The organism is Pseudaminobacter soli (ex Li et al. 2025) (genome assembly GCF_003012705.1).
GTDB classification, from domain to species: domain Bacteria; phylum Pseudomonadota; class Alphaproteobacteria; order Rhizobiales; family Rhizobiaceae; genus Pseudaminobacter; species Pseudaminobacter soli.
The window spans coordinates 166,813-250,963 of the sequence record NZ_PXYL01000008.1 but is presented as its reverse complement, the minus strand read 5'-3'; the positions used below and the strand labels follow the sequence as shown (position 1 = coordinate 250,963).

Sequence of the window (84,151 nt, the reverse complement as noted above, 5' to 3'; positions counted from 1 at the left end):
TTGCCGGCTTCCTCGCCGCCATCGCCGAGACCGCCCCGCCCGACTGGCAGCTCGACGCCCACCAAGCCCTCGCCGCCATCACGCTCGCCGACCTCGCCACCCGCCTCGCCGGACACACCCCGCACGAAGCCACCAACGACGGCGAGCTCGAGCTGTTCTAGGCCCGCCGCGCGATCCCCTGGCGCCGGCGCGCGCTATCGCACAACGATGCATACTGTCGTATGATCCCTCCAGCCGAGCTGCTGGAGGAGCCGTCATGCCGCAATCCTGTAGTCATTCGCGCCTGATCCGGACGGTCGAGCCTAAAACGCTCGGCTGTGAGGAGTGCCTTGCCATCGGCCAGATGTGGGTGCATCTGCGCCTGTGCAGGGAATGCGGTCATGTCGGCTGCTGCGACGACTCGCCCGGCAGGCATGCCACGGCGCATTTTCACGCAACCGGTCATCCGATCATCGAAGGCTACGACCCGCCTGAAGGCTGGGGCTGGTGCTATATCGACGAGATCATGATCGACCTGCCGAACCAGACCCCACAGAACGGCCCCATACCGCGCTATTATTGATTGTCTGCGGCGCTCCGGGTTTGGCGTGTCGTGCCGAACGGCGCGGGTGACCTATATGGTCATCGCGTTAGCCTCGGAGGCCGTCATGACCGACAAAACGCCCATCCAACCCATTTACGACAATCGCGGCGCCACCGACGTTGGCCCCCGCAACGTTCAAATGGATCTGCAGAATCCGGACGTACTGATCCCGCCGGAGACCGACAACGGCTCGCTGCCCAATATGAAGTTTCCCTTCGCCATGGCGCATAACCGCCTGGAAGATGGCGGATGGGCTAGGGAAGTGACGGTGAGGGAGTTTCCCATCGCCAAGTCGATGGCAGGCGTCAACATGCGGCTCGGGCCCGGCGTGGTGCGCGAGCTCCATTGGCACAAGGAAGCCGAGTGGGCCTATATCCTGCAGGGCAATGTGCGGCTTACTGTGGTCGATACCGCCGACAGCATCACGGTAGACGATCTTAAGCCGGGCGATATGTGGCTGGTGCCGGCCGGGATTCCTCATTCGATCCAGGGCCTGGACGAAGGCACCGAGTTTCTTCTGGTCTTCGACGACGGCAATTTCTCGGAGAACGAGACGCTGCTGATCACCGAATATCTGGCGCATACGCCGCCAAGCGTGCTCGCCAAGAATTTCGGCATAGCCGTCGAGCACTTCGCCAACATCCCCAAATCCGAGAAGTACATATTCCGGCAACCGGTGCCCCAGCCGCTCGACGTCGTGCGCAAGCAACTGCCCGACAGCCCTCCTGCGATCCCCTACACCTTCCATGCCTCAGATGTGGAGCCGGCGCGCTACCCGGGCGGTTCGGTCAAGACCGTCGATGCGCGGACCTTTCCGATGACGACATTGTCGGCGCTGATCATTGAGATCGAGCCCGGCGGTATGCGCGAGATGCATTGGCATCCGGACGCCGACGAGTGGCAGTACTATCTCCAGGGCGAGGCGCGCATGACTGTCTTCGATGCCACCTCCAAGGCGCGAACCTTCGACTATCGGGCGGGCGATGTGGGCTTCGTGCCGCGCACGCTCGGCCACTATATCGAGAATATCGGTACCGACCCGGTCCACGTCATCAACGTGTTCAACAGCCGCTTCTGCACCGATATCTCGCTCAATCAGTGGATGGCGCTGACCCCGCCGGATCTCATACGCGGGCACCTCAACCTTGACGACACGGCGATGAAGGCATTGCGCCGCACCCGACAACCGGTCGTCGGTTGATCGCAGGCGGCCAGCGACGTCGCCGTCGCCACATATCAATTTTTGGGAAAAGTGGTGCGGGTGGTCGGGGTCGAACCGACACTCCTTTCGGAACCGGATTTTGAGTCCGGCGCGTCTACCAATTCCACCACACCCGCACGGCGCAGATGGCTGCGGACTATACGGTCCGCCCCATCGTCGTCAACTGCCCCCCTGTCGATTTCGTGAAGCTTCCGCCATTGTGAAGCCACGGAAATCTTTCTAGACAGGGTCAGCCCACCAACGGAACCTCCGATGCTTCGCAGACTCTACGACTGGACCCTGTCGCTGGCCGCACGCAAGTCCGCCGAATGGTGGCTCGCCTTCATCGCTTTCGTGGAAAGCTCGGTCTTCCTGATTCCGGCCGACGTGCTCTTTGTGCCGATGGCACTGTCACGTCCCGAGCGCTCCTACCGCTACGCCGTGATCGCCACGGTCGCCTCGGTTTTGGGCGGCATCGCCGGCTGGTACATTGGTTATTACGCCTACGAAACCATCGCCAAGCCGGTGCTGGAATTCTATGGCAAGTTCGACGAGTTCGAGGCGCTCAGAACCTCGTCCGGCATCGGCTTCATCCTGTTGATGCTGGTCACGTCCGGCGCGGCGCATTTGCCGCCGATCAAGGTCGTCACGATCCTTGCCGGGGTCATGCACGTCAATCTCGGCCTGTTCATCGTCTCGGCCATCGTCGCGCGCGGCGCCCGCTTCTTCCTGCTGGCCTGGCTGCTGCGCACCTATGGCGAGCCGATCCGCGGCTTCATCGAAGAGCGGCTCGGCCTGATCGCGGGTGCCGGCGCCGGCGCCCTCATCGTGCTGTACCTCGCGGTCAAATACGCTCTCTGACCGGACACAGGATCAACCCAGGCCACAACGGATAGAGACCCATGTCCAGCCTCACCCAGCCGACCAGCAGCGTCCAGACCATCACCGCGCTCATGCTCCTCATCGCCATGGCGGCGGTGGTCGGCGGCGCGCTCGGCTTCGAGCATGTCGGCGGCTACATCCCCTGCAAGCTGTGCCTCGAGCAGCGCACGCCCTACTATGTCGGCATGCCGCTGATGGCGGTGGCCGCCATTTCGTCCGGTCTGAACTGGCCGGCAGCGATAACGCGCGGCCTGCTTCTGATCGGTGGCCTTCTGATGCTCTACGGCCTCGGCATGGGCGTCTATCACTCCGGCGTCGAATGGGGCTGGTGGCCCGGCCCGACCGACTGCACCGCAGTCGCACCAGTCACGGGCGGCACCGGCGGCGTGCTCGATTCGCTCAACACGGTCATGCCCCCTTCCTGCGAGAAGGCGGCCCTTCGCATCCTCGGCCTGTCGCTTGCCGGGTGGAATGCCATCGCCAGCCTGATCCTGACGATCATCGCCTTCCGCGGCGCGGTCGGCAAAGCCTGAGACAGGTTACGTCGGCGCGAAGACTTCGCGTCGACATCGCTCCGGATTGCTGGATTGGAGAACGAGAAAGCTTGCCGTTCGTGTGATCACGTAGGCAGGCGACAAAAGCCTTACGGCTCCAGTTCGACATCCCAGTAGAGATAGTCGAGCCAGCTTTCATGCAGGTAGTTCGGCGGGAACAGCCGGCCATTATTGTGCAGGTCGTGCACGGTCGGCTGGTACGGCGTCTGCTTGGGCCACATCTTCGCCTGCGCCGGCATCATGCCGCCCTTCTTCAGGTTGCATGGCGAGCAGGCGGCAACGACATTTTCCCAGGTAGTGGCCCCGCCGCGGTGACGCGGGATCACATGGTCGAAGGTCAGGTCTTCCGGCGTGCCGCAATACTGGCATTGAAAGCGATCGCGCAGGAAAACGTTGAAGCGAGTGAAGGCCGGGTAGCGCGACGGCTTGACGTAGCTCTTCAGGCTGACGACGCTGGGCAGGCGCATCGAGAAGGATGGCGAGGAGACCGCGTGGTCGTATTCGGCGACGATGTTGACCCGGTCCAGGAACACCGCCTTGATGGCATCCTGCCAAGACCAGAGCGACAAGGGGTAGTAGCTGAGCGGGCGGTAATCCGCGTTCAGCACCAGTGCTGGGAGGCCATCCGGATTTACGGCGACCGTCACTGACTTACCTCCTTGTCCATCCGAACCTATCGGTGCGAATACTGTAAGCCCGACATGACAGGGATGTGAAGCGGTTTCACTGCCATGAATACCGCCCCGGTAGTGCCAATTTCAGGCTTTTTTAGGCATTTGGGAAGGTGGAGCGGCGTCCCGGCCCCGCGTTTCACGATAATATGACCAGAAAAGGCGGGCCGCGACCCCTCTCCAGGGCGCCCATGATTCGGCAAGCCGGATCAGCGCCTTTTCGCCCGGGCGCGGGTCGACGCCGAGCGCCTGGCCCACCGCCGTCTGCAACGCGACGTCGCGTGCGGGAAAAATGTCGGGATGACCGGCGGCGAAGAGAAGATAGACCTCGGCTGTCCAGGGACCGATACCCGGCACCGCCGTCATGTGGCCGATGGCATGGGTCGCATCGAGCTGGCACAGGTGATGGAGATCGAGCCCGTCCTGCACGGCCTGCGATACGGCAAGCAGCGTGCGGATCTTTGGCCGCGACAGGCCTGCTTCGCGAAACACCGTCTCGCCCGCGTCGAGCAGCGCCTGCGGCGTCAGAGGATCGACCAGCTTGATCAGCCGGCCGAAGATGGCGTCGGCGCTGGCGCGCGACACCTGCTGCGAGACGATGATCGAGGCCAGGCTGACGAAGCCCGGCTCGGAAAGGCGCAGCGGCACCTCACCTGCCAGCGCACGCACGTCGCTCAGGCGCGGGTCGATCACGCAGAGTTCGTCGAGCCCCTCGGAAATGTCGTCGAGCGATTTGATGCGGCGCATGCGTCTTGTCCTGGTTCAGCCGGCAAAGTAGCAATCGGTTCGTGATCCGTTCAACCCGATATAGGCATTGCAGATGAACGCTCCTGCCAAGCCGGTCTTCCGCTTTGCGCCGAGCCCCAATGGCGAGCTGCATCTGGGCCATGCCTATTCGGCACTGCTCAACGACCGCCTGGCCGAAGCGGTCGGCGGTCGCCTGCTTTTGCGCATCGAGGACATAGACGTCACCCGTTGCACGCCGGAATTCGAGGCCGCCATACTGCGGGATCTCGGCTGGTTGGGCATTCGCTGGGAGGAGCCGGTGCGGCGGCAGTCGGAGCATTTCGGCGAATATGAAACGCTGCTGCGAAGGCTGATCGACGCTGAGCTGGTCTATCCGGCCTTCATGAGCCGTGGCGAGATTCGCGCCCATATCGCCGAGGCCGAGACCAAGGGCCTGCGCTGGCCCCGCGACCCGGACGGCGCGCCGCTCTACCCGGGCGCCGACAAGGAGCTGTCGAAGGCAAAGCGTCGCCGCCGCATCGCCGATGGCGAGCCCTTTGCCTGGCGGCTCGACACCGAAGCAGCGCTCGCCCGGCTGCCCGCCCCGCTGTCATGGCGCGAGTTCACCGGCGAGACGCTTGCCGAGACACAGGAGGTCGAGGCACGGCCGCAGGATTGGGGTGACGTGGTCATTGCCCGGCGCGAGATCCCGACCAGCTATCACCTGTCGGTGGTGGCCGACGATGCGCTGCAGGACATCACCCATGTCGTGCGCGGCCGCGATCTCTACTTCGCCACCTCCATCCAGCGGCTCTTGCAGAACCTGCTGGGCCTGCCGGAGCCGAACTATTTCCACCATCGGCTGGTCCTGGGTCCGGACGGGCGCAAGCTGTCGAAAAGCCTTGGCGACAGTGGGCTTGCCGCCTTGCGCGAACAAGGGGTTTCGCCGGCGGAAATCAGGCAAATGATCGGCCTTTGAGAAAAGCGTCAGAGCCGCGAGAGGCCAGCCTTCACCAAGGCAAGCGTCGCGATCAAGATGAAGGCGCCGCCGAGTCCCGTCGCGGTTGCGAGCGTCAGGCTGCCGAAAGCGATGCCATAGGAGTTGACGGCCAGGATCGCGACGAAGAAGCCGGCAGTGAAGATGACCATGTTGCCGAACGGACCGAAGCCGTCGTCGCGCATGATGGCGTTCAGCGCGGAGCCGAAGAAAAAGGCGATGACCGCGACCACCGCCACTGCCATCATCAACCAGGCCGGATCGAGCTTCCACAGCATGCCTGCTCCTTCCGAAGCTTCGACAACGTGCGTCCCGTCACCCTCAATTCAACGATCGTGAATATATGGATCAATCGTTTCGCTTTGCTTGCCAAAATGATCGGCATTAGAGGGACCGGATATGCGGACCGAGTTTCCGGTCCTGTTGCCAATTAGGATCAAGCAGCATGTCAGGCCTCAAGAGGTTCATTCCCGCCGCCTTCGTGCTGCTGTGGTCCACCGGCTTCATCGGCGCGCGCTACGCCATGCCGTGGGCCGAGCCGTTTACCTTCCTGGCCGCGCGCTTCGTTCTCGCCTTCCTGGTCCTCAGTCTTCTCGCCGTTCTGATCGGCGCACGGTGGGCCGGCGGCCGCGCGGCGCTGCATGCGACGATTGCCGGCGCGCTCATGCACGGCGTCTATCTCGGCGGCGTCTTCTGGGCGATCCATCAGGGTCTGCCGGCCGGCATCGCGGCGCTGATCGCGGGCTTGCAGCCGCTGGTCACCGCGCTCGTTGCCGGGCGGGTGCTGGGCGAAGAGGTGCAGCCCCGCCATTGGGCGGGCCTTGCAGCAGGGTTCGCTGGCGTGGTCATCGTGCTGTCGCCGCAGTTGGGCAATGTCGGCGGCGGCGTCACCTGGCAAACGCTGGCGGCGGCGGTCGTCGCCATGGGTGGCATGACCGCCGGCACGATCTGGCAAAAACGCTTCGGCTCCGGCGGCGACCTCGTCACCGGCACGCTCTGCCAGTATCTCGGTGGCGGAGCGCTGATGCTGGTCGCCTCCTTCGCATTCGAGACGCGGACCGTGACGATCAACGGCGAGCTAATCTTCGCCATGGCCTGGCTGGTGCTGATTCTTTCGATCGGCGCCATCTTCCTGTTGATGGTGATGATCCGCGACGGCGAGATGTCGAAGGTGTCTTCGCTGTTCTACCTGGTGCCGGGCGTCACCGCGATCATGGCCTGGGCGCTGTTCGGCGAACATCTGTCGCCCGTCCAGGTCGCCGGCCTGCTGGTGGCTACTTTCGGCGTCGGCCTTGCCACGGCTCAGGTCCCGACACGGGCCCGCGCGTCGCGATAGCGGGAGATTGCGGCGTTGAGCTCGCCGCCGAGGATGAAAATCGCCGAGATGATGTACAGGAACACCAGCGCGATCATGATCGAGGCGAGACCGGCATAGGTCGTCACATAGGACGAGAAATGGTCGATATAGGTGGCGAAAGCCGTCGAGCCGACCAGCCAGCCGATCAAGGTGAAGACGATGCCCGGCAGGATGGTGACGAATTTTCGCTTGCCGTCCGGCAGCCAGATATGCACCGCAATCAGGCCGAGCACGATCACCGCCGAGGCGATGATGAAGCGCCACAGCGTGATGGTGCCCATATAGGGGCCGATCCAGGCGACCTTCGCTTCGAGTAACCGCGCAAGCAGCGGCGCAAAGACCAGGAACACGCTGATCACCATGAAGCCGATCGTCGCGATCAGCACGAACAGCAGGCTCTGCAGGCGGCGATAGATGATGCCGCGCGTTTCGGTGACGCGATAGGCGCGGTTGAGCGAAGCGCGCACCGCCTCGATGCCATTGGAGGCGAAGTAGCCGGCCAGGAGACCGCCATAGGTCAAAAGGTCGCCGCGCTGCACGGTAAGCACTTCCACCACCTGCCTCGCGATCGGTTCGGCGATCTGCTCGGGCCATGTGTCGAACACCAGATGGACGGCGGTGTCGGCAAACGCCTTGGCACCGAGAAAGCCCGCCAGCGTGGTGGCAAAGATGAGGAAGGGAAACAGCGCCAAGAGGGCCGACAACGCCAGATGACTGGCCATCGCCCAGCCATCGTCATTGTTGAAGTGGCCGAGCATATCAAATAGCACCCGCTTTATCGCGACGATATTCCTCACCAGGCTGGCATCCGCTTGTTTTCCTTGGTCCGACTCCGGCCGGAATATGGGAAGGGTTCGCCGCAAATGGCAACCCGTGAAGACAATGCCCATGCGTAACCAGTGGTTGCGCAATCGCGCCAGCGGCGCCTTCCCTGCGGTTTTGCGCCACGCCCTCCTATCGCCAAAGCGCGGTTCGGGTTAGAGCATTTCACGATCAGATCGCAACGAAGCTGGATACCTCATGTCGACCGTCTTCAACATCTTCGCCATCATCGTCATGTTCGCCGTGGTTGTCGTACTGCTGCGCGGCCTCGTGAACATGATGCGCGGCGGTTCCGGCAACACCTCCAACAAGCTGATGCAGATGCGCGTATTGCTGCAGTTCATTGCGCTGGTGCTGATCCTGCTTGCCCTTTATTTCCACGGCCGCTGATCCAATCTGCGACACGCAAGGGAGGAGGCGCATGGTCAAGCTCAACAAGATCTATACCCGCACCGGCGACGACGGCACCACCGGTCTCGGCACCGGCGACCGGCGCCTGAAGTCGGACATGCGCATCGAGGCCTTCGGCACGGTCGACGAAGCCAATGCCTGCATCGGCCTGGCGCGGCTGCATACCGAAAGCGCCTATCCCGAGATCGACGCCATGCTGGCGCGCATCCAGAACGACCTGTTCGACCTGGGCGCCGACCTCGCCACGCCGGACACCGGCAAGCCGCTCGGCTATGAGCCGTTGCGCATCATTCCCGAGCAGACCGTGCGCATCGAGGCCGAGATCGACGAGCTGAACGCAAATCTCCAGCCGCTGCGCTCCTTCGTGCTGCCCGGCGGCTCGCCGGCGGCGGCGGCGCTGCACCTCGCCCGCACCGTGGCACGGCGCGCCGAGCGCATGATGGTGGCGCTGGCGCAGGACCCGGCCGAGCACGTCAACCGCGACGGGATCAAGTACATCAACCGCGTCTCGGATTTCCTCTTCGTCGCCGCCCGTGTCGTCAATGACAATGGAAAGGCCGATGTGCTATGGGTCCCCGGCAAGAATAGGTAGCACCCGCTGGGAGGGCGGAACACGAACCGATGTTCATTCCGCTCTATGACTCCAACCACCTGCGGCACATCAAGCATCAATATGTGACGATCGGGCTGATCGCCGCCAACGTCATCATCTTCTTCCTGACCTCGTCGTCGGACGAATACACGATGCAGGCGCGGGCACTGGGCCTCGGCTACGTCCCCTCGGTGGCTTTCGACAGGGCCACCCTGCCGGCCGAGCTGGTGCTCATTCCAAGCCTGCTCACCTATGTGACCTACGCCTTCCTGCACAACGACATCTGGCATCTGGGCGGCAACATGCTGTTCCTGTGGGTGTTCGGCGACAATGTCGAGGACGCGCTCGGCTACTGGCGCTACCTGCTCTTCTACCTGCTCTGCGCGATCGCCGGCGCGCTGGCGCATGGCCTTCTCATGCCGGATTCGCAGCAGCCGCTGATCGGCGCTTCGGGTGCCATCGCCGGCATCGTCACCGCCTATCTCATCCTCTACCCGCGCGTGAAAGTGTGGATCCTGGCTTTCGGCCGCATCCCTTTGCACATCCCGGCTTACATGGCGCTCGGCCTCTGGATCCTGTTCCAGCTGTTCATGCTGTTGTTCGGCGAAACCGACCAGATTTCCTGGGCCTGCCATGCCGGCGGCATCGTTGCAGGCGCTCTGCTGGTCCTGGTCCTGCGCAGCCGCGACGTGCCGCTGTTCGAACAGGAGGAGCCGGCTGCGCAACCGGCCGAATCCGCCCCGGCGGAGCCCGCACCTGCGGCCGATGACGGCCCCTCGCCCTGGGGTCCGCGCAGGTAGGCCCTTTCAACCGATTTGGGAGCAAGCCGGATATTGACGTGGATTTCCGCGCTAACTACGGTCCGCGGGCGTGCGAAAGCCTGTCGCAACCGGCAACGCATCTGGATTTCCGTTTTGTCGTCCAATATGTCGTCATTCGGCAAATGGACGGGGCCCTTCTCTGCTAGAGAGCGCTCCAAAGTTTCATCAGAGAGGTGAGAAGCACATGAAAGTTCTCGTCCCGGTCAAGCGGGTTGTCGACTACAACGTGAAGATCCGCGTGAAGTCGGATGGTTCGGGCGTCGAGCTGGCCAACGTGAAGATGTCGATGAACCCGTTCGACGAGATCGCGGTGGAAGAGGCGATCCGCCTCAAGGAAGCCGGCAAGGCCGATGAGATCGTGGTCGTGTCGATTGGCCCCGCCCAGGCGCAGGAAACGCTGCGCACGGCGCTCGCCATGGGTGCCGACCGCGCCATCCTGGTCAAGACCGACGAGACGGTCGAGCCGCTCGGCGTCGCCAAGGTGCTGAAGGGCGTGGTCGAGGCTGAACAGCCCGGCCTAGTCATCCTCGGCAAGCAGGCCATCGACGACGACGCCAACCAGACCGGCCAGATGCTGGCTGCGCTGCTCGGCTGGGCCCAGGGCACCTTCGCCTCCAAGATCGAGATCGAAGGCGACGGCGCCAAGATCACGCGCGAAGTCGACGGCGGTCTGCAGACGATTTCGGTCAAGCTGCCGGCGATCGTCACCACCGACCTGCGCCTCAACCAGCCGCGCTATGCTTCGCTGCCGAACATCATGAAGGCCAAGAAGAAGCCGCTCGACGAAAAGACCCCGGCCGACTTCGGCGCCGACGTCACCCCGCGCCTCAAGGTCTTGAAGACCGAGGAGCCGGGCGGCCGCAAGGCGGGCGTCAAGGTCGGCTCGGTGGCCGAGCTGGTCGACAAGCTGCGTAACGAAGCCGGCGTGCTCTAAGGATTTGAGGTGAGGCCGGGCTGCAAATGGCGCCGTCCTCCGCTTCCGGTGCTCACGTACTGAAGTACGCTCCGCTCCGGTTCTCGGACGCCACCATTTTCGCTGTGGCCTGACCTCAAATCGGGCACCCTGATGAAATAAGGGATAAAAGAATGGCAATTCTCCTCATCGCCGAACACGACAACGCAAGCGTTTCCGACCAGACCGCCAAGGCGCTGTCGGCCGCGCTGAAGATCGGTTCCGACGTCGACGTGCTGGTCGCCGGCAAGGGCGCCAAGGGCGCTGCCGACGCCGCCGCCAAGCTGAAGGGCGTGCGCAAGGTGCTCTTGGTCGAAGCCGACGAGCTCGCCGAGCGTCTGGCCGAGCCGCTCGCGGCGACCGTCGTCGCGCTGGCCGGCAGCTACGACACCATCGTCGCTCCGGCTACCGCCTCGGGCAAGAACGTCGCGCCGCGCATCGCCGCGCTGCTCGACGTCTCGCAGATCTCCGAGATCATCGAAGTGGTGTCGTCCGACACCTTCAAGCGTCCGATCTATGCCGGCAACGCCATCCAGACGGTGCAGTCGGGCGAGGCCAAGAAGGTCATCACCGTGCGCACGGCCGGCTTCCAGGCCGCCGAGGCAACCGGTTCGGCACCGGTCGAGACGGCTTCCGCCGCCGCCAATCCGGGCCTGTCCTCGTTCATCGAGAACAAGCTGTCGGAGAGCGATCGTCCGGAGCTGACCTCGGCCCGCATCATCATCTCGGGCGGCCGCGCGCTCGGCTCGGCCGAGAAGTTCCAGGAAGTGATCCTGCCGGTGGCCGACAAGCTCGGCGCCGCGGTCGGCGCGTCGCGCGCCGCGGTCGATGCCGGCTACGCGCCGAACGACTGGCAGGTCGGCCAGACCGGCAAGGTGGTTGCCCCCGAGCTCTACATCGCCGTCGGCATCTCCGGTGCAATCCAGCATCTCGCCGGCATGAAGGACTCGAAGGTCATCGTCGCCATCAACAAGGACGAGGAAGCGCCGATCTTCCAGGTGGCCGATTACGGCCTCGTGGGCGACCTCTTCACCATCCTGCCGGAACTCGAAAAGGCGCTTTGACGCCAGTCCGACAAGCATATTAAAATACGATGGCCGGGGTAGACGAAACTACCCCGGCCATTTAGTTTGCACTGCACAAAAATGGCCGAAAAGGCCTGTGACGGGATCTGTGTAATGAGCAAAACTATCGAAACGATCGGTATTATCGGCGCAGGCCAGATGGGCGGCGGCATCGCCCATGTCTCGGCGCTCGCCGGTTACAAGGTGTTGATGTACGACATTTCCAGCGATCGGATCGAGAAGGGCATCGCCACCATCAGCGGCAACATGGCCCGCCAGGTGAGCGGCGGCAAGCTCGCCGAGGATGAGCGCCAGAAGGCGCTTTCGCGTATCCAGCCCGCTCACCAGATCGCCGACCTCGCTGCCGCCGACCTCGTCATCGAGGCAGCCACCGAGGACGAGACGGTCAAGCGCAAGATCTATGCGCAGCTCTGCCCGGTGCTGAACCCGACGGCCATCCTCGCCACCAACACCTCCTCGATCTCGATCACGCGGCTGGCCGCGCAGACCGACCGCCCCGAGCGCTTCATCGGCATCCACTTCATGAACCCCGTGCCGGTTATGAAGCTGGTGGAACTGGTGCGCGGCATCGCCACCGAGGACGGCACCTTCGAGGCGGCCAAGGAGTTCGTCCACCGTCTCGACAAGACCACCACCGTCTCGGAAGATTTCCCCGCCTTCATCGTCAACCGCATCCTGCTGCCGATGATCAACGAGGCGATCTACACACTCTATGAGGGCGTCGGCTCGGTGGAAGCCATCGACACCGCCATGCGGCTCGGCGCCAATCATCCGATGGGCCCGCTGCAACTGGCCGACTTCATCGGCCTCGACACCTGCCTGTCGATCATGCAGGTGCTGCATGACGGCCTGTCGGACTCCAAGTATCGCCCCTGCCCGCTGCTGGTAAAATATGTCGAGGCCGGCTGGCTCGGCCGCAAGACCGGCCGCGGCTTCTACGACTATCGCGGCGAGCACCCGGTTCCGACGCGCTAACTTTTTTCGGCTGCGGCTCGCCGGATAAGCAAGCCGCAGCCTCGTTCCCCTTCCCTATTCGGCAGCTTGTTGCCCGGCTTTCGGCCGCACATTGTGATTGATCCGGAACAGGTTCTGCGGATCGTAGCGCTGCTTGATTTCCGCGAGACGCTTGTAATTGGCGCCATAGGCCGCTTCGACGCGATCCACCTCATCCGCCGGCATGAAGTTGATGTAGGCCGTGCCGATGGCGAGCGGCTTGGCGTCTTCGAAAAGGCGTCGCGCCCAGTCGATGCACGTCTTGTCCATCGCCGGATCGCGCCAGCGCGCATGCACATTCATGACGAAATGCGGCAGGCGCTGCGGGAATGCGGTCGCACCGGCGGGAACGCGGCTGGCAGCGCCGCCGACATAGCCGATGAAGATCTCGCATTCGGGTCCCGGCAGTTCGCGGACGGCGCCTAGCAGCAGGTCGATTGCGGCATCCGAAAGCTCGGCGAAGTCGTGACTCTTCCAGTAGTTCCGCGCACCCGGTGCCAGTAGCGGATCGAACGCCTGTTGCCAGCCGACGAAGGGATTCGGGCCGACGACATCGGCGATGGGCTTTCCGATCGCCCGCATCCGCGCCGCGGCCTTCTCGCCCTCCTCGATCGAGCCGCAATAGCACATGGCCAGCACCAGTATTTCCTTGCCATGCCACTCGGCGGGCAGGAAAGGCAGCGGCGGCGCCTGGCGCATCACGGCCCAGCAGGAATATTCCTCGGGCGAAGCGGCAAGCGCCTCGCGATATTCGCGCAAGACGTTCCTGGCATCGGCAAATGGATGCACGACGAGGCCCGAAAGCACCTCCGGGCCGACCTTGTGCAGCCGGAATTCGAATTCCGTAACGATGCCGAAATTGCCGCCGCCGCCGCGCAGCGCCCAGAACAGGTCGGGGTTTTCGGTTTCGCTTGCGCGGATCAAATCGCCCGTGGCGGTAACAACCTCCGCCGACAGCAGGCTGTCGCATGTCAGGCCGTATTTCCGGGTAAGCCAGCCGAAGCCGCCGCCCAGAGTCAGTCCGGCAATGCCGGTGGTGGAGTTGATGCCGGTCGGCACCGCAAGTCCGAAGGCCTGCGTTTCGCGATCTACATCGGCCAGCGTCGCGCCGGGTCCTACCAGGGCCGTCTGCGCTGAGGCATCGACCTTCACCGATCTCATCTGCGAGAGGTCGATCATCAGGCCGCCGTCGCATACGGCGCTTCCGGCAATGTTGTGGCCGCCGCCGCGTATGGCGACGAGCAGACTATTGCCGCGTGCAAATTGCACCGCATTGATGACATCAGTTGCGTTGGCACAGCGGACGATGAGGCCCGGCTTGCGGTCCACCATGGCGTTCCAGATGGTGCGAGCCTCGTCATAGGCGCCGTCGTGCTCGCGCAGCAGGCGGTCGCCGCATCCGGCAGAAAGCGCTTCGATGGCCGCCGCGCTGATGACTGTCTTGCCGGATTCGAGAGTGGTGAGGTTCAGGTCGGTCATGGGCAAGTCTCCCGCTAGGGTGATGACCGTCCCCCATGACCTGGATTTAGCGCGGGGAAAGCGCTTGAGGAGTCTGCTTGATTATTTGCCGATTGCCGCGTCGACCAGGCGCGTGGCGTCGGGGCTGGCCCACTCGGCGGGGCCGTTCATATGCGCAAGCAGGCAGCCCTCGCCGTCGACCAGAAGCGTCACCGGCAGGCCGAGCGCCAGGCCGCGCGTCTTCAGGTCGTTGAACAGGTCGAGCGTGTTGTCGCGGTAGAGCGACAGCTTGTCGACGTTGATCTCCGAAAGAAACTTCTTCGGCTTTTCATTGTCGCCGGTGTCGACATTGATCGCGACGACCTCGAACTTGTCGCTGCCCTTTTCCTTCTCCAGCGTATTCAGCGCCGGCATCTCGGCGCGGCAGGGCGCGCACCATGTGGCCCACAGATTGACCAGCAGCGTCTTGCCGGCATGGTCGCCCAGCGTCATCGGCTTGCCGTCCGGCGAGGTGAAGGCGAGGTTCTTGACCGACTGCGGCGGATCGGCAGGCATCATCGCCGCGACCTGGCCGGTGGCCGCCGCCCCGATGGCCTTGGCCTTGTCGGCCTTTGCCGCGCAGGCGGCGTTGTCGGCGCTATTTGCCGCCAGGACGGGCGCATCGGCCACCACTTGCTGGGCCACGCTCGGCGCATTGTTGCCAGACAGGGTGTTGCTGACATATACCGCGATCGCACCGGCAAGCGCGCCAGCAACGGCTGCGATGACCAGAAGACGCGCAGTCGGCATAAGTTTTTTTCCGTCAGCCATTCACTTCAATCTCCGGAGCCCGGTTACCACGATGAGCGACAAGAAGGCCAGCAACCAGATGTGGGGCGGACGTTTTGCCTCGGGCCCGGCTGCGATCATGGAGGCCATCAATGCCTCGATCGACTTCGACAAGAAGCTTTACGCGCAGGATATCCGCGGCTCCATCGCTCATTCGCAGATGCTGGCCGAAACGGGCATTATTACCGAACAAGATCAAGAAAAAATCGCTCACGGCCTGAACACGATTTTGAAAGAGATCGAGGACGGCAAGTTCGAATTCTCGACCCGGCTCGAAGACATCCACATGAATGTCGAGGCAAGGCTTGCCGAACTCATCGGCCCCGCCGCCGGCCGCCTGCACACCGCCCGCTCGCGCAACGACCAGGTGGCTGTCGATTTCCGCCTCTGGGTGAAGGACGAGTTTCACCGCGTCGCCGTTGCCCTGAAGGGCCTGATCGAGGTGTTCCTCACCCGCGCCGAGGAACATGCCGCCACCGTCATGCCCGGCTTCACCCACATGCAGACGGCGCAGCCGGTGACCTTCGGCCACCACTGCATGGCCTATGTGGAAATGTTCGGCCGCGACCTGTCGCGCGTGCGCAACGCCATCGAGCGCATGGACGAAAGCCCGCTGGGCGCGGCAGCGCTGGCCGGCACAGGCTTCCCGATCGACCGCTTCCGCACCGCCAAGGCGCTCGGCTTCCGCGAGCCGACCCGCAATTCGCTGGACAGCGTTTCCGACCGCGATTTTGCGCTGGAGTTTCTGTCGATTGCCGCCATCTGCGCCACGCATCTGTCGCGCTTGGCGGAAGAGATCGTCATCTGGTCGACGCCGCAGTTCGGTTTCGTGCGGCTGTCCGACAGCTTCTCGACCGGCTCCTCGATCATGCCGCAGAAGAAGAACCCCGACGCAGCCGAGCTGGTGCGCGCCAAGACCGGCCGCGTCAACGGCCATCTGATCGGCCTTTTGATGGTGATGAAGGGCCTGCCGCTCGCCTATTCCAAGGACATGCAGGAAGACAAGGAAGCCGTGTTCGACGCGGCCGAGACGCTCGACCTGATGCTTGCAGCCATGACCGGCATGGTCGGCGACATGACCATCAACGACGCGGCGATGAAGAAGGCCGCCGGCTCGGGCTATTCGACCGCTACCGACCTGGCCGACTGGCTGGTGCGGACGCTGGGCCTGCCCTTCCGCGAGGCGCACCACGTCACCGGCCGCGCCGTAGCACTTGCCGAGAGCAAGAAGGTCGGGCTGGAGAAGCTCGCGCTCGAGGACCTGCAGTCGATCCACTCCGGCATCACGGCCGACATCTTCTCGGTCCTGTCGGTGCAGAACTCGGTGAAGAGCCGCACATCCTTCGGTGGCACGGCACCGGCAGAAGTGCGCCGCCAGATCCGCTACTGGAAGAAGCGCATCGCCAAGGCGTAACGGACCAAGGCGCGCTGCTCCCACGCGGCGCGCCAATCACACGAACTTGGGTCTGCCGGGGGTGCAAAGGCGCGAAAATTTCGCTAGAAGCATGCAACGGATTTTCTCGCACGGATGACACGGATGACCGGCAGCAGACTCTTCACCACGCTCGTCCTTCTGGCGGTGGTTGCCGCGGCCTCGGCCTGCGGGCGCAAGACCGGCCTGGATACGCCCTACGAGGCGGCCGTGCAGGCGCGCAAGGAAGCCGAGAAAGCCAATCAGCCGGTGCCGCCGGAGCCCGCGCCACCGGTCGCCGACAAGCCCTTCATCCTCGATGGCCTGATCTGAGCGTCGCTTTCGCGAACACACATCTACCGGAACCCCGCCAGTGAACCATTTCGAATACCGTAACGGCGTGCTGCATGCCGAGGACGTGCCTCTGCCCGAGATCGCAGCAGCCGTCGGCACCCCCTTCTATTGCTATTCCACCGCCACGCTGACCCGCCACTTCAACGTGTTCCGTCAGGCCTTCGGCGACCTCGATACGCTGGTCTGCTATGCGCTCAAGGCAAATTCCAACCAGGCGGTGCTGAAGACGCTGGCCAAGCTCGGCGCCGGCGCCGACGTGGTGTCGGAAGGCGAGCTGCGCCGGGCGCTGGCCGCGGGCATTCCGGGCTCCAAGATCCTGTTCTCGGGTGTCGGCAAGACCGCGCGCGAGATGGACCTGGCGCTCGAGAACGATATCCTCTGCTTCAACGTCGAGTCCGAGCCCGAGCTGGAGCTTCTGTCGGCCCGCGCCGTGGCGGCCGGCAAGAAGGCGCCGGTGTCGCTGCGCATCAACCCGGACGTCGACGCCAAGACGCACAAGAAGATCTCCACCGGCAAGGCCGAGAACAAGTTCGGCATACCGTGGCAGCGCGCTCGCGCCGTCTATGCCCGCGCGGCCGCGCTGCCCGGCATCCGCATCACCGGCATCGACATGCATATCGGCAGCCAGATCACCGAGTTGCAGCCCTTCGACGACGCCTTTGCCCTGCTGGTCGAGTTGGTCGGCACGCTGCAGGCCGACGGCCACGCCATCGACCATGTCGATCTCGGCGGCGGCCTCGGCATTCCCTACCGCACCGACAATTCGCCGCCTCCCCTGCCGGACGCCTATGCGGCGATCGTGAAGAAGCATGTCGCCAAGCTCGGCCTCAAGGTGATGTTCGAGCCCGGCCGGCTGATCGTCGGCAATGCCGGCATCCTGGTGTCGGAAGTCATCTATGTGAAGGAAGGCGACGCCAAGAACTTCCTGATCGTCGATGCGGCGATGAACGACCTGATCCGCCCGACGCTCTACGACGCCTTCCACGACATCAGGCCGGTGGTGCAGCCCCCGGCAGATGCGCCGCGCATGATGGCCGACATCGTCGGCCCGGTCTGCGAGACCGGCGATTTCCTCGGCCAGGACCGCGACCTGCCGCGCATGAAGCCAGGCGATCTGATCGCCGTCGGCACCGCTGGCGCCTATGGCGCTGTGCAGTCGGGAACCTACAACACCCGGCTCCTTGTGCCGGAGGTTCTGGTCAATGGCGACAGCTTCCATGTCATCCGTCCGCGCCAGACCTATGAGGAGCTGATCGGCCTCGATTCGCTGCCCGACTGGCTGTGAGCCGGTCGGCCGCAGCAATCACGATTTCTTGCCTCGCCTCGTCTTTGCCGCGTTTGCTGCTATGCTTTCTATGACGAGGTCGCGCCATCGCGCGCCCGGAAAGGGCCGATGACGGAAACGCCGAACAGAGTCGCTGACAAAGGGGTTGCCCGGCGCCTTGGTCGTGCCAGGCTGGTGACGCTCGTCGCCATGATGGTGGAGCGCGGCTGGCCTCTCTTGCTGCCGCTTCTCGTCACGATCAGCCTGTTCGTCAGCCTCTCCTGGCTCGGCGTCTTCCGTATCTTGCCTGAAATGGCGCGGTTCGGCCTGCTCGGCCTCTTTGCCCTCGCCGCCCTCGCCTCGCTCTATCCTCTGCGCTTCTACTGCCAGCCGACGCGCCCGGAAGTCGACCGCCGCATCGAAGCGGCCAGCAAATTGCCGCACACGCCGGTACTGGTTCAGACCGACCGGCCGAGCGGCGAGCAAAGCGCGTTCTCGCAGGCGCTGTGGCGCGAGCACCAGCGCCGCATGGCCGAAAAGCTCACCCATATCGACAGCGACCTGCCGCGCACGCGCGTGCCCGAGCGCGACCCGTGGGCCCTGCGCGCCGCCGCAGCCCTGTTGCTGGTCGTCGCCTTCGCCTTTTCGCAGGGAACGTTCGGAGGCCGCATCGGCGACGCCTTCCGGCCAGGCCTGGGCTTCGAGACAGTTCCGCCGCGCATCGACGCCTGGGTCACGCCGCCCACCTATACCGGCAAGGCGCCGCTGTTCCTGACCGCCGACGCCAACAATCACGAGACCGCGCCCCTCACCGTGCCGCAGGGCAGCGAGGTGCAGCTGCGCGTCACCGGCGGTTCGGGCGACGAGACGCTTTCCTTCACCGATGCGGACGGCACCGCGCATGAGATCGCTATCAAGGATTCTGAAAAGGCCTCGCAAGCGTCCGCACAGTCGGATGCACAGGCCACGGTGCGCCAGTTTGCCGGCAAGCTTGAAACCAACGGCGTGCTGGCGCTCGGTTCGAGCGGGCGGGAACTGCGCAGCTGGACCTTCTCGGTTACGCCCAACACGCCGCCGACAATCCGTTTCCTCGACGATCCGAAGCAGGCCGCCAATGGTGCGCTGGAGCTGAACTACCAGATCCTCGACCAGTATGGCGCCGCTTCCGCCAAGGCCGAGTTCGAGCTGGCCGACCCGCAGAGCCCGAAGGCGTACCCGCTCTACAAGGCCCCCGAGCTTCCGCTCGCCCTGCCGCCCCGTGGCGGAGACGGCAAGGTCAGGATGTCGCGCGATCTGACCGATCACGTCTGGGCCGGCAGCAAGGTGCGGCTGACGCTGAAGGTCACCAACGACGCCGGGCTGGAAGCGACGAGCGAGACCAAGACCTTCGTCCTGCCCGAACGGCCATTCAGCAATCCGTTCGCCCGGGCGGTCGTCGAACACCGGCGCATCCTGTCGCTCGACACCCACCGCAAGCCCTATGTGCTCGACCTCCTCGACGCCATCACGCTGCGGCCCGAGGACACGATTACGAGCATGGCCAACTATCTCGGCCTCATGGCCGGCCGCTCCCAGCTCAAGCTGGCGCAGAGCGACGACCAGCTGCGCGCCGTTGCCGACTATTTCTGGGAGATGGCGCTGGCGATCGAGGACGGCGCGCTGTCGAACGCCGAGAAGCGCCTGCGCCAGGCGCAGGAGGCGCTCAAGCAGGCGCTGAAGAACGGCGCCAGCGACCAAGAGATCGACAAGCTCATGAAAGAGCTGCGGCAAGCGATGAACGACTTCATCAAGGAGTTTGCGGAGCGCGCCAAGCGCGACCCGAACCTCGCCCAGCAGCAGATGCCGCGCGACGCGCAGGAACTGCGGCAGAGCGACCTCGAACGCATGATGGACCAGATCGAAAACCTGGCGAAGTCGGGCAATCGCGATCTGGCCGAGCAGATGCTGTCGCAGCTGCAGGACATGATGAACAACCTGCAGGCCAATCGCCAGCAGCAGCCGGGCCAGGGCGGCGAGCAGAGCGAGATGCATCAGCAGATGAACAAGCTCGGCGAGATCATGCGCCGCCAGCAGGAGATGATGAACGAGACGTTCCGCCTCGACCAGAAGCAGCACGGCCAGCAACAGGATGACGAGTTCGGCGACTGGCAGCAGGGCATGCAGGACAACCGCGACAGGGAAGCCGAACGCGGCGGCGATCAAGGCAAGGGGCAGCAGGGCCAGAACGGCCATCAGATGACGCCCGAGGAATTCAGCGATGCGCTGAAACAGCTGCAGGAAGGCCAGGGCAAGCTGCAGAAGGATCTTGAGGGGCTGATGAAAGGCCTCAAGGACCTCGGCATCGAGCCTGGCAAGGGGTTCGGCGACGCGGGCGACGCCATGGGCCAGGCCAAGGAAGCGCTCGGCGAGGGCGAAGGCAACCGCGCCGTCGGCCAGCAAGGCCGCGCGCTGGAGGCCCTGCGCCGCGGCGCCCAGGACATGATGAAGCAGATGCAGCAGGCGATGGAAGGCGAGCAGGGCACCGGGCCGAACGGCCGTCAGCAGGGCGCCGACCGCGATCCGCTCGGCCGTCCGCGCGGCACCACCGGCCCGGATTTCGGCAACACCGTCAAGGTGCCGGACCAGATCGACGTGCAGCGCGCCCGCCAGATTCTCGACGCCATCCGCAAGCGGCTCGGCAATGCGCTGAGCCCCGAACTCGAGAAGCAGTATCTGGAACGCCTGCTCGAAATGCGCTGAGGGCCTGCGACCAGCCCGAGCAGGTGATGCGACAAAAGCGACAGTAACAGCGCACTCCTGAGGACGACTGTCAGGAGCCTGTCGGCATCTTCAAGTTCCGAGCTACGAAACCGTCACCACCAGCCGCGAATAAAACGCCTCGCGGATCGCATCCGCCATGCCTTTGATCGCCTCGCTGGTGGCTCCCGGCGCGCGGTGCAGCACCACGTTGGAGGCATCGATGTCGCCAAAGCCTTCGGCGGCGGTCAGCTCGCGGCAATCGGGCGGAATGTTGGAGCGCGACACCGGCGCGATCGCCAGCCCCGAGGCCACGGCAAGTTTCAGCCCGCCCGTGGTGTCGCTGGTATAGGCGACACGATAGGGATGGCCGCGAACCTCGAGCGACTTCAGCGCAAAGTCCTTGCACCAGCCGTCGCGATTGTAGAGCGCAACCGGCAGCGGCTGTTCCTCATGCTGGCAATGAAGGTTCGACGTCACCCACACGGTCGGGTCGCGCATCAAAACCTCGCCGTCGGAAAAGTCCTCCCATTCGAACACCACGGCAAGGTCGAGCTCGCCGGCCTCCAGCGCTTCGATCTGCGAGGCGGAATGGGCATATCTGACGGTGATCTCCACCTTCGGATGTTGCTTCGAGAACATGCCCAGCGCGCGCGACAGGATCGAGTAGCTGTACTCCTCGGGGATGCCGATGCGAACCGGCCCGTCCAGCGGCTTGGCCTTGAGCGAAGCGGCCGTCTCCTCGATCAGCGAGACGATGCGGCGGGCATTGATGATCAGCTCCTGCCCCCGGCGGGTGAGCGAGACCCCGCGCGAACCGCGATCGAACAATGCGTCCCCGACCATGTCCTCGAGCCGCTTGATCTGCATCGACACGGCTGATTGCGTGCGGCTGACCTGCTCCGCGGCCTTGGTGAAATTGCCCGCCTCGGCCACAGCCACGAAAGTACGCAGCAGGTCGCTGTCGAGGTGAATTGTCATGTCGCCGCCATAAGGAAATCTGATAGCTGGCATCATTCCAATTCGTTTGAAACATGTCAATCGACCGGCCATACCTGTACGCGAGACCGAAATGCAATCGACGGCATCGCCATGCGCAGGAGCCGTTCCGGGCAAAAAGTCCTCACTCACCCGCTGTCCTCTGGGCCGCGGGTTCTTTTTGTTCAATGCCTGCCGCAGCGGGCATAGTCAGGGCCTATCTGGAATGCAGAACCGTATCGTCGCCGGCATCGCATGTCTCTGCCTCGGCGTGCTGGTGTTTTCCACGCAGGACCCGCTGATCAAGGCGGTGTCGGACCGCTATCCGGTGATGGAAGTAATGGCGATTCGCTGCGTCGTGGCGCTACCCATCATGCTTCTCCTCGTGCACCGGGATGTCGGCCTGGCCGCGCTCGTCTCGCGCAACTTCGGCCTGCTCAGCCTCAGGGCCCTGACCCTGTTTGCCTCCTACACCGCCTATTACCTGGCGCTGGCCGCGCTTCCGCTGGCCGATGCGGTGGCGCTCTACTTCATGGCACCGCTCTTCATCATGGTGCTGTCGGGCCCCTATCTCGGCGAGCGCGTGAGCTGGCAAAGCTTCGCGACCGTGTCGGTCGGCCTCGTCGGCGTGCTGGTCATGCTGCGGCCAGGCGGCGGCATGTTCGAATGGGCAGCGCTTCTGTCGCTGCTGTCGGCCGGCCTCTACGGCTTTGCGCAGATGACGGCACGCAAGCTCGGCGCGACCGAATCCTCGACCGTCATGAGTTTCTACCAGAACGGCGTCTATCTGCTCGGCGCGATCGTCACCGCCCTCGTCTTCATGGTCGTCGATGTCGGCCACATCACCCATCCAAGCCTGCGTTTCCTGACCCGCGGCTGGGAGTGGCCGACCACCGGCGACTTCGTGATGATGGCATCCTGCGGCGTCATCGCCGCAGCCGGCATGACCCTGCTGTCGCAGGCCTATCGGCTCGCCCCGGCCAATATCGTGGCGACATTCGAGTACACCGGCATCCTGTGGGCGCCGCTGTGGGGTTTTCTCTTCTTCGCGGAGGTCCCGCACGCCTCGACCGTCCTCGGCGGCGTGCTGATTATCGGCGCCGGCATATTCGCCCTCAACGCAAGGCCGAGCCAGAAAGTGCCTGCCTGACGCGGCCACAAGGGCGGCCCAGGCCAAGATGCCGCCCTTTATTTGCGGCTAGTGCGACCCTATCTGGCGGGAAACCGACCGGTTTTCACCAAATGAAGGGCCGCCATTGCCGAATTCCAAGCCTCCTAAACGTGCGCTGCTGATCGTCAATCCCAAGGCCCGCCGCGGCACGGGTTCAATCGCGTCAGCCGTCAGCGTGCTGGAAAACGGCGGGCTGGCCGTCACCGAAGAGAAGGCCGCCGAGAATGAAACGCTCGCCGAACTCGTCCGGCGCAGAGCAAACGGCTTCGACCTCATCGTGCTCGGCGGCGGCGACGGCACGCTGAATGCGGCAGCGCCCGGCCTGGTCGATGCCGGCCTGCCCCTCGGCGTACTACCGCTCGGCACCGCCAACGACTTTGCCCGCACGGTTGGCATCCCGCCCGATCCGACCAAGGCCGCCGAGGTGATCGCTGCCGGTTCGCTCGCGCCCATCGATCTCGGCGAGGTCAACGGCCACCTGTTCTTCAACGTCGCCAGCATAGGTTTCAGCGCCGAGCTTGCCGCGGATCTCACGCAGGAGGCCAAGAAGCGCTGGGGCAAGCTGGGCTACGCCATCATCGCCGCGCGGCTGCTCGCCCGCTCGCAGCTGTTCAGCGCCCATCTCGACCATGACGGCACGACCGAGAAGATCAGGACGATGCAGGTTTCGGTCGGCAACGGCCGCCACTATGGCGGCGGCATGACGGTGGAGGAGAGCGCCACCGCCGATGACGGCACGCTCGACTTCTACAGCCTCGAAGTCGACCATTGGTGGCGGCTTCTGGCGCTGCTGCCGAGCCTCAGGAGGGGCACACAGGGCCGCTGGGACGATGTGCGCGCCTTCCGGACCACAGAGGTGACGATCCGCACCAGCAAGCCCCGGCCGGTCAATACGGACGGCGAATTGTGCACCACCACGCCGGCGCATTTCCGCATCCGGCCGAAGGCGCTCCAGGTGTTCAGGCCGAAGGGGCTTTCATAGCTGACAGCCCCGCTAAGGGCTCAGGCTTCGCCCTTGACGACGCCGACGAAGGGCAGCTCGCGGAAGGCGTGAGCTACGTCCATGCCATAGCCGACGACGAAGGAATCGGGGCAGTCGAAGCCGACATAATCGGCGTTGAGCGTGGTCTGGCGGCGCATGCGCTTGTCGAGCAGCACGGCGATCGAGCAGCTCTTGGCGCCGCGCGAAAGCATCAGCTCGCGCGTGTAGGACAGCGTCTTGCCCGACTCCAGAATGTCGTCGATCAGAAGCACGTCGCGGCCCTTCACCTCGTTGTCGATGTCGCGCAGCACGCGGACCTCGCCACTGGTGGTGCCGGAGCCATAGCTGGAGATGAAGATGAACTCGACTTCCGGCGACAGGCCGACATCGTGCATGGCACGGATGAGGTCGGCGGCGAAAATGAACGAGCCTTTCAGGACGGAAATCACCAGAAGGTCGGTGTAATCGCGCCCTGCGATCTCCTTGGCCAGCTCGAGATTGCGCCGGGCAATAGCCGAGGCGCTGAACAGAACTTCGATATCCTTGCCGCGAACAACCGGCATAATCTTACTCTCCAAAGGCGACCGTGACGGTCTTTACGCCGTTCTTAGGCACCGCAAGGCGAGACGAAAAGGCAAATCTTCCACCGGGCGCCAAGGGCGTCTGCGATGTCCCCAGCTTGTAAAAGGTAGCGCGGCCATCCTCTCCGGTCACGTGAATTTCCAGCTCCGGCAGCATGCCCGCGAGGTCGCCGCCATTCGTTGCCTCCCCGTCGACGAACAAAATCTGCCCGCCGCCGGCCGTTTCGACGCGCGATTTCACCCCGGCAATGGTGAAGAAAGGCGCTGCCTCGGCGGAGCCGGGAAGCTGCAACTGGCTGAGCAGCGTATGCCCGCCCGATATCCAGAAGGCGGCAATGACCAAACCGCCGCCGACCGTCCAGAAGGCCGGCCCGCCGCGCCTGGCAAATGGTTGGAAGGTGCGACGCTCCCCGGCTTTGCGCTGCAGCATCTCCATGCCGGTCGTCGAGGCGCCATTGGGCATGAACACTTTCGGCTGGGGCTCAGGTGCAGGCTGGCGCGGCTCAGGCGAGGCGACGATCTCGAAGTCGGCGTCGACGATGTCCGTATCGACAACAGGACGCGACGCAGCACCCATGACGGAGGCGTCCGTCATGATCTCGCCGGAAACCGGGCGTGCGGTGCGACCGTCTGCCATAGTGGATGGGTTATCCTTTCGAACCGACCCTGATTCCGGAGGTAAACGGAATTGGTTAATGCTTCGCCACCAGATGCGAATCAGGCCCGCTTTTGCAGTGAGAATTAACCGACCGTTAAACATACGGCCCGAAGGTCGTTCCGGCCGCCAGGCGCCCCCGAACACCCAAGGTTTCCGCAATTGATTCGCTTCGAGAACGTCGGCCTGCGATATGGGATGGGTCCGGAAATTCTCCGCGACATCTCCCTCGATATCCCCGAGCGCTCCTTCCAGTTCCTCAGCGGCCCGTCTGGCGCGGGCAAGACCACGCTGCTGCGCCTGCTGTTCCTGTCGCTCAAGCCGACGCGCGGGCTGATCACCGTCTTCGGCAAGGACCGCTCGCGCATCTCCCGGCAGGAACTGCCTTTGATGCGCCGCCGCATCGGCGTGGTGTTCCAGGATTTCCGCCTGCTCGACCACATGACGACCTATGAGAACGTGGCGCTGCCGCTTCGCGTGCGCGGGCGCGAGGAAGCGAGCTATCGCAGCGACGTCACCGAGCTTCTGAAATGGGTAGGCCTGGGCGAGCGCATGCATGTTCTGCCGCCGGTCCTGTCGGGCGGCGAGAAGCAGCGTGCGGCGATTGCCCGCGCCCTGATCGAACAGCCCGAGATGCTCCTGGCCGACGAGCCCACCGGCAATGTCGATCCGCCTCTGGCGCGACGCCTGCTCAGGCTTTTCCTCGAGCTCAACCGGCTGGGGACAGCGGTCGTGATCGCCACCCACGATCTCGCCCTGATGGACCAGGTCGACGCCCGGCGCATGATCCTCGCCAATGGGAGGCTCGACATCTATGACTGAGCTCGACGGCGAAGACGTTTACGAAGCTCCACGCGCCGCCGAGCCGGCGCCGACCGCCCGTGCGCGGCGGAATACGACGCCGATCGTCCCGCCGCAAAGCATTGCCGGGCGCGCGCTGGTCTTCGTCATCGCTATCATGACCTTCCTGTCCTGCCTCACGCTCGGCGCGGTCACGCTGGTGCGCGACACGGCCTCGGTGTGGGAAAACCAGATCGCACGCGAAGCGACGATCCAGATCAAGCCCGTCGAGGGCGTCGACATGGAAGCCTCGCTGGAGAAGGCGGCGAGCATCGCCGGCCAGTTTACCGGGGTGCGCGGCGTCAAGATCGTCGACCGCGAGGCGACTTCCCGCCTGCTCGAGCCCTGGCTCGGCTCGGGCCTCAACATTGACGAGCTGCCGGTGCCGCGGCTGGTCATCGTCACCATCGACGAGGACAACCCGCCGGACTTCGCCGGCATGCGCGCGCTTCTGCAACCGGAAGTGCCGGGCGTGTCGCTGGACGACCATCGCACCTGGGTGGACCGCCTGGTCGCCATGGCCCGCACCACGGTGACGCTGGGCCTGGCCGTACTGGTGCTGATGCTGTCGGCCACCGTACTGACGGTGGTGTTCGCCACGCGCGGCGCCATGGCCGGCAATGGCCACATCATCGAGGTGCTGCACTATGTGGGCGCCGAGGCGATGTTCATCGCTCGCGAATTCCGACGGCATTTCCTGCTCATCGGCATGAAGGGCGCGGTGGCCGGCGGCGCGGCCGCCATGGCCGTCTTCGTGCTGTTCTGGTGGTGGTCGTCGCGCAATCTCGCAACGCCCCAAGCCGACCAGGCGACCGCCCTGTTCGGCAACTTCGCCATCGGGGTTACGGGATATGTGGGTGCTGCCCTCGTCATCGTGCTGATCGGCGTACTTACGGCCGCCACTTCGCATGTGACCGTGATGACCTATCTCAAGGACATAGACGTCAGTCACCACGACGGGCTCTAGAGCATGATCCCGAAAAGTTGCAGACTTTTCGGACAAGATCATGCTCCAAAAACAAATCCTTAGAGCGAGATGGCGATTCAAGAGAACGTCATCTCGCTCTAGGATCAAACGACCTCCCGCCTGTCACGAAGCACGACGGGTTGTAACGCAATGTGCGGCGGCCGGCTGCGCGTGGCCGCCATTCGGAAAATTCCGTGATATAATGACGCGCATTGATTTGGAGGACGCCGGCGGCGGCATGAGGGACGAGATGCCAACGGCTAGGTCACGTTCGACGCGACTTGTCGCGTACTTGCGCGTGTCCGCCTACGGGCTGGTCGGCGTGGGCGTGGCCTTTGCCGTCGGCTTCGGCATGTTCGCAGATTATATCAGCCGGCTGACCACGCCGGAGAATCCCCCCGCTGCCGATGCCATCATCGTGCTGACCGGCGGCCAGGCGCGCATCGACGCCGCAGTCAACCTGCTCAAATCCGGCAAGGGCAAGCGCCTGCTGATCAGCGGCGTGAACCCGGCCGCCAGCCGCCGCTCGCTGCAACGGGCGACGGGCAGCGACAACGCGCTTTTCAACTGCTGCGTCGACATCGACCACGCCGCGCTCGACACCATCGGCAATGCCGAGGAGAGCGCTAAGTGGGTCGAAAGCCACGACTATTCCAGCATCATCCTCGTCACCAACAACTATCACATGCCGCGCAGCCTGCTGGAGATGCGGCGCTTCATCGAAAAGGTCGAAATGACGCCCTATCCGGTCGTCAACAGCCGACTCGACGGCGGCAGCTGGATGACGAACCGGGCCGCACTGCGGGTGTTGTTCACCGAATATACCAAGTATCTCGGTGCGCTTGCCCGCGCCGTTGTGCCGCTGCGCTCGACGCCCGACGGCGTGGCGCTGGTCGACGCCACCACCACGACGATCTCCAAGAACAATTGAGAGATCGGCTCTATTCCCCCCTGCCCCGGTTTTCCTTTCGCCGCTCTTGGTGTAACCAGCCCTGACATCTTCTTCAGGCTTGACCATGGTCCAACTCCGCTCCTTGGCGTTCAATGTCGTCTTCTACGCCAATCTCATCCTCCAGATGATCTTCTGGACGCCCTATTACTTCCTGGTGTCGCGCGAGCGCGCCTGGCTGGTACCGAAGTTCTGGGCGCGCTCCAGCCTGTGGCTGCAGGAAAAGATCGCCGGCACCAAAAGCGTGGTCACCGGGCAGGAGAACCTGCCGGAGGGCTCCTACATCATCGCGCCCAAGCACCAGTCGTTCTGGGACACGATCGCCTTCCTGCCCTACATCCCGGATGCGCTGTACATCCTCAAGCGCGAGCTGACCTGGATACCCTTCTTCGGCTGGTACATCGCCAAGATGCGGATGATCCCCGTGGATCGCGGCAGCCGCTCCAAGGCGCTGAAGGCTGCGGTGGCCGCAACCAAGGCCGAGCTTGACCGCAACAGCCGCCAGCTGATCATCTACCCCGAAGGCACGCGCCGCCCGCCAGGGGCCGAGCCGGCCTACAAATGGGGTATCGTGGAGCTCTATTCGCAGCTCAACTTGCCGGTGGTGCCGGTGGCGCATGTCGCCGGGCTCTACTGGCCGCGCCGCAAGTTCCTGCGCTATCCGGGCACCATCCACGCCCGCTTCCTGCCGCCGATCCCGCCGGGATTGGGCAAGGAAGAGTTCATGCAGCGCCTGATCGCCGAAACCGAAGCCGCCTGCGACCAGCTGCTGATCGAGGCGACCAGCACCGACCGCCCGCCGCTGCCGCCAACCGCGGTGGAGCGCTTGAAGGAACTGGGCGTAACCGCCTGAAGAAAAGCCCGCCCCGAACCGATCGGGGCGGGCTTTTTCAATTCGACCGGTAGTTAAGCGCTCGCCGCGTCCAGTTCGGCAATGTCTGCGGCGTCGAGCTTCAGTTCGGCCGAGCGGATCAGGCTGTCGGTCTGCGGCAGCGAGGTGGCGCTGGCAATCGGCGCGGTGACGCCCTTTCGCGCCATTACCCAAGCGAGAGCTACTTCCGCCGGCTTGGCGGAGTGTCGCGCCGAGACCGCATCTAGGGCTGCCAGGATGCGCGTGCCGCGCGCATCGAGGTATTTTTTCGCGTCTTCGCCGCGCGCGCTTTTGGAAAGGTCCGCCTCGCTGCGGTACTTGCCGGACAGGAAGCCGCTTGCCAGGCTGAAATAGGTGATGACGCCGATGTCTTCTGCCATGCAGAGGTCGCGCAGCGGACCGTCGAAGCCCGACCGGTCGTAGAGATTGTATTCCGGCTGCAGCACGTCATAGCGCGGCAGGTTCTTGTCCTTCGCCACCTTCAAGGCCGCACCCAGCCGATCGGCATCGAGGTTGGAGGCGCCGATGTTGCGGACCTTTCCTTCCGCGATCAGCTTTTGATAGGCGCCAAGCGTCTCCTCATAGGGCGTCGCATCATCGGCCCAGTGCGAGAAATAGAGGTCGATCACGTCCGTCTGCAGCCGCTTCAGCGATGCTTCGACTGCGCGGGCGATGTAGCCGGCGGAGAGGTCGCGCTTGCCCTGCCCCATGTCGGAGCCGACCTTGGTGATGACGACCACCTTGTCGCGGTTGCCGCGGCTCTTCATCCATCTGCCGATGATCGTTTCGGATTCGCCGCCGCTATTGCCCGGCGCCCAGCGCGAATAGACGTCGGCCGTATCGATCGTGTTGAGCCCAGCGGCAAAGGCATGATCGAGCAGGTCGAATGAGGTCTTTTCGTCTGCGGTCCAGCCGAAGACATTGCCGCCGAGCACCAGCGGCGCGATTTCGAGGTCGGTGCGTCCAAGACGTCGTTTCTGCAAGATCAGCTCTCCATGATTTTCGGGCCGTGCAAACGGCCTCATGGACAAGCTAGGCCGCGTCCCGCGACCGTTCAAACCCGAACCAGTGGATTTCCCGTCAAAAGATCGCGAACGTTTGCTCAGCTCGCGTCGAGCTGCCCCGCCACCCGCTCCAGCCAATGGTCGCGGATGCCAAGCGCTTCGAGGTGCCGGAGCGTGTTCATGACATATTCCTCGTTGCGCCCGGACTGCCCCACCGCGCTGGCGACGATGCGGGCCGCCTCGGCTTCGTGGAGGCCGCCGGCATATTGCTCGTGCTTGCGGTCGACCACATAACAAAGCGCCTCGACCTTGCCACCCGCATCGAGCCGCACCATATGGGTCCGCTCGAGATAGACGTTGGTGACCAGTTCGCGCTCGCGCAGATAGCCGACCACCTCCTCGCGCAGGTCGCCCGGCACGCGGAACGCCAGACCGACGCAGGAGCCGCCGCGATCGAGCCCCAGTACGAGGCCGGGGCGCTCGCGCGTGCCGCGATGCACATAGGAGCGCACGCAAAGCGAACGCCGATAGCCATGCAAATGCGCACGCCTGGTTTCAACATGCGCAAAACCTGGGCGCCAGATCAGCGAGCCATAGCCAAAAACCCAAAAATCGCCCATATCGCCAAGACAACTCCGTATGCAGCGCGCAGTGCTGCTTCGGGCCATGGGTAAAGTATCATCGCCAAAAGGGGAAACCGGTTTTTTGCTCCGCCGTCCTCCGGAACGGAAAAGACCGCCCCAGACCAAAGGATCGACGCAACGATGTCGGTAGAAGTGGGCAGCAAGCCAAATTACGGTCGCCGTGTCATGTGGCTGGCGTTCGTTGTCGTCATCCTGTGCGGCGGCTACACGCTGGGCTGGTTCTACCTGGCCGACAAGCTCGAGGCCAAGGCCAAGACCAGCCTTGCGGAGCTGAACCGTGACGGCGTCGTGGCCGAATGCACCAATCCGGTGGCGCGCGGCTTTCCGTTCCGCCTCGGCCTGTTCTGCGACCGCGTTGCCTTCGATGACGCCAAGCAGGGCTTCAGCGTCTCGGCTGGCAGTTTCCGGTCGGTCGGCCAGGTCTACGATCCCGCCCATCTGATCGCCGAACTGGACGGCCCGGCTCGCATAGACACGCCGCGAACCGAGCCGTTCGCGCTGGACTGGGATAATCTGCGCGCCAGCGTGCGGCTGGCCCGGCCGTTGCCGGAGCGGGTTTCGGTGGAAGGCCACCAGCTGAAGGCATCGACCGTCTCGGGCAAGTCGCTGGCGACCGTCGACACCTTCGAGGGGCACATGCGCCCTGACGGCGCCAATATCGACCTCGCCGGCACATTCTCCAACCTGTTGCTCGACTCCTCGCTGGTGCAGGGGCGAACCCTGCCGCTGTTGTCCGGCGACACCGACTTCACCATCAACAATGGCGTGGAGCTGGTCGGCAACCGGATACAGAGCCTGCGCGGCCAGTCCGGCACCATTCGCAACCTGGACCTGTCCACCAGCGAGAAGACCGGGATTTCGGTGACCGGGCCGTTCTCCGTCGATCAGGACGGGCTGCTCGATGCCGATCTTCGCGTGACGGTCCGCGACCCGCAGGGACTGGCGACGGTGCTGGGCGGCGTGCTGCCCGAAAAGAGCCGGGAAATCCAGCAAGGCTTCATGGGCCTGTCGATACTCGGGCCGTCGCCTTCGCTGCCGCTCAAGATCGTCAAGGGCAAGATCTCGCTTGCCTTCATCAAGCTCGGCCAGGTTCCGCCGCTGCAATAGCGCGACGGGAAACGACGACGCGGGGCCAACCCCGCGTCGTGACTAACGATAACGCCAGAAGCGTCAGCCCTTCGCCAGCTTCTCCGGATGCGCCACGACCTGGCGGCCGAAGTCCGGTGCGTCGATCTCCTGGCCCGCCTCGATGATCGAGCGGCGGATGGCGCGGGTGCGCGTGAAGAGATCGAACAGCTTTTCGCCGTCTCCCCAGCGTATGGCGCGCTGCAGCGAAGCCAGGTCTTCCGAGAACCGCGCCAGCATCTCCAGGATCGCGTCCTTGTTGTGCAGGCACACGTCGCGCCACATCGTCGGATCGGATGCGGCGATGCGGGTGAAGTCGCGGAAACCCGAGGCCGAATACTTGATCACCTCGGACTTGGTCACCGTCGCCAGATCGTCGGCGGTGCCGACGATGTTGTAGGCGATGATGTGCGGCAGGTGCGAGACGATGGCCAGCACCATGTCGTGGTGCTCGGGGTCCATCGTGTCGATGTTGGAGCCGCAGCGGCGCCAGAATTCCGACAGCTTCTCCTGCGCCTCCGGGTCAGTGCCTGGCAGCGGCGTCAGGATGCACCAGCGGTTTTCGAACAGCTCGGCAAAGCCGGCGTCGGGGCCGGACTTTTCCGTGCCTGCCAGCGGGTGGCCGGGAATGAAGTGCACACCTTCGGGGAGATGCGGCTTCATCTGGGCGATGACGGAGCCCTTTGTGGAGCCGACATCGGTGAGGATGGCGCCCGGCTTCAGCGCCGGCGCGATCTCCTCGGCAACCGCGCCGGACGAGCCGACCGGCACCGAGACGATGACGAGGTCGGCGTCCTTCACCGCCTCGGCGGCGCCGGTGGAGTAGGAATCGCCGAGACCCAGTTCCTCGGCACGCTTCAGCGTTTCGGGGCTGCGGGTGGCGATGGCGATATGGCTTGTGAGGCCTTCACGACGGATGACGCGCGCCAGCGACGACCCGATCAGGCCGATGCCGACGAGGGCGATCTTCTCGAACAATGGAGCGGACATTTTCTAACTTTTCAAAAACTCGGTGAGTGCGGCGACTACGCCGCGATTGGCTTCTTCGGTTCCGACTGTCATCCGCAGCGCGTTGGGAAAACCGTAGCCTGCAACGCGCCGCAGAATATAACCGCGAGCGCTCAGATAGTCGTCGGCCGATGCCGCCGAGTGCTTCCCCTCGTCCGGGAAGTGAATGAGGATGAAATTGCCGACGCTGGGGGTAACCCTCAGGCCAAGTTGCGTCAGATGTGCCGCAAGCCAGGGCAGCCACTTGTCGTTATGTTCCACGGTGTGCTCGACATGGGCGCGGTCGCGCATGGCGGCCACGCCGGCCTCGATGGCCATGGCATTGACGTTGAACGGTCCGCGCACGCGGTTGAGCGCGTCGACGATATGCGTCGGCGCATAGGCCCAGCCGATGCGCGCGCCGCCAAGACCGTGGATCTTGGAGAAGGTGCGGGTCATGACCACGTTCTGCGACGTCGAGACGAGCTCGATGCCGGACTCATAGTCGTTGCGGCGCACATATTCGGCATAGGCCGCATCGAGCACCAGAAGCACGTGCTTGGGCAGCGCGGCATGCAGACGGCGCACTTCCTCGTAAGGGATGTAGGTGCCGGTCGGATTGTTCGGATTGGCCAAGAAGACGATCTTGGTCTTGTCAGTCACTGCCGCGAGAATGGCGTCGACATCGGCCGTCTCGTTGCTTTCCTTGGCCACCACTGGCACCGCGCCGGCAGCCTGGATGTAGATGCGGTAGACCAGGAAACCGTGCTCTGTGAAGACGCCTTCGTCGCCCGGCCGCAGATAGGTCTGCGCCAGAAGGCCGATGATCTCGTCCGAGCCGTTCGAGCAGATGATATTGGCCGGGTTCAGGCCGTAAACCTCGCCGATCGCCTCGCGCAGCTTGGTCGCCGAACCATCCGGATAGAACTCCATCCGCGTGGCGGCATCGCGCACCGCCTCGATAGCCGCCGGCGAAGCGCCGAGCGGATTTTCGTTCGACGAAAGCTTGTGAACCTTGTCGACGCCGGCCGGCGCGCTGCTCTTGCCGGGCACATAGGCCGCAATGTCCATGATGCCGGGTTTGGGCTGCGGGCGGCTCACGTCATTGGCGTTCGTCATGGCTGAAAGTATCCGGCTTTCTGAGGTGTGAATGGATGCAGCGGAAATACAAGCCGGGGCGCGGATTGTCGAGGAAAAGCTTTGCCGTTGACGTCGCCCGAGCGCAGCCGTAAAAGACTTCTACGTTCCGTGGTGATTTGGCCGGTCGGCTTGCAGCCACGTTAAATAAGTCGCTAAAGGGACCGAAGACGATAAATTCGTTCGGACCGGTCGCGATTTTTCGCCGCCGGTTTTTTTGTTTTGGAGCTTGTGTGATGCCGATCAAGATTCCCGATCAGCTCCCCGCCCGCGAGGTGCTCGTACGCGAGGGCGTATCCGTCATGGACGAACGGACGGCGCTGCGCCAGGACATCCGTCCGCTGCAGATCGGGCTCCTGAACCTGATGCCGAACAAGATCCGCACCGAGACGCAGTTTGCGCGGCTGATCGGCGCCTCGCCGCTTCAGGTCGAACTGACGCTGGTGCGCATCGGCAACCACAAGGCCAAGAATACGCCCGAAGAGCACCTCATCTCCTTCTACCAGACCTGGGAGGAGGTGAAGGAACGCAAGTTCGACGGTTTCATCGTCACCGGGGCGCCCGTTGAGCTCTTGCCCTTCGAGGACGTCACCTATTGGGACGAGCTGAAAAGCATCCTCGATTGGACGACCACCAACGTCCATTCCTCCAACTTCATCTGCTGGGGAGCCATGGCCGCCGCCTGGCACTTCCACCGCGTTCCGAAATACACGCTCGACAAGAAGGCCTTCGGCGTTTTCCGGCATCGAAACAACGCCCCCGCCTCGCCCTATCTCGCGGGCTTTTCGGACGACTTCGCCATTCCGGTCTCACGCTGGACGGAGGTGCGCAGCGCCGACATCCCGTCCGGCTCAGGCCTCGACCTGCTGATGGAGTCGGACGTCACCGGCCCCTGCCTGGTGGCCGAGGCAACCGGCAACCGGCTCTACATGTTCAACCACATCGAATACGATTCCACCTCGCTGAAGGAGGAATACGACCGCGACGTGGCCGCCGGCGTGTCGATCGAAGTGCCGCATGGTTATTACCCGGACGACGATCCGGCCCGCCGCCCGCTCAACCGCTGGCGCTCGCACGCGCATCTGCTTTTCGGCAACTGGATCAACCAGGTCTACCAGACCACGCCCTACGACCTGGAAGACGTCGGACAGCTCCCTCAGCCCGACATGGCATAAGCCTCATAAGGGCTAGGCGCACGACATGACTGGCGCGCGAGGGCCCGCGCCAGCAGGTCGCACACAATGTCACAAAGCAGCGCCTTTCCGCAGCTATAGTCGCTAAATCGCACCGTGGCCGGGCTATGCATTTTGCCCGACCCGGCGAATACCTATATCTGCGCGAAAGGCCTTGGTGCATCTCGCGCAAAAGGGTAGTGAAGAGTGCACGCGCCTATGCCAAGGAGAACCTTCTGTTGAGCGAAATGGAATCCGGGACCGCCAAACGCGAACCCCGCCTGCTCGGGCTCTCCACGCCTGCCCGCATCCCGCTCATCCCTCCGCTCACGGCGGCGCGCTGGCTGCTTGTTCTCATCGTTGCCGCCGGCATCTATTTCTTCAACGGCTTCCTGGTGCCGGTGCTGGCCGCGCTCGTCATCGCCTTTGCCAGCTGGCCGCTCTACCGCCGGCTGCTCGACGCGGTTTCGGGCAACCGCACCGTTGCCGCCACGCTGGCGATCCTGTTCATCGTCGCCTTCCTGGTGGTGCCGATCGTGCTGGCGGGCATCTATACGGTCAACGAAGTGCGCGAATGGTTCAGCTGGGCGGTCGAGACCAACCGCAACGGCGCGCCGACGCCCGAATGGATGACCGCCCTGCCCATCATCGGCGAGTGGGCGGATGAGCAGTGGACGCGCTATATCGGCCACCCCGGCGCCATCGGCGAACTCATCCAGATCGTCAGCGGCGCCAATATCGGCAGCATCTATCGCGGCGTATTGGCGGCCGGCGGCGGCGCCTTCAACCTGCTGCTGACGCTGCTGTTCATGCTGATTGCGCTGTTCTTCGTCTATCGCGACGGCGAAAGCTTCGCCAAGCAGGTCGGCAGGCTCGGCGAGCGCATCCTGCCAACGCGCTGGGAGCGGATTTCCGGCGTGGTGCCGGCGACCATCAGTTCCACCGTGACCGGCATGACGCTGATCGCCATCGGCGAAGGCGTGGTGCTGGGCATCGCCTACTGGATCGCCGGCGTTCCCTCCCCGGTCACGCTCGGCGTGCTGACCGGCGTCATGGCGCTGATCCCCGGCGGCGCACCGCTGTCTTTCACGCTGGTCTCGGCCTATCTGGTGGCACGCGGCACGCCCATCGCCGGCATTGCCCTGCTTGCCTGGGGCTCGATCGAACTCTTCATCGTCGACAAGACGCTGCGGCCCAAGCTGGTCGGCGGACCGATCAAGCTGCCCTTCCTGCCCACCTTCTTCGGCCTGATCGGCGGCGTGAAGACCATGGGCTTCCTGGGCCTGTTCATCGGCCCGGTGCTGATGGCGCTGCTGGTTGCGATCTGGCGCGAATGGCTGCGTGAGGTAGAGCAGACCGACGGGGCATCCGTCAGCGTGGCTCAGATGACCGACGAGATGCTGCCCGAACGGGAGCCGAAACGGCTCATAGGATCGGAGTAATCCCGCCGGACGCCGGGCGCGCGGGTCAGCGCGCCTTCAGGCTTGCCGAAATCAGTCTATCGGCATTTTCAGCCACCGAAGCGGCGGGGCCGCCGGGGCCGAACAGCTGGCCGGAAACATAGGCGCCTTCGAGCAGAAGAAGCAGGCCGTCGCCCAGCGTGTCGGCGTCTTCCGCACCCATTTCAGCGGCCATGGCGCGCAGGCGCCGGCGCAGCTCGCGCTTGTTTTCCTCGCCCACCTGGCGCGCCGGATGGCCATGCTCGGGATATTCGATCGCCGCATTGGTCATGCCGCAGCCGCGGTAATCGGTCTGCACCGCACGGTGACCGACCCGGGTCAGGAAGGCGCGGATCTGGCTGCGCGGATCGCCGGGATGCGCCGACACCGCCTGGTCGAAACGCTCCCAGAACTCCACCTCGTAGTTACGCAGATAGGTGGCGGCGAGTTCGTCCTTCGAGGAAAAGCTGCGATAGAGGCTCGGCTTGGTGACACCCGCCTGCCGCACGATCTCGTCGACGCCGATGGCGCGAATGCCCTCACGGTAAAACAGGTTGCGCGCCACGCCCAGTATGCGTTCGGCCGCGCGCGGCTGATGCTGCCCCGCCTCGCCCGGCTTGGCAGTTTCTGTCAGCTGTGTGGTGCTCGTCTTGGTCGCCATGCATGTGCTCTCTTGACTTTGTTACTGACCGGTACGTACATAGGCAATCCGCAACGTACCGGTCAGTAACATGAACATAGTTCAAAATCGTCCCTTTGGCCAGCGCTACGCTTTCGTGGTCGTCGGGGTCATATTTCTGTCGCTACTGATCGCTGCCGGGCTGCGTTCGACGCCCAGCGTGCTGATGCTGCCGCTGGAGGAGGCCTTCGGCTGGCGTCGCGATACCATTTCGGTGGCCGCCGCGGTCGGCATCTTCCTTTATGGCCTGGCCGGTCCCTTCGCCGCCGCGCTGATGGAGCGGGTCGGCCTGCGCCGCACGGTGCTGGCTTCGCTGGCGCTCATGTCCGTTTCGACCGCCTCCAGCCTGCTGATGACCCAGTCCTGGCAGCTGGTGCTCACCTGGGGCGTCTTTTCCGGCATCGGCTCGGGCGCGGTAGCCAGCGTGCTCGGCGCAACGATCGTCAACCGCTGGTTCAAGACCAATCGCGGCCTGATGATGGGCCTGATGTCGGCCTCCAGCGCCACCGGCATGCTGGTGTTTTTGCCCTTCCTCGCGGCTTTGGCACAGTCTGGCGGCTGGCAGCCGGTCGTCATCGCGGTTTCGGTCGCCACCGCAGCACTCGTGCCGCTGGTCTATCTTTTCGTGCCCGAGCGACCGTCCTCCATCGGCATCACGCGCTATGGCGCCGAGCCGGGTGAGATCGAGCAGCCCTCGCTCGCAGCCAGCGGCAACTTCCTGACCATAACCTTCGGCACGCTCGCCCAGGCCGCCAAGACCCGCGTGTTCTGGTATCTCTTCGCCACTTTCTTCATCTGCGGCTTCACCACCAACGGGCTCGTCGGCACCCATCTCATCGCCTTCTGCGGCGACATGGGCATTCCCGAGGTGCGCGCCGCCAGCCTTCTGGCGCTGATGGGCATTTTCGACCTCATCGGCACGACGCTTTCGGGCTGGCTGACCGACCGCTTCGATCCGCGAAAGCTGCTCGGCGTCTATTACGGCATACGCGGTCTTTCGCTGGTCTATCTGCCCTATTCCGGCTTTTCGGGCGTCAGCCTGACCATCTTCGCCGTGCTCTACGGGCTCGACTGGATCGCCACCGTGCCGCCGACCCTCAGACTCTCGAACGAAGCCTTCGGCGACCGCTCGGGACCGCTGGTGTTCGGCTGGGTCGTGGCCGGCCATCAGGTGGGCGCCGCCACGGCCGCCTTCTTCGGCGGCGCGCTGCGCGAAATGCAGGGCGACTACGTTCTCGCCTTCCAGATTGCCGGCATGACCGCGATTGCCGCCGCCGCGCTCTCGCTGCTGATCGAACCGAGCGAGACGCTGCGCCGCCGCGCCGCACAGCCGGCGTGACGCCTAGCGAGGTCCTCGCCGTTCCCGCGCGTGCTGGCCCGCGCCCTGCGGCGACAGCACCGGCACGAAGACCCGGCGGGAAGCGCGCTGCGCCACAGGCAGGCCCTGATAGAGGCGTTTTTGCGCCTCTACTACGATGACGCCTGAGAAGATCGGCCAGAAGCGCCGGCCGCTGCGTTCCAATATGTTGTGCAGCCGCATCACCGTCCGCGTGTGCGACGGCGGGAACAAAAGCGCCTCCGACCACGCCGCCGGCGTGAAATTGGCGTCGCGCAGCAATTCGTTGAGCTGGCTGCGGGAAAACGGTCGGCCGGTGCCGAAAGGCGTGTGCTCGAAGCGCGCCCAGACGCCGCGTCGATTGGGCACCACGATGACGACGCGGCCCGCCGGCGACAGCACGCGCCAGATTTCCTTGAGCGTCTCGCGCGGATTTTCGGCATGCTCCAGCGAATGGACCAGCAGCATCCGGTCGATCGAGGCGTCGGGCAGCGGCAGTTCCTCGTCGAACACCAGCGCCGTGGCCGAAGGCCGTGCCGGCGGCCAGCCCACCGCCCCTTGCGTCGCCGGCATGAAGGCAAAGACCCGTTCGGTGTCGGCGCCGAAGCGGTCGAGCCAGGGCAGCGCATAGCCCAGCCCCACCAGCCGCTCGCTGGGTATTTTCTGCCAGATCGCGGCAAGCGCCATGCCGATCGCCTCTTCGACCGCGTGGCCCAGCGGCGTGCCGTAGAAGGAATGCAGGTCGACGATGTCCGAATTCATGCCTACGACGGTAGCGGCGTTGCGGTCGCAGCACAACAAGGCGCTCCCCAAAGCCGTCCGTTGCAGCAAGTCTGCCGTCGTGTTTTACGAGAACGGTAAAGTTCCAGTTCGCGAGCAAGCATGGTCGACCTTCTCGTCACTTACATGGAAATGACCCATCCGCCGGAAGGCGCGGCGCTTTCCGTGCCCGCCGCCGCGGCCAGCATCGGGCGAGAGACGCTGACGCCTGAGGACTATCTTGCACTGTATCGCGCTGTCGGCGCGCCGCTGAACTGGGACCACCGATTGCGAATGCCTTCCGACCAGCTTCGCGACTTCCTCGGCGATTGCGCCACACATGTCTATGTCCTGCGGCTCGATGGCCGGGCCGTCGGTCTTTGCGAATTCGAAGGCGTCGGCCGACGAGAAGTGGAGCTCGTCCATTTCGGGCTGAGCCCCGAGGTTCAAGGACAAAAACTCGGTCCATGGCTCCTGGATCGAGCACTGCGCGAAATCTGGTCGCATGGGCCGAGCCGCGTTTGGCTTCACACCGACACCTGGGACCATCCGAAGGCAAAATCGGTCTACCAGCGCGCCGGCTTCCACACCTTTGCCGAACGGATGGAAACTTTCCCTGATTGAGGAGGAAGTTCGCCCGGCAATACGGCCCGGCCGGGGATGACAGAGGGCACCTGCCGCCCTATCGTCCCCCGCGACAAGGAGACCACCGATGACGATCGAGATCGAACAGTTCATGTGCCGCAGCGACAATTTCGGCGTGCTCCTGCACGATACCGAAAGCGGCGAGACCATACTGATCGACGCGCCGGAAGAGGCGCCGATCCTGGCGGCCGTCCAGCGCACCGGCTGGGCGCCGACGATGATCCTCAACACCCATCACCATGGCGACCACGTCGAGGCCAACCAGCCGCTGAAGAAGCGTTTCGACCTCAAGATCGTAGGCCCCAAGGCGGAGGCCTCGAAGATACCCGGCATAGACGAGGCGGTGGAGGAAGGTGCGGCCATCCCCTTCGGCAACCACCTCGTCTACGTGATCGAGACGCCGGGCCACACCGCCGGGCATATCTCCTACTACATTCCCACCCAGAACCTGGCCTTTACCGGCGATACGCTCTTTTCGCTCGGGTGCGGGCGCCTGTTCGAGCGCCCGGCAGCGGTCATGCTCGAATCGCTGAAGAAACTTGCCGCCCTGCCGCCTGAAACCGCGGTCTATTGCGGTCACGAATACACCCAGGCCAATGCGCGCTTTGCGCTGACCGTCGACCCGACCAATTCAGCGCTAAAAGAGCGTGCGGCCAAGGTGGACCGGCTTCGTGCCGACGGCAAGCCGACGCTGCCCAGCACGATCGGCGAGGAGATGGCCACCAACCCCTTCCTGCGCTGGCACGACCCGGCGATCCGCCGCAACCTGCGCATGGAGAATGCACCCGACGAGGCGGTGTTCGCCGAAATCCGCAAGCGCAAGGACATATTCTGATGACGGGCGAGATGAACGCGGCATCGATCATCCAAAAGCTCGGCATGCAGCGGCATCCCGAGGGCGGCTGGTATGTGCAGACCTTTCGCGACGCCACCGCCCACAACCCGCGCGGCCACTCGACGGCGATCTACTTCCTGCTCGAGGCGGGCGACGTGTCGGCCTGGCACCGGGTCAAGGACGCCGCCGAGATCTGGCACTATTATGCCGGCGCGCCGATCGAGATCACCATGCATGAGGAAGGGCGCGGCGTGACCCGCCACCGGCTGGGGCCGGACCTTTTTGCCGGCGAGCGGCCGCAGCACATCGTGCCGGCGGGCTATTGGCAGACGGCGAAAAGCCTCGGCGACTGGACGCTGGTGGGCTGCACGGTTGCGCCGGGATTCGAGTTCTCGCAATTCGAAATGGCGGAGGAAGGCTGGGAGCCGAGCGCCAAGGACTGAGGCCGTTAGGCCGCCATCAAGAAACCCAGCGTGATCAGCGCCTGTGCCGCGTAGTAGAGCGCCCACACCGCGTGGCGCATCCAGAACCGCTGCGTCGAGCCCGCGACAAGCAGAAATTTCTCCGTCGCCAGCAAGGCGTCGGAGGCGATGAACAGCAAAGCGCCCACGATGATCCGCCAGTCGGGCAGCGTGAGTGCGGCCAGCCCCATGGCCAGGATAGCCGCGACATAGACGGCAATCGGCAGCCTGAGCGCAGCTTCAACACGCGGCCACAGCGCCGCCAGCATCAGAAGCGCGAAGATTACGATGATAATGCCGATGATGAGCCGGGGCGACGTCAGGAGCACTCCCAGCCCGCCGCCCGAATGTGCGAACAGCGCGACATAGAGCAGATGCGCCAACAGGAAGCTGGCAAGCCCGCCGAGGAACGCCTTCTCATGTTCGCGCGACAGGACGGCATCGCCGAGCGCGCTGAGCGCCAGCGCCCCGGCCAGCAGCAACGGCCCGCGAGCCATCACCACCAGCGCCGCCAGGAGCGCGACGGGGATGGTCTTCACCACCGTGCGCCTGAGCGACACCGGCGTGTCGAGCAGGAAGAAATACACGCAGGCCGAGGCCACCGAAAACAGCAGCATGCCGTTGGCCGTCGCTTCGAGACCGCCGGCGAAGGGCATCATGCTTCCGCTCCCGCCGGCCGGCTCTTGCCGAACAGCATGGATTTGGCGGCCAGCACCGCGCCGCCGGTGATCAGTACGCAGGCGGCAATGATGCTGGGCGTCGGCTCGGCGAAGCCCGCGAGGATCAGCACCAGTGTGGAAAGCAGCGGCGCGGCATAGCTCGCCGCACCCAGCACCTGGATGTTGCCGCGCTTGACGCCATGGTCCCACGCATAGAAAGCGGCGCCCACGGGCATCAGCCCAAGGCCGAGCACCGCCAGCCACTGGCCGGCATTGGCCGGCAGCACGGTTTCTTCCAGCATCAAATGGCACAGGAGCGACAGGATGGCGGTGGCCGCGCAGAACCAGGTCACGATGGTCGTCGGCACCGCCGGGAAGCGGCGCGACAGGAGCGAGTAGCTCGACCATACGAAGGCGCAGACGCCGGCCATGGCGTAGCCAAAGGTGTAGCGGCTGTCGAAGGCGAGCCCACCACCCTTGGTGACGATGAGGAAAGTGCCGGCCAGCCCCAGAAGCGCGCCGGCGATGTGATTCCAGCGCAGCCGCTCGCCCGGCATCAGCGCCGAGCCGAGCACGATCAGCAGCGGCCATAGATAGGCGATCAGGCTTGCCTCCACCGCCGGCGCGTTGCGCAGCGCAGTGAAGTAGAAAAAGTGGTAGCCGAACAGGCCGGCAATGCCGATGACCCAGACCTGCGCCGGGATTTTCGGCTGCACTGCGGGCTGCTTCATGAACAGCCGCGCAACCAGGCCCACGCATGTGCCGATTGTGAAGGTGATGGCCGAGAGCAGGAAGGGCGGAACCTGGCCCGACGCGTCGGTCAGCAGCGCCAGAAGCGCCCACATGGCGACGGCCGAGAAGCCGATAAGCGTGGCACGACCCATATTCCCCCCGATCGGGGCTTCTAGCCTGCCCCTAATTCAGCGCTTCGAACTTCCTCGCCCGGATTGTTATGGTGCCGATCTGCGTGCCTACCGTGGCGTAGATAGGCGCATATACCCCGGTTGAGCCGACAGGCGCAAACGAGATGGCGATCTGGGCACGGTTTTTCAGATATTCGATCGACTTGTGGTTCTTCTTGTAGCCGGCCACCGGCACGAAGCGCGCGCTGCAGACAATCGAATCGCCCTCATATCCCGGGATGGATATCGGCCCGGTCGACACATAGCTCAGCACCAGGTTGGCCCGCATCTCGCCATCGAACATCTTGACCGTGCGGCCGCAGACATTCTCGGGCTTGTCGGCGCGGATCAGCGTTGCCGAAAGCGGGTCGGTCACCGCCCGCAGATCGCCGTCGCTCACCGGGACCCAGTCGTCCCCATGCTTGTCGAGCGGTGGAATGTTGACCACCTTGCTGACGCTGGCGCCCGAAAAGCCGATCTCGGTTTTCTTCTTCTTTTTGCCGGACGTGTAGTTGGTCACGAAGTCTTCCGGCCGCGGATCGTTCCCGGCGAAACGCCCGGTGGCCTTAACCGTGCCCTTGGTGTCGTCGAATATCTGCGCGATGCCCGCGCTCGACATGCTGCCGCTGACGGAGAAGCTGTCGCCGTTAAACGTGCTGTCGAACTTGGAACGCGCGATGGTGAGACCAAGATAGGAGACGACGTATTCGCTGCGGAACGATGCGGCGGAAGCCGTATCCGCAAACAGCGACGTGAGAAGGACGGCAGCTGCCGTCGAAGCCGTCGGAAAAATGCTCGCCATGGGTGGCGCCCTCTATGCCTGGCGCATCCGGTCGGACGCGCAAAAGTCCCTTCAAAAGTCATCAAACGCATGAATCCGGCAGATATATGGGCCAGTACAGGCGCCTTGCCAGTCCCCTGGCGCGCGCGAGCCGGCGGGGTTTACAGTACCCTTATTGCGCTGCACCATCAGACTATGGGATAGCTCACCCCCCTTGCGATGTACGGTAGCCGAAAGCCGGCACCATCCAGGGACCATGAAATCTGGAGACTCTTGCATGAACAATCCAATCTCCGCCGCGACCGCCGGCAGGGCATTCGTGCCGCTTCGCCTGGCCGACAGGCCGCTTGCTCTGCGCGCCGCCGTCGTGGCTCTGGGCACGCTGTTTCTGGCCGCCTCGTCCTGGGTCGAGGTGCCGATGGTTCCGGTGCCGATGACCATGCAGACCTTTGCGGTTACGCTGATCGGCGCGCTCTATGGCTGGCGCCTCGGCGCGATCACCGTGCTTGCCTGGCTGGGTGAGGCCGTCGTCGGCCTACCGGTGCTGGCAGGTGGCGCCGGCGGCCTGGCTTATTTTGCCGGCCCGACGGCGGGCTATCTGTTCGCCTTCCCGATCGCGGCCGCCATGGTCGGTTGGCTCGCCGAGCGCGGCTGGACCGGCAACGGCAAGCTCCTGCGCAGCTTCGCCGCCATGCTTCTCGGCAACGCCTTCATCCTGGTTATGGGCGGCGCCTGGCTGGCCGCGCTGATCGGTGCCGGCGATGCCATGACCTATGGCGTGACGCCCTTCATCCTCGGCGCTATCGTCAAGTCGGCACTGGCCACGGCGAGCGTCGAGGCGACCCGCCGCGCCGGCAAGCGCTAGGCATCGGCCCATGACCGTCCGTATTCGCGCCCATCACCTGCTCTGCATGCTGACCTATGTCGGCAAGGGCTATAGCGGCGCGTTTACGGCCAACTATGACAAGATCGTCGAACGGCTCGGCACTGGGGAAGACATGCTTCTCGTCGCCGGGCCGGACGACATCTGCACACCGCTGCTGGCCGACAGAGAAGAACACTGCTTCGGCCAGAGCGTGATCGAGCGTGACGAAAGTGCTGCGAAAGCCGTGGAATCGCTGCTTGGTCAGCCGATTTCACCCGGCGAGCACATCGTGCTCGACGCCGGAAAACTGACCGAAATGCGTGCGGCTTTCCGTACCGGCGGCATCCGCCAGGCTTGCGTCGGCTGCGAATGGCACGCCCTCTGCACGGCGATTGCCGAGGGTAACTTCCCGAATACCCGTCTCGTGATGAAGCCCGAGCCTTGACGGGTCGGTTGATTCCCACTATGGACAGCCAACTTTTCCATGCGGCCGCTTGACCAGACTGCGCGCCATGCACTTTGTTGGTGCGCCGCAGTCGCATTGGCCCGTTTAGAACGAAGGTAGTGAAAATGTCTCGCGCTTGTGAATTGACCGGCAAGGCCGTTATGACCGGCAACAATGTCAGCCACGCCAACAACAAGACCCGGCGTCGCTTCCTGCCGAATCTCGTCAACGTGACGCTGATCTCCGAAGCGCTGAACCAGAACGTGCGCCTGCGCATTTCGGCCAACGCCCTGCGTTCGGTCGAGCATCGCGGTGGCCTCGACGCCTTCCTGGCCAAGGCCGATGTCGCCGAGCTGTCGCAGCGCGCCCGCCTGCTGAAGAAGCAGGTCGCCAAGAAGCTGGCCGAACAGACCGCCTGATTCTTTCCGGCGGGGGACGACCGCCTGGCAGCGAGCGCGACCGGCCACTTTGGCAGAAGTCGCGCTCCACTGGTTCCATCACCCAGGTTAAAAAAATGAATTCTTCTACGCGTTATTTGCCCTTTGTGGTCGCCATGGCGGTTGTCGTCGTGGCATCGAACATCCTTGTGCAGTTTCCCGTGCAAGGACAGGTCGGCTCCCTGCAGCTTGCCGACATCCTGACCTGGGGCGCCTTCAGCTATCCCGCAGCTTTCCTCGTGACCGATCTCGCCAACCGGCGTTACGGCCCGCATATGGCACGCCGCGTTGTGTTCATCGGCTTCATGACCGCCGTGATCTGCTCGATCATCGTGCCGCCGCTGCTGTTCCGTTACGGGCTGATCGAGATCGGCACGCCGATCGACCGGCTGGCGCGCATCGCCACCGCTTCGGGCACCGCCTTCCTGTTCGGCCAACTGCTCGACATCACCGTGTTCAACTGGCTGCGCCGGCAGAGCTGGTGGCGCGCGCCCGTGTTCGGCTCGCTGGTCGGCTCGTTCATCGACACCATCATCTTCTTCTCCATCGCCTTCGCCCCGGCCTTTGCCTTCATCGGGCCCAACGAACCCTTCGCGCTGGAGAACGCGCCGCTATTCGGCGTGCTACAGACGGAAGCCGCGCGCTGGCAGTCCTGGGCGCTGGGCGACCTGTCGATGAAGCTGCTGATCGCGGTCTTCGCGCTGATTCCCTACCGGCTCATCGCAGCGCGCTGGAGCCAGCCGGTGGTGGCCGCATAGCCGATGCTGCCCTGGGTCCAGCTTGATTCCGCAATGGCGCCGGGTGGCGGCGAGCTTCGCCTGAAGCAACGCGGCACGGAATTCTCCATCATGCTCGGCACCAACGAGCTGATGAACAGCCGGCTCAGCGGCTCCGAGGAGGCGCTGGCAAGACTGTCCTGCCAGAAGATTGGCGACCGCCGCGCACCGCACATCCTGATCGGTGGGCTGGGCATGGGTTTTACCCTGCGCGCCGCCCTTTCCGAACTTGGCCCGGACGCCCGCGTCACCGTCGCGGAACTAGTACCCTCGGTCGTTGCCTGGGGGCGCGGCCCGATGGCGGAAGTGTTCGATGGCTGCCTCGACGATCCGCGCGTTACCGTGCGGGAATCGGATGTCGGACTGCTGATCAAATCCGCAAATGCCGGCTACGACGCCATCCTGCTCGACGTGGACAACGGGCCCGACGGCCTGACGCGCCCGGCCAATGACGCCCTCTACAGCCTAACCGGACTGAACACTGCCCGCGCAGCCTTGCGGCCCGGTGGCGTGCTGGCCGTATGGTCCTCGGGGCCGGACCGGTCGTTCACGAGCAGACTCCGCCAGTCAGGCTTTGCGGTCGAGGAAGAAAATGTTCGTGCCGGCCGCAAGCGCGGCGCAAGGCACGTTATCTGGCTGGCCACCAAGCCTTAAGCCACCCCCGAATCGGTCGGCCCAAAACTTAGCTAGCGGTCGATTCGCGTCGACAGGATGATCGAAGACAGCGTGCGCTCGACGCCCTCGAGCGCCCCGATCCGATCGATCAGCGCATCGAGATCGCGCACCGAGGGCGCCTCCACGATGATGATCATGTCGAAATTGCCGCTCACCGAATGCAGGGTGCGCACCTCCGGAATGCGCCGCAGCACCGCCTCGACGGGAGCCGCCAGCTTAGGTAGCGCGGTGACCAGAATGTGCGCCCGGACGAGGTTTTTCTCGTAATCGGGCGACAGTTTCACGCTGTAGCCGTCGATTACCCCGCTCTTTTCCAGCCGCTCCAGCCGGCTTTGAACCGTGGTGCGCGACACGCCGAGCCTGCGCGCCAGCTCGGCGGTGGAGGCGCGGGCATTCTCGCGCAGCAGGGCAATGAGGGCACGGTCGGCTTCGGTCGTCATAATGCTCAATCTGTTCGGCGAACTGTCTAGATTGTATCGATGTTTTGTACAAAGCGATACTGTCATCCGACGTGCCGCGCCCCTAAAACAAAATCAGATTTTTACTTTTCGAGGGGCATTGCCATGAAAGAGATCGTCATCGTCGGCGCCGGAAAAATCGGTGCAACCATTGCAGATATGCTGGCCGACACGGGCGACTATCGCGTCACCGTGGTCGACCGCTCGCAGGCCCAGCTCGACGCGCTGGAAGTTGGTGGCAATATCGCCACGCGCCAGCTCGACATCGGCCAGGACGGCGTGTTGGAAAGCGTTCTTGCCGGCAAGTTCGCCGTGCTGAGCGCGGCTCCCTTCCACCTCACCACCAAGATCGCGGAGGCGGCCGCAAAGACCGGCGTGCACTACCTCGACCTCACCGAGGACGTCGCCAGCACCCGCCGCGTGAAGGAACTGGCCGCCAGCGCCTCCTCCACCTTCATCCCCCAGTGCGGCCTGGCGCCGGGCTTCATCTCCATCGTCGCCAGCGATCTGGCCAAGAACTTCGACACGCTGGACAGCCTGCGCATGCGCGTCGGCGCCCTGCCGCAGTACCCCTCCAATGCGCTGAACTACAACCTCACCTGGAGCACGGACGGCGTCATCAACGAGTATATCGAGCCGTGCGAAGCCATCGTGAACGGCGAGCTGACCGAAGTGCCGGCGCTGGAGGAACGCGAGGAATTCTCGCTCGACGGCGTGACATATGAGGCCTTCAACACCTCGGGCGGTCTCGGCACGCTCTGCGAGACGCTGAAGGGCAAGGTGCGTACGCTCAACTACCGCACCATCCGCTATCCCGGCCACGTGGCGCTGATGAAGGCGCTTCTGAACGATCTCGGCTTGCGCCATCGCCGCGAAGTGCTCAAGGACATTTTTGAAAACGCCCTTCCGGCGACGCTGCAGGACGTGGTGGTGATCTTCGTCACCGTCTCGGGCCGCAAGAATGGCCGGCTGCTTCAGGAAACCTACGCCAACAAGATCTACAGCCGCCGCGTCGGCGAAATGGTGCGCAGCGCCATCCAGATCACCACGGCTTCCGGCATCTGCGCCGTGCTCGATATGCTGGCCAATGGCGCCCTGCCGCAGAAGGGCTTTGTCCGCCAGGAAGACATCGCGCTCGAAGCCTTCCTCGCCAACCGCTTCGGCCGCAACTACGCTCAGGCCGTCGGCTCCACGCTGGCTGCGTAAGCACATAGCGGCTTCTGCTGAAGACCGCGCATCAAAAGGCCCGGATGCCTTCAGGCGTCCGGGCCTTTTTTGTCATTTGGCCGGAAGGCGCGCGTCGATCCAGTCGACAATGTCCTGCATCACCTGCTCCTTGCCGACATCGTTGAGCAGGTCGTGGTAGTGGCCCTCATAGAGCTTCAGCGTCTTGTCGGACGAGCCGGCCGTGTCGAAGAACAGCTTGCTGCCGCGCGGCTTGGTGGCCTTGTCGGCCGTGCCGTGCAGGATGAGCAGCGGCAGGGTGATCAGCGAAAACTCCTTCTTCAGCCTTTCGTCGGCGCGCACCATTTCGGCCACCGTCTTGGTCGGCTGCGATTCGTGAACGGTGAGCGGGTCGGCGTTCATCGCCTTCACCACCGCTCGATCGCGCGAAAAATCCTCGTTTTTCAGCGCCAGCACATGCGCGTGCGGCGCGACATGGCTGAGCCCCTTGAGCACGGCCAGCGCGAAGTCCGGCGCCGGCACCTGATGGGCAAAGCTCTCGCAGATCAGCCCCGCCAGCTCGGACTGGTTCTCGATCGCATAGATGCACGAGACGACCCCGCCGGCGCTGTGGCCGAGCAGGAAAGCCGGCAAGCCGCGCTCACGCGACTTGGCGATATAGATCATGCTGGAGACATCGCTGACATAGTCGGCGAAGCTTTCCACATAGTAGCGCTCGCCATCCGAATGTCCCCTCCCCCTCAGATCGAGCGCATAGACGGCCAGCCCATGCGCAACGAGTTGGCGGGCCACCCACTGGTAATAGTCGCTGTGGGCATTGAAGCCGTGGACGATCACAACTACGCCGCGGGGCCTGCCCTCCGGGCGCCAGGATCGGAAGAAGATGCTGAGGCCGCCAACCCCTATGAACTTGTCGTCGGTCTCGGCTATGTCGATCGCATCAGACATGGCAATTCCTCTTGCCTCCAGGGCGAAAGCCGGCCTGGAAATAATGCCGCCGATTGAAGCGTGCCGGCTCGAAACAGTGAATTCGTTAATACGAACTAAGGAACCGGTTCCAAAAAGCAGAACATATGCCGCCATCCGACGCCGACAACCGGCAGACGATGCGGCAAATGGAACAGTTGATCCGAGGGGTTGCGCCGAGGGGCGGATTATTCGCCCTGGAGCCGGAATTCGAGATAGAGGCTGCGCTGCAGGAATGACTGATTGTCATCGGACATCAGCGAAACGATCAGCGCGCCGTCTGCGCGGCGCCACACATCCAGCGCTTCCATATTGTCGATCTGGTAGCGCATGTCGGCCTTCATCAACACCGGACCGTCCGCCACCTTGTCCTTGCCGATGCTGTCGGCAGGCAGGCGGCGCAGCCGCATCCTGACGCCCTGCATGATGGTGAAGCTGCGCTCCAGCAGGAGCAGGTCGCCATTGGGCAGGAAGGCGCCATCGGTGATGTCGAAGCCGTCGCTGCGCACCACGGTGAAGACTCCCTTTCGAGGTCCGGAGAGCACCGCAGCAAAGACATTGCCCTGCTTGTCGAGACTACGTTCGGTGACGACCACCAGCGCTCCCTTGAGCGCGCCGGCTTCCGGCGCATAGGCGAGCGTCTCGAAACTGCGATTGAGCCGCAATTCGTTTTTCGGCACCAGGAAATCGAGCTGCCTGAACGGCGCCCGCATGTCGTTGGGATCGATATGGAACTCGGCGACGCGATGGTTGCGCTCAAATCCGACCGTGGCGACTTTGCCTCTCAAGGCGAGGCTTTCCGCATCGACGCGCCATTTTTCTTCGATCGGCTTGCCGGTCTCGTCGACCATCTGCACCATACGGAAGTCGGCCATGCCGGTCGGCCGCTGCTCGGCGTCACGCGTGACCTTGCCGAAGAACCAGAAGCCGGTATCGGCCACGCCGACGAAATCCTTGCCCGGCGTCAGGAAGCGCATGGCCGAAAAGCCACCGAAATGGCGCGACGACGCCGTCATCTCGAACCCGCCGACAAATTCCAGCGGGCCAAACTGCGTACGGTCGCGGCCGATCTCGAAGCGGGTGATCTGCCGCGTCGAGACATCCATGCGCTCGACGGGCGCCGGGTCGGCATATGCAGGAGTTCGCAGGGCGGCGGCCATCGGCAATGCGAGCATCGCCGCACAAAGCAGGGGGCGTGCGAGCGCCCCCGCCTTGGCCAATAGTGAGAGAGGGCTGTCTTCCGTCGCCAGCCCAACTAGCTTCATGAAGCCCGCCGCAGGCCGCCGCGGCGCGTGTCGCGTGCCGTCTCCTCGGCGAACAACGAGGCAAGCTGCTCGGTCATGGCGCCGGCCAGCTCCTCGGCGTCGACGATGGTGACCGCGCGACGGTAGTAGCGCGTCACGTCATGGCCGATGCCGATGGCCAGAAGCTCGACCGGCGAGCGCGTCTCGATCAGCTCGATGACCGCGCGCAGGTGGCGCTCCAGATAGTTGCCCGGATTGACCGACAGGGTCGAATCGTCGACCGGCGCGCCGTCCGAGATCATCATCAGGATCTTGCGCTGCTCGGGCCGGGCGATCAGACGCTGATGCGCCCACAAAAGCGCCTCGCCGTCGATATTCTCCTTCAGCAGCCCCTCGCGCATCATCAGGCCAAGATTGCGCCGCGCGCGCCGCCAGGGCGTGTCGGCGCTCTTGTAGATGATGTGGCGCAGGTCGTTGAGGCGGCCGGGGTTGGCCGGTTTGCCGTCCTTCAGCCACTTCTCGCGCGCCTGCCCGCCCTTCCAGGCGCGGGTCGTGAAACCGAGGATCTCGACCGAAACGCCGCAGCGCTCCAGCGTGCGGGCCAGAATGTCGGCGCAGGTTGCGGCAACCGTGATCGGCCGGCCGCGCATCGAGCCCGAATTGTCGAGCACCAGCGTAACCACCGTGTCGCGGAATTTCGTGTCGCGCTCCTGCTTGAAGGAAAGCGGCTGCATCGGGTCGATCACCACGCGCATCAGGCGGGCGGTGTCGAGATAGCCTTCTTCAAGATCGAAGTCCCAGGAGCGGTTCTGCTGCGCCATCAGGCGGCGCTGCAGGCGGTTGGCCAGACGGCCGACCACGCCCTGCAGATTGGCGAGCTGCTTGTCGAGGAAGGCGCGGAGCCGGTCGAGCTCCTCTTCCTCGCAGAGGTCTTCGGCGCCCACCGTCTCGTCAAAAGCGGTGGTGTAGACCTTGTAGTCGATCTCGCGCGGCAGATTGGCGAAGGGATCGTCCTTGCGGCGGGCTTCGCCCGGCGTCTCGGCGTCGGCATCCTCCTCGTCCGCCATTTCCTCGGACGTGGCGTCGGATGCCTCCATCTCGCCGGTCTGGTCTTCTTCGGCAGAGGCCTCGGATTCCTGCGGCTGCGACTGGTCGGCGCCGGAATCGTCCTCGCCGCCTTCCTCGTTCTGCTCGCCGCCCTCGGGCTGGTCCTCGCTCTCGTCTTCGCTTTCCTCAGTCTGCTCCTCGTCGCCGAGTTCCTCGGCCATGTTCATCGAGGCGAGCATGTCGCGGACGACGCGGGCGAAGGCCTGCTGGTCGCCGAGCTTGGAAGCGAGATCGTTGAACTCAGGTCCGGCCTTTTCCTCGATCCAGTCGCGCCAGAGCGAGACCAGCTTCTCGCCGCTCTTGGGCACCGGGCGGCCGGTCAGCTTCTCGCGAACCATCAGCGCGAGCGCTTCCTCGAGCGGAGCATCGGCCTGCTCGCGCACGTCGGCAAGATTGGCCTTGTGGTATTTGTCCTCGAGCATCTGGGCGATGTTGTCGCCTACCCCGGTCAGCGCCCGGCTGCCGATCGCCTCGACGCGGGCCTGCTCGACGGCGTCGAACACCGCGCGTGCCTGCTTGCCTTCGGGGGCCAGCTTTGCGTGAATGCGGTTGTCGTGGCAGGCGCGCCTGAGCGCCATGGAATCGCCAAGGCCGCGGGTAATCGCGATGTCGGCCTTGGATGCCTTCTTGGGCAGTTCGGGCAGGCGGGCGCGGCTGCCGGCCAGCGCAGGGCGATCCTTTGCGAAGGCCACCTCGAACTGATTGTCGCCCGAAATGGCGCGCATGCAGACGGTGATCGAACGCTTGAACGCGTCCGTATCGCCGCCAGCGCGCGCCTTGCCGCGTGTGTTGTCGCCCTGACCCGCCACTGCGCTTTACCCCAGCACGACGTTGGCCGAGGATTCCGGCAGGTCCTCGCCGAAAGCGCGCTGATAGAACTCGGCCACGATCGGGCGCTCGAGCTCGTCGCACTTGTTGAGGAAGGTCAGGCGGAAGGCCATGCCGACATTGTCGAAGATCTCGGCATTTTCCGACCAGGTGATGACCGTACGCGGGCTCATCACGGTCGACAGGTCGCCATTGATGAAGGCCGAGCGGGTCATGTCGGCCACGCGCACCATCTTGTTGACGATCTCGCGGCCCTTGTCGTTGCGATAATGCTTCGACTTGGCCAGCACGATCGCCACTTCGTTGTCGTGCGGCAGGTAGTTCAGCGTGGTCACGATCGACCAGCGGTCCATCTGCGCCTGGTTGATCTGCTGCGTGCCGTGATAGAGGCCGGTGGTGTCGCCTAGGCCCACCGTGTTGGCGGTGGCAAACAGGCGGAAGGCCGGATGCGGGCGGATGACGCGGCTCTGGTCGAGCAGGGTCAGGCGGCCCGAGGATTCCAGCACGCGCTGGATGACGAACATCACGTCCGGACGGCCGGCGTCGTATTCGTCGAACACCAGCGCGACATTGTGCTGATAGGCCCAGGGCAAGATGCCGTCCTTGAACTCGGTGATCTGGAGGCCTTCCTTGACCACGATCGCGTCCTTGCCGACGAGGTCGATACGGCTGACATGGCTGTCGAGGTTGACGCGCACGCAAGGCCAGTTGAGACGCGCGGCGACCTGTTCGATGTGGGTCGACTTGCCGGTACCGTGATAGCCCGAAACCATCACGCGGCGGTTGTAGGCAAAGCCCGCAAGGATGGCCATGGTGGTCGCCTGATCGAACAGGTAGTCCGGGTCGATGTCCGGTACGTGCTCGGTGGCCACCGAATAGGCAGGCACAACCATCTTCGATTCGAAGCCGAACTTTTCTTTCACCGACACGGTCGTATCGGGCAGGTTTGCAATGTCGCGGTCGACCTTGTTCATCACATCTCCACAGGCGGAGGCATATCCTCCACCGTCAATCTAGCCTTGTTCGGGAGTGGTCTTAGAGCCTTTTCCTTTCGGACGAAAGCCGTAGCGGAATGCTCATTCAAACCTGTCGCTCAACACAAGCCGGCTTGCTTGAGCACGCGATATGCTTGCAGCACATCGCGGAATCTATCCTCCGAACCCCTGTCTCCACCATTCGCGTCCGGATGATGGCGTTTCACGAGTTCCTTATAGCGCGCCTTGATGTCTGCGCCAGTCGCCTTTGTGGTAAGGCCAAGCGTTTCCAGCGCCTTGGCCTCAAGGGGCTTGGCCTTGCGCTCGCGCGGGGCACCGTGATTGGTGCCGAACATGTTGAACGGGTCGCGGATATTCCGGTAGTAGCCGGCGCGCCCCGAACGGTGCTGCGCCATCTCCGGCGAGGACCGCACATCGGCGTTCGTGCCCATGGTCCAGGTCGGGCGGTGGCCGGTCAGCGCTTCCTTCTGGAAGCGCGCGATCTCGGTGTCGGCGAGGCCGGAGAAATAGTTGAAGCCCTTGTTGTATTCGCGCACGTGCTCGAAGCAGAAGCGGAAATACTCGCCCTCCCGCATGCGCCCCACGGGCGCGCGGTGGGTGCCGGCCTCGTGGCAGCCGTCCCACTGGCAGATCGGCGCGCTCGACTTGGCCTCGGCCTCCGGGTCCGGGCGTACGCGGATCTTCTCGAAATATTTCGGATAGGGTTTCATTTCAGCCCATTTAGGGGAAGTTGCCCCCTCGAAACAAGAATTGACATTTCGAACATCGTCCCTCTAACCCAATGAATCGGGAAAGAGTGATCGAATGACCGGCAGATCGGCAGCTTTTTCGAGTGAACACCCCATATGTGGGCAAAGGAGACGACGATGTCCATGAAAGCCTCGATGGAAACCAAGCTGCAGACGGCCTATGCGCCGGAGCAGTTGGAGGTCATCAATGAAAGCCACCTGCACGCCGGGCATCATCACGAAGATTCTGGCCATCACGTGATGTATGACGGTACCGGTGAGACGCATTTTCGCGTACGCATCGTCTCCAGCGCCTTCGAGGGCATGAGCCGCATCGACCGCCACCGTTCGATCAACGCGCTGCTGGCCGACGAACTGAAGGCCGGCGTGCATGCGCTGGCGCTCGAACCCGCCGCCCCCGGCGAAAAGACGCGGCGCTAGGGCGGCGCCGCCGCATTTGTGCGACCCCAAGCGATTCCGCCTGGCTGCAAGATGCTCCGAGATCGTTGCTGACTACCAGATCGTCGCGACGTGCGGATATCCGATGATCTTCCTATCGGCCGTGACCAGTTCGGCCCCGAGTTCGCGCGCGAGTGCGACGATGATGCGATCGGCCGGATCAGGATGAAAATCTCCGGGGAGCGTCTGACTTTTGACGGCAATGACATTGTCGACCGGTACGAAGCTGAAGCCATCGATCTCAGAGGCAACGCTGAGCCATGTTAGAACATCGATGCTCAAGTCCAGCTTTCCTTTGGACACAAGCATCGCAAGTTCCCAAGCTGAAATTGACGAGGCGACCACACCATCACCGGCCAATGCCTGGTCGATTGCGTCGGCTGCAACCGATGAAAGTCGGGTATCGTCCTTGTTGACCCACCAGATGAGAGCGTGGGTATCGAGGACGATCACTTGAGCGCTTCCCAGTCCTCGACGCCAACAGGCTCGAACGGATCGTCGTAGCGCAACACGCTGCCCCTCAACATTTCGAGAGGCGTTCGTTTAGTCTCTGCGTAAGGTCGAATTTCCAAGGTTGGCTTGCCGTGCTCGGTAATCACAATCGGCTCACCGCTCGCCTCGACCTGGCGAAAATATTCAAGCGCCTTGGCCTTGAATTTCGATTTCGACACATGCTCCGTCATGGTCGGTCTCCTGCTCAAACAGAAGATAGGCTTCAAAATGACCACGATCAATGACCATGGTCATTTCAAGCCATCGGCCTTTACCGCTCGGCCTTGTCCTGCGCTTCGAGCGCCGGCCTGATGCGGATGCGGGTGATGCGGTTCCTCTCGCGCTTCATGACGATGAAGCGCTTTCCATGAAAGGTAAAAGCCTGCCGCTCCTCGGGGATCGACTGCGTCTCGTGGATGACGAGGCCTGCAATCGTGGTCGCCTCCTCATCGGGCAGGTTCCAGTCGAGCGCGCGGTTGAGGTCGCGGATCGGCACCGAGCCATCGACGACGATGGAGCCGTCCGACTCCTGGCGAACGCCCTGGACGTCGACATCGTGCTCGTCGGCGATCTCGCCCACGATCTCCTCTATGATGTCCTCCAGCGTCACCAGCCCTTCCAGTTCGCCATATTCGTCGACGACGAGGGCGAAATGTGCCTTGCGGCGCAGGAAGGCGTTGAGCTGTTCCTGAAGCGATGTGGTGTCGGGCACGAACCAGGGCTTGGAGGCGATCTTCATCACGTCGACCTTGGTGAAGTCGTTGCCGACTTCCTCGAGCGCCCGCAAGAGATCCTTTGCGTGCAGCACGCCGACGATGTTGTCGCTGGCGCCGCGCCACAGCGGCATGCGCGTGTGCGGGCTCTGCAGGATCTCATGCACCACCGCCTCGGGCGGGTTATCGATATTGACCGAGCGCATGTTGGTGCGGTGGACCATCACGTCGGACACTTCGAGCTCGTGCAGATCGAGCAAGCCGCCCATGCGGTCGCGGTCCTGCTTGACCATGCCGCCCTCGCGATGCAGCACGGCCACCGTTCCCCGCAGTTCCTCATGCGGCGACAGCAGCGGCTCGTCCCGCGACAGGCTGACGCCGAACAGCGAAAGCAGGATGCGCACGATCCAGTTGGCGGCAGCCGAGAGCGGACCGAAGACGGCGACCGCAAGCCGTGCGAACGGCGCGACCCTCAACGCGAACTGCTCGGGTCGTGCCAGCGCCCAGCTTTTCGGCAGGATCTCGGAGAAAATCACCAGCACCACCGTCATCACGACGGTTGCGTAGGCGACGCCGCTCGCGCCGAACAGTTCCAGAAGCAGGCTGGTCGCCAGTGCCGAAGCCAGGATGTTGACGAGGTTGTTGCCGATGAGCAGCGCGCCGACCAGCCGGTCCTTGCGCTCGATCAGCCACTGAACAAGGCTCGCGCGCTCGTTGCCGGCCTGCTCAAGCGAGTGCAGGCGTGCGCGAGAGGCGCCGGTCATGCTGGTTTCGGTCCCGGAGAAGAGAAAGGACAGGACCAGAAGCACCACAATGATCCCGATCGTGATCCAAATCTCCATGGTCATCCGGGATGGTTCTCCTTCAGGAAGGCCAGCACCTCGGAGGCCGGCACGTCCTTGGCGATGAAGGACTTGCCGATGCCGCGGGTGAGGATGAAGGTCAGCGCGCCGCGCGACACCTTCTTGTCCTGCGCAATATACGCCAGAAGCCGCTCGGCGTCCGGCAATTCGCCGGGAATGTCGGCCATGCGCCATGGCAGGCCCACGGCCTTGAGATGCGCTTCCACGCGGGCGGCATCGTCGGGCGAGGCAAGGTTCATGCGCGCCGAGAAGCGATGCGCCAACGCCATGCCGATGGCGACGCCCTCGCCATGCACCAGGCGCGTGCCGTCATAGGCGGTTGCCGCCTCGAGCGCATGCCCGAAGGTATGGCCGAGATTGAGCAGCGCGCGATCGCCCGTCTCGAATTCGTCGCGCGCCACGACATCGGCCTTGGCGCGGCAGGACTGGGCGATGGCCTCGGTGCGCGCCGGGCCGCCCGAAAAGACCTCCTGCCAGTTCTTCTCCAGCCAGGCGAAGAAATCCGGCCGGTCGATCAGGCCGTATTTGGCGACCTCGGCATAGCCGGCGCGGAACTCGCGGGCGGGCAGCGTGTCCAGCACATCGGTGTCGGCCAGCACCAGCCGCGGCTGATGGAAGACGCCGACGAGGTTCTTGCCGTGCGTGCTGTTGATGCCAGTCTTGCCGCCGACCGAGGAGTCGACCTGCGCCAGAAGCGAGGTCGGGATCTGCACGAAATTCATGCCGCGCCGCACGATGCCCGAGGCAAAGCCGGTAAGGTCGCCGATGACGCCGCCGCCGAGCGCAATGACCGCATCGCGGCGCTCGAGCCGCGCGGCCAAAACGCCGTCCACCACTTCCTGCAGATGGGCAAAGCTCTTGGTCTTTTCGCCGGCCGGCAACACGATTGCGGTCGACGAAATGCCGGCCTTGTCGAGCGAGGCCGTCAGCGGGTCGAGATGGGCGCGCGCGACATTCTCGTCGGTAACGATCGCCACACGAATGCCCGGCAGGCGGGCGGCGATTTCTTCCCCGGCACGCCCGACGAGCCCCGAGCCGATCAGGATGTCATAGGCCCGGTCACCAAGACCCACCTCGACCTTGACCGTACCATTGCTCGTCATACTGCATTCTCCCGGGGCTCTTCGCCCTGTCCGTACAAATATTCGTCGAGCGCAGCCACCACCTCGTCGGCGATGACCTCCTTGCGCTCTTCCCGGGTCAGCACAGTCACGTCGGCCGTCTCATAGACCGGGTAACGCTCCGCCATCAGCCGCTCCATAACGCTGCGCGGATCGGCGTTCTGCAAGAGCGGCCGGGTCGGCTTCCTGCCCACGCGTTCCATCAGCGTGTCGATATCCGCCTTGAGCCATACCGAAACGCCATGCGCGGCCACGGCTTCGCGCGTCTGGGCATTCATGAAGGCCCCGCCGCCGGTCGACAACACCTGCGGCCCCCCTTCCAGCACGCGCTGGATGACGCGCTGCTCGAGCGCACGGAACTCCGGCTCGCCATAGCGCTGGAAAAGATCCGGGATGGTCATGCGCGACACGGTTTCGATCTCGTGATCGCTGTCGACAAAGGGCAGGTCGAGCATCGTCGCCACCCGGCGGCCGATCACGGTCTTGCCGGCGCCCATCAGACCGACGAACACGATGGAGCGGGTGCCGAGCCGCTTCAGCAGCTCCGCCATAGTGTCGGTCGGGTTGTGAGGCGTCTCGCTCGTCATGCCAGCGTTTCGACATGAAAACGTGTGTCGCGTCAAGGGTTAGGCGCTGAAGCGCTCGCTCACACCGCCCGGGCTCTACGCCCTTGGACCACCTTCAACTGTTCGCCCTTGAAATGACATCATGACTGACACATAACCAGACCTTGAACCAGCGACGGGACGGAGCGCATGCCGACCTTATTCCGGTTTCTTGTAACGCTCGGCATTTTGGCAGGCCTTGCCTATGGCGCGATGTTCGCGCTCGTCACTTTCGTTCAGCCCAAGCGCGGCGAAATCACCATCCGCATCCCGGCCGACAAGGTCAATCCGAAGAAGTAAATGAAAAGCAGCGCGCGTATCGAGGCGTTCCTTGAAATGATGAGCGCCGAACGAGGCGCGGCCGACAACACGCTGGCCTCCTATCGTCGCGACCTTGAGGACGCGGCCGAACACATAGGTGACCTGGCGAACGCGGATTCCGCCGCCATCCGCGCCTATCTGGGCGACATCGCCGCGCGCGGCTTCGCCGCCACCTCGCAGGCGCGCCGGCTCTCGGCCCTGCGCCAGTTCTACAAGTTTCTCTATGCGGAAGGTCTGCGGCCCGACGATCCCACCGGCGTCCTGGACAGCCCGAAGAAGGACCGCGCCCTGCCCAAGACGATGAGCGAGGCCGAGACCGGCCGTTTGCTCGACCGTGCGGCGGCGGAAGCGTCCGACCCTGCGCTGGGCGACGCCCCGCGCATCGCGGCTCTGCGCATGCATGCGCTGGTCGAGGTGCTCTATGCGACGGGCTTGCGCGTTTCGGAGCTGGTCAGCCTGCCGCTGACGGTAGCGCTGCGCGACGAGCGCTTCTTCATCGTGCGCGGCAAGGGCAACAAGGAGCGCATGGTGCCGCTGTCGGGCAAGGCGCGCGAAGCGATGCGCTGCTGGCTTGCCGAGCGCAACAAGGTGCCGGCGCTGGCCGAAAGCCCGTTCCTGTTTCCCGCCGCGTCCGAGAGCGGCTACCTGCCGCGCCAGGTCTTCGCCCGCGAACTGAAGGGGCTCGCCGCACGGGCAGGCATTTCATCCGCCAAGATATCGCCGCACGTGCTGCGTCACGCCTTTGCCAGCCATCTTTTGCAGAATGGCGCGGACCTGCGCGCGGTGCAGCAGCTGCTCGGCCATTCAGACATTTCCACCACGCAAATCTACACTCATGTGCTCGAAGAGCGGCTCGTGCGGCTGGTCAATGACCATCATCCGCTTGCCGATGGCGGGCGCTGAGGTTATGTGAAGGCAAGTTTCGCGACGCCGACCCTGCTCTTTCGAGGCGTCGGCCGTCTTTTTCTTCAGGCGTATCGGTCAAAGTTCACGCATGTACAACTACCTCGATTTCGAAAAACCTGTCGCGGATCTCGAAGGCAAGATCCTTGAGCTGAAGAAGCTCGCCGAGAATGGCGAGGCCGTCGATGTGGGCGACGAGATCGCGCGCCTGGAAAAGCGCTCGCGCGATGCACTGCGCGACGCCTACAAGGCGCTGACGCCGTGGCAGAAGGTGCAGGTGGCGCGCCATCCCGATCGCCCCCACTGCCTCGACTACGTCACCGCGCTGTTCACCGATTTCACGCCGCTGGCCGGCGACCGCGCCTTCGGCGAGGACAAGGCCATCGTCGGCGGTTTCGCCCGATTCCAGGGCCAGCCCATCGCCGTAATCGGCCAGGAAAAAGGTTCCGACACCAAGAGCCGGCTCGAGCACAATTTCGGCTCGCCGCGCCCCGAGGGCTACCGCAAGGCGGTGCGCATCATGGAACTGGCCGACCGGTTCTCGATCCCGCTGGTGACGCTGGTCGACACCGCAGGCGCCTATCCCGGCGTCGGCGCCGAAGAGCGCGGCCAGGCGGAAGCGATTGCCCGCTCCACCTCCACCAGCCTGGCGCTGAAGGTGCCGTCGATCTCGGTGGTGATCGGCGAAGGCGGCTCGGGCGGCGCGATCGCGATCGCCACAGCCAACCGCGTCTTCATGCTCGAACATGCGATCTATTCGGTGATCTCGCCGGAAGGCGCGGCCTCGATCCTGTGGCGCGACACCACGCGTTCGAAGGATGCGGCCACCAACATGAAGATCACCGCGCAGGACCTTCTGGCGCTGAAGATCATCGACGGCATCATCCCCGAGCCGCTGGGCGGCGCGCACCGCGCGCCCGAAGCAGTCATCAAGTCCACCGGCGACCTCATCGCCAGGACCCTCGGCGAATTCACCGCCAACCCGATCGATTTCCGCGAGCAGCGCCGCGAAAAGTACCTGGCCATGGGCCGCAGCCTCTGACACATCGTCACAAAGCCATGCCGCGCGCCTAAAGGGCGCTGCGGCATGGCGCAAGACGGCGCAAATGCGGCCACTTGACGGCCTTTGTCACAAATTTGCCGCCAGTTTTTCGTCAAACACAACCCAGACGCTAGAATCGTAGGCCTTGCAGTAATCAATTCGCAAGGTTAACGGTTTACCGTCCGCGCCGACCAAGGCCGGCAGGGGGATTGCAGTTCCCGCCGGAATCGACGGAAACGAAGACGATATTTTGATGCCGAGAATTGCCAGTATAGCCCGTTCCGGTTTGCTGATAGCGGCCCTCGCCATGGCCGGCTGCAACAACGATGTGCAGTCCACCTTCGAGGGTTTGACGCCCAGGGGCGAGCTCCATATTCCGCCAAAAGTCCTGGCCGAGATGAAGGCCAAGGACATGCCGCGCAGTTCGCCGGTGATGGCGCGCATCTTCAAGGAAGAAGGCAAGCTGGAGATCTGGAAGCAGAAATCCAACGGGCGCTACGACATCATCGCCAGCTACGACATCTGCAAATGGTCGGGCAAGCTCGGACCGAAATACATCGAGGGCGACCGCCAGGCGCCCGAGGGCTTCTACACGGTGCGCCCGGGGCAGATGAAGCCGAACTCGCAATATTATCTCGCCTTCAACATCGGCTACCCCAACGCCTATGACCGGGCCAATGGCCGCACCGGCTCGAACCTAATGGTGCACGGCGCCTGCTCGTCGTCGGGCTGCTACTCGATGACCGACGCGCAGATCGAGCAGATCTATGCCTTCGGCCGCGACGCCTTTTCCGGCGGCCAGACCGAATTCCAGGTGCAGGCCTTCCCCTTCCACATGACGGCCGCCAACATGGCGCGCTATCGCAACGACCCGAACTACGAGTTCTGGAAGATGCTGAAGGAAGGCTACGATCAGTTCGAGATCACGAAGGTGCCGCCGAAGGTCGATGTCTGCGAGAAGCACTATGTCTTCAACCAGGTTCCCGAGAACGGCGCCGCCTTCTCGCCAACCGGCGCTTGCCCGCCCTCGGCGCTGCCCGACGCGCTGAAGACGGCCTATCAGAGCTACCAGGCCACCTACGAAAAGGCCTTTGCCAGTGCCGTCAACAGCTCGATCCCCGAACCCAAGCCCACGATCGCCGGCATCAAGGAAGCCAACATCGTCTCGGATTGGACCAAGCAGCGGGCGCGCGGCGAACGCGTGCCGATCGATCCGCCGTCGCTCCAGGCGGATGGCAGCGTCAAGGTGACGACGCACATGGGCCGCATCGACTCCCCGGCCGGCCGGCGCATGGCCGCACTCGAGGCCGCACAGGCCGAGAAGAAGAGGCTCGCCGAGGAGAAAAAGCGCGCAGCCGAGGAAAAGGCCGCCGCGATCGCGCTGGCCAAGGCCGAGAAGAATGCGGCTGCCGCACTGGCCAAAGCCGGCCCCGCGCCGGTCGCAGCACCTGATGCCAACCAGATTGCCGTCGTGCCGGCCGACCAGGAGCCAGCGGAAAAGCCGGGCCTGCTGGGCGGCGTTCGCAGGCGCATGGCCAGCCTGTTCGGCAGCTGAGGCAGGAAGCTTTGACAGGCGAAGCGGATGTCTACGACCTCAAGGGACTGAACTGCCCCCTGCCCGTGCTGAAGGCGCGCAAGCGCCTTGCCGGCATGGCGCCCGGCAGCCTGCTGTGGCTGGAGACCACCGACCCGCTGGCGGTGATCGACATTCCCGCCTTCTGCATGGAGAACGGCCACCGGCTGGTGGAAACGCAGTCGCAGCCCGGCGGCCACCGCTTCCTCGTAGAACGCGGCGCCTGATACCTTCAATTATGGACTGAACGGCTGAGCGGGCCTCGCCCTACCGAGGCATGCCTGCAATCGCCAGCGGATTATCCTCCACCGCCGCGCGGTCCGGCGTATCGATTGCCGGCTGGTTGGTGATGGCCGCGAACAGCCGCCGCACATAATCTTCCGGCATGTCCATCGTGATCAGGACGAGCCGCGTGCCGCGCCGCGCATCCGGCCAGAAGGGCAGTCGCGCTGGCGGATGCAGGATCTTCTGCACGCCGTGAACGACCAGCGGCCGACTCGGGTCCTCGGCGAGCTCAATGACCCCTTTCATGCGCAAGAGCCGCTCGCCATGCGTCGAGCGCAGCAGATCGAGGAACATCTCGATGGCGCCGAATGGCACCGGCCCCTCATGCACCAGGCTGAACGAGCGCACGCGCGCATCATGGTGATGATGATGCGCGTGATCGTGGTCGTGATCGTGATGGTTGTGGCCGTCATGGTGGTGATGGTGGTGATGGTGGTCGGCATGCGCCGCCTCCTCGCCTAGCCAGCGGCGAACGTCGGCCGTCTTAGTCTCGGGATTGTACAGCCCGCATTCGAACAGCGCGGCCGCGCCCGTCTCGTTGACGTCCAGGATCGGTGCCGAAGGATTGATCCGGCCAAGCCGCGCCTTGAGTTCCGCAAGCTCGGCAGGATCGCCCAAGAGGTCGGCCTTGGTTATCACCAGCCGATCCGCCACCGCCGCCTGCTTCACCGCCTCGACATGGGCGTCGAGTGTGGCCCTGCCGTTGACGGCGTCCACAAGCGTGACGACGCCGTCGAGCCGGAACGCCTGCACCAGCGCCGGATGCCCCATGATCGACTGGAGCACCGGCGCCGGATCGGCAAGGCCGGTGGTCTCGATGATGACGCGCTTGAGCTTTGCGATGCGGCCCGTCTGCAGCCGGTCGATCAGGTCGGCCAGAGTGTCGACCAGTTCGCCGCGCACCGTGCAGCAAAGGCAGCCATCGGAAAGCTCGATGATGCCGTCCGATGCCTGCTCGACCAGCAGGTGGTCGATGGCGACATCGCCGAACTCGTTGATGATGACGGCCGTGTCGGCGAGCGCCGGGTCCTTCAGCAGCCGGTTAAGCAGCGTGGTCTTGCCGGCGCCGAGAAAGCCGGTCAGCACCGAGACGGGTATCGGATAAAGGTTTTGCATGACTATTACTGCTGCGTGGCGTCGCCCTGCGCGGAAACCGGCACGCCCGGCGCCGGCTTGTCCGGGCGCCAGGTCGGGATCGGCACGTCGGCCTTGTTGTTCTTGGCGTCTATTGCGGCAAAAGCCGCCGGCACGGGACCGGTCGCGCCGCCGAGACCGACGCGGACGAACTGCAGCTCGCGCTTCAGATCAACCATGTAGGGCGACTTGAACTTCGGCCTGCCCTTCGCGTCGAGCCCGTCGGACCGCTCCGAGGCGCCCTCCTTGCTGCAGACGATGTCGCGCATGTCGGTGGGCGTGGTCTGCCCCTCGCCATAGGGCTGGAGGCTCGAGAGCGTCACGCTGCCGGCCGTAGAGGTCGAAAAACCCTGGCCCAGCAGGTCTGCCGCATGGTCGGCGCGGCCCCACGGCGTGCGCTCGCCCAGCACGACGGCGGCCAGCGTGCGACCCTCGCGCGTTGCGCTGCCGATCAGATTGTAGCCGGAAGCGCAGACGAAACCGGTCTTCATGCCATCGGCGCCGGCAAAACGGCCGAGCAGCGGGTTGTAGCCGTGAATGCGGTTCTTGCCGTTGGTTGTGATCCCCTCGATGGAAAAATACGAGGCATATTGCGGGAATTCGGTGCGGATCGCCCGCACCAGCAGCGCGAGATCGCGCGCGGTGGTGTAGTTTTCCGGATCATGCAGGCCATTGGGATTGGTGAAATGGCTGCCGGTCATGCCCAGGCGCTGGGCCTCGGCGTTCATGCGATCGGCGAAGGCGGGGATGGTGCCGCCGATGTTCTCGCCCACGGCGGCGGCGATGTCATTGGCCGACTTGCCGAGCATCATCTTCAGCGCGTTGTCGAGCGTCATCACCGAGCCGGGCTTGAAGCCCATCTTGCTCGGCGGCTCGGCGGCCGAAATCTTGGTCATCTTGATCGGCGACTGCAGCGACACTTCCCCTGCCTTGACGGCGCGGAAGGCCACATAGGCCGTCATGATCTTGGTCAGCGAAGCGGGATGCCAACGCTTGAAGGCGTCCTCATGTTCGAGCACCTGGCCGGTACGCACATCGAACAGGATCGACGGATTGGCCGCTGCCGGGCCACTGGCGAGCCCTGAAAGCGCCGCGAGGCCGAGGAAAAGTCCTTTTGAAAAAAAGAGATGCCGCATGTTGAATTCCGATTTCGCCTCTTGCCGTGGCCGCCTCGGGGTCCTTAAGATTTTCGGATCGAGTCAAGTCTCAAATAGTGCGGGATCTGGCCCTCGTGTCCCGGCCGCACCTCGCGGTGCTATTTAGCCTATGTGACGTCAAAATGGCAAAGCGTGTACGATCACGATTGCGAGCAAACGGGACAAAACCCACGAACAGCGAAAGTATTTCATCATGCCGATTCTGAACCGAGCTGCCGAGTTGCAGGACGAAGTCGCCGGCTGGCGCCGCACGCTGCACCAGAACCCCGAGCTGAATTACGACGTCTACGAGACGGCCGCTTTCGTGGCCGAGAAGCTGAAATCCTTCGGCTGCGACGAGGTGGCGGGCGGCATCGGCCGGACCGGCGTGGTGGGGATCATCCGCGGCAATCTCGGCGCGGGCGCCACGATCGGCCTGCGCGCCGACATGGACGCGCTCCCCATCACCGAGGCGAGCGGCAAGCCCTACGCTTCGCAGACCCCCGGCAAGATGCATGCCTGCGGCCATGACGGCCACACCGCCATGCTCTTGGGCGCTGCCAAATACCTTGCCGAAACGCGCAATTTCGCCGGCTCGGTGGCGGTGATCTTCCAGCCTGCCGAGGAGGGCGGCGCCGGCGGCCTTGCCATGGTCGAGGACGGCATGATGGATCGCTTCGGCATCGCCCAGGTCTACGGCATGCACAACATGCCTGGCCTGCCCGTCGGCCAGTTCGCCATCCGCCCGGGCCCGATCATGGCGGCAACCGCCGAGTTCACCATCACGATCAAGGGCAAAGGCGGCCATGCCGCCATGCCGCACCGGGCCATCGACCCGATCGTCATCGGCAGCCAGATCGTCTCGGCGATGCAGACGATCGCCTCGCGCACTATCGATCCGCTCGAATCGGTGGTGGTGACGGTGACCAAGTTCCACGGCGGCGACGCCTACAACGTCATCCCCGAAGAGGTGGAGCTTGCCGGCACGGTGCGCACGCTAAAGAAGGAAGTGGCCGCCACCGCCGGCGAACGCATCAAGGCCATCTGCGACGGCATCGCCGCCGCCCATGGCGCAAGCGTGCATGTCGACTACGATTCCAACTATCCGGTGACCTTCAATCACGCCGAGCAGACAGTGGTGGCCGGCGATGTCGCCGCCGCAATCGCCGGCGAAGCGCAGGTGCATCGCGAGATCCAGCCGCTGATGGGCGGCGAGGACTTTTCCTACATGCTGGAAGCCCGCCCGGGCGCCTTCATCTTCATCGGCAACGGCAACACGGCAAACCTCCACCACCCGGCCTATGACTTCAATGACGAGGTCATCCCGCATGGCGTGAGCTATTGGGTGAAACTCGCCGAGACCACACTGGCCGCCTGAGGCCACCGGCACCGGAAAGCCGGGAGAAACCAGGTGGCCGCCACCAACGCGGCGGCCACCTCAAATTGCCTTGCCTTGGGCTGGTTATTCGAAACTTGCCTCGGCTGGGTTATTGGAAAAATGTCCGAAAGCCGTTGGCGAAACGCGCCGAAGCGGCTATGTGTCGTCTCGGTTGGTCCCGTAGCTCAGTAGGATAGAGCGGCAGATTCCTAATCTGTAGGTCACAGGTTCGATTCCTGTCGGGATCACCATCATTCCGTGAAATCAACATGACTGCGCGCGGCCTTTTGAGTCGACGCCATGGCTCTGCCCGCGGCAGTCAAATAAACACCCAACATTAGATATATCTCATTGAAATGTTTCGGGAAAACTTGTTTGCGATGTTGCGGTATTGCAACAGACTTTTTAGGGCCCATCCACTAGCAGTCAGCCATCATTCTTGACTGCTTTGAGGAATCCGATGTTTTCGAAACGCATCGCTGTCCTGGCGGCATTTTCAACCGTTCTGTCGACCGGCGCCTTCGCCGCGGATATCGTGTCCGCACAGGAAGTCATCCCGGTGTTTAGCTGGACAGGTGCTTATGTCGGCCTGAACGTTGGCTTCGGCGGCGGCAAGGTCAAGTATATGGACCCTGCGGGTCACGGTACCCTCTTCAGCGTCACGTCTAATGGTTTCCTTGGGGGCATTCAGGCTGGTTACAACTATCAGATCGACCAGTGGGTCGTGGGTGCCGAGGCTGATTTCCAGGGCGCCGGCATCAAGGGCGAAATGGATATGGGTGGGGCTACAATCGGCACCAAGATCGACTGGTACGGCACCGTGCGCGCACGCGCCGGCGTGCTGGCAACCGATCGCCTGCTGGTCTACGCAACCGGCGGTCTCGCCTATGGCCACACCAAGACATACATCGAAGATCCATTCGGCATGGGCTTCAGTGAATCGAAGACCAAGGCCGGCTGGACCGTCGGCGCTGGCGTCGAATATGCCGTCACCGATCACGTCAGCCTCAAGACCGAATATGCCTATACCGATCTCGGCAAGGCACGGATTTTCGAAGGTAGCGTCGACCGGAAGGTCAACTTCCACAGCGTCAAGTTCGGCATCAACTACAAATTCTGATCTGCGCGACGCAAGACTTTTGGGCCCCGGCGAAAGCCGGGGCCTTTTATTTCTAAATCCCCAACCCGATGTGCAGAGCCCGGCCCAGCCGACGATTTTCGACGCTGCCTCGTCCGTCATCACGCACTCAGGCATCGCCTTGCCGCTCCCGCAAAAAAATACCCGCCGCGGATGGACCGAGGCGGGTTTGTTGGCTGAAAGGGGATCATGCCTGGCGGGAAACCGGCATGCTATCCGGCGGACCGACCTAGCTATTCCTCGCCGCCGCCGTCGTCGTCGCCTTCGTCCTCCCACTGCATGCGGCGCTCGTGGATGGCGCCGTGGATTTCATGGGCGGCATACATCGCCATCACGCGCAGGCGCGCTTTCTGCTTGTCGTCGAGGGTCTTGTAGAGCGGCTCCCAGGCATCGGCGAGTTGCTTCAGCCCGTTAGCCCGCGCCGTCATGTTTTCGGCGCGATTGCGCAGGATCTGGAAGAAATCGGGCCGATCTTCACGCATCTTTTGCAGGTTTTCGATGCGTTCGCGCCGGGCTTCGGCCCGCGCCCTGATGGCCGACTCGACCGCCGGCCACAGCTTTTCCTGATCCGGCGTCAGCTGCAGGGCGCCCTTGAGGATTTCGATCCTCGCATCGGTGATCGCCTTCCAGTCGACCGACTGTCCGGCCTGCCCGGTTTCTTCTCCGGCAGCAGGAGCCTGGGTCTGCGAATGGGCTACCGTAGGCGCAGTGATCATGAGGGCGGTCAAGCCAACAATTGCTGTCCTAAGCATCGTGATCTCCATTGCTTTCAGCGATAGGCGGCATTCAACGTTCAGACGTGTTCCGGCGTTCCAGGAACGACGGTAAAATGCCGCCTGCTTCGCAGGGCAATTCCACTCGCATCCGACCATGCCCAAGGCGGCGGCTCGCCGGCCCCGCTCGGTTCTCGGTAATGCAGTTTCAGTTGTCTTCGCCGGCGGGCGAATTCAGCTGCGTTCGCCCGACAGATCGAAGTCCTTTATCGGCAGGCGGCGGATCCGCTTGCCCGTGGCAGCGAAGATGGCGTTGCAGACAGCCGGCGCGATCGGCGGCGTGCCGGGCTCGCCGATGCCGCCCCATTTCGAGCCGCCGCTCAGCGCAAGATGGGTTTCGATCCACGGCATGTCGGCCAGGCGCACGACCTGATAATCATCGAAATTGCCCTGGACCACGGCGCCCTTGTCGATGGTGATCTCGCCGAACAGTGCCGCCGAGAGGCCATAGACCACGCCGCTTTCGATCTGCATCTCAACCGTGCGCGGATTGACGACATGGCCGCAATCGACCGCCGCCACCACGCGCTCGACGCGCACTTCGCCCTTCGGGCTCACCGCCACCTCGACCACCTCGCCGACGATGGTGCCGAAGGATTCGTGGATGGCGATGCCGCGCCCCTTGCCGGCCGGCATCGGCTTACCCCAGTCGCTCTTTTCGGCGATCGTATCGAGCACACGCAGGAAATCGTCCTTGCCGGCCAGGAGCTTGCGCCGGAACTGATAGGGGTCCTGACCTGCGGCATAGGCCAACTCGTCGACAAAACCTTCCATGGCGAAGGCGTTCTGCGAGCTGCCGACCGAGCGCCAGAACATCACCGGCACATGGGTGTTCTTCAGCACGCAGTCGACTTCGATGGCGCCCATTTCGTATGGCTGGTTGGCTAGGCCTTCGACCGCCGAGGGCTCGACGCCCTTGTCCGCACTGCCCCAGCCGAGCGAGCGCTCAATGGAGCCGACCGCCGTGCGTACGCGAAGGCCCTTCGGCGTGCCGTCCGGCCCCAGCGCCGCCTCGAAGCGGATCGCCGCCTGCGGACGGTAGCGGTCGTGGCGCATGTCTTCCTCGCGGGTCCACACCAGCTTCACTGGCTTGCCGACGGCCTTGGAAACCAGAACCGCCTGGGTCAGCTCGTCATTCACCGCGCGCCGGCCGAAGCCGCCGCCGAGGAAGCAATTGTGCAGCTCGACCTTTTCGGGCGCCACGCCCGCGGCCTTGGCTGCCAGGTCCAGAGCGGCCTCGGGATATTGCGTGCCGATCCACACATCGACGCGGTCGGGCTGCACATGGGCCGTGCAGTTCAGCGGCTCCATCGGCGCATGCGCCAGATGCGGCACCTCGTAGAGCGCCTCGACGCGCTTGCCATCGGCCAGCGCCTTCATCACGTCGCCCTGCTTCCGCGCAATCGCCGCCGGCCCGTTCAGCGCGGTGCGATAGGCTTCGGCAAACTGGGCACTGTCGGTACTGGCTGCCGGCCCTTCGTCCCAGGTCACCGGCAACGCCGCCACCGCTTCCTTGGCGCGCCAGAAGCGGTCGGCAACCACCGCGACGCCGCCTGGAATGGGAACCACTGACTTGACCCCGCGCCGCCCCTCGATCGCCTTGGCGTCGTAGGATTTGAGCGAACCGCCGAACACCGGGCAGGTCACGACGGCGGCGTAGAGCATGTCCGGCAGGCGGGTATCGATGCCGAACTGGGCAGTGCCGTTCAGCTTCGGCGGCGTGTCCAGACGGGCCTTCGGCTGCCCGATCAGCGTGTACTGGTCGGCCGTCTTGATCGCCGGCTCGCTCGCCAGCTTCACCTTGGCGGCGTCGGCGGCAAGTTCGCCATAGCGCAGGCTGCGGCCGCTTTCGGCATGGGTAACCACGCTGTCCTTTGCCGTGCAGGCATCGGCCGGCACGCCCCAGCGCTCGGCCGCCGCATGGATCAGCCGCTCGCGCGCGCTGGCGCCGGCCTGCTGCAGGAACTCGCGGGAACGGCGCACCGCGCTCGAGCCGCCAGTCAGCATGCGGCCGTAGACATTGTTTTCGCGCAGGTTGCGGTTGGCCGAAGCATATTCGGGCCTGACCTTTTCCCAATCGCAGGCGAGTTCCTCGGCAACGATCATCGGCAGCGCGGTGAAGACGCCCTCGCCCATTTCCGACTGCGCGACGCGGATGACCACGGTGTCGTCCGGTTCGATCAGGATCCAGGCATTGATCTCGTCGCCGGTCGCCTCGCTCCATGGCTCGGGCAGGATCGGCTCGGCCTCGGCGAGATCGGGCAGCGAGAGCCCGATGGCAAGCCCACCGGCAGCGCTCAGCGAAACCACCAGGAATTGACGGCGGCTCATGGCGCCCGCTTTTGATGCGTCCATGGTGGTCATGGCGTGCCTCCCGCATCTTTCGCGATCGCTGCGGCGCGGTGGATCGCGGCGCGGATGCGCGCATAGGTACCGCAGCGGCAGATATTGGTCAGCTCGTCATTGATATCGGCATCGCTCGGATCGGGATGCTCGTTGAGGAAGGCCACGGCGGCCATGATCTGGCCGGACTGGCAATAGCCGCATTGCGGCACGTCCTCGGCGAGCCACGCCTGCTGCACCGGATGGGTGCCGTCGGGCGAAAGCCCCTCGATTGTGGTGATGGTCTTGCCGTCGGCGTCGCCGACCTGCAGCGAGCAGGAACGCACCGCCTGACCGTCGACATGCACCGTGCAGGCGCCGCATTGGGCTATGCCGCAGCCAAATTTCGTGCCGGTGAGGCCGAGCTCGTCGCGGATCACCCACAAAAGCGGGGTTTCCGGCTCGATGTCGAGCTCCTGATGCTGTCCGTTGATGGTGAATGCAACCATGGGCTTGTCTCCCAGCGGTTGTCTGCGGCAGCCATGGTCGGCCGTCGGTCTTGTGCGTGAGCGTCACGCGAGGCGTCAGTTAAAACCTGAAACGCACCCGGCGCTAGTCCCTCACGGCAATGTGTATCGCCGTTCCAGGGCCATCCTCAAACGACAGAAACGGGGCTTAGGTTCCCGGCAGCATCCGCCGCAAAACGTCGTCCTTGCGGATGAAATGGTGCCACAGTGCCGCCACCGCATGCAGCCCCACCACGATCAGGATGAGGTTGGCGCAAAGCGAGTGCGCCTCGCGGATGATACCGGCGGTGTCTCTGTCGGGGGTGACCGGCGATGGGATCGTGAACAGCCCGAAAAAAGTCAAGGCATCGCCCCGGAACCAGGTGAGGAATATGCCGAGCACGGGAATGATCACCAGCAGCGCGTAGAGCAGCAGGTGCGCCGCATGCGCGAGCTTTTGTTCCATCGCATTCATCGCCGCGGGCAGTTTTGGCGCACCGAGCGAGAGCCGCGTCGCCACACGCAGCACGACCAGCGCGGCGAGCAAAACACCGAACGAAATGTGCAGCCACCAGATGGTCGCCCGGCCGGGATCGCCGCGCGGAAAGAAGTCTTCGCCATAGGTGAGGCCGTAGAGACCGATGACCAGAAGGAAGATCAACCAATGAAGGGCCTTCTGGACAGGGGCATAGGTACTGGATTGCATTTCCACTTTCCAAGTTGCGTTGCGTCAACTCCGCAACTGAAATTTGTCAAAGCTATGTCCCCTCTTCCCCAGCGGCAAGCTGGACGGAACCTGCAGTTGCGGATCGCGGTCGCGCCGCGCATAAGATGCTCGAGCGAAACGCCGCGCGGGAGATTGCGCCGAAATGGACAGAGGGTTTTTCGAACGAGACTCTGTGGCCGTCGCGCCGGACCTGATCGGCGTCGAAATCCGCGCCCATGGCGTCGGCGGCATCATCGTCGAGACCGAGGCCTATCGCCGCGACGATCCGGCTTCGCACGCCTTTCGCGGGCCCACCGAGCGCAACGCCGCCATGTTCGGACCGGCAGGCCACGCCTATGTGTACCGCTCCTACGGCATCCACTGGTGCCTGAATTTCGTCTGCGAGCCGGGCAGCGCTGTGCTGATCCGCGCGCTGGAGCCCACCACCGGCATCGAGACGATGCAGGCGCGGCGCGGGCTCTCCGACATCAGGCAGCTATGCTCCGGTCCCGGAAAACTCTGCCAGGCGATGGCAATCGACCGCTCGCATGACGGGCTGCCGCTCGACGGGCCGGAGATCACGCTGTCGCCGCGCAACGGCAAGGTCGGCATCGTGGCGGGCCGCCGCATCGGCATCAGCCGCGCGGTCGAGCATCCGTGGCGCTTCGGGCTCGCCGGCTCACGCTTCGTCAGCCGGCGCTTTGCTCACGAAGAGGTTCAGACGATCGCCTCGGCCTCGATTTCCACCTCGTAGTCGCCGATCAGGTCGCCCGCCTCGATCAGCGTGTTGGCGGGCAGCACCTCGCCAAACACGCGGCCATGCGCGCGCGACACTGGCTCCCACTTGGCGGCGTCGCGGATGTAGATGCGGGTGCGCGTCACGTCCTCGATGCGGCCGCCAAGTGCTGTGATGGCGGCGGCGATCTTGTCGAGGATGTAGGTGGTCTGCGCGCCGGCATCGCCCGGCGCCACGCAGCGGTCGGTGCCATGCGTGGCGGTGGTGCCGGAAACGCGGATCACGTCCTTCACCCGCACCGCGCGGCTGAAGCCGGCGATCGGCTCCCAGATGCTGCCGGAAGAGACGCGCAGCCGGTCGGGCCGGCCGGCCGCCGGCTCGGCCTTGTAGACAGACGGGATGGCGTCCAAATGGTGGCTGAGGTCACCCGAGGCAGTGAGATAGGGCGGCTTGCGGTATTCGTCGCCGCAGTCTCCCGGGATCGGCTTCGTGGCCGCAAACGCCTCTTCCAGCCGGGCCTTGTCCTCAGCGTCGAGCGCAAAGCTGAAGACGTTGAGATTGTCGGCGCGGTGCTCGTTCTCGCTGATGCGCGCACCGATGATGGTCGCCGCCACCGCCTCGTGCTCCAGCACCCAGCGCGACGCGACATTGGAAATCGAAACCCCATGCTTCCGGCCGATCTCGGCGGCGGCGGCCAAAATGCCCTGGAACGGCTCCCAGCCGCCGGCGGTGTCGATGAAGCGCTTGTATTTCGAGCGGCTCCAGTCGGGGATCTCGGTCGGTTCCGGCTTGCCCAGCCACTTGTCCGACAGGAAGCCGCCGCACAGCGTGCCATAGGCAAACAGCTTTGTCCCGGTGCGGGCGCACAGCTCGGAAAGCGCACCAGCGGCGCGACGGTCGACCAGCGAGAACGAGACTTGGTTGGTGGCGAGCGGCACGCCGTCGGCCAACGCCACGGCCAGATGCGCGGCATCGAAATTGGTGACGCCGATGGCGCCGATCAGCCCCTCCTCCTTCAGCCGCGCCATTTCGTGCAGCGCGTCGAGCCAGGCCGGATGCTCGAAGGTCCACCAGTGGAACTGGAGCAGGTCGACCTTGTCGACGCCGAGCCGGTCGAGCCGCTCCTGCACGCCCTTGCGGACGATCTCGGCGGTCATCGGCCCCGGCTCGGGGCACCATTTGGTGAAGGCCAGCGGGCGCTTTTCTTGCCTGCCGTGGCGGGCCAGCAGCCGCCCGGTGATGATCTCGGCGCTGCCGTAATGGTCGGCCATGTCGAATGTGTCGAAACCCGCCTTGGCATAGGCTTCCAACGCATCGGCCGCCTTATCCGGGTCGAGCGTCGTGCCGTCCTTCTCGAGGTCGGCCACCTGCCACAGCCCGCAGACCAGGCGGCTGATGTTCAATCCGCCGAGTTCGATGCGGTTAGGAGTTCTCTGCATGGAAGGTACCGTTCATTGCTTGGGAGTTGCCGGCTTCGCATCGTTACGCAAAGCGGAGGAAAGCTTGCCAAGATGGCGCGACACCACCTTCTCCTCACCGAGGATGCCGCGCGGGCGCAGGAGCAGGATGGCGCAGAGCGCAACGCCGATCATGACGATCTGCAGCGAGGCCGCGCGCGCCTGCTGACCGGGCGGGAAGAGCCCTGCCACCGCGCCGGCCGAGGCCGCCCACAGGCCCCACACCAGCACAGCACCCAAAATGGCGCCGCGATTGTTGCCCGAGCCGCCGACGATCAGCATAGCCCAGACCTGGAAGGTCAGCATCGGCAGGTAGTTTTCGGGCGCGATGAAGCCGATGAAATGCGCCTGCACCGCGCCCGCCAGCCCCATGATGCCCCCGCCGATGGCAAAGGCCTGCAGGCGGAATTTCACCGCGCTCTTGCCGAGCGCAAGGGCTGCGGTTTCGTCCTCGCGGATAGCGCGCAGCACGCGTCCCCAGGGGCTGCGCACCAGCCGTTCCAGCGCGAGGTAGAGCAGCGTAATCACCACGATGAGCACGCCGAGATTGAACAGCGAAAACAGCAGCGGATCGCCCGCAAGGCTGGCGAAGGGCCGCGGGATGAAGCCGATGCCGAAGGGACCGCCGGTGATCCGCTCGAGATTGAGCGCGCAAAGCTGCACCGTCACCGCAACGCCGAAGGTGGCGATGGCGAGATAGTCGGACCTGAGCCTGATCGTCAGCGCGCCGATGAGAAACGCGATCGCCGCCGCCGCAAGCGCCCCGCCCAGCCAGCCGACGAGGATCGGCATGTCGAAGCCGCCGAACCGGTTGGCGGTGTCGGGCGTGGTCAAGAGCGCCGAGACATAGGCGCCGATGGCAACGAAGCCGGCGATGCCGACATTGAACAGGCCGGTCTGCCCCCACTGCACATTGAGGCCCAGGCACATGATGGCGTAGGTCAACGCCATGGTCAGGAAGAAGCAGCCGTAGCCGATCAGTTCGACGCTCATTCGGGCCTCCCGAACAGGCCCTGCGGCCGCACCAAAAGCACCAGCACGAGAATGACGAAGGCAACCGCCGCGCGCCATTCGGCGCCGACGAACTGCACCGCAAGCGCCTCCGCGAGGCCAACGATCAAGCCGGCCAGCATCGCGCCCGGCACGCTGCCGATGCCGCCCAGGATCGCGGCGGCAAACAGCGGCAAGAGAAGGTCGAAGCCCATATAGGGGCGGATCTGCACCAACAGGCCGGCCATGACACCGGCAACGCATGCCAGCCCCGCGCCGAGCACCCAGACCGTACGCACCACCTTGCGCACGTCGATGCCGACGACGCCGGAAAGCTGCTGGTTTTCGCTGACCGCGCGCATGGAGCGGCCGATGGCGGTGCGCGTGAGCAGGAGATGCACCGCCACCACCAGCACCACGGCCAAGGCCAGCGACAGCATCTGGTCGGGCGTGGCGCGCAGGCCGCCGCCGAGCGGCAGCGCGATCTGCAGCGCCTTGCTGTAGTAGGCCGGCTTCGAGGTGAAGATGAATTCGAGCAGGCTGCGCAGCGTCAGCGCAGCGCCAAAGCTCGCCATCACCATGATGATGACCGTGCCGCGCTGCGCCCGCAGCCGGCCGAACAGCAGCGCATCCACCAGCAGCGCCAGCCCGCCGGTGAGCGCAACTGCCACCACCGCCGAGATCGGCAGCGACCAGCCGAAGGAGAACGGGCCGATCGGCGTCAGCAAGCCGCCGGACAGGTAGCCCAGCGCGCTGCTGACGGCGAGCGCGAAATAGGCGCCCCAGGAGATGAACTCGCCATGGGCGAAATTGGCAAAGCGCAGGATCGAATAGGTGAGCGTGACGCCGATGGCGCCGAGCCCGATCATCGAGCCGGTGATCAGCCCGTCCATGAGTGCCTGCGGGTTCATGGCGTCACCGTCTTCGGTTCGCGGCGTGCGCCGAGATAAAGCTCGGCAACGATCGGGTCGTCGCCAAGCGTCGCGGCCGGGCCTTCATGGCGCAGCCGCCCTTCGACGAGGATGACGGCGCGGTCGGCAATGGCAAGCGCTGCCTTCACATTCTGCTCCACCAGCACGATGGTGACGCCCGTTTCGTTGATCTGCTTCAGCCGGGCGAACACCTCCGACACGATCTTCGGCGACAGGCCCGCCGAGGGCTCGTCGAGGATCAGCACAGACGGCTCGACGATCAACGCGCGTGCCACCGCCAGCATCTGCCGCTGGCCGCCCGAAAGCTGGCCGGCGCGCAGCGAAGGCCGCGCGGCAAGGTCGGGGAACATGGCGTAGAGGTCGGCGATGCGGCGGGCGCGCTTCTCCTTGGGCAGGATATTGGCGGCCAGCAGCAAATTGTCGTTGATCGACATCGTGCCGAAAATATTCTCGGTCTGCGGCACGAAGGCCAGGCCGTGCCTGATCTTCTCGTGCGCCGGCACAGCGGTGATATCGAGGCTGCCCAGCGCTGTCGTGCCCGAATGGATCGGCACCAGCCCGGCAATCGCCTTGACGAAGGTCGACTTGCCGGCCCCGTTCGGGCCCAGCACCACCACCAGTTCGCCCTGCTTCACGTCGAGATCGACGCCGCGCACGATGGGCAGGTCGCGCTCGTAGCCGGCGACTAGCGCGCGCGTGGAAAGGGCAACAACTTGTCCGCTCATGCCGCGACCCCGCCGAGATAGGCTTCGATGACGGCGGGATCGCGCGCCACCACGTCCGGCGCGCCTTCCGTCAGATATTTGCCGGCGGCCATGACGACGACGCGCCCGCACAGCCGCGCCACCATTTCCATATTGTGCTCGATGAGCAGGATCGACTTGCCCTGCGCGTTGAGCTCGAGCACCCGGTCGATGATGAGTTCGAGAAGGCTCGGATTGACGCCGGCGGCCGGCTCGTCGAGCAGGATCGCCTCGGGATCGGCCATCAGGATGCGCGCGAGTTCCAAAAGCTTGCGCTGGCCGCCGGAAAGCACCCGCGCTGGCTCGCTCTCCAGCCCCGAGAGCCTGACGAAGTCGAGCAGCGACCGCGCCTTCTCCACCGCCGCCCGCTCCTGCGCCGCCACACGGCCGGGCTGCAAAAAGTTCTTCCAGATGTGCTCGCCGGCCTGCCCCTGCCCGCCGGTCAGCACGTTTTCCAGCACCGTCATCTCGGCAAAGGGCCGCGGGATCTGGAAGGTGCGGCCGACGCCGCGAGCGATGCGCCGCTCCGGTCCTTCCTGCGCCACTTCCTGACCGGCTATGCGGATGGAGCCGGAACTGGGCTTGAGGCTTCCGGCCAGAAGATTGAACAGCGTGGTCTTGCCGGCGCCGTTCGGTCCGATCAGCCCGGCCATCTCGCCGCGCCGCAGGGTGATCGACATGCCGTCGACGGCGCGCACCCCGCCAAACTTCCGCACCAGATGGCGTGCCTCGATAAGCGGCTGTGCCTCAGTGTCCTTCGGACCGTTATGTGTGGGGGCAGTGGTCGGCATCCGGCTTCTGACACCAAATTCTGATCGATGATGTTTGATCAAACTTTACATCCAATCCGATTGCAACTAAAAATTTGCCGTCGCAGCAAGCGGCATCCGAGTTTCGAATGGCGGTCCTCATGCCCGATCGGAGACATCAGCAACGCACGCAGGGCGACTCGCCTGGCCGGGAGCTGTTGCCATGAGCAGCCGCGGCGCGCTTTCCCCCGTTGGCCGCGAAACGCTGCAGGACCGCGTCTATGCCGAGCTTCGCCGTTCGCTGATCTACGGCATGTTCGATGCCGGCGAGATGCTGCGCATCCTCGACCTTGCCGCCACGCTGCAGACCAGCACCATGCCCGTGCGCGAGGCGCTCGGCCGGCTGGTGTCGGAGCAGGCGCTTGAGGCGCTGCCCAACCGTTCCGTGCGTGTCCCCTTGATCAACCGCGAGCGGCTGGAAGACCTCGCCCGCGCCCGCTGCCTGATCGAAGGCCAGATCACGGCGCTGGCCGTGCCGAACCTCATGGACAACGATTTCGTCCGGCTGAAGGAGCTCACCGTGGCCTGCGAGGAAGCCTTCCGCAGCCACGACGACGAGATCGACAAGGCGCAGGCCACTTCCGAGCTGAACCACGCCTTCCATTTCTACATCTACCGCGCCGCCGGCTCGGCCGTATTGATCCCGATCGTGGAAAGCCTGTGGCTGCAGTCCGGCCCCTATGTGCGCGCCGCCGCCCACATCCATGACGAGTTCCGCGACATTTCGGCAACCCATCATCACTGGGCGCTGATCGACGCGCTCGAACGCCGCGATACCGCAGGCTCCGTCAAGGCACTGACCGACGACATCACCCGCTCCTTCAATCTCATTCGCGGCCGGCTCGATGCCGAAGAAGCCGCAGAAAAGGCCTCGCAGAATGGCTGACGCCACGGACGATTCCTTCGAGCTCTACGATCTGCGCGTGGAAGTGGTCGCGCCCGAAGGCGGCGCCATCTACTGCGGCGCCAATGTGGGCGACTATTTCGAGCTGCGCGGCGAGATGCTGCACCTGCCGCCCGGCCAGGCTTTTTCCATCTATTCGCTGGCGTCGCTGCTGCCGCTTTTGCCGGCCAAGCAGCGGCCGACCCACAAGAACGACTGGATGACCACCGACGCGGAAGTGGCCTGCCCGGACCCGAACTGCAGCTCCCGCTTCCGCATCACCCGCACCGGCCTGCGCCGCTTCAGCCACGCCGCCACCACGGCAGTGCCGCTTCAGGACGATTGAGACAAGCATGCAAAGAACCAGACTGACACCGGACTACGAAATCTCGCGCGTCATCCGCGGCGGCTGGCAGATGGCCAGCGGCCACGGCGCGCTGGTGAGCGAGGACCCGGTGTCCGACATGGTGGCCTTTGCCGATGCCGGCATCACCACCTTCGACTGCGCCGACATCTATACCGGCGTGGAAGAGCTTATCGGCCGCTTCCGCCTGCACTACCGCGACCTGCGGGGGCAAGAGGCGCTGGACAGGATCAAGGTGCACACCAAATTCGTGCCCGACCTCGAAGTGCTGCCGCGCATCACCAAATCCTATGTCGAAGGCGTCATCGACCAGTCGCTGCGCCGGCTGAACCTCGAGCGCCTCGACCTCGTCCAGTTCCACTGGTGGGACTATGACGCGCCGCTCTGGCTGGAAACGGCGCAGTGGCTCGCAGAGCTGCGCCAGGCCGGCAAGATCTGCAACATCGGCGGCACCAATTTCGACACTGATCATCTGGTCGACATCGCCACTGCGGGCGTGCCGCTGGTGTCGATGCAGGTGCAGTATTCGCTGCTCGACAACCGCCCCGCCAAGCGCATGGCGGCAGCAGCGGCCGAACACGGCGTTTCCTTCCTCTGCTACGGCACGGTCGCCGGCGGCTTCCTCAGCGACCAGTGGCTCGGCGTCAGCGAGCCGACCGACGCCCTCGAGAACCGCTCGCTGGTCAAGTACAAGCTGATCATCGACGATTTCGGCGGCTGGGAGCTGTTCCAGACGCTGCTGAAGACGCTGCGCGGCATCGCCGACCGGCACGGCACCGACATCGCCACCGTGGCAAGTGCGGCCATGCTCAAGCGGCCGGGCGTCGCCGGCGTCATCGTCGGCGCGCGCAACCGCTCGCACCTGCCCTCCAACCTGGCGATCTCCGATCTTCAGCTGACCGCCGAGGACAATGCGGCAATCGCGGCCGTGCTTGCCCAGGCGAACGAGCTCGAAGGCGACGTCTACACGCTGGAGCGCGACCGCCACGGCCGCCACGGCTCGATCATGAAATACAATCTCAACAAGGGCGCGGCATGAGCGCAGCGCCTTCGACAGACAGCCTGAAATCGAAACAAGAACGGCAGCCGGACGAAAAACCGGCGGCCACAACCAAGGGGAACTGAAATGCGCAAAATACTTCTCGCCACCACCCTGCTGACGGCGCTCGGCGCCTCGGCACTGCCGGCGCTGGCCGCCGACTGCGACATCACCGTGGGTCTCGTGATGGAACTGACCGGCCCCGCCGGCGAATACGGCCAGGCTGGCGCCAAGGCTGTCGAAATGGCGTTTCGCGACGTCAACGAGGCCGGCGGCGTCGATGGCTGCAAGCTGGTGACCGACACCCGCGACAGCCAGAGCCAAGGCAATGTCGCGGTCGACCAGGCCACCCAGCTCGTCAACATCAAGAAGGTGCCGGTCGTCATCGGCGGCATCATCTCCTCGGTGTCGATCCCGATCCTCACCTCGGTCACCGCACCGGCCGGCGTGGTGCAAGTCTCGCCCGCTTCCTCGTCGCCGACGCTCACCGAGCTCGGCCGCGAGGGCAAGACCAACGGCGTGTTCTTCCGCACCATCACCTCGGACGCGCTGCAGGGCACGGCGGCGGCGAAATACGCGCTCGACCAGGGCCTGAAGAAGATCGCCATCGTCCACGTCAACAACGATTTTGGCGTGAACATGGTGCGCGAGTTCAAGGCGGCCTATGAAAAGCTCGGCGGCACCATCACCTCGGTCACGCCCTACAACGAGAAGCAGGCCAACTACTCCTCCGAGGCAAGTGCTGCCATGCAGGGCGATCCCGAAGCGCTCTACCTCGTCAGCTATCCGGTCGACGGCGCAACGATCGCCCGCGCCTGGATCTCGGGCGGCGGCGCGCAAAAATTCCTGCTCAATGACGGCATGAACTCTGCCGAATTCATCGAAAGCGTCGGCGCGCAGTATCTCAACGACGCCTACGGCACCTCCTCGGGCACCAGCCCGACGGCCTCGACCGAATATTTCAACGGCAATTTCGAAGCCTTCTCCGGCGGCATCAAGGCCGACGCACCGGCCGCCGACCGCTCCTATGACGCCGGCGCCATCGTGGCGCTGGCCATCGCCAAGGCCGGCAAGCCGGAGGCTGCGGCGATCAAGGCTGCGATCCCGCAGGTGGTTGCCGAGGGCGGCGAGCCGATCCACGCCGGCAAGGAAGAATTCGCCAAGGCGCTGAAGCTGATCAAGGAAGGCAAGCCGATCAAGTATGAAGGCGTCATCGGCCCCGTCAGCTTCGACCAGTACGGCGACATCACCGGTCCGTTCCGCCTGTGGCAGATCAAGGACGGCGCGGTGACCACCGTGGGCGAAATGGGCGCCGACGAGGTCGGCAAGATCAAGGCCGAAACCGCCAAATAAGACCGGCCTCGACGCCGCATCCAACGACAAAACACTCCCCTCTGCGCCGGCTTCCAGCCGGCGTTTTTTTATGCCGCGCGCCCTCGATTAACGCCCGGAAAAATCGCGGTTTTTGCCCCGGAACGCGGCATCGTTTTCGGCACACACCCAAGCCGGAAAATTCGCAAAATCCATAAAGCATTGCATTTAAACGATAAATGTGCTTATATTGAATGATAATTCAATAAGAAACAGGGGTGCTACCATGAATCCGCATATTCGCGACATCAGGGTTCCGACCGACTGGGACCGCCGCGGCCTGCCCGGCTGGGCCTATCACAGCCCGGCCCTGCTGGAGCTGGAGAAGGAGCATCTCTTCCGCAATCACTGGCAGATCATCGGCCATGTTTCCGATTTGCCGGAGGCCGGCGACTACCTCACCATGGACGTGGTGGGCGAGCGCGCGCTTGTGGTGCGCGGCAAGGATGGCGTGGTGCGTGGCTTCCACAACATCTGCCGCCATCGTGGCAGCCGTGTCGTCGCCGACGAGCGCGGCAGCTGCAAGAACGCGATTGTGTGCCCGTTCCACGGCTGGGTCTACAATCTCGACGGTACGCTGCGCGGTGCAGCGCGCCCAAAATCCTTTCCCGAGCTCGACAAGAACGAGTTCGGCCTGGCGCCGCTCGACCTCGAGATCTGGATGGGGCTGATCTTCATCCGCTTCCGCAAGGGCCCGCAGCCTTCGGTCGCCGAGCTGCTAAAGCCCTTCGAGGAAGAGCTGTCGCACTACGGCATCGCCGAGATGGTGCCGGCGAACGGCGTCTGGACGCAGACCAGCCCGGTCAACTGGAAGTCGGTGCGCGACGTCGACAATGAAGGCTACCATGTCGCCATGGCCCACCCGGCACTGCAGGACCTCTATGGCGCGAGCTATTACGACGAGCCCTTCGTCAACGGCGTGTCGCGCTCATTCGCCACCTACAATCCGCATGCCGGCCGCCGCTGGAGCGTGGGCCGCTACGTCAATGTCGCGCCCGAGCCGACGCACCTGCCCGAGCGGCTGAAGAAGGCCTGGATCTATTACGGCATGTTCCCCAATGCGGTGATCGCGGTGACGCCGGAAACGACGCAGTTCTACCAGGAGTTCCCGCTGTCGACCGGCGAGACGCTGCTGCGTGGCTCCATCTACCACTATCGCGACGAAAGCCGCGAGCAGGCCGCCGCGCGCTATTTGTCCATGCGGATCGACCGCGACACCCAGGCCGAGGACGTGCAGCTTTCGATCTGGTCGAACGAATCCATGCTGTCGGAAGCCTTCGCCGGCTTCTACCTCTCCGACCTCGAATATGGCGTCCGCACCCACCACGACCATATGCGCGCACAACTTCCGGTGCTGAACCTGGAGACGGCGCCGGAGGAGACGGATATGGCCGGCATCAATGAGGCGATGCGGGCGCGGGCCTAGGGATTTCCGACCTTGCTCAATAGTGGCAAGGTCGGGACATGCCCAGGAGCGGCGTCGAGAACTCGACCTCTGGACGGCCGCTATGAGGACGGCGCGATCAATGTCCGGGGCATGTCCATTTGACTGGGGCGGGCGAACGATATAGTTGTATAGTACAACTTTATAAATCCAGTTCGCTTTATGTCTTCCAACCCTTCGCAACGCTCCATCGACTCCATCCGGGCCACCTCCCGTCAACTCGTTCGCGAGTTGGGTTTCATGGGAGCAGACTTTGCCGGAACCGATCTTCCGCCCTCTGCCGTCCACGCCCTGATCGAAATTGAAGATGGTGGCGTTACCGCGCGCGATCTCGGTGCGAGTCTCCATCTCGAAAAGTCGAGCGTCAGCCGCATGTTGCGCAAGTTGGTGGACTCGGGCGACGTGGAGGAACAAGCCGGGGAAGAGGATGGACGCGTCAAGATACTGTCCCTGACCGTTTCCGGCAGGAACCGTGTTGCGGCGATCCACGCCTTCGCCCGCGCTCAGGTGTCCGACGCACTTGCACGGCTGAAACCCGGCCAGGATCGCACCGTTCTTGACGGACTGCGGCTTTACCCCGACAAGTGCCCGCGCCGCGCCCGAAGACGTCGAGGTCATCAGCGGATACCGCCCTGGCCTTATCGCGCGCATTACGGAGATGCACGCGCTCTACTATGCCCGGACGTCAGGTTTCGGCCAGCGTTTCGAATCCGTCGTGGCGGCGGGCCTAGCCGAGTTCTGCGACCGTCTCGGGAATCCGACCAATGAAATCTGGGCAGCAATGGGAGGAAACGAAATCCTCGGTTCCGTCGCCATCGACGGGGAAGACATGGGGCCGGGCGTCGCACATTTGCGATGGTTCATTGTCGATGACGCCTTGCGGGGGTCAGGAAGCGGCAAGAGGCTGCTCAGCGCAGCACTGGCGTTTGCCGACGCGAAGGGCTTTGCCGAAACGCATCTTTGGACCTTCTCGGGCCTGCACGCCGCGCGTCATCTCTATGAAACGAGGGGCTTCGCACTGGCGGAAGAGCGCCCCGGCGCGCAATGGGGCAACGAAGTTCTGGAACAGCGCTATGTAAGGCCTCGACCGTGACAAACATACACTCTTGCTGACTTTGCTGACTTGCGGATTCGCATCGGCTTTGCGACAGCCGCGGCTTGAATCGAGCCGTTGTGTCTATGGCGAAACGCCGCTTTGGGCTCCATTTCCCAACCCATCTTGCCCACCGCGCCGGCTCTGCTACAGAAGGGCCATGTCCAAGACCACGCCCGCCACGCTCGCGCTGAGCAAAGCCGGTACGCCCTTTGCGGTGGCTACCTACGAATATGACGCCAATGCCGAGCGCGTGGGCCTGCAGGCCGCCGAGGCGATGGGGGTTCCGGCTTCGATCGTATTGAAAACACTGATGGTCGAGGTCGACGGCAAGCCGGCCTGCGTGGTGGTCCCCTCCGACCAGGAGGTCAACATGAAGAAGGTCGCCGCCGCCTTCGACGGCAAGTCGGCCAACATGATGAAGCCGGCCGACGCCGAGCGGCTGACCGGCTACAAGGTCGGCGGCATCAGCCCCTTCGGCCAGCGCAAGCCGGTGCCGACTGCGATAGAAGAAATGGCCACGCTGGAGGACGAAATCTTCCTCAATGGCGGCCAGAGGGGCCTGCAGATCCGCATGCGCCCGGACGATCTTGTCCAGGCTCTGGGGGCCAGAGTGGCCGATCTTATTCGGTGAAATCCTGTTCTAGAAAACGGCGCCAACGCTTTCTTCATGTGGACGCATTGACAAGACGAGAGGGCCCGCCTTCCACTCAAAGCTAACGAGACGAACAGGCAGGGCGAACGTCTGGATTGGGTGGGGAACGGACGGACGGCTTTCGGTGCCCGCGTGATGTAAGCGGACATTGGGTCAGCCGACGCGACCGACCGCTTTGCGCCCCATCTCGGTCAAACAA

Annotated in this window: 91 protein-coding genes, 2 tRNA genes, 1 pseudogene and 1 riboswitch; of the genes and pseudogenes, 53 read left to right on the top strand and 41 right to left on the bottom strand. The window is 64.2% G+C overall.

Going from position 1 to position 84,151, the window contains the following annotated elements; all coding sequences use genetic code 11:
* Positions 1 to 256: 256 nt before the first annotated feature.
* Both C7I85_RS17830 and C7I85_RS17825 read left to right on the top strand, forming a co-directional pair.
* On the top strand, positions 257 to 562 hold the full coding sequence (locus tag C7I85_RS17830; protein ID WP_106725345.1) for a UBP-type zinc finger domain-containing protein: 306 nt from the start codon (positions 257 to 259) through the stop codon (positions 560 to 562).
* An 85-nt stretch (positions 563 to 647) separates the two neighbouring features.
* Positions 648 to 1,784: a cupin domain-containing protein gene (locus C7I85_RS17825; RefSeq protein ID WP_106725344.1), complete on the top strand. Its 1,137-nt coding sequence runs from the start codon at positions 648 to 650 to the stop codon at positions 1,782 to 1,784.
* A 52-nt stretch (positions 1,785 to 1,836) separates the two neighbouring features.
* On the opposite strand, the gene C7I85_RS17820 is transcribed toward C7I85_RS17825, so the two are convergent.
* Positions 1,837 to 1,921, bottom strand: a tRNA-Leu gene (locus C7I85_RS17820).
* Positions 1,922 to 2,057: 136 nt separating this feature from the next.
* Here C7I85_RS17820 and C7I85_RS17815 point away from each other — a divergent pair.
* Positions 2,058 to 2,645, top strand: a complete 588-nt coding sequence (locus C7I85_RS17815) for a YqaA family protein (protein WP_106725343.1) — start codon at positions 2,058 to 2,060, stop codon at positions 2,643 to 2,645.
* A 41-nt stretch (positions 2,646 to 2,686) separates the two neighbouring features.
* Positions 2,687 to 3,199 (top strand): disulfide bond formation protein B, encoded by a 513-nt coding sequence (locus tag C7I85_RS17810; RefSeq protein ID WP_106725342.1) that lies wholly within the window; start codon positions 2,687 to 2,689, stop codon positions 3,197 to 3,199.
* Between the two features lie 110 nt (positions 3,200 to 3,309).
* Here the strand turns inward: C7I85_RS17810 and C7I85_RS17805 are convergent, their stop codons facing one another.
* Both C7I85_RS17805 and C7I85_RS17800 read right to left on the bottom strand, forming a co-directional pair.
* Entirely contained in the window at positions 3,310 to 3,867 is a 558-nt protein-coding gene (locus tag C7I85_RS17805) for an HNH endonuclease (protein ID WP_106725341.1), read from the bottom strand.
* A 111-nt stretch (positions 3,868 to 3,978) separates the two neighbouring features.
* A complete protein-coding gene (locus C7I85_RS17800) occupies positions 3,979 to 4,638 on the bottom strand; it encodes a DNA-3-methyladenine glycosylase family protein (RefSeq protein WP_106725340.1) in 660 nt (219 codons plus the stop codon).
* A gap of 73 nt (positions 4,639 to 4,711) precedes the next feature.
* Between C7I85_RS17800 and gluQRS the strand changes: the two genes are divergently transcribed.
* Positions 4,712 to 5,596, top strand: coding sequence for a tRNA glutamyl-Q(34) synthetase GluQRS (gluQRS, locus tag C7I85_RS17795; RefSeq protein ID WP_106725339.1), 885 nt, complete (start codon positions 4,712 to 4,714; stop codon positions 5,594 to 5,596).
* 8 nt (positions 5,597 to 5,604) lie between these two features.
* Here gluQRS and C7I85_RS17790 read toward each other — a convergent pair whose 3' ends face one another.
* Positions 5,605 to 5,892 carry a hypothetical protein gene (locus C7I85_RS17790; RefSeq protein ID WP_106725338.1) on the bottom strand — a complete coding sequence of 96 codons (288 nt, stop codon included), beginning with the start codon at positions 5,890 to 5,892 and terminating at the stop codon, positions 5,605 to 5,607.
* Between the two features lie 167 nt (positions 5,893 to 6,059).
* Here C7I85_RS17790 and C7I85_RS17785 point away from each other — a divergent pair, with 167 nt between their 5' ends.
* Positions 6,060 to 6,950: a DMT family transporter gene (locus tag C7I85_RS17785; protein WP_106725337.1), complete on the top strand. Its 891-nt coding sequence runs from the start codon at positions 6,060 to 6,062 to the stop codon at positions 6,948 to 6,950.
* Here C7I85_RS17785 and C7I85_RS17780 read toward each other — a convergent pair.
* Positions 6,917 to 7,771 carry a YihY/virulence factor BrkB family protein gene (locus tag C7I85_RS17780; protein ID WP_106725368.1) on the bottom strand — a complete coding sequence of 285 codons (855 nt, stop codon included), beginning with the start codon at positions 7,769 to 7,771 and terminating at the stop codon, positions 6,917 to 6,919. The two genes, C7I85_RS17785 and C7I85_RS17780, sit on opposite strands and share 34 nt — an antisense overlap.
* A gap of 220 nt (positions 7,772 to 7,991) precedes the next feature.
* Between C7I85_RS17780 and C7I85_RS17775 the strand changes: the two genes are divergently transcribed.
* From C7I85_RS17775 to C7I85_RS17750, 6 genes are all read left to right on the top strand, one after another.
* Entirely contained in the window at positions 7,992 to 8,183 is a 192-nt protein-coding gene (locus C7I85_RS17775) for a twin transmembrane helix small protein (protein ID WP_106725336.1), read from the top strand.
* 31 nt (positions 8,184 to 8,214) lie between these two features.
* On the top strand, positions 8,215 to 8,796 hold the full coding sequence (locus C7I85_RS17770; protein WP_106725335.1) for a cob(I)yrinic acid a,c-diamide adenosyltransferase: 582 nt from the start codon (positions 8,215 to 8,217) through the stop codon (positions 8,794 to 8,796).
* A 29-nt stretch (positions 8,797 to 8,825) separates the two neighbouring features.
* Entirely contained in the window at positions 8,826 to 9,596 is a 771-nt protein-coding gene (locus tag C7I85_RS17765; protein WP_106725334.1) for a rhomboid family intramembrane serine protease, read from the top strand.
* Between the two features lie 205 nt (positions 9,597 to 9,801).
* Positions 9,802 to 10,551 carry an electron transfer flavoprotein subunit beta/FixA family protein gene (locus tag C7I85_RS17760; RefSeq protein ID WP_106725333.1) on the top strand — a complete coding sequence of 250 codons (750 nt, stop codon included), beginning with the start codon at positions 9,802 to 9,804 and terminating at the stop codon, positions 10,549 to 10,551.
* 152 nt (positions 10,552 to 10,703) lie between these two features.
* The gene (locus C7I85_RS17755; RefSeq protein ID WP_106725332.1) at positions 10,704 to 11,633 is read left to right on the top strand and encodes an electron transfer flavoprotein subunit alpha/FixB family protein; all 930 of its coding nucleotides are present in this window, start codon (positions 10,704 to 10,706) and stop codon (positions 11,631 to 11,633) included.
* A 114-nt stretch (positions 11,634 to 11,747) separates the two neighbouring features.
* A complete protein-coding gene (locus C7I85_RS17750) occupies positions 11,748 to 12,629 on the top strand; it encodes a 3-hydroxybutyryl-CoA dehydrogenase (RefSeq protein WP_106725331.1) in 882 nt (293 codons plus the stop codon).
* Between the two features lie 54 nt (positions 12,630 to 12,683).
* On the opposite strand, the gene C7I85_RS17745 is transcribed toward C7I85_RS17750, so the two are convergent.
* Positions 12,684 to 14,126, bottom strand: coding sequence for an FAD-binding oxidoreductase (locus C7I85_RS17745; protein WP_106725330.1), 1,443 nt, complete (start codon positions 14,124 to 14,126; stop codon positions 12,684 to 12,686).
* An 81-nt stretch (positions 14,127 to 14,207) separates the two neighbouring features.
* Positions 14,208 to 14,915, bottom strand: coding sequence for a thiol:disulfide interchange protein TlpA (gene tlpA / locus C7I85_RS17740; RefSeq protein ID WP_106725329.1), 708 nt, complete (start codon positions 14,913 to 14,915; stop codon positions 14,208 to 14,210).
* 31 nt (positions 14,916 to 14,946) lie between these two features.
* Between tlpA and argH the strand changes: the two genes are divergently transcribed.
* The 4 genes from argH (at position 14,947) to C7I85_RS17720 (ending at position 20,701) form a co-directional block, all read left to right on the top strand.
* Positions 14,947 to 16,347, top strand: a complete 1,401-nt coding sequence (argH, locus tag C7I85_RS17735) for an argininosuccinate lyase (protein ID WP_106725328.1) — start codon at positions 14,947 to 14,949, stop codon at positions 16,345 to 16,347.
* A gap of 123 nt (positions 16,348 to 16,470) precedes the next feature.
* The gene (locus tag C7I85_RS17730; RefSeq protein WP_106725327.1) at positions 16,471 to 16,677 is read left to right on the top strand and encodes a hypothetical protein; all 207 of its coding nucleotides are present in this window, start codon (positions 16,471 to 16,473) and stop codon (positions 16,675 to 16,677) included.
* Positions 16,678 to 16,717: 40 nt separating this feature from the next.
* On the top strand, positions 16,718 to 17,983 hold the full coding sequence (gene lysA / locus C7I85_RS17725; protein ID WP_106725326.1) for a diaminopimelate decarboxylase: 1,266 nt from the start codon (positions 16,718 to 16,720) through the stop codon (positions 17,981 to 17,983).
* Positions 17,984 to 18,091: 108 nt separating this feature from the next.
* The gene (locus C7I85_RS17720) at positions 18,092 to 20,701 is read left to right on the top strand and encodes a TIGR02302 family protein (protein WP_106725325.1); all 2,610 of its coding nucleotides are present in this window, start codon (positions 18,092 to 18,094) and stop codon (positions 20,699 to 20,701) included.
* 102 nt (positions 20,702 to 20,803) lie between these two features.
* Here C7I85_RS17720 and C7I85_RS17715 read toward each other — a convergent pair whose 3' ends face one another.
* Complete coding sequence (locus C7I85_RS17715) at positions 20,804 to 21,679, bottom strand: LysR family transcriptional regulator (protein WP_106725367.1); 876 nt, start codon at positions 21,677 to 21,679, stop codon at positions 20,804 to 20,806.
* 223 nt (positions 21,680 to 21,902) lie between these two features.
* Between C7I85_RS17715 and C7I85_RS17710 the strand changes: the two genes are divergently transcribed.
* Positions 21,903 to 22,826 carry a DMT family transporter gene (locus tag C7I85_RS17710; RefSeq protein ID WP_106725324.1) on the top strand — a complete coding sequence of 308 codons (924 nt, stop codon included), beginning with the start codon at positions 21,903 to 21,905 and terminating at the stop codon, positions 22,824 to 22,826.
* A gap of 106 nt (positions 22,827 to 22,932) precedes the next feature.
* Positions 22,933 to 23,829, top strand: a complete 897-nt coding sequence (locus C7I85_RS17705; protein ID WP_106725323.1) for a lipid kinase — start codon at positions 22,933 to 22,935, stop codon at positions 23,827 to 23,829.
* 20 nt (positions 23,830 to 23,849) lie between these two features.
* Here C7I85_RS17705 and hpt read toward each other — a convergent pair whose 3' ends face one another.
* Positions 23,850 to 24,392, bottom strand: a complete 543-nt coding sequence (gene hpt / locus C7I85_RS17700; protein ID WP_106725322.1) for a hypoxanthine phosphoribosyltransferase — start codon at positions 24,390 to 24,392, stop codon at positions 23,850 to 23,852.
* A gap of 4 nt (positions 24,393 to 24,396) precedes the next feature.
* Positions 24,397 to 25,047 (bottom strand): hypothetical protein, encoded by a 651-nt coding sequence (locus C7I85_RS17695; RefSeq protein ID WP_106725321.1) that lies wholly within the window; start codon positions 25,045 to 25,047, stop codon positions 24,397 to 24,399.
* 180 nt (positions 25,048 to 25,227) lie between these two features.
* Between C7I85_RS17695 and ftsE the strand changes: the two genes are divergently transcribed.
* The 4 genes from ftsE (at position 25,228) to C7I85_RS17675 (ending at position 28,674) form a co-directional block, all read left to right on the top strand.
* A complete protein-coding gene (gene ftsE, locus C7I85_RS17690) occupies positions 25,228 to 25,887 on the top strand; it encodes a cell division ATP-binding protein FtsE (protein WP_106725320.1) in 660 nt (219 codons plus the stop codon).
* Positions 25,880 to 26,872 carry a cell division protein FtsX gene (locus C7I85_RS17685; RefSeq protein WP_106725319.1) on the top strand — a complete coding sequence of 331 codons (993 nt, stop codon included), beginning with the start codon at positions 25,880 to 25,882 and terminating at the stop codon, positions 26,870 to 26,872. Before ftsE ends, C7I85_RS17685 begins: the two co-directional genes overlap by 8 nt.
* Positions 26,873 to 27,122: 250 nt before the next feature.
* Positions 27,123 to 27,803, top strand: a complete 681-nt coding sequence (locus C7I85_RS17680; protein WP_245444985.1) for a YdcF family protein — start codon at positions 27,123 to 27,125, stop codon at positions 27,801 to 27,803.
* 85 nt (positions 27,804 to 27,888) lie between these two features.
* Positions 27,889 to 28,674: a lysophospholipid acyltransferase family protein gene (locus C7I85_RS17675; RefSeq protein WP_106725317.1), complete on the top strand. Its 786-nt coding sequence runs from the start codon at positions 27,889 to 27,891 to the stop codon at positions 28,672 to 28,674.
* A 53-nt stretch (positions 28,675 to 28,727) separates the two neighbouring features.
* Here the strand turns inward: C7I85_RS17675 and C7I85_RS17670 are convergent, their stop codons facing one another.
* Together C7I85_RS17670 and C7I85_RS17665 are read right to left on the bottom strand one after the other, a co-directional pair.
* On the bottom strand, positions 28,728 to 29,675 hold the full coding sequence (locus C7I85_RS17670; protein ID WP_106725366.1) for an aldo/keto reductase: 948 nt from the start codon (positions 29,673 to 29,675) through the stop codon (positions 28,728 to 28,730).
* A 119-nt stretch (positions 29,676 to 29,794) separates the two neighbouring features.
* Complete coding sequence (locus C7I85_RS17665; RefSeq protein WP_106725316.1) at positions 29,795 to 30,316, bottom strand: gamma-glutamylcyclotransferase; 522 nt, start codon at positions 30,314 to 30,316, stop codon at positions 29,795 to 29,797.
* Between the two features lie 144 nt (positions 30,317 to 30,460).
* On the opposite strand from C7I85_RS17665, the gene C7I85_RS17660 reads away from it, so the two are divergent.
* Positions 30,461 to 31,447 carry a DUF2125 domain-containing protein gene (locus C7I85_RS17660; RefSeq protein WP_106725315.1) on the top strand — a complete coding sequence of 329 codons (987 nt, stop codon included), beginning with the start codon at positions 30,461 to 30,463 and terminating at the stop codon, positions 31,445 to 31,447.
* A gap of 63 nt (positions 31,448 to 31,510) precedes the next feature.
* Here C7I85_RS17660 and C7I85_RS17655 read toward each other — a convergent pair whose 3' ends face one another.
* Positions 31,511 to 32,455, bottom strand: a complete 945-nt coding sequence (locus C7I85_RS17655; RefSeq protein WP_181257209.1) for a prephenate/arogenate dehydrogenase family protein — start codon at positions 32,453 to 32,455, stop codon at positions 31,511 to 31,513.
* Between the two features lie 3 nt (positions 32,456 to 32,458).
* Positions 32,459 to 33,571 carry a histidinol-phosphate transaminase gene (gene hisC / locus C7I85_RS17650; RefSeq protein WP_106725313.1) on the bottom strand — a complete coding sequence of 371 codons (1,113 nt, stop codon included), beginning with the start codon at positions 33,569 to 33,571 and terminating at the stop codon, positions 32,459 to 32,461.
* Between the two features lie 119 nt (positions 33,572 to 33,690).
* Positions 33,691 to 33,769, top strand: a riboswitch (SAM riboswitch).
* A 56-nt stretch (positions 33,770 to 33,825) separates the two neighbouring features.
* Here hisC and metA point away from each other — a divergent pair.
* Together metA and C7I85_RS17640 are read left to right on the top strand one after the other, a co-directional pair.
* Complete coding sequence (metA, locus tag C7I85_RS17645; RefSeq protein ID WP_106725312.1) at positions 33,826 to 34,764, top strand: homoserine O-acetyltransferase MetA; 939 nt, start codon at positions 33,826 to 33,828, stop codon at positions 34,762 to 34,764.
* Positions 34,765 to 35,009: 245 nt separating this feature from the next.
* Positions 35,010 to 36,203: an AI-2E family transporter gene (locus C7I85_RS17640; RefSeq protein WP_106725365.1), complete on the top strand. Its 1,194-nt coding sequence runs from the start codon at positions 35,010 to 35,012 to the stop codon at positions 36,201 to 36,203.
* Between the two features lie 25 nt (positions 36,204 to 36,228).
* Here C7I85_RS17640 and C7I85_RS17635 read toward each other — a convergent pair whose 3' ends face one another.
* Complete coding sequence (locus C7I85_RS17635; protein ID WP_245444984.1) at positions 36,229 to 36,771, bottom strand: TetR/AcrR family transcriptional regulator; 543 nt, start codon at positions 36,769 to 36,771, stop codon at positions 36,229 to 36,231.
* A 160-nt stretch (positions 36,772 to 36,931) separates the two neighbouring features.
* On the opposite strand from C7I85_RS17635, the gene C7I85_RS17630 reads away from it, so the two are divergent.
* Complete coding sequence (locus tag C7I85_RS17630; RefSeq protein WP_106725311.1) at positions 36,932 to 38,218, top strand: MFS transporter; 1,287 nt, start codon at positions 36,932 to 36,934, stop codon at positions 38,216 to 38,218.
* A 3-nt stretch (positions 38,219 to 38,221) separates the two neighbouring features.
* On the opposite strand, the gene C7I85_RS17625 is transcribed toward C7I85_RS17630, so the two are convergent.
* A complete protein-coding gene (locus C7I85_RS17625; protein ID WP_106725310.1) occupies positions 38,222 to 38,977 on the bottom strand; it encodes a class I SAM-dependent methyltransferase in 756 nt (251 codons plus the stop codon).
* Positions 38,978 to 39,097: 120 nt separating this feature from the next.
* On the opposite strand from C7I85_RS17625, the gene C7I85_RS17620 reads away from it, so the two are divergent.
* From C7I85_RS17620 to C7I85_RS17610, 3 genes are all read left to right on the top strand, one after another.
* A complete protein-coding gene (locus C7I85_RS17620; RefSeq protein ID WP_106725309.1) occupies positions 39,098 to 39,598 on the top strand; it encodes a GNAT family N-acetyltransferase in 501 nt (166 codons plus the stop codon).
* Positions 39,599 to 39,686: 88 nt separating this feature from the next.
* Complete coding sequence (gene gloB / locus C7I85_RS17615; RefSeq protein ID WP_106725308.1) at positions 39,687 to 40,454, top strand: hydroxyacylglutathione hydrolase; 768 nt, start codon at positions 39,687 to 39,689, stop codon at positions 40,452 to 40,454.
* Entirely contained in the window at positions 40,451 to 40,897 is a 447-nt protein-coding gene (locus C7I85_RS17610; RefSeq protein ID WP_181257215.1) for a cupin domain-containing protein, read from the top strand. Before gloB ends, C7I85_RS17610 begins: the two co-directional genes overlap by 4 nt.
* Before the next feature lie 5 nt (positions 40,898 to 40,902).
* Here the strand turns inward: C7I85_RS17610 and C7I85_RS17605 are convergent, their stop codons facing one another.
* From C7I85_RS17605 to C7I85_RS17595, 3 genes are read right to left on the bottom strand one after another with little or no spacing between them, the layout of a single operon-like run.
* Positions 40,903 to 41,574: a lysoplasmalogenase gene (locus tag C7I85_RS17605; protein WP_106725306.1), complete on the bottom strand. Its 672-nt coding sequence runs from the start codon at positions 41,572 to 41,574 to the stop codon at positions 40,903 to 40,905.
* Positions 41,571 to 42,458 (bottom strand): aromatic amino acid exporter YddG, encoded by an 888-nt coding sequence (yddG, locus tag C7I85_RS17600; protein WP_106725305.1) that lies wholly within the window; start codon positions 42,456 to 42,458, stop codon positions 41,571 to 41,573. Before yddG ends, C7I85_RS17605 begins: the two co-directional genes overlap by 4 nt.
* A gap of 31 nt (positions 42,459 to 42,489) precedes the next feature.
* Positions 42,490 to 43,278: a DUF3108 domain-containing protein gene (locus C7I85_RS17595; RefSeq protein WP_106725304.1), complete on the bottom strand. Its 789-nt coding sequence runs from the start codon at positions 43,276 to 43,278 to the stop codon at positions 42,490 to 42,492.
* A gap of 256 nt (positions 43,279 to 43,534) precedes the next feature.
* Between C7I85_RS17595 and C7I85_RS17590 the strand changes: the two genes are divergently transcribed.
* The 5 genes from C7I85_RS17590 to C7I85_RS17570 all read left to right on the top strand — a co-directional run bounded on the left by C7I85_RS17590 (position 43,535) and on the right by C7I85_RS17570 (position 46,434).
* On the top strand, positions 43,535 to 44,122 hold the full coding sequence (locus tag C7I85_RS17590; protein WP_106725303.1) for a biotin transporter BioY: 588 nt from the start codon (positions 43,535 to 43,537) through the stop codon (positions 44,120 to 44,122).
* A gap of 10 nt (positions 44,123 to 44,132) precedes the next feature.
* Positions 44,133 to 44,567, top strand: a complete 435-nt coding sequence (locus tag C7I85_RS17585) for a DUF1284 domain-containing protein (RefSeq protein ID WP_106725302.1) — start codon at positions 44,133 to 44,135, stop codon at positions 44,565 to 44,567.
* A 125-nt stretch (positions 44,568 to 44,692) separates the two neighbouring features.
* Positions 44,693 to 44,986, top strand: coding sequence for a 50S ribosomal protein L28 (rpmB, locus tag C7I85_RS17580; RefSeq protein ID WP_106725301.1), 294 nt, complete (start codon positions 44,693 to 44,695; stop codon positions 44,984 to 44,986).
* Between the two features lie 95 nt (positions 44,987 to 45,081).
* Positions 45,082 to 45,762, top strand: coding sequence for a queuosine precursor transporter (locus C7I85_RS17575; protein ID WP_106725300.1), 681 nt, complete (start codon positions 45,082 to 45,084; stop codon positions 45,760 to 45,762).
* A 3-nt stretch (positions 45,763 to 45,765) separates the two neighbouring features.
* Complete coding sequence (locus tag C7I85_RS17570; RefSeq protein WP_106725299.1) at positions 45,766 to 46,434, top strand: spermidine synthase; 669 nt, start codon at positions 45,766 to 45,768, stop codon at positions 46,432 to 46,434.
* Positions 46,435 to 46,466: 32 nt separating this feature from the next.
* On the opposite strand, the gene C7I85_RS17565 is transcribed toward C7I85_RS17570, so the two are convergent.
* Positions 46,467 to 46,895 carry an Lrp/AsnC family transcriptional regulator gene (locus C7I85_RS17565; protein WP_106725298.1) on the bottom strand — a complete coding sequence of 143 codons (429 nt, stop codon included), beginning with the start codon at positions 46,893 to 46,895 and terminating at the stop codon, positions 46,467 to 46,469.
* Positions 46,896 to 47,018: 123 nt separating this feature from the next.
* Here C7I85_RS17565 and C7I85_RS17560 point away from each other — a divergent pair, with 123 nt between their 5' ends.
* Positions 47,019 to 48,119 (top strand): saccharopine dehydrogenase family protein, encoded by a 1,101-nt coding sequence (locus C7I85_RS17560; protein ID WP_106725297.1) that lies wholly within the window; start codon positions 47,019 to 47,021, stop codon positions 48,117 to 48,119.
* 72 nt (positions 48,120 to 48,191) lie between these two features.
* On the opposite strand, the gene C7I85_RS17555 is transcribed toward C7I85_RS17560, so the two are convergent.
* From C7I85_RS17555 to C7I85_RS17535, 5 genes are all read right to left on the bottom strand, one after another.
* A complete protein-coding gene (locus tag C7I85_RS17555) occupies positions 48,192 to 49,046 on the bottom strand; it encodes an alpha/beta hydrolase (protein ID WP_106725296.1) in 855 nt (284 codons plus the stop codon).
* Between the two features lie 206 nt (positions 49,047 to 49,252).
* A complete protein-coding gene (locus C7I85_RS17550) occupies positions 49,253 to 50,239 on the bottom strand; it encodes an esterase-like activity of phytase family protein (RefSeq protein ID WP_106725363.1) in 987 nt (328 codons plus the stop codon).
* An 86-nt stretch (positions 50,240 to 50,325) separates the two neighbouring features.
* The gene (gene cobT / locus C7I85_RS17545) at positions 50,326 to 52,224 is read right to left on the bottom strand and encodes a cobaltochelatase subunit CobT (RefSeq protein ID WP_106725295.1); all 1,899 of its coding nucleotides are present in this window, start codon (positions 52,222 to 52,224) and stop codon (positions 50,326 to 50,328) included.
* Between the two features lie 6 nt (positions 52,225 to 52,230).
* Complete coding sequence (cobS, locus tag C7I85_RS17540; protein ID WP_106725294.1) at positions 52,231 to 53,217, bottom strand: cobaltochelatase subunit CobS; 987 nt, start codon at positions 53,215 to 53,217, stop codon at positions 52,231 to 52,233.
* Between the two features lie 119 nt (positions 53,218 to 53,336).
* Complete coding sequence (locus tag C7I85_RS17535; RefSeq protein WP_106725293.1) at positions 53,337 to 53,948, bottom strand: J domain-containing protein; 612 nt, start codon at positions 53,946 to 53,948, stop codon at positions 53,337 to 53,339.
* 156 nt (positions 53,949 to 54,104) lie between these two features.
* On the opposite strand from C7I85_RS17535, the gene C7I85_RS17530 reads away from it, so the two are divergent.
* On the top strand, positions 54,105 to 54,407 hold the full coding sequence (locus C7I85_RS17530; protein WP_106725362.1) for a BolA family protein: 303 nt from the start codon (positions 54,105 to 54,107) through the stop codon (positions 54,405 to 54,407).
* A gap of 72 nt (positions 54,408 to 54,479) precedes the next feature.
* Here the strand turns inward: C7I85_RS17530 and C7I85_RS17525 are convergent, their stop codons facing one another.
* The 5 genes from C7I85_RS17525 to C7I85_RS17505 form a co-directional block, all read right to left on the bottom strand.
* Positions 54,480 to 54,878 (bottom strand): type II toxin-antitoxin system VapC family toxin, encoded by a 399-nt coding sequence (locus C7I85_RS17525; protein WP_106725292.1) that lies wholly within the window; start codon positions 54,876 to 54,878, stop codon positions 54,480 to 54,482.
* On the bottom strand, positions 54,875 to 55,108 hold the full coding sequence (locus C7I85_RS17520; RefSeq protein ID WP_106725361.1) for a type II toxin-antitoxin system Phd/YefM family antitoxin: 234 nt from the start codon (positions 55,106 to 55,108) through the stop codon (positions 54,875 to 54,877). The genes C7I85_RS17525 and C7I85_RS17520 overlap by 4 nt, the downstream gene beginning before the upstream one ends.
* A gap of 80 nt (positions 55,109 to 55,188) precedes the next feature.
* Complete coding sequence (locus tag C7I85_RS17515) at positions 55,189 to 56,478, bottom strand: HlyC/CorC family transporter (protein WP_106725291.1); 1,290 nt, start codon at positions 56,476 to 56,478, stop codon at positions 55,189 to 55,191.
* A complete protein-coding gene (aroB, locus tag C7I85_RS17510) occupies positions 56,475 to 57,596 on the bottom strand; it encodes a 3-dehydroquinate synthase (protein ID WP_106725290.1) in 1,122 nt (373 codons plus the stop codon). Before aroB ends, C7I85_RS17515 begins: the two co-directional genes overlap by 4 nt.
* The gene (locus C7I85_RS17505; RefSeq protein ID WP_106725289.1) at positions 57,593 to 58,201 is read right to left on the bottom strand and encodes a shikimate kinase; all 609 of its coding nucleotides are present in this window, start codon (positions 58,199 to 58,201) and stop codon (positions 57,593 to 57,595) included. The genes aroB and C7I85_RS17505 overlap by 4 nt, the downstream gene beginning before the upstream one ends.
* A 168-nt stretch (positions 58,202 to 58,369) precedes the next feature.
* Between C7I85_RS17505 and C7I85_RS17500 the strand changes: the two genes are divergently transcribed.
* The 5 genes from C7I85_RS17500 (at position 58,370) to C7I85_RS17480 (ending at position 62,285) form a co-directional block, all read left to right on the top strand.
* Complete coding sequence (locus C7I85_RS17500) at positions 58,370 to 58,519, top strand: histidine kinase (protein WP_106725288.1); 150 nt, start codon at positions 58,370 to 58,372, stop codon at positions 58,517 to 58,519.
* Positions 58,520 to 59,443 (top strand): site-specific tyrosine recombinase XerD, encoded by a 924-nt coding sequence (locus C7I85_RS17495; RefSeq protein WP_106725287.1) that lies wholly within the window; start codon positions 58,520 to 58,522, stop codon positions 59,441 to 59,443.
* 91 nt (positions 59,444 to 59,534) lie between these two features.
* The gene (locus C7I85_RS17490) at positions 59,535 to 60,485 is read left to right on the top strand and encodes an acetyl-CoA carboxylase carboxyltransferase subunit alpha (protein ID WP_106725286.1); all 951 of its coding nucleotides are present in this window, start codon (positions 59,535 to 59,537) and stop codon (positions 60,483 to 60,485) included.
* A gap of 253 nt (positions 60,486 to 60,738) precedes the next feature.
* A complete protein-coding gene (locus C7I85_RS17485; protein ID WP_106725285.1) occupies positions 60,739 to 62,040 on the top strand; it encodes a L,D-transpeptidase family protein in 1,302 nt (433 codons plus the stop codon).
* An 11-nt stretch (positions 62,041 to 62,051) separates the two neighbouring features.
* Positions 62,052 to 62,285 carry a sulfurtransferase TusA family protein gene (locus C7I85_RS17480; RefSeq protein WP_106725284.1) on the top strand — a complete coding sequence of 78 codons (234 nt, stop codon included), beginning with the start codon at positions 62,052 to 62,054 and terminating at the stop codon, positions 62,283 to 62,285.
* 40 nt (positions 62,286 to 62,325) lie between these two features.
* Here the strand turns inward: C7I85_RS17480 and C7I85_RS17475 are convergent, their stop codons facing one another.
* The gene (locus C7I85_RS17475) at positions 62,326 to 63,459 is read right to left on the bottom strand and encodes a CobW family GTP-binding protein (RefSeq protein WP_106725283.1); all 1,134 of its coding nucleotides are present in this window, start codon (positions 63,457 to 63,459) and stop codon (positions 62,326 to 62,328) included.
* Positions 63,460 to 63,464: 5 nt separating this feature from the next.
* Positions 63,465 to 64,613, bottom strand: a complete 1,149-nt coding sequence (locus C7I85_RS17470) for a D-alanyl-D-alanine carboxypeptidase family protein (protein ID WP_106725282.1) — start codon at positions 64,611 to 64,613, stop codon at positions 63,465 to 63,467.
* Positions 64,614 to 64,827: 214 nt separating this feature from the next.
* On the opposite strand from C7I85_RS17470, the gene C7I85_RS17465 reads away from it, so the two are divergent.
* From C7I85_RS17465 to C7I85_RS17455, 3 genes are all read left to right on the top strand, one after another.
* Positions 64,828 to 65,991, top strand: a complete 1,164-nt coding sequence (locus tag C7I85_RS17465) for a M20 aminoacylase family protein (RefSeq protein ID WP_106725281.1) — start codon at positions 64,828 to 64,830, stop codon at positions 65,989 to 65,991.
* A 174-nt stretch (positions 65,992 to 66,165) separates the two neighbouring features.
* Positions 66,166 to 66,242: transfer RNA gene (locus C7I85_RS17460), tRNA-Arg, on the top strand.
* 209 nt (positions 66,243 to 66,451) lie between these two features.
* Positions 66,452 to 67,111, top strand: coding sequence for an outer membrane protein (locus tag C7I85_RS17455; RefSeq protein WP_106725280.1), 660 nt, complete (start codon positions 66,452 to 66,454; stop codon positions 67,109 to 67,111).
* 251 nt (positions 67,112 to 67,362) lie between these two features.
* Here the strand turns inward: C7I85_RS17455 and C7I85_RS17450 are convergent, their stop codons facing one another.
* The 4 genes from C7I85_RS17450 to C7I85_RS17435 form a co-directional block, all read right to left on the bottom strand.
* Entirely contained in the window at positions 67,363 to 68,001 is a 639-nt protein-coding gene (locus tag C7I85_RS17450) for a Spy/CpxP family protein refolding chaperone (protein ID WP_106725279.1), read from the bottom strand.
* A gap of 75 nt (positions 68,002 to 68,076) precedes the next feature.
* On the bottom strand, positions 68,077 to 70,266 hold the full coding sequence (locus tag C7I85_RS17445; protein ID WP_106725278.1) for a xanthine dehydrogenase family protein molybdopterin-binding subunit: 2,190 nt from the start codon (positions 70,264 to 70,266) through the stop codon (positions 68,077 to 68,079).
* The gene (locus C7I85_RS17440; protein ID WP_106725277.1) at positions 70,263 to 70,733 is read right to left on the bottom strand and encodes a (2Fe-2S)-binding protein; all 471 of its coding nucleotides are present in this window, start codon (positions 70,731 to 70,733) and stop codon (positions 70,263 to 70,265) included. Before C7I85_RS17440 ends, C7I85_RS17445 begins: the two co-directional genes overlap by 4 nt.
* 166 nt (positions 70,734 to 70,899) lie before the next feature.
* Positions 70,900 to 71,436: a cytochrome b gene (locus C7I85_RS17435; protein ID WP_106725276.1), complete on the bottom strand. Its 537-nt coding sequence runs from the start codon at positions 71,434 to 71,436 to the stop codon at positions 70,900 to 70,902.
* 163 nt (positions 71,437 to 71,599) lie between these two features.
* On the opposite strand from C7I85_RS17435, the gene C7I85_RS17430 reads away from it, so the two are divergent.
* Entirely contained in the window at positions 71,600 to 72,190 is a 591-nt protein-coding gene (locus tag C7I85_RS17430; protein ID WP_106725275.1) for a DNA-3-methyladenine glycosylase, read from the top strand.
* On the opposite strand, the gene C7I85_RS17425 is transcribed toward C7I85_RS17430, so the two are convergent.
* Genes C7I85_RS17425 through C7I85_RS17405 form a run of 5 tightly spaced genes read right to left on the bottom strand, consistent with a single transcriptional unit; the run spans position 72,154 to position 77,085 of the window.
* Positions 72,154 to 73,611, bottom strand: coding sequence for an aldo/keto reductase (locus C7I85_RS17425; protein WP_106725274.1), 1,458 nt, complete (start codon positions 73,609 to 73,611; stop codon positions 72,154 to 72,156). The genes C7I85_RS17430 and C7I85_RS17425 overlap by 37 nt on opposite strands.
* A 12-nt stretch (positions 73,612 to 73,623) precedes the next feature.
* Positions 73,624 to 74,622 (bottom strand): branched-chain amino acid ABC transporter permease, encoded by a 999-nt coding sequence (locus C7I85_RS17420; RefSeq protein ID WP_106725273.1) that lies wholly within the window; start codon positions 74,620 to 74,622, stop codon positions 73,624 to 73,626.
* The gene (locus tag C7I85_RS17415) at positions 74,619 to 75,530 is read right to left on the bottom strand and encodes a branched-chain amino acid ABC transporter permease (RefSeq protein ID WP_106725272.1); all 912 of its coding nucleotides are present in this window, start codon (positions 75,528 to 75,530) and stop codon (positions 74,619 to 74,621) included. The genes C7I85_RS17420 and C7I85_RS17415 overlap by 4 nt, the downstream gene beginning before the upstream one ends.
* Entirely contained in the window at positions 75,527 to 76,276 is a 750-nt protein-coding gene (locus tag C7I85_RS17410) for an ABC transporter ATP-binding protein (protein WP_106725271.1), read from the bottom strand. The genes C7I85_RS17415 and C7I85_RS17410 overlap by 4 nt, the downstream gene beginning before the upstream one ends.
* A complete protein-coding gene (locus C7I85_RS17405; protein ID WP_106725270.1) occupies positions 76,273 to 77,085 on the bottom strand; it encodes an ABC transporter ATP-binding protein in 813 nt (270 codons plus the stop codon). The genes C7I85_RS17410 and C7I85_RS17405 overlap by 4 nt, the downstream gene beginning before the upstream one ends.
* A 181-nt stretch (positions 77,086 to 77,266) precedes the next feature.
* Here C7I85_RS17405 and C7I85_RS17400 point away from each other — a divergent pair, with 181 nt between their 5' ends.
* From C7I85_RS17400 to ybaK, 8 genes and pseudogenes are all read left to right on the top strand, one after another.
* Positions 77,267 to 77,989, top strand: coding sequence for a GntR family transcriptional regulator (locus C7I85_RS17400; RefSeq protein WP_106725269.1), 723 nt, complete (start codon positions 77,267 to 77,269; stop codon positions 77,987 to 77,989).
* Positions 77,982 to 78,332 carry a TIGR04076 family protein gene (locus C7I85_RS17395; protein WP_106725268.1) on the top strand — a complete coding sequence of 117 codons (351 nt, stop codon included), beginning with the start codon at positions 77,982 to 77,984 and terminating at the stop codon, positions 78,330 to 78,332. Before C7I85_RS17400 ends, C7I85_RS17395 begins: the two co-directional genes overlap by 8 nt.
* Before the next feature lie 7 nt (positions 78,333 to 78,339).
* A complete protein-coding gene (locus C7I85_RS17390; RefSeq protein ID WP_106725267.1) occupies positions 78,340 to 79,389 on the top strand; it encodes an aldo/keto reductase in 1,050 nt (349 codons plus the stop codon).
* 87 nt (positions 79,390 to 79,476) lie between these two features.
* Positions 79,477 to 80,742: an ABC transporter substrate-binding protein gene (locus C7I85_RS17385; RefSeq protein ID WP_106725266.1), complete on the top strand. Its 1,266-nt coding sequence runs from the start codon at positions 79,477 to 79,479 to the stop codon at positions 80,740 to 80,742.
* Positions 80,743 to 80,986: 244 nt separating this feature from the next.
* Entirely contained in the window at positions 80,987 to 82,186 is a 1,200-nt protein-coding gene (locus C7I85_RS17380) for an aromatic ring-hydroxylating oxygenase subunit alpha (protein ID WP_106725265.1), read from the top strand.
* Between the two features lie 180 nt (positions 82,187 to 82,366).
* Positions 82,367 to 82,609 (top strand): annotated as a pseudogene (locus C7I85_RS32155) (MarR family transcriptional regulator); the annotation flags it as partial.
* Positions 82,610 to 82,760: 151 nt separating this feature from the next.
* Complete coding sequence (locus tag C7I85_RS32150; RefSeq protein ID WP_342587309.1) at positions 82,761 to 83,297, top strand: GNAT family N-acetyltransferase; 537 nt, start codon at positions 82,761 to 82,763, stop codon at positions 83,295 to 83,297.
* A gap of 160 nt (positions 83,298 to 83,457) precedes the next feature.
* Positions 83,458 to 83,931: a Cys-tRNA(Pro) deacylase gene (gene ybaK, locus C7I85_RS17370; RefSeq protein WP_106725264.1), complete on the top strand. Its 474-nt coding sequence runs from the start codon at positions 83,458 to 83,460 to the stop codon at positions 83,929 to 83,931.
* Positions 83,932 to 84,151 lie beyond the last annotated feature (220 nt).

Coding starts and splice junctions, on each gene's coding strand:
- C7I85_RS17675 (WP_106725317.1), top strand. CDS start 27,889: ATGGTCCAACTCCGCTCCTTGGCGTTCAATGTCGTCTTCTACGCCAAT.
- C7I85_RS17760 (WP_106725333.1), top strand. CDS start 9,802: ATGAAAGTTCTCGTCCCGGTCAAGCGGGTTGTCGACTACAACGTGAAG.
- C7I85_RS17595 (WP_106725304.1), bottom strand. CDS start 43,278: ATGGCGAGCATTTTTCCGACGGCTTCGACGGCAGCTGCCGTCCTTCTC.
- C7I85_RS17660 (WP_106725315.1), top strand. CDS start 30,461: ATGTCGGTAGAAGTGGGCAGCAAGCCAAATTACGGTCGCCGTGTCATG.
- C7I85_RS17830 (WP_106725345.1), top strand. CDS start 257: ATGCCGCAATCCTGTAGTCATTCGCGCCTGATCCGGACGGTCGAGCCT.
- yddG (WP_106725305.1), bottom strand. CDS start 42,458: ATGGGTCGTGCCACGCTTATCGGCTTCTCGGCCGTCGCCATGTGGGCG.
- C7I85_RS17505 (WP_106725289.1), bottom strand. CDS start 58,201: ATGACGAGCGAGACGCCTCACAACCCGACCGACACTATGGCGGAGCTG.
- C7I85_RS17800 (WP_106725340.1), bottom strand. CDS start 4,638: ATGCGCCGCATCAAATCGCTCGACGACATTTCCGAGGGGCTCGACGAA.
- C7I85_RS17755 (WP_106725332.1), top strand. CDS start 10,704: ATGGCAATTCTCCTCATCGCCGAACACGACAACGCAAGCGTTTCCGAC.
- C7I85_RS17695 (WP_106725321.1), bottom strand. CDS start 25,047: ATGGCAGACGGTCGCACCGCACGCCCGGTTTCCGGCGAGATCATGACG.
- gluQRS (WP_106725339.1), top strand. CDS start 4,712: ATGAACGCTCCTGCCAAGCCGGTCTTCCGCTTTGCGCCGAGCCCCAAT.
- C7I85_RS17710 (WP_106725324.1), top strand. CDS start 21,903: ATGCAGAACCGTATCGTCGCCGGCATCGCATGTCTCTGCCTCGGCGTG.
- C7I85_RS17470 (WP_106725282.1), bottom strand. CDS start 64,613: ATGCGGCATCTCTTTTTTTCAAAAGGACTTTTCCTCGGCCTCGCGGCG.
- C7I85_RS17530 (WP_106725362.1), top strand. CDS start 54,105: ATGTCCATGAAAGCCTCGATGGAAACCAAGCTGCAGACGGCCTATGCG.
- C7I85_RS17555 (WP_106725296.1), bottom strand. CDS start 49,046: ATGTCTGATGCGATCGACATAGCCGAGACCGACGACAAGTTCATAGGG.
- C7I85_RS17750 (WP_106725331.1), top strand. CDS start 11,748: ATGAGCAAAACTATCGAAACGATCGGTATTATCGGCGCAGGCCAGATG.
- C7I85_RS17825 (WP_106725344.1), top strand. CDS start 648: ATGACCGACAAAACGCCCATCCAACCCATTTACGACAATCGCGGCGCC.
- C7I85_RS17435 (WP_106725276.1), bottom strand. CDS start 71,436: ATGCAATCCAGTACCTATGCCCCTGTCCAGAAGGCCCTTCATTGGTTG.
- tlpA (WP_106725329.1), bottom strand. CDS start 14,915: ATGGCTGACGGAAAAAAACTTATGCCGACTGCGCGTCTTCTGGTCATC.
- C7I85_RS17560 (WP_106725297.1), top strand. CDS start 47,019: ATGAAAGAGATCGTCATCGTCGGCGCCGGAAAAATCGGTGCAACCATT.
- C7I85_RS17585 (WP_106725302.1), top strand. CDS start 44,133: ATGACCGTCCGTATTCGCGCCCATCACCTGCTCTGCATGCTGACCTAT.
- cobS (WP_106725294.1), bottom strand. CDS start 53,217: ATGAACAAGGTCGACCGCGACATTGCAAACCTGCCCGATACGACCGTG.
- C7I85_RS17745 (WP_106725330.1), bottom strand. CDS start 14,126: ATGACCGACCTGAACCTCACCACTCTCGAATCCGGCAAGACAGTCATC.
- C7I85_RS17590 (WP_106725303.1), top strand. CDS start 43,535: ATGAACAATCCAATCTCCGCCGCGACCGCCGGCAGGGCATTCGTGCCG.
- C7I85_RS17785 (WP_106725337.1), top strand. CDS start 6,060: ATGTCAGGCCTCAAGAGGTTCATTCCCGCCGCCTTCGTGCTGCTGTGG.
- rpmB (WP_106725301.1), top strand. CDS start 44,693: ATGTCTCGCGCTTGTGAATTGACCGGCAAGGCCGTTATGACCGGCAAC.
- C7I85_RS17770 (WP_106725335.1), top strand. CDS start 8,215: ATGGTCAAGCTCAACAAGATCTATACCCGCACCGGCGACGACGGCACC.
- metA (WP_106725312.1), top strand. CDS start 33,826: ATGCCGATCAAGATTCCCGATCAGCTCCCCGCCCGCGAGGTGCTCGTA.
- C7I85_RS17465 (WP_106725281.1), top strand. CDS start 64,828: ATGCCGATTCTGAACCGAGCTGCCGAGTTGCAGGACGAAGTCGCCGGC.
- C7I85_RS17500 (WP_106725288.1), top strand. CDS start 58,370: ATGCCGACCTTATTCCGGTTTCTTGTAACGCTCGGCATTTTGGCAGGC.
- C7I85_RS17565 (WP_106725298.1), bottom strand. CDS start 46,895: ATGACGACCGAAGCCGACCGTGCCCTCATTGCCCTGCTGCGCGAGAAT.
- C7I85_RS17450 (WP_106725279.1), bottom strand. CDS start 68,001: ATGGTCGGATGCGAGTGGAATTGCCCTGCGAAGCAGGCGGCATTTTAC.
- C7I85_RS17445 (WP_106725278.1), bottom strand. CDS start 70,266: ATGACCACCATGGACGCATCAAAAGCGGGCGCCATGAGCCGCCGTCAA.
- C7I85_RS17400 (WP_106725269.1), top strand. CDS start 77,267: ATGAGCAGCCGCGGCGCGCTTTCCCCCGTTGGCCGCGAAACGCTGCAG.
- C7I85_RS17415 (WP_106725272.1), bottom strand. CDS start 75,530: ATGAACCCGCAGGCACTCATGGACGGGCTGATCACCGGCTCGATGATC.
- hisC (WP_106725313.1), bottom strand. CDS start 33,571: ATGACGAACGCCAATGACGTGAGCCGCCCGCAGCCCAAACCCGGCATC.
- C7I85_RS17730 (WP_106725327.1), top strand. CDS start 16,471: ATGACCGGCAGCAGACTCTTCACCACGCTCGTCCTTCTGGCGGTGGTT.
- C7I85_RS17440 (WP_106725277.1), bottom strand. CDS start 70,733: ATGGTTGCATTCACCATCAACGGACAGCATCAGGAGCTCGACATCGAG.
- ybaK (WP_106725264.1), top strand. CDS start 83,458: ATGTCCAAGACCACGCCCGCCACGCTCGCGCTGAGCAAAGCCGGTACG.
- C7I85_RS17815 (WP_106725343.1), top strand. CDS start 2,058: ATGCTTCGCAGACTCTACGACTGGACCCTGTCGCTGGCCGCACGCAAG.
- C7I85_RS17685 (WP_106725319.1), top strand. CDS start 25,880: ATGACTGAGCTCGACGGCGAAGACGTTTACGAAGCTCCACGCGCCGCC.
- C7I85_RS17405 (WP_106725270.1), bottom strand. CDS start 77,085: ATGCCGACCACTGCCCCCACACATAACGGTCCGAAGGACACTGAGGCA.
- C7I85_RS17390 (WP_106725267.1), top strand. CDS start 78,340: ATGCAAAGAACCAGACTGACACCGGACTACGAAATCTCGCGCGTCATC.
- C7I85_RS17810 (WP_106725342.1), top strand. CDS start 2,687: ATGTCCAGCCTCACCCAGCCGACCAGCAGCGTCCAGACCATCACCGCG.
- C7I85_RS17485 (WP_106725285.1), top strand. CDS start 60,739: ATGCCGAGAATTGCCAGTATAGCCCGTTCCGGTTTGCTGATAGCGGCC.
- C7I85_RS17575 (WP_106725300.1), top strand. CDS start 45,082: ATGAATTCTTCTACGCGTTATTTGCCCTTTGTGGTCGCCATGGCGGTT.
- C7I85_RS17420 (WP_106725273.1), bottom strand. CDS start 74,622: ATGAGCGTCGAACTGATCGGCTACGGCTGCTTCTTCCTGACCATGGCG.
- C7I85_RS17425 (WP_106725274.1), bottom strand. CDS start 73,611: ATGCAGAGAACTCCTAACCGCATCGAACTCGGCGGATTGAACATCAGC.
- C7I85_RS17630 (WP_106725311.1), top strand. CDS start 36,932: ATGAACATAGTTCAAAATCGTCCCTTTGGCCAGCGCTACGCTTTCGTG.
- C7I85_RS17455 (WP_106725280.1), top strand. CDS start 66,452: ATGTTTTCGAAACGCATCGCTGTCCTGGCGGCATTTTCAACCGTTCTG.
- aroB (WP_106725290.1), bottom strand. CDS start 57,596: ATGACGAGCAATGGTACGGTCAAGGTCGAGGTGGGTCTTGGTGACCGG.
- C7I85_RS17515 (WP_106725291.1), bottom strand. CDS start 56,478: ATGACCATGGAGATTTGGATCACGATCGGGATCATTGTGGTGCTTCTG.
- C7I85_RS17490 (WP_106725286.1), top strand. CDS start 59,535: ATGTACAACTACCTCGATTTCGAAAAACCTGTCGCGGATCTCGAAGGC.
- C7I85_RS17665 (WP_106725316.1), bottom strand. CDS start 30,316: ATGGGCGATTTTTGGGTTTTTGGCTATGGCTCGCTGATCTGGCGCCCA.
- C7I85_RS17715 (WP_106725367.1), bottom strand. CDS start 21,679: ATGACAATTCACCTCGACAGCGACCTGCTGCGTACTTTCGTGGCTGTG.
- C7I85_RS17385 (WP_106725266.1), top strand. CDS start 79,477: ATGCGCAAAATACTTCTCGCCACCACCCTGCTGACGGCGCTCGGCGCC.
- C7I85_RS17605 (WP_106725306.1), bottom strand. CDS start 41,574: ATGATGCCCTTCGCCGGCGGTCTCGAAGCGACGGCCAACGGCATGCTG.
- C7I85_RS17720 (WP_106725325.1), top strand. CDS start 18,092: ATGACGGAAACGCCGAACAGAGTCGCTGACAAAGGGGTTGCCCGGCGC.
- C7I85_RS17790 (WP_106725338.1), bottom strand. CDS start 5,892: ATGCTGTGGAAGCTCGATCCGGCCTGGTTGATGATGGCAGTGGCGGTG.
- C7I85_RS17430 (WP_106725275.1), top strand. CDS start 71,600: ATGGACAGAGGGTTTTTCGAACGAGACTCTGTGGCCGTCGCGCCGGAC.
- C7I85_RS17395 (WP_106725268.1), top strand. CDS start 77,982: ATGGCTGACGCCACGGACGATTCCTTCGAGCTCTACGATCTGCGCGTG.
- C7I85_RS17535 (WP_106725293.1), bottom strand. CDS start 53,948: ATGAAACCCTATCCGAAATATTTCGAGAAGATCCGCGTACGCCCGGAC.
- C7I85_RS17550 (WP_106725363.1), bottom strand. CDS start 50,239: ATGCTCGCATTGCCGATGGCCGCCGCCCTGCGAACTCCTGCATATGCC.
- C7I85_RS17475 (WP_106725283.1), bottom strand. CDS start 63,459: ATGCAAAACCTTTATCCGATACCCGTCTCGGTGCTGACCGGCTTTCTC.
- C7I85_RS17520 (WP_106725361.1), bottom strand. CDS start 55,108: ATGACGGAGCATGTGTCGAAATCGAAATTCAAGGCCAAGGCGCTTGAA.
- C7I85_RS17625 (WP_106725310.1), bottom strand. CDS start 38,977: ATGAATTCGGACATCGTCGACCTGCATTCCTTCTACGGCACGCCGCTG.
- C7I85_RS17380 (WP_106725265.1), top strand. CDS start 80,987: ATGAATCCGCATATTCGCGACATCAGGGTTCCGACCGACTGGGACCGC.
- C7I85_RS17410 (WP_106725271.1), bottom strand. CDS start 76,276: ATGAGCGGACAAGTTGTTGCCCTTTCCACGCGCGCGCTAGTCGCCGGC.
- argH (WP_106725328.1), top strand. CDS start 14,947: ATGAGCGACAAGAAGGCCAGCAACCAGATGTGGGGCGGACGTTTTGCC.
- C7I85_RS17680 (WP_245444985.1), top strand. CDS start 27,123: ATGCCAACGGCTAGGTCACGTTCGACGCGACTTGTCGCGTACTTGCGC.
- C7I85_RS17620 (WP_106725309.1), top strand. CDS start 39,098: ATGGTCGACCTTCTCGTCACTTACATGGAAATGACCCATCCGCCGGAA.
- C7I85_RS17775 (WP_106725336.1), top strand. CDS start 7,992: ATGTCGACCGTCTTCAACATCTTCGCCATCATCGTCATGTTCGCCGTG.
- C7I85_RS17765 (WP_106725334.1), top strand. CDS start 8,826: ATGTTCATTCCGCTCTATGACTCCAACCACCTGCGGCACATCAAGCAT.
- C7I85_RS17655 (WP_181257209.1), bottom strand. CDS start 32,455: ATGTCCGCTCCATTGTTCGAGAAGATCGCCCTCGTCGGCATCGGCCTG.
- hpt (WP_106725322.1), bottom strand. CDS start 24,392: ATGCCGGTTGTTCGCGGCAAGGATATCGAAGTTCTGTTCAGCGCCTCG.
- C7I85_RS17640 (WP_106725365.1), top strand. CDS start 35,010: ATGGAATCCGGGACCGCCAAACGCGAACCCCGCCTGCTCGGGCTCTCC.
- gloB (WP_106725308.1), top strand. CDS start 39,687: ATGACGATCGAGATCGAACAGTTCATGTGCCGCAGCGACAATTTCGGC.
- C7I85_RS17495 (WP_106725287.1), top strand. CDS start 58,520: ATGAAAAGCAGCGCGCGTATCGAGGCGTTCCTTGAAATGATGAGCGCC.
- C7I85_RS17570 (WP_106725299.1), top strand. CDS start 45,766: ATGCTGCCCTGGGTCCAGCTTGATTCCGCAATGGCGCCGGGTGGCGGC.